The organism is Luteimonas sp. 9C, from assembly GCF_902506295.1.
Taxonomy (GTDB): Bacteria; Pseudomonadota; Gammaproteobacteria; order Xanthomonadales; family Xanthomonadaceae; genus Luteimonas.
The window spans coordinates 111919-227261 of sequence record NZ_LR733312.1 but is presented as its reverse complement, the minus strand read 5'-3'; the positions used below and the strand labels follow the sequence as shown (position 1 = coordinate 227261).

Genomic DNA, 115343 nt, shown 5'->3' with positions numbered 1-115343 from the left:
GGCGCAGGCGCCGGCTCGTTGGCGACGATGCGGCCGGCGAAGGCTTCGCCGCAGTGGCGCGCGATCGCAGCGAGGAATTCGTCGGCAGGCACGCGCTGGGTGGCGGCATCGACCGCTGCGGCCGCGGCGGCGGCGTCGGCAGTGGGGTTGGCCGCGGGCGGGCGCGCGGGTTCGGCGGGTGCACGCTCACCGCAGGCGGCGAGCGAAATCACGGTGGCAAGCAGGGCGAGTCGAAGCGGATTGGGGTTCATCGCATCACCCTAACCGGCACCTGCAGGAGCGGCAACCCGGGCGGACCCGGGGGTGCCGTCATGCGGCTTCGTAGAGCGCCAGCAGGTCGCCTTCGGCCTGCTCGAGTTCGGCGCGCAACGCGGCCTGCCGCTGGCCCAGCGTCGTCGCCTTCGCCGGGTCGGCATAGGTCGCGGGATCGGCGAGTGCGCCGTCGATGTCCGACAGCGCCTGCTCCAGCTCGGCGACGCGCCCTTCCGCCTTCTGCAGCTTGTGCGGATTGGCCTTGGGCTTCGCTGCTGCGGGTGCCGCGACGGCAGGTGCGGCCGCCGTGGTCGGCGGCGGCGTGCGCAGTTCGCCTGCATTGCCGCGCGCGCGCAACCACGCGGCGTATTCGTCGAGGTCGCCGTCGAACGGAATCACCACGCCATCGGAGACGCGCCAGAAGGTGTCGCTGACCAGACCGATGAGGTGGCGGTCATGCGAGACCAGCACGATCGCGCCGGCGAAATCGCTGAGCGCTTCGGCCAGCGCCTCGCGCATCTCGAGATCGAGATGGTTGGTCGGTTCGTCGAGTAGCAGCACGTTGGGCTGCAGCCAGGCGATCAGCGCCAGCGCCAGGCGCGCGCGCTCGCCGCCGGAGAAGCCGTCGATGCTTTCGAACGCGCGGTCGCCGGGGAAGCTCCACTTGCCGAGGAAATCGCGGAAGGACTGGATCGACGCGGTCGGCGAGATTTCGCGCAGGTGATCGATCGGCGAGGTGCCGGCGACCAGCGATTCCACCGTGTGCTGGGCGAAGTAGCCGATGCGCAGGTCGGGGTGCGCGTAGCGCTCGCCGGCCAGCAACTGCAGCTCGCCGACCAGCGTCTTGACCAGCGTCGACTTGCCGGCGCCGTTGGGGCCGAGCAGACCGATGCGGTCGCCGGCCTCGAGGCCGAAGCCGACGTTGTCGAGAATCACCACCTGCCCGTCCGCGGTCGGATAACCGCAGGTGCCGTGGTTGATCCGCAGCAGCGCGTGCGGCAGCTTCACCGGCGCCGGGAAATCGATCTGCACCTCGCGCTCGGCGCGCACCGCTTCGGTGTCGGCCATCTTGGCCAGGCGCTTGACCCTCGACTGCGCCTGCTTGGCCTTGGCGGCGCTGGCCTTGAAGCGGTCGATGAACTTCTGCAGATGCGCCTTCTCGGCCTGCGACTTTTCGTGGGTGATCTGCTGCAGGCGCAGCTGCTCGGAGCGCTGACGCTCGAACGCGGTGTAATCACCGGTATAGAGTTTGGCCTTGCCGCCGTGCAGATGCAGCGTGTGGGTGCAGACGTTGTCGAGGAACTCGCGGTCGTGCGAGATCAACAGCAGCGTGCCCGGATACTTCAACAGCCACTGTTCCAGCCACAGCACCGCGTCGAGATCGAGATGGTTGGTCGGCTCGTCGAGCAGCAGCATGTCGCTCGGCGTCATCAGCGCGCGGGCGAGATTCAGACGCACGCGCCAGCCGCCGGAGAACGTCGCAACGGCGCGCTGGTGGGTCTCGGCCGGGAAGCCCAGGCCGTGCAGCAGCTTGCCCGCCCGCGCGCCTGCGTCGTAGGCACCGACTTCGGCCATGCGCATGTGCACATCGGCGACGGCCTCCCAGTCCTCGGCCGCGAGGGCATCGGCCTCGGCCTTGAGCACGGCGGCCACGGCGGCATCGCCACCGAGCACGAAATCGATGGCCGCGTCCGGCAGCGAGGGCATTTCCTGGGCGATGCTGGCCAGACGCAGGCGGTTGGGCAGGTCGAGATCGCCCTTGTCAGCCTCGACCTCGCCGCGCACGGCTGCGAACAGGGAGGACTTTCCGGTGCCGTTGCGGCCGACCACGCCCACGCGCCAGCCGGCGTGCATGGTCAGGTCCATCTCGGACAGCAGCAGCCGTTCGCCACGCCGCAGGGCGAAATTCTTGAAAGAGATCATGCCGACGATTCTACCGGACGCCGCCTGTCGGGCGGCTTTCCGGGGAGTGCAGCGCGCGGTTTGCCAGAACGCGGAAGTGGCTCGGACGCGGCCGTTTCGATGCCGATGAAACCTTTGACCGGTTTGTTACGTGCGTGTTAAAGCCGAAGCGCAGTCGTTTCGCACGCATCGCTTTCCTACCCCCACAAGGACCGCCGCATGACCCGACACCCGCTGCATCTCGCCCTGCTCGCATCGCTGGCCGCAGGCCCCGCCCTCGCCCAGGACACACCCGCCGGGCAGAGCCCACGCACGCTCGACACGCTGATCGTCACCGGCACCCGCGTTTCCGACCGCACGGTGGCCGAATCGCAATCGCCGATCGACATCCTCACCCCCGAAACGCTGACCGCCACCGGCACGCCGGAACTGGCGACGGCACTGTCGCGCGCGTTGCCGTCGCTGAACTTCCCGCGGCCGGCGATCAACGACGGCACCGACGCCGTGCGCCCCGCGCAGATCCGCGGCCTGTCGCCGGACCACGTACTGGTGCTGGTCAACGGCAAGCGCTATCACTCCGGCGCGCTGGTCAACGTCAACGGCTCGCAGGGCCGCAGCTCGTCGCCGGTGGATCTCAACACCATTCCGATCTCGGCGATCGAACGCGTCGAGGTACTGCGAGACGGCGCGTCGGCGCAGTACGGCTCGGACGCGATTGCCGGCGTGATCAACATCGTGCTCAAGGGGCGCGCCGGCAGTGGCGGCGTGTCCGCGCGCTACGGCCAGTACAGCGCCGGCGACGGTGATCAGTACCAGGTGCTGGCGGATGCCGGCTTCGGCATCGGCACCGATGGCTTCGTGCACCTGTCCGCGCAGGGCGCCCACCAGGACCAGACCAACCGCGCGCGGCCGTTCATCGGCACGCCGACTGCGACATCCGCGCCGCCGGGCCAGGTGGTCCAGCGCCAGGGCGATCCCGAAGTCGACCACGGCTCGGTGACGTTCAATGCCGAGCTGCCGGTGACCGAATACCTGCAGTTCTACGGCACCGGCATCTATACCAGGCGCGATTCGCTCTCCAACGGCTTCTTCCGCCCGGCCGGCGATCCGCGCAACATCCCGTCGATCTATCCCGACGGCTTCCTCCCGCAGATCAACAACGTCACCACCGACCACCATTTCACTGCCGGCTTCAAGGCCGAGACCGCAGGCGGCACCGCGATCGACTTCAGCTATACCTACGGCGACAGCGAGATGACGTTCGACATCCTCAACACGCTCAACCGGAGCCTGGGGCCGACGTCGCCGACGCAGTTCTACGCGGGCGCGCTGGAAGTCCGCCAGCACGTGCTCAATCTCGATCTGAGCAAGCAGCTCGAATGGGGCCTCGACTATCCGGTGACCTGGTCCTACGGCGCCGAATGGCGCGGCGACGGTTTCATCCAGTCGCCGGGCGAACCGCTGTCGTATGCGAACGGCGGTGTCGTTGCCCCGGGCCAGACCACGCCGCTGCCGGGCGCGCAGGTGTTTTCCGGCTTCCGTCCCGGCGACGGCGGCGATTTCGACCGCAACGCGCTGTCGTTCTACACGGGGCTCGAAGCCGACCTCACCGACCGCCTGTCGCTGGGCGTGGCCGGGCGCTTCGAGGACTTCAGCGATTTCGGCGACACCAGCAACTTCAAGATCTCCGGCCGCTTCGAATTCACCGACGCCGTCGCCCTGCGCGCGACCGCCTCGACCGGCTTCCGCGCGCCGTCATTGCAGCAGCAGTATTTCCAGTCGACGGCGACGAACTTCATCGCCACCCCGCAGGGCACGCTGCCGTTCGACATCGTGACCTTCCGCGTGACCAATCCTGCGGCGATCGCGCTGGGCGCCGAACCGTTGCGCGCGGAGGAGTCGACCAACTACAGCCTGGGGCTGGTGCTGCAGCCGGTCGACAACCTCTACGTCACCGTCGACGCCTACCAGATCGAGGTCGAGGACCGCATCTCGCTGTCGGCCAACCTCACCTCGGCGCCGGTGCGCAACTACCTGCAGGCCAACGGCTTCGCGGGCGTCGGCGGCGGCCGCTACTTCACCAACGCCATCGACACCACGACCCGGGGCGTGGACCTGGTCGGCACCTACGGCTGGGCGCTGGACAACAGCCAGCTCGATCTGACGCTGGGCTACAACTACAACAAGACCACGATCGACCGGGTGGCCGAGAACCCGGCCACGCTGACCGCGATCGATCCGGCCGCGGTGCGCTTCGACCGGGTCGAACGCGGCCGTTTCGAGGTCGGCGCACCGCGCGACAAGGTGCTGGTCGGCGGCACCTGGACCGCCGGCGGCTTCGAGGCGACGGCCAACGCCACGCGCTACGGGGAATTCAGCGTGCTCGGCAGTACCGCCGCGCTCGACCAGACCTTCGACGCGGCCTGGACGCTGGATCTCGCGTTCTCCTACGCGCTCGACAAGTGGAAGTTCACCGTCGGCGGCGACAACGTGCTCAACGAATATCCGGACGAAGTGCTGTTCGCGAATTCCACCGGCGGCCAGTTGCCGTGGAGTGGCAGTTCGCCCTTCGGCTTCAACGGCGCCTTCGTCTACGCCAACGTCGCCTACCGCTGGTAGCGCGCAGCAGCCACGCGCGATGCCACGACGCCCCGGCCCTGCCGGGGCGTCTGCGTCTGGACCGATGCAACTGTTCCAATTAAAGAACGATTGGATCGCATTTTTATGATCATTGACGATTTCAGGACAACGCGCTCCAATTGCCTTTACGGATTTCCAACAAACAGGCCTCCCCCATGCCGCACCCCCACCGCTTGACGCTCGCCGTCGCCGCGGCGCTCGTCTTCCCGACCGCCGCCTTGGCCCAGCAGGCTCCCGCCGACGCGCAGGCCCGCACGTCCACGCTCGACACCCTCATCGTCACCGGCACCCGCGTCGCGGACCGCACCGTGGCCGAGTCGCAGTCGCCGATCGACATCATCACGTCCGAAGCGCTCACCGCCACCGGCACCACGGAGCTCGCCACGGCGCTCGCTCGCGCACTGCCGTCGCTCAACTTCCCGCGCCCGGCGCTGACCGACGGGACCTCCGCGATCCGCCCGGCGCAGCTGCGCGGCCTCGCCCCCGACCAGGTCCTGGTGCTGGTCAACGGCAAGCGCCGCCATACCTCGTCGCTGCTCAACCTCAACGGGACGATCGGCCGCGGCTCCGCGCCGGTCGACCTCAACACCATTCCCGTCTCGGCCATCGAGCGCGTCGAAGTGCTGCGCGATGGCGCATCGGCACAGTACGGTTCCGACGCGATCGCGGGCGTGGTCAACGTGGTCCTCAAGGGCGCGTCGGAAGGCGGCAGCCTGTCACTGAGCGCGGGCCAGTACGCGGCCGGCGACGGCAAGCAGACCCAGATCGCCGGCGACACCGGCCTCGCGTTCGGCGACCGCGGCTTTCTGCACCTGTCGGCGCAGCTCGGCCAGCAGGAAGAGACCAACCGCGCGCGTCCGTTCGCCGGCACACCGGGCGTCACCCAGCCGGCGCTCGGCCAGAAAGCCTTCGTGATCGGCGAGCCGGAAGTCGATTTCGGCGCGGTCGGTTTCAACACCGATTTCGCGCTCACCGACACCATCCGCGTCTACGGCTTCGGGACCGCGAGCAATCGCGACGTCACCTCGTTCGCCTTCTTCCGCGCGCCCAACAATCCGACGCAGAACATCCCCAGCCTCTACCCCGATGGCTTCCTGCCGGAAATCAACAACATCTCCAAGGACCGGTCGCTGGTCGCCGGTGTGAAGGGCTTCGCCGGCGAGTGGAACTGGGACCTGAGCTACAACTACGGCTACAACCACCTCGAGTTCTATACGCGCAACTCGCTCAACGCGAGCCTGGGCGCGACCTCGCCGACGTCGTTCTACGACGGTGCGCTCGAGACCACGCAGAACATCGTCAACCTCGACATCAGCCGTCCGCTGGAACTCGGCCTGGCGTATCCGGCGACGCTGTCGTTCGGCGTGGAAGCGCGCAACGAGAAGTGGAACCAGTCGCCGGGCGAATTCGGTTCCTATGCCAACGCCGGGCTCGGCGTGCCAGGCGCCGCTGGTGGGGCCCAGGGCTTCGGCGGCTTCGCACCCGAGGTCGCCGGGGCATTCGACCGCGACAGCCACGCCGTCTACGCCGGGCTGGAAGCCGACCTCACCGAGAAGCTCTCCGCCGGCGCTGCCGCGCGTTACGAGGACTACGACGATTTCGGCAGCCAGCTCTCGGGCAAGCTCTCGGCACGCTATGCGTTCACCGATACGGTCGCGCTGCGCGGCACGGTGTCGAGCGGCTTCCGTGCACCGTCGCTGGCGCAGCAGTATTTCCAGACCGTCAGCACGACCTTCCTGCCCGGCATCACCACGCCGTTCGAGATCCGCACGTTCCCGGCGAGCAGCCCGGTCGCGCAGGCCTTCGGCGCCGAGGCGCTGAAGCCCGAGGAATCGCTGTCCTACAGCCTCGGCCTGGTGCTCCAGCCGGTCGACGCTCTCTACGTCACCGTCGATGCGTACCAGATCGACGTCGACGACCGGATCGCGCTGTCGTCCAACCTCACCGGCGATGCGGTGCGTCGTCTGCTCGAATCGCAGGGCATCTTCGGCGTCACCGGTGGTCGCTACTTCACCAATGCGATCGACACGCGCACGCGCGGCATCGATGTCGTCGGCAGCTACCGCTGGGATCTCGCCGCGAGCAACGTGGACCTGACCGCCGGCTACAACCACACCAAGACCGAGATCACCCGCATTGCGGACAATCCCGCGGCACTGGGACAGAACGGATTGAACCTCGAGCGCATCGACCGCGCCGAGATCGGCCGCATCGAGGCCGGCTTCCCGCGCAACAAGCTGCTGCTCTCGGGCACCTGGCACATCGACGACTGGGCATTCGCCCTCGCGACCACGCGCTACGGCAGCGTGCGCACGACGCCCAACAACGCCGCGCTCGACCAGACCTACGGCGCGAAGTGGCTGCTCGACGTCTCGGCAACGTTCAAGCCGGGCGACAACTGGGCGCTGACGCTGGGCGCCGACAACGTGCTCGACGAATACCCGGACGAGAACAGCTTCGGCAACTCGACCAGTGGGCAGTTCCCCTACAGCAACCTCTCGCCGTTCGGTTTCGGCGGCGCATTCGCGTACGCGAAGGTCGCCTACACCTGGTGATCCCGGTCGCCTGAGCACACCTCGATGCCCCGGCCTGCCGGGGCATCGTCGTGTGGGGGTATCGGATTTCCGGAGCGCAACGCAGGGCGGCATCGACGTGTCCGTGGTCATGTCGACCGTTCGATGCAGGCGCGGATTGCTGCTTGCCCCTGTCGCGATGCGTCGGCCACACTGCAAGACCAGTTCCGGCGACATGCCCTCCGATGCCGCACAACACCGACCTGATCAACATCGTCGCCGTCGGCCTGGTGACGGCCTTCGTGTTCGGTGCGCTCGCCAACAAGTTGCGGCTCTCGCCGCTGGTGGGTTATCTCGTCGCCGGCATCATCGTCGGTCCGTTCACCCCCGGCTTCGTCGCCGACCAGGATCTGGCCAACCAGCTGGCGGAGATCGGCGTGATGCTGCTGATGTTCGGCGTCGGCCTGCATTTCTCGCTCAAGGACCTGATGGACGTGAAGTCCATCGCGATTCCCGGCGCGATCGCGCAGATCACCGTGGCGACCGTGCTCGGCTGGCTGCTCGCCTGGCTGATGGGCTGGCCGCTGGTCAGCGGCTTCGTCTTCGGCCTTGCCCTGTCGGTCGCCAGCACCGTGGTGCTGCTGCGCGCGATGGAGGAGCGGCGTCTGCTCGACACGCGACGCGGCAAGATCGCCGTGGGCTGGCTGATCGTCGAGGATCTGGTGATGGTGCTGGCGCTGGTGATGCTGCCGGTGCTGGCCCAGATCACGACCGACCGCGGCGGCGCCGCCGCGCCGGGGGTCGGGACCATCCTGCTGACGATCCTGTGGACGCTGTTGAAGGTCAGTGCGTTCGTCGCGGTGATGCTGCTCGTCGGCCGGCGGGTGATTCCATGGATGCTCGAACGCATCGCCGGCACCGGCCAGCGCGAACTGTTCACCCTGTCGGTGCTGGCGATCGCGCTCGGCGTGGCGTTCGGCGCCTCGACGCTGTTCGGCGTGTCGTTCGCGCTCGGCGCGTTCTTCGCCGGCATGGTGCTCAACGAGTCGGAGTTCAGCCACGAGGCCGCGAACGATTCACTCCCGCTGCGCGACGCGTTCGCGGTGCTGTTCTTCGTGTCGGTGGGCATGCTGTTCAACCCGACGATCCTGGTCGAGCATCCCTGGCAGGTGCTGGCGACGTTCCTGATCATCGTCGTCGGCAAGTCGATCGCCGCGTACTGGATCGTCCGGCTGTTCAAGCATCCGCGTTCGACCGCGCTGACGATCTCGACCAGCCTGGCGCAGATCGGCGAGTTCTCCTTCATCCTCGTCGGCCTCGGCGTGGCCCTGCAGCTGTTGCCCGAGACGGGGCGCGACCTCGTGCTGGCGGGCGCGCTGCTGTCGATCATCGTCAATCCCCTGTTGTTCGTCTGGCTCGACCGCTGGCAGGCGAAGCAGGAGCTGGCCGCGCGCGCGGCGTCCACCGCGGACGCGGCGCCGCTGCCACCCGAACACGTGGTGCCCGAGGACCTGCACGACCACGCGATCCTGGTCGGGTACGGCCGTGTCGGGCGCCAGCTGGCCGACCTGTTGCAGCAACGCGGCGTGCCGCTGGTGGTGGTCGAGGACGACAACGAGCTGGTGCGCCGCGGACGCGAACGCGGCTTCATCGTCGTGCGCGGGAATATCGCCTCCGAGCCGGTGATGCTGGACACCGCACCCGACCGGGCCGCCATCGCCATCTTCGCCATTCCGCAGGCACTGGAAGCCGGCGAGGCGATCGAGCGCATGAAGGCGGTGAATCCCGCGCTCACCGTGCTGGCACGCGCGCACAGCGACGGCGAGGTGCGGCATCTGCTCGAGCACGGCGCCGATGGCGCGGTGCTCGCCGAACGCGAGCTGGCGTATTCGCTGGCCGAGATGGTGATGTCCACGCCGCCCTTCCGCCCGGTGCGTCCCGGCTCCGTCCCCGTCGACACGATCAAGCCGGGCTGAGGATGCGCCTGGTCGTGCTCAGCGGCGCCGGCATCTCCGCCGAAAGCGGCATTCCCACCTTCCGCGATGCGCTGACCGGCCTGTGGGCACGCTTCGACGCCGAGCAGCTGGCGACCGAAGCCGCGTTCCACGACGATCCCGCGCTCGTCTGGGGCTGGTACCGCTGGCGTGCGGCGATGGTCGCCGCAGCGCAGCCCAGTGCCGCGCACCGCGATGTCGCGGCACTGTCCGACGACGGCCACGCGCTGACCGTGGTCACCCAGAACGTCGACGATCTGCACGCACGCGGCGGCGCACGCGAGGTGCTGCATCTGCACGGCCGTCTGCTGGCCTCGCGCTGCAGCGGCTGCGGCGCGCGCCTCACGCCCGATCCGATCCTCGCGCCGCCCTCGCCGCCCGAGGGCGGCAGGCGCGAGACACCGCCGGCATGCACGCGCTGCGGCGCCGCGTTCCGGCCCGACGTCGTGTGGTTCGGCGAATCCCTGCCGCCCGACGCCTGGCACGCCGCCGAACACGCCGTTGAAGCCTGCGATCTGCTGGTCGTCGTCGGCACATCGTCGCTGGTGTGGCCGGCCGCCGGCCTGCCCGAACGCGCATTGGGCAACGGCACGCCGGTGCTCGACATCAATCCGCAGGCGACGCCGCTGTCGGTGCGTGCCACCGCGCACTGGCCTTTGACTGCGACGGCCGGCATGGCGCAGCTGCGAACGCGTCTGCGGGAGACGCCCGACGACCCGCGGCGCGTGCTCGCGGGCTGAAGCGCGCCGCTCAGCAGCCCAGCGGCAGCAGAATGTCCGCGCGAAGATCGGCTTCGGCCACCCGCTCGGGATCATCGAGAAAGTGGTAGTGGATCGGCGCATCGCGCAGGCGTTCGCCGCTCGCAGGCCACCACTGCGCCAGCAGGCGATCGGTCATGTCCTCCAGTCCCGAATACGCGCCGACGTGGCGCACGCGCCCGTGGCGACCGCCGCCGATCGTCAACCTGCGCAGCGGTCGCGGCACCCTTGGCGGAACAGGCAGACGCACGGCGGCATCGAACTGCAATGCATGCGGCGGCAGGTCGCGGTGATCGCCCAGGGGCACGCCGATCAGCGCTTCGATGCCGTCCACCACGCCGGCCGATTCGGCCCAACCGAACAGGCGGCCGAACGCATCATCGAGATCGTCGAACGCGCCGCGCGCGCGCAGCGCCACGACCTCGAACGGTGCGATCTCGACGAGCTCGACGGTCAGCGGTTCGAGCGCCTGTGGTGAGGGCGGCTGCAGGCGATCCAGTAACGAGGTCGCCTGCGCCGCACTGCCGCGCAGCCCGGCGGGCGTGACGCCGAGCGTCTGCCGGAACGCGCGGGCCAGCGCCTGCGGACTGGCGTAACCGACCGCGAGCGCGACCCGCGTGACCGTCTCGCCGGCGGCCAGCAACTGCAGCGCGCGCGACAGGCGCAGCCGGGTCAGGGTGCGTCCGAGCGTTTCGCCGGTCGCCGCGCGCCAGACGCGATGGAAATGGAACGGCGACAGGCTGGCCCGGCGCGCGAGCGTCTCCAGCGGCGGCAGCGACGCGCCCTCGGCGACGATGTCCTGCAGATGCCCGGCGACGGCGGCGATGCGCGGTGCGAGACGGGTCCGGGTGTCGGCTTTCATGGCGGCACTCGCGATGGGCTTGCCGCGAGTATCCGGTTCCGACGGCCGGTGCGCGTGCCCGATCTTGCGCAGCGCAACCTCGGCGCAACGCTGGATCAGCGCAACACGGATTCCAGATACGGCTCCAGCGTCGGCCAGGCGAACGCGTGGCCGCGCTGCTGCAGGCGCGCGGGCAGCACGCACTGGCCGTCCACGAGCAGCGTCGCCATCTCGCCCAGGCCGAGCTCGAGCACCTTCGCCGGCACCGCCAGCAGTGCCGGTCGACGCAGAGCATCGGCCAGTGCGCGGGTGAACCGGGCGTTGGCGACGGGCTCGGGCGCGGTGAGATTGAACGCGCCGGTCGGCGCATCGGCCGCGCCGTCGAGATGCGCACGCAGCAGCGAGACCGCTGCATCGACCCAATCCTCGCGCGCGATCCAGCTCAGCACCTGGCGACCATCGCCGAGGCGCGCGCCGAGTCCCAGCTGGAACGGCAGCCGCAGGCGCTGCAGCATGCCGCCGGCCGGATGCAGCACGACGCCCGTCCGCAGCAGCACTACCGGCACGCGATCCTCCGCCACCCGGGCCGCGTCTTCCCAGTCGGCGCACAGCCGATGCTGGAACTCGTCATGCGGCGCGCTGGTTTCATCGAGGGGGGCTTCGCCCTGCACGCCGTACCAGCCGATCGCCGAACCGCTGAGCAGGACCTTGGGCGGCGTGTGCACCGAGCGGATCCAGTCGGTCAGCACACCGGTCGGAATCAGACGGCTGTCGCGCAGCGTCTGCTTGCGCGACGCGCTCCAGCGACTGTCGGCGATGCCGGCCCCGGCGAGATTGAAGACCGCATCGAAGCGGTCGTCGGCCCAGAGCGAGGCGTAGTCGCGGACATCGACACCTTCGGGCGAGGGCGTCGACGCGCGCCGCGACAACCAAGTGACGTGCGCGCCGTCGCGCTGGAGGCGGGCGGTCAGCGCGCTGCCGATGAAGCCGCTGCCGCCGGTGATCAGGATGCGCATGGGTGTGCCTCGGGCCGCGGATGAACGCCATCGTGGCAGTCGTCGCGTGAGCATGCGTCAACGCGCTTTTCGTCTCGTTACGCCGTCGTACCGCGACGCCGGCCACCGCACAGGCGGTAGACCGGCGCCACTGCGGCGGGTGTCAGCCCTGTTCGAACGCCAGCTGCCCACCAGCGGCATCCACCTTGATGGTGTCGCCACTGACGAATGCACCCGACAGGATGCGCTGCGCCAGCGGATTCTCCAGCTGCTGCTGGATCGCGCGCTTGAGCGGGCGCGCGCCGTAGACCGGGTCGAAACCGATATTGCCGAGCAGATCGAAGGCGGCGTCCGACAGCTCGATGCGCAGCCCGCGTTCGGCCAGACGCTTGTCCAGGCCGCGCAGCTGGATCTTCGCGATCTCTCGGATCTGCGCCTTCTGCAGCGGGTGAAACACGACGATGTCGTCGAGCCGATTGATGAACTCCGGGCGGAAATGCGCCTGCACGACGCCCATCACCGCCGCCTTCATCTGCGTATAGCCCTCGGCGCTGTCGGCGTCGGTGCCGCGCTCGCTCATGTCCTGGATCTGGTGCGAGCCGAGATTCGACGTCATCACGATGACGACGTTGCGGAAGTCGACGGTGCGGCCCTGCCCATCGGTCAGACGGCCGTCGTCGAGCACCTGCAGCAGGATGTTGAAGACGTCCGGATGCGCCTTCTCCACCTCGTCGAGCAGGATCACGCTGTAGGGCCGACGCCGCACGGCCTCGGTGAGATAGCCGCCTTCCTCGTAGCCGACGTAACCCGGGGGCGCGCCGATCAGGCGCGCGACCGAATGCTTCTCCATGAACTCGCTCATGTCGATGCGCACCATCGCGTCCTGGCTGTCGAACAGGAATTCGGCCAGCGCCTTGCACAGCTCGGTCTTGCCGACGCCGGTCGGGCCGAGAAACAGGAACGAGCCGGTCGGACGGTCGGGATCGCTGAGGCCCGCGCGCGAACGGCGCACCGAATCAGCCACGACCTTGATCGCCTCTTCCTGGCCGATCACGCGCGTGTGCAGCTGGGATTCCATCGCCAGCAGCTTTTCGCGTTCGCCCTCGAGCATCTTGCTGACCGGAATGCCGGTCCAGCGCGCGACCACCTGGGCGATCTCCTCGGCGGTGACCTTGTCCTGCAACAGGGTGAAACCCTGGGTTTCGGCCTCCTGCGCAGCCTGCAACTGCTTCTCGAGTTCCGGGATGCGCCCGTACTGGATCTCGCTCATGCGCGCGTAATCCTGGGTGCGCTGCGCGGATTCGAGATCGTGCTTGGCCGCCTCGATCTGCTCCTTGATCTTCGTCGCGCCCTGCACGCTGGCCTTCTCGGCCTTCCAGATTTCCTCCATGTCGTTGTAGGCGCGCTCGAGCGTGGCGATCTCGGCTTCGAGATCGGCCAGGCGCTGCTTCGACTCCGCGTCCTTCTCCTTCTTCAGCGCCTCGCGCTGGATCTTGAGCTGGATCAGCCGGCGCTCCTTGCGGTCGAGTTCCTCGGGCTTGGAGTCGATCTCCATGCGGATACGCGAGGCCGCCTCGTCCATCAGATCGATGGCCTTGTCCGGCAACTGGCGGTCGGCGATGTAGCGGTTCGACAGCGTGGCCGCGGCGACGATCGCCGGATCGGTGATCTCGACGCCGTGGTGCACCGCGTAGCGTTCCTTGAGGCCGCGCAGGATCGCGATCGTGTCCTCGACGCTCGGCTCGCCGACGAACACCTTCTGGAAGCGACGCTCCAGCGCGGCGTCCTTCTCGACGTACTTGCGGTACTCGTCGAGCGTGGTCGCGCCGATGCAGTGCAGCTCGCCGCGCGCGAGCGCAGGTTTCAGCATGTTGCCGGCGTCCATCGAGCCTTCGGCCTTGCCGGCGCCGACCATCGTGTGCAGTTCGTCGATGAAGAGGATGATCTGGCCTTCGTTTTTCGACAGATCGTTGAGCACGCCCTTGAGGCGCTCCTCGAATTCCCCGCGGTACTTCGCACCGGCGATCAGCGCGCCCATGTCGAGCGAGAGCACGCGCTTGCCGCGCAGGCCTTCGGGCACTTCGTTGTTGATGATGCGCTGGGCCAGGCCTTCGACGATCGCGGTCTTGCCCACGCCCGGCTCCCCGATCAGCACCGGATTGTTCTTGGTGCGCCGCTGCAGCACCTGGATCGTGCGGCGGATCTCCTCGTCGCGACCGACCACCGGATCGAGCTTGCCGCTCTCGGCGCGCGCGGTCAGGTCGATCGTGTACTTCTCCAGCGCCTGGCGCGCGTCCTCGGCGTTCTCGTCCTTGACGCTCTCGCCGCCGCGCACTTTCGTGATGGCGGCTTCGAGCCGCGCGGTGTCGGCGCCGGCGGCCTTGAGCGCCTTGCCGGCATCGCCGCTGTCGTCCAGCGCGGCCAGCACGAACAGTTCGGAGGCGATGAATGCATCCCCGCGCTGCTGGGCCACCTTGTCGGTGACGTTGAGCAGGCGCGAGAGATCATTGCCGACCGATAGCTGGCCGGCCTGTCCGGTGACCTTGGGCAGCCGGTCCATTGCCTCGGTCAGGCGCTCGCGCAGCACCGGCACGTTGACGCCGGCCTGTCCCAGCAGCGGCCGCGTGCCGCCGCCCTGCTGGTCGAGCAGCGCCAGCAGCAGATGCACCGGTTCGATGAAATTGTGGTCGCGGCCCACGGCCAGCGACTGCGCGTCGCTCAGCGCCTGCTGGAAACGCGAGGTGAGCTTGTCCATCCGCATCGGGAAATCCTCGGGAGATCGGGGCCGGCCGCGCCGGCAATATCCAACAGATGCGGTCGAAGCGGCGCGTTGCAAGCGGGTCGGGGCCGGCGCGGCGTCCGGGGCGCAACGGGATCCTGCTGCCGCCCTCACCCGCTGCTTGCGCAGGCGGTCCTACGGTGCCCCCTTCCTCTGTGTGGAGCGGCTCATGACCTACCAGCTCTATTACTGGACCGGCATCCAGGGCCGCGGCGAGTTCGTGCGCCTTGCACTCGAGGACGCCGGCGCCGATTACATCGACGTCGCCCGGGTGGCGGGCGACGACGCGATCCAGCCCTTCCTCGACGGCGAGCGTGACGGCGCCCGCCCGTTCGCCCCGCCGTTCCTCCAATCCCGCGATCTCGTCATCGCCCAGGTCGCGAACATCCTGCACGCCCTCGGCCCACGGCTCGGGCTGGTCCCCGAAGGTGAGGCCGCCCGCCTGCAGGCACTGCAACTGCAGCTCACCATCGCCGACCTCGTTACCGAGATCCACGACAGCCACCACCCGATCGCCAGCGCCGCCTACTACGAGGACCAGCAGGATGCGGCGAAGCGTCGCGCGCAGGACCTGCGTATGCAGCGGCTGCCGAAGTTCCTCGGCTATTTCGAGCAGATCGTCGTCCGTGGCGGCGGGCACGCGCTCGGCACGCATTCGTATGTCGACCTGTCGCTGTTCCAGGTCGTGCGCGGGCTCGATTACGCGTATCCGCAAGCGATGGCGGCGCTGTCCCCGAAGATCCCACAGCTGCGCAAGCTGGAAGCGCGGGTCGCGGCGCGGCCGAACATCGCCGCATACCTGGCATCGGAGCGCAGACTGGCGTTCAACACCAACGGCATCTTCCGGCATTACCCGGCGCTGGATGGAGGGATTGCGGCGCAGGATTGAGCGGTGGGCTCCGAAGCGCAGAGAGTGGAGCCCTCCACCGCCCGCGAGGGAGGGACGGGTGGGGCAAACGGGCAGACGCCTCGTCGTCGGTGCCCGCAGCCTCAGGTTCCGGCTTACAGAAACCGCGCGCGCATCTCGGCCGGCGGCACCATGCACGTCTCCCTGCGCCCGAACACGCGATAGCGGTTGCGCGCGAGCAGGCGATACGCGGGATCGCGCAGCGCGCGCGGCACGAGTCGCAGCAGCGCCGCCGCGCGCCAGTGCCTGCCGAGACGCCGCAGTACTTCGATCACGCCATCGCTGTCGTGCCAGGCCGCATCGCCATCGACCAGCAGGAACGACACCGGGTCGGCCGGATCGATGCCGTGTGCGAGCAGCAGGTCATGACCCACGCGGTCCTGCATCGCCGCGAACCGGAACCCGGCGCGGCGATCGTGGCGCAGCAAGAAGCGGACCCAGCCGCTGCACAGGGCGCAGACGCCGTCGAACACGACGATGGGACCGTCGTGCGATGCAGCGGATGACGCGGGCGGGCTGGCGGGATTCACATCGGTTTTCCGGAAGCGGCACCATCATGCTGCAATGCGCCAAACACCGGAAGCCACGCCCCCATCCCCCGCCACGGCTGTGTCCGCACTGTGTCCGCACTGCCGCCCCCGCCCGCGCTGCCGGGCCACGCCGCGCTGTTCCTAGATGTCGACGGCTGCCTGCTGCCGTTCGCGCCGCGTCCCGACGCCGTGTCGGTGCCCCCTGCACTGCTCGCGCGCCTGATCGTGCTGCAGCAGCAGCTGGGCGGCGCGCTGGCGCTGGTCAGCGGCCGCAACCTCGCCACGCTCGACCAGCTGTTCGCGCCGCAGGTCTTCGCCGCCGCCGGGCTGCATGGCGTGGAGCGTCGTCGCTCCGGCCACACCGGCGCCGCCGGCGATGTGCCGCCTGCACTGGCGCGCGCGCGCCAGGCGGCGATGGCGTTGATCGAATCGCACCCCGGTGCCCTGGTCGAGGACAAGGGCGCAGCGCTCGGTCTGCACTGGCGGATGGTCGCGCCCGCGCGCAAGGCCGACACCGAGCGCGCGCTGCAGGCATTCGCAGCCGACGCCCTCATCGACCTGCCCGGGTACCAGCTGCAGCCCGGCGACCACGTGATCGAACTGCGCCCGCGTCATGCCGACAAGGGCAGCGCGATCCTCGCGTTTCTCGACGAAGCGCCCTTCGCCGGCCGCGTGCCGGTGTTCGCCGGCGACGACTTGACCGACGAGCCCGGCTTCCGCGCCGTGAACGCCCAAGGCGGCATCAGCGTGCTGGTCGGCGATCGCGCCGGCAGCGCCGCCCGTTTCCGCCTGCCCGACCCTGCCGCGGTCCACGCCTGGCTCAGGGTCGCCACCGACGCACCGACTCCGGAGGTATCCCCATGACCCAACCGCTCGCCCCCAGCCTCGATCTCGGTCTCGTCGGCAACGGCAGTTTCGGCGCGCTGTTCGAACGCAACGCGCGGCTGGTGTGGTCCTGCCTGCCGGCGTTCGACGGCGATCCCGCGTTCTGCGCGCTGCTGTCGCCGAAGGACGGCCACGGCGACTGGTCGATCGAGCTCGATGATTTCGAACGCAGTGAGCAGAGCTATGTCGAGAACACCGCGATTCTGCGCACCGTGCTCTACGACCGTCACGGCGCGTCGCTGGAGATCACCGACTTCGCGCCGCGCTGGCGCCAGCACGACCGCTTCTACCGGCCGGTGATGCTGATGCGCCGTGTGCGCCTGCTCTCGGGCAGCCCGCGTATCCGCGTGCTGCTGCGTCCGCTGGCCGACTGGGGCGCACGCGTGCCCGACAGCACCTGGGGCAGCAACCACATCCGCTACGTGCTGCCCGGTTTCACGCTGCGCGCGACCACCGATCTGCCGATCCGCCTGCTACGCGACGGCCTGCCCTTCGTGCTCGATCGCGACCTGCACTTCCTGCTCGGCCCCGACGAAACCCTGACCCAGCCGCTGCCGGAGTTCGTGCGCGATGCGATCCACCGCACCACGAACTACTGGCGCGAATGGGTTCGTTACCTGTCGATTCCGCTCGACTTCCAGGAAGCGGTGATCCGCAGCGCGATCACGCTGAAGCTGTGCCAGTACGAGGACAGCGGCGGCATCATCGCGGCGATGACGACGTCGATCCCCGAAGCCGCCGACACCGAGCGCAACTGGGATTACCGCTACTGCTGGATGCGCGATTCGGCCTTCGTCGTGCGCGCGCTCAACCGTCTCGGCGCGACGCGCACGATGGAGGAATACATCCGCTACATCTTCAACCTGACCGTCAGTGACGATGGCGACATGCAGCCGCTGTACGGCATCGGCTTCGAGCACGAATTGACCGAGGAGACGATGCCGGCGCTGGACGGCTACCGCGGCATGGGGCCGGTGCGCCGCGGCAATCTCGCCTACGTGCAGCGTCAGCACGACACCTACGGCAGCGTGGTGCTCGCGTCTACGCAGCTGTTCTTCGATCGCCGTCTGGAACACCGCGGCGACGCGGCGACGTTCCGCAAGCTCGAGCCGCTGGGCGAACTCGCGTTCAAGCTCTTCGACCAGCCCGACGCGGGCCTGTGGGAATTCCGCGGCAAGGCGCATGTGCACACGTACTCCGCAGTGATGTGCTGGGCCGCCTGCGACCGACTGGCGCGGATCGCTGGGCAGCTCGGCCTCGACGACCGCATCGGCGTCTGGCGCGAACGCGCGGACGGCATGCGCGAGCGGATTCTCGGCGAAGCGTGGAATGCCGAGCTCGGCCACTTCGCCGATGCCTTCGGTGGCGACCGGCTCGATGCCTCGCTGCTGCTGCTCGCCGATCTCGGGTTCGTCACCCCGGAAGACCCGCGCTTCATCGGTACGGTCGAGGCGATCGGCCAGTCGCTGCGCCACGGCGACGGCCTGTTCCGCTACGTCACGCCCGATGACTTCGGCACGCCGGAAACCAGCTTCACGATCTGCACGTTCTGGTACATCGATGCGCTGGCGTCGATCGGCCGGACGCACGAGGCGCGGCAGCTGTTCGAGACGTTGCTGTCGCGCCGCAACCATCTCGGCCTGCTGTCGGAGGACCTGTCGTTCGAGACCGGCGAGGCCTGGGGCAACTTCCCGCAGACCTATTCGCATGTCGGCCTGATCATGGCGGCGATGCGCCTGTCGCGGTCCTGGCAGGACGCGGCATGAGCCGCCTGGTCGTCGTCTCCAACCGTGTCGCGCTGCCGGGCGCCAGCCAGAACGGCGGCCTCGCGACGGCGCTCGACGCGGCGCTGAAGGAGACCGGCGGCCTGTGGTTCGGCTGGAGCGGCAAGGTCGCGCGTGCGCATTCGGGCGAGCTGCACCACCAGCAGGCCGACGGCATCGAATACCTCACCGTCGATCTGTCGCGCGAGGATTACGAGGGGTATTACAACGGCTTCTCCAACCGCACGCTGTGGCCGCTGCTGCATTTCCGGCTGGATCTGGTCGATTACAACGCGCTGACCCAGGCCGCGTATCGCGGCGTCAACGCGCTGTTCGCCGAGAAGCTGTCGAAGGAGCTGCGCGACGACGACATCGTCTGGGTGCAGGACTATCACCTGTTCCCGCTCGCGCAGGAACTGCGCAAGCGCGGTGTCGGCGCGCGGATCGGCTTCTTCCTGCATGTGCCGTTTCCGTCGGCCGACATCGTCGCCGGCCTGCCGCATCACGAGAAGACCTTCGGCGCGCTGTCGTCCTACGACCTCGTCGGGTTCCAGACCGAGCGCGATCTCGAACGCTTCCAGGATTACATCCGCCTGTTCCGCGGCGGCCAGGTCGCCGCCCAGGGCGATCTGCGTGATCACGACGGCCGTCGCTTTTCGGCAGCCGCGTTCCCGATCGGCATCGATGCCGGCGTGATCGAATCCCTGGCCGAGACCGCGGCGCGCAGCGCGACGACCAAACGCATGCAGGCGAGCCTCAACGGCCGTGCGCTGGCGATCGGCGTCGACCGGCTGGATTACTCGAAAGGCCTGCCGGAGCGCTTCCGCGCGATCCAGCGCTTCTTCGAACGCCACACCGACCAGCGCGGCAAGCTGACCTATCTGCAGATCGCCCCGGTGTCGCGCGGCGGCGTCGCCAGCTACCGCACGCTGCGCCGCGAACTGGAGCAGTACGCCGGCCACATCAACGGCGCACATGCCGAGCCCGACTGGACGCCGGTGCGCTACGTCAATCGCACCTACCCGCATCCGGCGTTGACCGGCTTCTATCGCCTGTCGCGCATGGCGCTGGTCACGCCGCTGCGCGACGGCATGAACCTAGTCGCGAAGGAGTACGTCGCCGCGCAGGACGCCGAGGATCCCGGCGCGCTGGTGCTGTCGATCTTCGCCGGCGCCGCGCGTGAACTGGACGGCGCACTACTGGTGAATCCGTTCGACAGCGACGGCGTCGCCGATGCGATTGCAGCGGCAATGGCGATGCCGCTCGAGGCGCGCCGCGAGCGTTGGCAGTCGATGATCACGCGCATCCGCGAGTACGACATCCACGCGTGGCGGAAGGATTTCCTGTCGCGCCTGGCCGCGACGCGGAGCTGAGACTTGTTCTGAAGCCCTCCCCCGCCTGCGGGGGAGGGTTGGGTGGGGGCGAATCATCAAATCGCCTGGAAGACTGTTCTGCGCGAACAGCGGACTGGACAGTTCCATGCGCGAACGTATCGATCGCCCCCATCCCGACCTTCGACCCGTAAAGGGCCCAATGCCCCGCGAGCGGGGGAAGGCAAAAATCAAAGCTTCGCCGGCTGGATGATCTCCACCCAGTAGCCGTCCGGATCCTTGATGAAGGCGATCGACTTCATCGTGCCGTCGGTTAGGCGCTTCTGGAACGGCACGCCCAGGTCTTCGAAACGCGCACACGCGGCGCGGACATCCGGAACGCTGACGCAGATGTGGCCGAAGCCGCGCGGATCGCTGTTGCCGTCGTGGTAGACCGCGCCGTCCTGCGATTCGGTGCCGTGGTTATGGGTGAGTTCGAGCACGCCCGGCTGGCGTGCGAGCCATTCGCGGCGCGCGTCTTCCTCGTCGGGGATGCCGGCGGTGTCGTCGACCAGCGCGAGGAAGAACAGCGAGAACTTCGCCTGCTCGAAATCGGCCTTGCGCACCAGGGTGAAGCCGAGCACACGGGTGTAGAAATCGAGCGACGCCACCGGGTCCTTGATGCGCAGCATGGTGTGGTTGAACACGAAATCTCGGGTAGCGGCATCGCGCGCGGCGACGCCCGGCACATTGGCGAGATCGGCAAGGGTGTGTGCGGTCATGGCGCGAGCTCCTGTGAGGGGGCCGTCCATTATCGGCGAAGCCGCCGTTAGGCCGCGGTCACGCGGCGTCAGCGGGCGCCGTCAGCAGCCAGCCGTGGTAGCGCACTATCGGCCCGGCCAACGGCAGCGCGGCTTCGATCTCGAAGGCGTACCGTCCGTCGACTTCCCGTTCGTTGCAGCGGATGTCGCGGAACAGCGCGACGGGCAATGGCAGCACGCCGAGCAGCCGCGCCCCGGCGACGTTCCAGAAGATCGTGCCGTCCCAGGTGTGCAGCACGAACCGGAAATGCACCGGCCCGATGCGCTCGCGCAATTCGCCATTGCGATGCGACAGGCGCGAGCGCATGCGCGAGGCCTTCGGCGGGGTGCCGAACACGCGTGACCAGACCTCGCCCTTCGGGCCGCTGGCGAAATCGACCGTGATCGGCGCGCCGGTCATCGCCCTCGGCATGCCCGCCAGACGCCCGCACACGCGCGACAACAGCCCCGTGCCACGCACCACCGTCACCTCGCCGCTGTAGCGCGCCGTGCCATGCACGCCATGCAGCGCGCGCAAGGCATCGGGCAGACGGAAGAACGCGGCGCCGAGCAGAGTCTGGTAGAGGGTCGGCGTCATCGCGCGGCAGGTCGGATCCGGGCGGCGCAGGATAGCGCCTGCGCGCCCGGTTCGATCAGTCCGGCGTTGTCGGCGTCGGCTGGCGTTGCAGAGCCAGCAGGCCCACCAGGGCGGCGAACACCGCGTAGGCTACGGCGAAGTTGAACGCGATCGCCTGGCGCAGGCCCTCGAGCTGCCATGGCAGCACCAGCGCACCGGTCGGATCCACCGAGTGGATCACGCCGAACAGGGTGGCGACGGCCGCGGCCAGCAGGGTCGCGACCGCGATGCCGGGGCGCCGGTCGACCAGCGCGACCAGCGCGGTCGCCCACAGCATCGCGGTGATGATGAAGCCGTTGCCGAGCACGACGATCGTCGCCATCTCCGGTAGGCCGTGACCGGCATCGACCTGCGCATACAGCGCGGCCATGCGCTCGGGATCGATCCAGGCCGGATTGCCGAACTTGATGTTGAGCAGGTAGGCGATCGCCGGCAGGAAGGCCAACGACACCGCGATCGCGTGCTCGCGCTTCGTGCTGTGGAAGGCCTGCACGGTGATGTCGATGCCGACGAAGACGATGATCGGCGCGAGCACCGCGACCGGCAGCCACTGCACCAGGCCGGAGACGAGACCGAGCATGCCGCCGACGCCGATGAAGAGGCCCGTCAGCAGCGTATAGCCGGTGCGCGCGCCCATGTGCTTGTAGGCCGGCTGGCCGATGTAGGGCGTGGTCTGCGCGACACCGCCGCAGACGCCGGCGACTAGGGTCGACACCGCTTCGACCAGCAGCACGTCGCGCGTGCGGTAGTCGTCACCGGCGGCGCGCGCGCTTTCGCTGACGTTGATGCCGCCGACGACCATCAGCAGGCCGAACGGCAGCAGCAGCGACAGATAGGGCAGCGTCGCCGGCAGCCCGTCGACGAACCCGAGATTCGGCCACGGCAGCGCGGGCGCCGGCCAGCTGGCCTCCGGCAAGGCGAAGCCCGGCGACAGCCCGGCGAGCCCGAGGCCGTAGTACAGCGCGAGACCGACGAGCAGGGCGAACGGCACCCCGGGCAGGCGCAGCGGCACCGGACCGCGCCCGACCAGCACGTACAGCAGCAGGCCGAGCGTCGCGAAGCCGGCGACCGGCGAGCGCAGGGTTTCGATCAGCGGCAGGAAACCGAGCAGCATCAGCGCCGCGCCGCCGATCGAACCCAGCAGCGCCGCACGCGGCACCACGCGGGTGATCCAGTCGCCGGCGAAGGACAGCACGAGTTTCAGCGTGCCCATCACCACCAGCGAGGCCATGCCGAGCTGCCAGGTGGCGATGCCGGCGGCCTCCGCCTCCATGCCCTGCTGGCGGAATGCGACGAACGCCGGGCCCAGCACCAGCAGCGCCATGCCGATGCTGGTCGGTGCATCGAGGCCGAGCGGCATCGCGGTGACGTCGTCGCGCCCGGTGCGCTGCGCGAGGCGCCGCGCCATCCATGTGTACATCAGGTTTCCGACCAGCACGCCGAATGCGGTGCCGGGGAACATGCGCCCGAACACGATGTCGGCCGGCACCCCGAAGATCCCCACCAGCGCCGCGGCGATGAAGCCGAGGATCGAGAGGTTGTCGACGACGAGGCCGAAGAAACCGTTGATGTCGCCGGGGACGAACCAGCGGGGGCGATGCGTAGGGGTTGCGGCGGTGGACATCGGTTTCCCGGAGTTGGAAGAAATCTCTCTAACCCGTCATTCCGGCGGCTCTCAACAGCCGAATGGCTGGTCAAGCCGAAATCCATCTTGATCTTGCTTCAACGTTTCCTTCGCGGAACACCATGCAAAGGCGAAGATCAAATGGGTTCCAGCTTCCGCTGGAACGACGTGGACGAATTCGAATGCGAACGGACGCGCGATCGCGCGTCCTGACAAGCAACCGAGACCCACCACGGAACGCCATGACGGGTCGAGAAACAACCTCAGAACTTCGCCGTGAACTCCACACCCCAGGTCCGCGGTTCGTTGATGAAGCCTGTCAGGTTGTTGAAGTCGATACCGCCGACGATGCGCGTGCTGTCGGTGATGTTGCGGCCGAACACGGCGAGGTCGTAGTTGCCCTGGTTCCAGTTCGTGCCGACGCGCAGGCCGCCTTCCAGCGTCGAGCGGCCGCGGAATTCCGGCGATTCGTAGAGGAAGAAGTTGACCTGGCCGCGGTACGCCCAGTCGGTGTAGACGTAGAACTCGGCGTCGTCGCCGACCGGCTTTGCCCAGCGCGCGGTGAGGTTGTGGATCCACTTCGGCGCCTGCGGCAGCGGATTGCCGTCGACAAGGGCGAAGCCGTTGACGGTCGGATCGGTCACGGTGCAGCCGCCACCGCAGACCGCGACCGCGAGGTTCGGGTCGCGGATCTCGGTGTCGTTGTAGCTCGTGCCCCAGGTCACCAGCAGCGTGTCGGTCAACCACGCCTGCAGGTCGAGCTCGGCGCCCTGCCCGATCGACTTGTCGGCGTTGAGCAGGATCGCCTGGTTGGTCGCGCCGCCGACGGCGATCAGCTGCTGGCCGTCGACGTTGTAGCGGAACAGGTTGAAGCCGATGCGGCCGCGGCGGTCCCACAGGTCGGCCTTGATGCCGACTTCGTACGAGATCACTTCTTCCGAATCGGCGACCGAGATGCCGCCGAATGCGAGACGGCCCTGAATCGACGGTGCGCGGAAGCCCTTGGCGACACGGCCGTAGACGTTGACGTCGTCGTTGAGTTCGTAGACCGCACTCGCGTCCCAGCTGATGTCGTCGACATCGGTGGTCTCGAAGAACGGACCGCCGACCGGCGTGCCGAACGGCACCGCCTGCAGCACGCTGGCGCTGAAGTCCTTCTTGTCCTGCGTGTAGCGCAGGCCGCCGCGCAGCGTGAGCTTGTCGCTGACGTCGTATTCGCCGGACGCGAACAGCGCCCACGCGGTATTGCGCTGTTCCTGCACGGCGTGGCCGGTCTGCGGATTGCCGGGCGCGAGCGAGTCGTAGTTGAGGCTGTCGACGGTCAGCTCTTCGCGGAACCAGAATGCGCCGGCCTGCCAGTCGAAGGGACCGTCGAGATTCGACTCGATGCGCACTTCCTGGGTGATCTGCTTGTGTTCGGGAATGCCGTCGGCCGACTCCGCTGCGAACGGAATGAATCCCGGTCCGGAATCGGGCAGGAACGCGGCGCCGTAACCGCCGTCGATGTCGCCGCGGTTCAAGGATTCCAGCGTCTCGTAACCGGTGATCGCGTACAGGCTGTACTGACCGAAATCCCAGCGCAGGCGGGCGCTGCCGCCCCAGGTCTCCAGATCGGAGAAATTGACGCCGTCCAGCGACACGGTGTCGCGATCGAAGCCCGGCACGAAGCGGTTGCTGCCCGGCTCGACGAGATTCGCGCGGAACAGACGCGCGGTGCCGTTGAGATCGCGGCGATGCAGATTGAACAGGCCTTCGAAGCCGTCGCCCTCGTAGAGGAACTGCACGCGCGCGGCGGATTCGTCATAGCCCTCAAAACCGTCGTTGGGCGCTCCGGCGAGGGTGTTGCGCACCGAATCGTCGCGGCGCTGGTACAGCGCCGACACGCGCGCCGACCAGCGCTCAGTCAGCGCGCCGCCGACCGCGCCTTCGAAGTTCCACATGTTGTCGCTGCCGTAGGCCAGCTTGCCGTAGCCCTCGAAGTCCTGGCTCGGGCGCACCGAATCGAACTTCACCACGCCGGCCGGCGTGTTGCGGCCGAACAGCGTGCCCTGCGGGCCGCGCAGCACTTCGACGCCGGCGATGTCGAACACTGGGAACCCCTTCAGCAGCGGGTTTTCCAGCACAACGTCGTCATAGATCAGCGAAACGGGCTGCGAGGCATTGAGATCGAAGTCGGTATTGCCGAGACCGCGGATGTAGAAGCGCGGAAACGCGCGGCCGTAGCTCGATTCGATGTTGAGGCTGGGCACGCGGCCCGACAGGAACCGGATGTCGGTGCCGCCGCTGCCGAGCACGCCGAGCTTCTCGGCGTCGAGCGTGGTGATCGACACCGGCACGTCCTGGATGTTCTCCACCCGGCGCTGGGCGGTGACCTGCACCGCATCCAGCGTGGCGGGGCTGGCTGGCGTCGCCGCGTCCTGGGCGAACGCCCCTGCCGGCAGCGCGCAGGCGAGCGCGAAGGCAAGTCGGGCGGGGCGGAACGCAGTCGGGCGGGCGCGGCTGGACGACATCGGAGGAACCTCGGCGGGCGGAGTGGAACGCGGGATGGTCAGAATGAGACGTCGGCGTGCAGCTGCGAGCGCAGGACCGAGAGATGGCCGGTTTCCTGTTTCCAGGCGACGCGGACCGCTTCGATCGCGGCAGCCTGCGCCGGCGTATCGGGATGATGCACGACCAGCTCCTTGGAGCGCAGCCGCGACGGCGTCGTCGCACCTGGCGGCAACCATTGTCCATAGACGTCGAGCACGCTCAGACCGCCCGGAAAGCGCGGCGTGACCTCGCGGTCGAGGAAGTCGAGCCAGCGCTGCTCGGCCGCGGCGGCATCCTCGGGCGAGGCGTTCCACGGGCTGGTCGCGAAATACAGTTCAGTGCGCACCCAGCCCTTGCCGTCGGCCGGGCGGGCGTCATCCCCGTGATAGGCCGCGGTGGCGGACTGCGCGGATGGCGCCGCGCCGGCCGTCGGCGTCCCCGCGCACGCGGCGAGGCACAGCGCGGCCAGCGACGGCATCAGCACACGGACATCGAAGACACGAAGAGCCATGGGGACTTCCTGGAGAACGGCGGGCTGCCAATCGTAGGGAGCCGCGGGACCGGAAATTGTTGCGCTGCCGCAACACTGTATCGCTTTATCCGGATGGACGCATTGATTTCGTTCTGCGACTAATACGGGCCGGCCCCAGCGGCCGCGCGTCGCCGGCATCGGACTCCGCACGCACCTCCCCCCGGTTCCGCCGGCGGAGTCCGATGTCGGGTGACGCTTCTCCGCCCGCCCAGGAATCTCCATGCCGCAGTCCGTCCGCCGCGCGTCCGCGCCGCTCGCCGCCGCCATCGCCCTTGTCCTGGCCGCGCCCGCGTTCGCGCAGTCCCCACCCGACGACGGCGCGACCCGACTCGATGCGGTCATCGTCACCGGCACCCGCGCGACCGATCGCACGGTGCTCGAATCGACCTCGCCGATCGACGGGCTGGACGCGGACGACCTGCGCCGCGCCGGCGCGGTCAACGGTGAACTCGGCGCTGCGCTGCAGGCGCTGCTGCCTTCGTTCAACATCCCGCGCCAGTCGAACTCCGGCGGTGCCGACCACATCCGCGCCGCGCAGCTGCGCGGCCTCTCCCCGGACCAGGTGCTGGTGCTGATCAACGGCAAGCGCCGGCATGTCTCGTCGCTGGTGACCACGGGCTCGAAGACCGGACGCGGCACCACGCCGGTCGACTTCAATGCGATTCCGCTCAGCGCGATCCAGCGCATCGAAGTGCTGCGCGACGGCGCGGGGGCGCAGTACGGCGCCGATGCGGTGGCGGGCGTGATCAACATCATTCTCGACGACGGCGGCGATGGCGGCGCGATCGAGGCAAGCTACGGCGCGCACCACACGACGTTCGAGCCCACCGACCAGCGCATCACCGACGGCCAGAGTGCGTCGCTCGCGGCGAAGGTCGGCACCGCGCTCGGCGAGGACGGCTTCCTGCGCGTGGGCCTGGAATACAAGGCACTCTCGCCGACCAACCGCGCCGGCTTCGACCAGATTCCGCCGTGGGACCAGACGCCGCGCAATCTCGAACTGCAGGGCCAGCGCAACTACCAGGCCGGCAACGGCGCGGCCCGGGACATCAACGGCTGGCTCAATACCGAGATCGCGCTCGGTGACGCCGCGACGTTCTATGCGTTCGGCACCTACGCCCAACGCGACACCGAAGGCGCGAACTACTTCCGCTATCCCGATGGCGAAGCGAACTGGCCGGAGGTGTATCCGAACGGGTTCCGCCCGGTGTCGATCGGCGAGAACCTCGATGTCGCGGGCGTCGCCGGTGTGCGCACGCAGTGGGGCGACTGGGATATCGACGCGAGCCTCAACCACGGCCGCAACGCGTTCACCTATCGCCTGCGCGATTCGATCAATGCCTCGCTCGGCCCGTCCAGCCCGACGCGCTTCAAGACCGGCGACTACGCATTCGACCAGACACTGGCCAACGTCGACGTCAGCCGCCTGTTCGCGCAGGGCGACACCCTGCACACCTTCGCGACCGGCGTGGAGTTCCGCGTCGAGAATTACGAGACCGGCGCCGGCGATCCGGCGAGCTATGCGGCCGGTCCGTTCACCGATCGCCCGACGGGTTCGCAGGCCGGCGGCGGCCTGACCCCGCAGGACGAAGCCGACCTCGACCGCGATGTCGCCAGCGTCTACGCCAGCGTGTCGAGCAGCTTCGGCGAGAAGCTCAGCACGGATGCCGCCGTGCGCTACGAGCACTACAGCGACTTCGGCGGCGAAGTGACCGGCAAGCTCGCCGCGCGCTACGCATTCGTGCCCGCGTTCGCGCTGCGCGGCGCGCTGTCGAAGAATTTCCGTGCGCCGTCGCTCGGCCAGATCGGTTACGAATCCACCGGCACCGGCTACAACGCCGCCGGCCAGCTGATCCAGAGCCGCTTACTGTCGGTCAACAATCCGATCGCCCGCGCGCTCGGCGCGACCGACCTCACGCCCGAGCAGTCGATCAACGCCAGCCTAGGGTTCACCAGCCAGATCGGTGAGACCTTCGACTTTTCGCTGGACCTGTTCCAGATCGACATCGACGACCGCGTCGCGCTGTCGGAAGCGATCACCAGCGATGCGCTGACCGACTTCATCGACGCGCAGTTCCGCGTGCCGGGTGTGCAGAGCGTCAGCTTCTTCACCAACGCCGCCGACACGCGCACGCGCGGCGCCGAGGCCGTCGCCAACTGGCGCCATCCGCTGGCCGGCGGTTCGCTGCTGTTGACCGGCACCTGGAGCTACGCCGACACCGAGATCAAGCGCATCGTCGCGACACCGGCCGCGCTGTCGGCGGTGGTGCCGGACGCGGTGCTGTTCGGCGTCGAGGAAAGCAACACGCTGACCGACGCCGCCCCGAGCACGCGCTCGGCGTTCACCGGCAGCTGGGGGGACGACACCTGGAACCTGCTCGCCCGCGTGACCCGCCACGGCAGCACCAAGCGCGTCTTCAACTTCGGCGGCGGGTTCGAGCCCGAGCAGGTCTACGGTGCGAAGTGGCAGCTCGACGCGGAAGCCGAAGTGCGCCTCGGCGACACGTGGACGCTCGCCGTCGGCGGTCAGAACCTGACCGACGAATACGCGGATCTCTCGAACGAGGACATCTTCTACTTCGGCAACCTGCCCTACGACGTGCTGTCGGGCATCGGCAGCAGCGGCCGATACGTGTACACGCGCGTGCGATACGCCTTCTGATCCACGGTCTCCAGCCTTTGCAAGCGGCCCGCGTCCTGTGTTCTGGTACACGGACACGGGCACACGGCGGGGACGATGGGGCAGCTGACGACGGTCGATTTCTGGGTCATCGGAGCCTATTTCCTCCTCACCGCGATCATGGGATTCTCGGCCACGCGACGGCACGCGACCTCCGACGAACTGTTCCTGGCCGGGCGCTCGCTCGGCCCGATCGCGGTCGGCGTGTCGCTGTTCGCGTCCAACATCTCGTCCGACACCCTGATCGGCCTGCCGGGCGCCGCGTATGCCACCGGCATCTCGGCGGCGAACTACGAATGGATGGCCGGCCTGGTGCTGATCGTCGCCGCGATCTTCGTCATGCCGGTGCTGCTGCGGCTGCGCATCGCGACGATGCCCGAACTGATGGAGCGCCGTTTCGATCCGCGGATGCGCAAGTACCTGTCGGTGGTCACGCTGTTCCTGTCGCTGGTGCTCGATACCGCCGGCACGCTGTATGCCGGTGGGCTGGTGGTCACGACCTTCGTCCCCGATCTCGAACTGTGGGCGGTCTGCCTGGGCATCGCCCTGTTCACCGCGCTCTACACCGCCTGCGGCGGCCTGCGCGCGGCGGTCCACACCGATCTGCTGCAGGGCACCGTGCTGCTGGTCGGCGCGGCGGCGCTGAGCCTGATGGTGTTCGCGCAGTTCGACTACAGCTGGGCGAACGTGGTCGCGCGCGTCGATCCCGACAAGCTGTCGCTGATCCGTCCGCTCGACGATCCCGGCCTGCCGTGGCTGGGGCTGATCACCGGCGTGCCGATCGTCGGTTTCTACTACTGGACGATGAACCAGTACGTCGTCCAGCGCGTGCTCGCCGCGCGCAACATCGAGGCGGCCAGCCGCGGCGCGGTGATCGCGGCCTTCCTCAAGCTGCTGCCGATCTTCCTGATGACGATCCCCGGCGCGATGGCGACGGTGCTGCTGCCCGACCTCGAACGTCCCGACCAGGCGTTCCCCGCCATGGTCACCACGTTCGCACCGGTCGGCCTGGCCGGACTGATCATCGCAGGACTGGTCTCGGCGCTGATGTCGACGCTGTCATCGACCCTCAACGCATCGGCGACGCTGCTGACGCTCGACTTCGTGCAACCGTACCGCCCGCACTGGCGATCGTCGCAGCTGGCGTGGACCGGCCGCATCGCGACGCTGGTGATCGCGCTGCTGGCCGCGGCGTGGGCGCCGATGATCCAGCACTTCTCCGGCCTGTGGAGTTACCTGCAGCAGGTCTTCGCGTTCGTGGCCTCGCCGCTGGTGGCGACCTTCCTGATGGGACTGTGGGTCCCCCGGCTCGGCGCGTCCGCCGCCTTGCGCGGCCTGGCCTGCGGCCATGCCCTCAGCGCAGCGCTGTTCGTGGTCTACGAAACCGTGGGGCTCGGCATGCACTTCAGCATCATCGGCGGCGTGCTGTTCGCCGCCACCGCGGCCTTCACCGCGTTCTGGATGTGGCAGCTGCAGGGCCGCGACCGGACCGGCCGGGACGCGGGCGAGATCCTGTCCCTGGCACGCCCGGGGCTGGTCCATCTGCCGCGCGACGTGCGGGTCGGCATCGTGCTCGTCCTGGGACTGACGGCGGCCATCCTGGTCGTGCTGCGCTAAGGGGCGATCCACGCCAGCGTCGCGATGCGGCCGGTGCGCTGGTCGCGACGATGCGAGAAGAACGCTTCGGGCTCGGCGATCGTGTCGCGGTCGCCGCCGTGGATCGCATCGCCGCGGATGCCTGCCGCTTCGAGACGCCGACGCGCGAGCGCGTACAGATCGACGCGCCAGTGCCCCGCACGCGTCGCGACGAACGCGGCGTCCGCGCCCGGATCGCCGGCGACGAAGGCATCGCGCACCTCCGCGCCGATTTCGTACGATGCCGGCCCCGCCGCCGGGCCGAGCCAGACCCGCATCTGCGCGGGCGAGGTCCGCATCGCCGCGACCGTCGCTTCGAGCACGCCCGCGGCGAGGCCGCGCCAGCCCGCGTGGGCCGCGCCGATCTCGCTGCCGTCCTCGGCGGCGAACACCACCGGCAGGCAATCGGCGGTCAGGATCGCAAGCACGACGCCCGCGTCCGATGTCACCGACGCATCGGCCTCGACCAGCGCCTGCTGCGCAACGCCCGCCGGCGCGACGAAGCGTGCGACCGCGACGCCGTGCACCTGCTGCAGCCAGTGCGGGGGCGACGGCAGGCCGGCGATGTCGACCAGTGCCTCGCGATTGCGCGCCACCGCATCCGGTTCATCACCGGCGGCGCTGCGGTGGTTGCCGAGATTGAACCTGTCGAACGGGGCCTGCGACACGCCGGCGCCGTGGCGCAGCGTCGTCAGCGCGTGCACGCCGCGGGGCGCAGGCCAGGCGGCGTGCAGCAGCGCGCTCACCGGCGGCCCATTTCCGCGTGCTCGATCGCATCCGCGCGCAGCACCTTGAGCAGGGCCTGCATGTCGGCCGGCAGCGGCGCGGTGCAGCGCACGGCCTCACCGGTGACCGGATGCCTGAACTCCAGCGTTTCGGCATGCAGCGCCTGGCGGCGGAAACCGCGCAGCATGGCGATCATCTCGTCCGAGGCGCCCTTGGGCAGCTTCAGCGAACCGCCGTAGAGCGGGTCGCCGAGGATCGCGTGGCGCAGATGCGCCATGTGCACGCGGATCTGGTGCGTGCGGCCGGTCTCGAGCCGGCATTCGAGCGCGGTGTGGGCGCGGAAGCGTTCGCGCAGACGGTAATGCGTCACGGCCTCGCGGCCGTCCTCGCGCACGCCCATGCGCAGGCGGTCGCGCGGGTGGCGGTCGATCGGCGCATCCGCGGTGCCGCCCGACACCAGCGCGCCGACCACGACGGCCAGGTACTGGCGATGGACGTCGCGCGCCGACAGCTGTTCGACCAGCGCGTTGTGCGCCTCGAGCGTACGCGCGACCACCATGACGCCGGAGGTGTCCTTGTCCAGCCGGTGCACGATGCCGGCGCGCGGCAGGGTCGCCAGCGAGGCGTCGCGGAACAGCAGCGCATTGACCAGGGTGCCGTCGTGATTGCCGGCGCCGGGGTGGACGACCAGCCCGGCGGGCTTGTCGATCACGATCACCTGGTCGTCCTCGAACAGCACCGACAGCGGGATGTCCTGCGGCTCGGCCGTGGTCTGGGTGTCCAGGATCACGTTCAGGCTGACGGTCTCCCCGCCCACTACCGCATCGCGGGGGCGCGGGACAACGCCGTCGAGCAGCACCTCGCCGGACTTGATCCAGGTGGTCAGCTTGGACCGCGAGAACTGCGGGAAGAGCTCGGCGAGCACGGCGTCGAAACGGCGCCCTGCCGCCGCATCCGGCACGGTGGCAGTGCGCTGGTCGGAGAGGTCGCTGGGGTCTTGCTGCATCGGGACGGCTCGGGTTCAGGCGGGGAAAGCCGGGCGATCCACCCGGACTGTTATTATCCGCGGTTCGTGCCCATACGCCCAATTGACCCCATGACCCCACGCCTCGCCTCGCCGTTCCGCGCCCTGGCCCGCACTTCGGTGCTTCTGCTGCTGGTCGTCATGGTCGCCGCGGGCTGCTCCCGCGACACCAAGGACGACGAGAACGAAGGCGTGCCCGTCGCCGAGCTCTACCAGAAGGGCCACGATTCGATGCGCAAGGGCAACTGGAGCAACGGCGCCACGTCGTTCCGCCGCCTGGTCGCCCAGTATCCGTATGGCCCGTATACCGAGCAGGCGCTCGTCGAGACGGCCTATGCGAACTACAAGATGGGCAACAACGAGGAAGCGATCTCGGGCATCGACCGCTTCATCCGGACCTATCCCACGCACCGCAACATTCCCTACATGTACTACCTGCGCGGCCTGGTGAACTCCAACCGCGACACGGTGTTCCTGCAGCGCGTGTGGAGCCTGGACAGCAGCCGCCGCGATCTGGCCTCGCCCAACCAGGCGTACGCGGACTTCAACACCGTGGCCGACCGCTACCCCAACAGCCGCTACGCCGCCGACGCGCGCGCGCAGATGGCCACGCTGCGCAACACCTTCGCGCGCCACGAGATCGAAACCGGCCTGTACTACCTGCGCCGCGAGGCCTACGTGGCCGCCGCGCAGCGCGCGACCTACCTGCTGGAGACCTACCCGCAGAGCGAGTACCAGAACGACGCGGTCGCGCTGCTCGCCGCCAGCTACGCCAACCTCGGCAACGACACGCTGGCCGCCGACGCCCGTCGCGTGCTCGAGCAGAACGAGCCCGACCACCCGTCGCTGACCGGCAAGTGGCCGAACGAGCCGTGGAAGATCCGTCGCCTCAACCCGTTCGCCAGCGAGCGCACCGCGATCGACGTCGACCGCGACTGAGGTTGCTGGTTGATTGAAGAGACGCCGCCTTCGGGCGGCGTTTTGCTTTGTGGTGTCTGCGGGTCTTCGGCTTCTGCTTTGGCTTTTTGGCTTTCGCTCTGGCTCTGGCTCTGGCTCTGGCTCTGGCTCTGGCTTTCAGCTTTTGATTCGAATCGAGCCGTAGAGCGAGCCGAGCACCGGAGCCTGGCGTGGCCGAAGAGCAGCCCATGTCTGAGCGAAGCGAGTTTGGGCTGCGGAACCGTAAAGGTCCCAATGTGCCGCGTCAGGCGAGGAGCACAGGGCACCGATGCGGCTTCATCGCATCGGCTCGCGTCCGGCGAAGGGACCTTTTGGTTCCTTTTGGGTCCATCCAAAAGGGACTCGCACGCGCAGCGGGCGAAAGCCCTGTACTTGCTTGCGCTTCTTCGCTCGTCGCTTTGCGACTTTGATATTCATGCCGGAGATGAAGATCAACCGCACAAGCGAAGATCAAGTACAGGGCTTCCGCGCTGTCGCGCGGCTTACTTTTGTCTTGGCAAAAGTAAGCAAAACCGTCTTCGCCGGACGCGAGCCGCCGCGACACAGCCGCGGCGGTCCCCTGCGCTTCTCGGACGACGGGGCACATTGGGACCTTCACGGTTCCGCAGCCCAAGCTCGCTGCGCTCAGACACGGGCTGCTCTTCGACCCCGCCGCCCTGCGATGCTCGGCTCGCTCTACGGCTCGATTGAGATCAAGGGCAAGGCGAAAAGCTGAAGCAGGAGCAAGCGCGAAAGCCAAAGCCAAAGCCAACGCCAAAGACGAAGCCGAAGCCGGAGCCGGAGCCGGAGCCGGAGCCGGATCAAAGACATCGCAAACAGCCCGCGCGACGCAACCACGTGCGCCCAGCGGTACACGTGCGAAGAGAACGTCGAAGCAAAGCCGACTTCCGGCACCTATCCCCATCCGCGCCACACCGCCTAGACTTCCGGCATGCCGGATCTGATCGCACGCATCCTCTATCTGCTCGCCACGCTCGTCGGCGCACTGCCGGCGCCGGTGCTGCGTGGCATCGCCGGCGTGGCCGCCACGCTCGGGCGACTGACGGGCAGCCGCGAGAGCCGGGTCGCGCTGCGCAATCTCGAACTCGCCTATCCCGAGCGGACCGACGACGAACGCGCGGCGCTGCAACACGCGATCCTGCGCACCACCGCCTTGCAGACGCTGGAGACGCTGCGGCTGTGGACGCGGCCGCACGCGCGCAATCTGCGGATGCTGCGCGAGCAGCATGGCGTCGGCCTGTTCGATGCGGCGCTGGCCGACGGCCGCGGCCTGATCGTCTGCGCCCCGCACTACGGCAACTGGGAACTGCTCAACCAGTGGCTGGCCGCGCGCACGCCGCTCTCGATCCTCTACCGCGCGCCGGATTCGGCGGTCGGTGAAGCGTTCCTGCGCCGCGTGCGCGCCGGCGTCCCGGATCGCGTGCGCCAGGTGCGCGCCGAAGGCCCGGCCGTGCGCCAGCTGTGGAAGACGCTCAAGGACGGCGGCGTGGTCGGCATCCTGCCCGACCAGCAGCCCAAGGCCGGCGACGGCGAATTCGCGCCGTTTTTCGGCTTGCCCGCACTGACGATGACGCTCGCCTCGCGCCTGGCCGAGCGCACCGGCGCGACCGTGCTGTTCGCGTACTGCGAGCGCATCGGCGACGGGCCGGATTTCGCGCTGCGCATCGAGCCCGCGCATCCCGCGATTGCCGATGTCGATCTGGTCCGCGCGACCACCGCGCTCAACGCCGGCGTCGAACACATCGCGCGGCGCGATCCGGCGCAGTACCAGTGGACCTACAAACGCTACAAGGCCCGGCCATCCGGCTCGGGTGACGACAATCCCTATCTCGACCTCGAACGTCGACGATGAGCACGCGCCGATGACCGCCAGCGAAGACCACGCCGCCACACCGCCGCCGCTGCCCGTCGAGCCGGCGGAGGCAGCTCCGCAGGTCGAGACCGATGTCTGGCAGCCGCTGCCGCTGCGGGCACGCACGCTGGCGACGATCGCGACCCTGATCGGCACCCTGATTCCGCTGGCGATCGCGTTGGGCGTCGGCCTGATCGCCGCAAACCGCCAGCCGCTGTCGTTCGCGATCGCCGGCGCATTGCTGCTGGTGATTCCGGCCTGGACGGTGTGGATCGCGCGCCGGCGCTGGCTGCGCACGCGCTGGCGGCTCGACGACGACGGCTTCGGCGTGCGCCGCGGGCACCTGTGGCGCAGCGACACGCGCGTGCCCGGCAATCGCGTGCAGCACCTGGACGTGCGGCGCGGTCCGCTGGAACGTGCGTTCGGACTGGCGACGCTGATCGTGCACACCGCCGGCACCCGCAGCAGTGCGCTGTCGCTGTCGGGGCTCGACTTCGATGAGGCCGAGCGGCTGCGCGACACGCTGGCCGCGCGCGCCGCCCGCGACGACGACCATGACGACGCCTGAGCCGGCCGCGCCGCAGGCGCTGCTGCCCGAAGACCACGAGCGCCGCCTGCATCCGGGCTCGTGGCTGTTCGTGCTGCTGCAGAACCTGCGGCAGTTCATCGTGCCGCTGGCGGTGCTGCTGTTCGCCGGCGGTCGCCGCGACGACGGGTATCCCTGGTGGCTGCCGATGATCGGCGTCGGCGCACTGGTTGTCGTGTCGGTCTGGCAATACCTGACCTTCCGCTACCGCATCGACGACGACCGGCTGATCGTGCGCAGCGGTCTGCTCGAACGCAGCGTCCGGCAGATTCCCTATTCGCGCATCCACAACGTCGCCATCCACCAGACGTTGCTGCACCGCGTGATGGGCGTCGCCGAGGTGCGGCTCGAGTCGGCCGGCGGCACCAAACCCGAAGCGCAGATGCGTGTGCTGCGGATGCCCGAGGCACTGGCACTCGAACAGCTGATCCGCGATCGCGGCCGCAGCGACGCGGTCACTGCGACGCCCGATGGCACACCGGTCGCCGCGCCCGAGGGCGCCACGCTGCTGGCGTTGTCGACCTGGGAAGTGGTCAAGCTCGGCCTGATTTCCAACCGCGGCCTGATCGTCGTCGCCGGCGCGGCCGCGCTGTCGTTCCAGGTCATGCCCGAACGCGCGATGGGACGACTGCTGGTCGAGTACGGCCGCGAGGCCTTCGGCTACGCCAGCGGCTTCGCGACGACGTGGATGGCCAAGGGCCTGGTGCTGATGGGCGTGATCGCGACGGCACTGGTACTGATCCGCGCGTTCTCGGTGCTGCTGGCGCTGCTGCGCTACCACGGGTTCCGCCTGCAGCGGCAGGGTCGACGCCTGACCGTCGAGCGCGGCCTGCTGGGTCGCTCGCGCAGCAGCGTGCCGCGCCGGCGCATCCAGGCGTGGACACTGCAGGAAGGCGTGCTGCATCGGCTGTTCGCGCGTCGCACGCTGGAGATCGACACCGCCAGCGCGCGTACCGGCGACGGCCAGGGCAATGCGAATGCGCAACGCGGGCTCGATGCCCTGGCGCCCATCGCACCGCCGGACACCTGCGATGCGATCGTGCGCGACATCGCCCTGCTGCCGTCGTGGCCGCCGCAACACTGGCAGCCGCTGCATCCGCGCGCCTGGCAGCGCCTGATGCTCGGCGACCTGTTCGTGAGCGCCGGCCTGTGCGCGGCGCTGGCCTGGTTCTTCCAGTGGTGGGGCGCGCTGGGCCTGCTGTGGCTGCCGTGGTCGATGTTCGTCGCCCGCCGCCATGCCGCGCGCGCCGGTTACGCGGTCGACGATGCCCTGGTCGCGGTGCGCGAAGGCTGGTGGTCGCGCAGCTGGCGCTTCGCCGAACTCGGCAAGCTGCAGGCCGTCGAACTGCGCCAGTCGCCGCTGGATCGCCGCTTCGGCATGGCCTCGGTGTGGCTCGACACCGCCGGGGCCAATCCGCTGACGACTCCGCTGCGCCTGCGCTTCCTCGCGCTCGACGATGCCGAACGCATCCACGCCACGCTCGCCAGGGCGATCGCACGGCGGCCGCTGCGCTGGTGAAGGGCTCCGCCCGCTGTTTTTGACAATGAGATTCATTATCATATGAGGCCTCCCCGCCCCGGTTGCCTCCTCCATGCGTCTGCGTTGTATCCGTGTCCTGCCTGTCGCAGTGGCGCTGTGCCTGTCCCCGCTCGCCGCGTCCGCGCAGGACGCCCCGTCCAGCGCGCCGACCGAGCTCGACACCGTCCGCGTCCTCGGCCGCGCGCAGAGCCTCTATCGTCGCGACGACGCGGCGGTGGGCACGCGCACCGATACACCGCTGTCGCAGGTACCGCAGTCGATCCAGGTGCTGCCCCGTGAGTTGATCGACGATCAGGCCGCGACCGACGTCACCGATCTCTACCGCAGCATCAGCGGCATCAGCTTCTTCAGCTATGCCGGCGTGACCCTGCGCGGCTTCCGGCAGGAAAACGTGCTCTACGACGGGCTGCGCGGCGATCCCTACGCCGGTTTCTCGGTGCCGCAGCTGTTCAACATCGAACGCGTGGAAGTGCTCAAGGGACCGGCCGGTGCGCTCTACGGCGGCGGCGAGCCGGGCGGCGTCATCAATTACGTCACCCGCAAGCCGCAGGCGCAGGCGCGCCGCCGGATCGAACTGGCCGCCGGTAACGCCGACTATGCGTCGGGCTCCTTCGAAGCCACCGGCGCGCTCGCGCCCGGCGTCCGCTACCGGCTGGGCCTGCATGCCGACGGCGACGCGGGCGTGCGCTGGAATGCGGACAGCGAAAGCCGGATCGGCGACGCCTCGGTGGCCTTCGACCTCGGACAGACCGGCGAGCTGACGCTGCAACTCACCGACATCACCCAGAACCTGGGCGGCAACCGCCTGCGCGGTGTGCCGGTGAACGATGCCGGCACGTTCCTGACCGATCGGCGCTGGAACCACAACGAGGCCACCGACTTCCTCGACATGGACGCGCGCGTGGCACTGGCGCAGTACCGCGCCTCGCCATCGACGGACTGGGATGTCGACCTGTCGGCGCGCTGGTTCGAGAACCGCGAACACCAGATCTATCACGAGCCGATGGGCCTGATCGACCGGAATGGCGACGGCGTCGCCGAGTGGATGACCCGTCAGCTGCGCAACCAGATCCGCGGCAACGAAGGTCTGACGGTGGCAGGCAACGCGGTCTGGCGGTTCACGACCGGCGCCGTGGGACACAAGCTGCTGTTCGGTGCGGATGCCTACCGGCTGGACGCGGACTTCGCCGCGCAGACCGCGAACAGCGCCGACCTCGCCAGCGCGCCGGGGCCGGTGCCGGGCATCGACCTGTTCGCGCCGGCCTACGGCCGCAGCGGCTGGTTCGACTACGGCCTCGACCGGCTGCCGTGGCGGACGACGCGGACGCGCGGGATGCGGTATGGCGGCTACGTGCAGGACGAGATCACCCTGGGCCCGCGCTGGAACGTGCTCGCCGGCCTGCGGTGGGACGGCTTCGACGACGAGGACCGGATCAGTGGCCGGTCGGCAGACGGCCAGGACGTGAGCTGGCGTCTGGGCAGCACCTACGCACTGACGGACGCCGTCAACACCTACGCCAACGTCGCCAGCGGATTCCTGCCCCAGGCCACCGCGAACCAGGATCCCGCGGCCGGCGGGCCCTTCGACGCCGAGCGCAGCCGGCAATGGGAAGCCGGTCTGAAGACCGAACTGGCCGGCGGTCGCATGACGCTCGGCACGGCGCTGTACCGCATCGAACGCAGCAACATCGTGCAGACGACCGGCGCCGTGGTGGACGGCGTGAACCAGCTCGCGCCATTGGGCCTGGTGCGCAGCGAAGGGCTGGAGCTCGATCTGCTGGCCGACGTCAACGCGCACTGGGTGCTCAACCTCGCCTACGCCTGGAACGACGCCCGGGTAATCGACGCCGGCAGCACCGGCATCGTCAACGCGTCCGGCGACCGCTTCGCCAACGCACCGCGCAACAAGCTGGGCCTGTGGTCGCGCCACGACCTGCCGGCGCTGTCGTCGGCGCTGGGCTTCGGCCTGGACTACACCGGCGAACGCGTCAGTCTCGACGGCCAGCGGGTCAAGCCCTACACCGTGTTCGACGTGAGCTGGCAGACGCACTGGCGGTCGTGGAAATTCCAGGCCAACGTCAAGAACGTCTTCGACAGGGTCTACGCCGCCAGCGGCTTCATCGCCCGCAACGGGCATTTCCCCGGCGAGCCGCGACGTCTGTACCTGCAGGCCGCCTACACGTTCTGACCGGCGCACGTGAGCACCCCGACCCTCGCCCGGCCGCGCACGGTCACCGCACCCGCGACGGGCGGTGGCGGACGCCGCCTGTGGTTCGACCTGCACAGCTGGATCGGTCTGAAGCTGTCGCTCTTCATGACGTTCGTCTGCCTCACCGGCACGCTGGCAACGGTGTCGCAGGAGATCGACTGGCTGGTGTTTCCCGAAGCGCGGGTCGTGCCCGGCGCGCAGCACGCCAGCTGGGGCGACATGACGGCGGCGGTGCAGCGTGCGTATCCGGACTGGACGCTCGAATCGCTGTCCGCGCCGCATGCATCGCGCTTCGCCGCGCGCGCGGTGATGCGGCTGCCCGAGGGCGGGCGCCGCTTCGTCTGGGTCGACCCCTACAACGGCCGCGTCACCGGCGACACGACCTGGTTCAACGCGCAGCGGATCCTGCGCAACACGCACCGGCACCTGATGCTGCCGCTGAAGATCGGCGTGCCGCTGGTGTCGGCCCTGTCGCTGCCGCTGCTGCTGACGCTGGTCAGCAGCCTGTACATCTACAAGCGCTGGTGGCGCGGCTTCTTCAGTCGGCCGCGTGCCGACAGGCCGCGGCGGCTGTGGGGCGATGTGCATCGGCTGGCGGGTGTCTGGAGCCTGTGGTTCATCGCATTGATCGCGCTGACCGGCGGCTGGTACCTGGTCGAATCACTCGGCGGCGGCGCCGGTCCGGCCGCCGACATCGCACTGCCGACGCCTGCGGTCGTGACCGCACCCGCCGATGCGGCGGCGATCGACCAAGCGGTCGCGGATATCGCACAGCGGTGGCCACAGCTGCGGATCCGCGGCCTGCACGACGTGAGCGCGCGCAGTCTGCTGCTCGACGGACAGGCGCAGGCCTGGCTGGTGCGCGATCGCGCGAATGCGGTCGGCTACGACCTGCAGGCGCGTGGCGTGACGGGCCAGCGCGACGGCCGGGACATGGGCATCCACCAGCGCATCGCCGAGATGGCGGACCCGCTGCACTTCGGCACCTTCGGCGGCTGGCCGGTGCGCTGGCTGTGGTGCGTGGCGGGCGCGCTGCTCACCACGCTGTGCGCCACCGGCGTCCATCTCTACGGCCTGCGCGTCACCGATGCCCTGCGCTCGGCGGCGCGTCGCCGGGGCGGCGCGGACGCCCTCCCGGGCAACACCTGGCGGCAGGCGTGGACCGGCATGGCGCGCTGGCGCTGGATCTGGGTGCCGCTGCTGTGCGTCTGGGTCTGGCTGCTGCTGGCCGCGCTGCGCGCCGCCTAGCGCGCGCGCCGCGAACGCAGGTAATGCGACACCATGCCGACCCAGTGCTCGAGGCGCTTGGCCATCGGCATCGGGGCCTGGAACAGCAGCCAGCTGTAGGCGCGCAGCTCCCAGAACGTCGGCGCGGGCTTGGTGCGGAACTCGGCCTTGGCCATGCGCAGCCAGCGCGGCGTGATGCCGGCCTGCTGGCGGTAGAACTCGAGCATGCGCTCGCTGCCGACGACGTGGCGGTACACGCGCAACGGCGACGGCCCGAAGGCTTTGAGCGCATTGCTGCCGTGTTCGCGGTGACCGACCAGCGTGTCGGACAGGTAGACCTTGTGCGCGCCGAGAATGTCGGCGCCGTAGACGATGCAGTCGTCCGGGCGTGAGAGCCAGTCGGCGGCGCGCTCGGGCGGCAGGGTCAGCAGGCGCGCCATCAAGGGGCTGCGCAGGCTCACCGCCGAGGTCGCTGCGCCCTGGAAGCGGTGGTAGTAGGCGTTGAGCAGGATCGACAGGCCGAGGTCGCGGTCCGGGCCGGGCTTGAACATGGTCTCGTCAAGATCGCCGAACAACTGCATGTTGGTGTAGACGAAATCAACTTCTGGGCGCGCGGCGTAAACGTCGACGATGCGCTGCAGGTAATCGGGATTCCAGCGGTCGTCTGAATCGAGCAACGCGACGATGTCACCGCGCGCCCGGGTAAATCCGGTGATCCAGGCCTGCAGCTGGCCGCCGTTGGCCTGTTCGATCAGCGTGATCTTCGGATGGTCGCCGTAGTGCCGGCGCAGCAGCTCGGGCGAGCCGTCTCGCGAGCCGTCGTCGACGATGATGATTTCCAGCGCGTTTTCCGTCTGCGCGAGCACCGATTCGATCGCCTCGACGACGAACGCGGCGTAGTTGTAGCTCGAGACGAGCACGCTGACGGTGGGTCGGATGGAGACGGTCATGGACATCGCGGCGACGCCGCGCATGCGGCGCCGGCATCATACCAACGCGCCCCGCCGCGCCCGGACGCCGCCCGCGTGATCGGCGACAATCGCGGCATGTCCAGCCCCGTACCCGCCGCTGCGCCCCTGCCGATCTCCGGCGTCGTCATCACCAAGAACGAGGGCGACCGCATCGGCCGCTGCCTCGATTCGATGCGCGGCCTGTGCGCCGAGCTGATCGTCGTCGATTCCGGCTCGACCGACGACACCGTCGCGGTCGCCACCGCGCACGGCGCGCGCGTGGTGCACCAGGACTGGCTGGGCTACGCGGCGCAGAAGACCTTCGCCAATACGCTGGCCGTACACGACTGGCTGCTGCTGCTCGACGCCGACGAATGGCTGTCGCCGGGCACCGACGCGACGATCCGCACGCTGTTCGCGGACGGGCGTATCGAGACCGCCGATGCGTGGCTGCTGACCCGCCGCAACTGGTTCCTCGGCCATCGCCTGCGCGGCGGCGAGCCGATGGAGCGGCTGGTCCGCGCGGGCTGGCGTTACCTGCCCTCGCAGGTGCACGAACGCCCGGATCTCGAAGGCAAGACGGTCGCGAAGCTCGACGCCGACTTCGAGCACGACACCTCGCGCAGCCACGCCGAGCACGTCACCAAACTGTCGAAGTACGCCACGCTGTGGGCGCAGCAGCGGCGCGATGCGGGCAAGCGTGCCCACGCACTCGACGGCCCGCTGCACGCGGCCGCGTATCTGCTCAAGCAGTACCTGCTGCGCGGCGCCGTTCTCGACGGCGCGCCGGGCTGGCGTTTCCACAAGGCGCAGGCCGCCTATGTACTCGAGAAATACCGGCACCTGCGCGCGCTGTCCTGAGCGACCGGCCTGCACACTCCATTTTTTAGGAGCGCACACGTACCCCGCCCCTGGCTCGGTCTCAGGCCTTCGGGCCGTGCACCAGCCCGTACTCGGTCCACGTCAGCCGCCCGGCCTTCACCGCATCGCGGATCGCCTGGTTGGCCGCCTTCATTTCCGGCTTCACGTAACCGCGCGCGTGGTCGAGGTGGATGCACACCGCCGAGAACCGGATCTGCTTGCCGGTGACACCGGCATTCGCGAGCCGCTCGCCGAGCTCGAGGTCCTCGCCGCCGTAGGTCATGCGCTCGTCGAACCCGTTGACGCGCACGAGGTCCGCCTTCCAGCCCGAGGCGTTGTTGCCGGCCCAGCGCGGCGTCGTCGGCGTTGTCGCATTGAGCACGCGCTCGCGCCAGCCGGGGCGCGCCCAGAGCTTGAGCGAACGCTTCTTGCGCGGCAGGCCGTTGGCCTTGAGCCAGTCGAGATCGGTATGCAGGCCGCGCGCGATGACATCCCGGTCGATCTTCAGGCTCAGGTCCATCGGCAGCTTGCAGTAGCCGCCGCCGAGATACCGGCCCGGCTCGCGCAGGCGCAGATGCTGGCTGACGAAATCTGCGCGCGGCACGCAGTCGCCGTCGGAGACGATCAGATACTCGGCACGCGCGGCCTCGATGCCGCGGTTGAGGATCGTGCACTTCCGGAAGCCCGCGTCCTCGTGCCAGACATGCCGCAGCGGGAACGGCAGCGTCGGCGCCATGCGTTCGATCAGCGCGCCCACGGCCGGTCCCGATCCATCGTCGGTGACGATGACTTCGAAATCGCTGCGGTCCTGGTGCGCATACCCCCACAGACACCGCTGCAGCCAGTCGGCGTTGTTGTAGGCGCTGATGATCAGGCTGGCGGCGGGCGTCTGCATGCCGGGGATTCTAGCGAGCGCCGCGCGCTCAGCGCAGGCGCGTCAGCCGCGCGTAGAAGAAACCGTCCATGCCCGATTCGCCTGGCAGCCGCTGATGGCCGGCGCCGGTGTCGCGACCGAAGCGCTCGTCGAGCGGCGCGAGGCTGAAGTCCGCATGGCGCGCGAGGAAGGCGTCGACCTGGGCGGCGTTCTCGCGTCGCAGGATGGAACAGGTCGCGTAGAGCAGCGTGCCGCCCGGCGCGACGACCGCGGCCAGCGCATCGAGCAGCTGCGCCTGCAGATGAGCCAGCGCCTCGAGATCCCTGGGCTTGCGGTGCAGCAGTACGTCGGGCTGGCGGCGCACGATGCCGGTCGCCGAACACGGGGCGTCCAGCAGCACGGCATCGAACGGCGTGCCGTCCCACCAGCGCGCGACCTCGAGCGCATCGGCCGTGCGCACACGCGTCTGTGCGCCGAGGCCCAGTCGCTGGAAGGTCTGTTCGATCCGCGCGACGCGCGGCGCGGCGATGTCGATCGCCAGCAGCTGCAGTGCAGGATCGCGTTCGAGCAGATGCGCGCTCTTGCCGCCGGGCGCGGCGCAGGCATCGAGCACGCGCGCGCCGGCCGCCGGCCTCAGCGCATCGGCGACGCGCTGCGCGGCCCCATCCTGGATGGACACGTCGCCGTTGGCGAAGCCCGGCAAGGCATCGACCGGCACCGGCGTCGCGAGCCGCAACGCGTCGGACATTTCATCCGGCACGTCGGCCGGCAGGCCCGACTGCACCAGGCGCGTGTAGTAGGCATCGCGCGTGCCGCGACGCGTGTTGACGCGCAGCCACTGCGGCGCCGCGGCAGCGCTGGCGGTGAGGATCGCCTCGACGTCCTGCGGCCAGTCGGCGCGCACTTCGGCGAGCAGCCACGCCGGCCATGCGGCATCGGCGGCAGCGGCGGGCAGACCGTCCTTCTGCGCGCGTCGCAGCAGCGCATTGACCAGGTTGGCCTGATGCGCACGGCCCAGCAAGCGCGCGGCATCGACGGTGGCGTTGAGCGCGGCGTGCGCCGGCAGCCCCATCGGGTCGAGCTGGGCGAAGCCGGCGTAGAGCAGCGCGCGCAGCGGCGCATCGCGCGCGCCGGGCGGACGCGGCATCCAGCGCGACAGTGCCGCGGCATAGCGCCCCTGGTGGCGCACGGCCGCGAAGGCCATCGCTTCGACCAGCGCGCGGTCGCGCACGTCGTCGATGCCCGCGAGGGCCGTGGACAGTTCGGCCTTCAGCGAACGCCCGTGATGCAGCACCGCGTCGATGACGCGGGCCGCCGCCAGTCGCGCCTGCGCGCCGTTGTCCACGTCAGGCGCCCGCGCCGCGCAGGTCGCTGCGCGCGTTGAGGTAGTCGGCGACGTCGATCGCGCGGCCGCCGGCACGTTGCACGCGCTGCAGACGCAGCGCGCCTTCGCCGCAGGCGATCACGATGCCCGCGCGACCGGCGGCCAGCACGCTGCCCGGCGCCCGGCCGTGCACCAGCGGCGCGAGGCTCGCGCCATGGATGCGCAGGCGCTCGCCGGCGACATCCGCTTCCGCCACCGGCCAGGGAGTGAACGCACGCACGGTGTCGGCGAGTTCGCGCGCCGGGCGTGTCCAGTCCAGCCGCGCCTCGGCCTTGTCGAGCTTGTGCGCATAGGTGACGCCGACGTCGGGTTGGGCCGCCGGTCCGAGCTGCATGCCGGCGCGCAACAGGCCGAGGCCGTCGCCCAGAACCTGGGCGCCCAGCGCGGCAAGACGGTCGTGCAGGCTGCCACCGGTGTCGTCGGGCGTGATCGGGGTGGCCTGGCGCAGCAGCACCGGGCCGGTATCGAGCCCCTTCTCCATCTGCATCAGGCAGACGCCAGTCTCGGTGTCGCCGGCCTGGATGGCGCGCTGGATCGGCGCGGCACCACGCCAGCGCGGCAGCAGCGAGGCATGCACGTTCCAGCAGCCGTACTTCGGAATGTCCAGCACCGATTGCGGTAACAGCAGGCCGTAGGCGACGACGATCATCAGGTCCGGTTCGAGCGCACGCAGCGTGTCGAGCACCTCGGCGCCCTTCAGGCGTTCGGGCTGGTGGACGGTCAGCCCGCGCTCGAGCGCCATCTGCTTGACCGGCGAGGCGGTCAGCGCGCGGCCACGGCCGGCGGGGCGGTCGGGCTGGGTGTAGACGGCGACCACTTCATGGCGCGCATCGGCCGCGAGCAGCGAGGGCACGGCGAAATCCGGCGTACCGGCGAAGACGAGTTTCATAAGCGTGGTGTCCTGGAAGGCGTACTGCCTCGGCGTGACGCGGTGACGGCGCGCGCTGACGCGGCGCGCGCCGTCGGATCCATCGGCGCCGCGCGCGGCGATCGACTCAGCCGCGCTCGTCCTTGCGCAGCTTCTCGAGCTTCTTCAGCGCGCGGTCGCGCTTGAGCGGCGACAGGTAATCGATGAACAGCTTGCCGTCGAGATGGTCGATCTCGTGCAGCACGCAGGTCGCCAGCAGGCCGTCGACGCTGAGTTCGAACGGCTTGCCGTGACGATCGAGCGCGGTCACGGTGATCCCGTCGGCGCGGGTCACGTCGGCGAATATCCCCGGGATCGACAGGCAGCCTTCGGTGTGGACGCGCAGATCCGCCGAGCTGTCGCGGATTTCCGGATTCACGAACACCAGCGGCTGGTCGCGCCCTTCGGTCACGTCGATGACCATGAAGCGCTCGTGCGTGTCGATCTGCGTCGCAGCCAGGCCGATGCCGGGTGCTTCGTACATGGTCTGGAACATGTCGTCGAGCAGGCGCTGGAACGCCGGATCGGCGAACCGGTCGGCCGCGACCGGCTCGGCCAGTTTGCGCAGACGGGAGTGGGGGTATTCGAGGATCTCGAGCAGGGCCATGGGGTCGAAGAGCGAACGCGGTCACAGCCGCAGGGAGGACGCACGCATTGTAACGTGTCGCGCACTTGCGTCCGCGCGGACCTTTCAGGCTATATTGCGCCGCTGCAAGGGGAAAAATCCAAGGGGAGCAGGTAGATGGCCGGCACGCTTCAACGCCTTTCAAGGTCGTTCCGCACGGGCTGCGCCGTCGCGTTGCTGACTGTCACCACGTTCGCAGCTGCCCAGCAGATGCGCGGCGATCATCCAGAGACCTATGTCGTGGTCCGCGGCGACACCCTCTGGGGCATCGCCGGCCGGTTCCTCGACAAGCCGTGGCTGTGGCCGGAAATCTGGCAGGCCAATCCGCAGATCGCGAATCCGCATCTGATCTACCCGGGCGACGTGATCAGCCTGGCGTATCTCAACCGCGTGACGATGCGTCCGGGCCCGCGCCCGGTCGACGCCGCGCCGATCAACGCGATTCCGCTGTCGGACGTCGAGCCGTTCCTCAAGAACCGCCGCATCGTGTTCGACTTCGACACCCTGCCGCACGTGCTCGGTTACGAGGATGGCCGTCTGCGCGGCAGCGTCGACCGCAACATCTACGTCAAGGGTCTGGAGAACGCGCGACCGGGCGACCGTTACGCCGTACTGCGCGCCGCCACCGAGTTCTACGGGGCGCGGCGTTCGCGTGACCTCGACTTCCGCGGCGCCCGCATCCCGGGCGAAAGCAACCTGTGGGCACAGACCCAGCCCAGGTCGCGCCAGCAGGATGCCTTCCTCGGTTACGAGATGGTGCAGATGGGCGTGGGCACGGTGGTGCACGGTCCGACCGCGGAAAGCGACACCGCCGCGCTGGCCCTGGACAACGACGGCTACGAGGCCCGTGCCGGCGACCGCGTCGTACCGGTGAATCCGCAGCCCTACGACCTGCAGTTCTTCCCGCACCCGCCGTCGGCCGATGCGCTTTCGGCCGATGCCCGCGTGATCGGCGTCGCCGACATGCTGGTCACCGGCGGCCCGCGCGATGTCATCGCGATTTCGGCCGGCCACCAGAACGGCGTCGACAACGGCACCGTGTTCTCGGTCTGGCGCACCGGTTCGCACGTCGTCGACCGGGTGAACCATCCCAACACGTCGCGCATCACCGACTCGCCGAACGCGGGCACGCGTCGTGACCGTCTGCCCGACGAGTACGCCGCGCACGCGATGGTCTTCCTGACCTTCGACTTCGTCAGCTACGCGCTGGTGATGGAAGGCGAGAAGCCGGCCGGTGTCGGCTACACGCTCAAGCATCCCGACGCCGAACAGTAAGGGCCGGCCCGCGCTGCGGGCTTTCCCGACGGCATCAGACGACGGCACCTTCGGGTGCCGTTTTCATGTGCGGCCTACGCTGCCTGCATGGATGACGATGCCGATCTGCACGCGCTGCTGCGCCTGATCCACGCCGGCGGTGCCGCGGCCCCGCGCCGCCGCCTGCTCGACCATGCCGACGGCCCGGCCGCCGCGCTGGCAGGCGGCGCTCCGGCCTGGCGCGACGCCGGTCTCGACGCCGCGCAACGCGCGGCGCTGTCCGGGTCGGCCGCGGTCGTGGACGAGTGGCGGCGATGGCAGGCCGACGCGCCCACCCGCCATGTCATCGGCTGGCACGATCCCGACTATCCCCCACTGCTCAGGCGCATGCAGGCACCGCCCCTGGCGCTGTTCGTCGAGGGAGACCCCTGCCGCCTGTGGCGCGCCGGCGTGGCCGTGGTCGGCAGCCGCGCCCCGACGGCAGGCGGGCGCGACAACGCGGCGCTGTTCGCGCGCCGGTTCGTGCACGACGGCCTGTCCGTCGTCAGTGGTCTGGCGAGTGGCATCGACGCGGCCGCGCACACCGCGGCCCTCGATGCCGGTGGCGAGACCGTCGCCGTACTCGGCAGCGGCATCGATGTGCCCTACCCGCGCTCGAACCTGCGCCTGCACGCGCGCATCGTCGAGGCGGGCACCGTGGCCAGCGAGTATCCACCCGGCACGCCAGCACGGCGCGAGCAGTTTCCCAGCCGCAACCGCATCGTCGCCGGCCTCGCGCTCGGCACCCTCGTGGTCGAGGCCGCGCAGCGCTCGGGCGCGTTGATCACCGCGCGGCTGGCCGCGGACGCCGGCCGCGAGGTCTTCGCGATTCCCGGCTCGATCCACAACCCGATGGCCCGCGGCTGCCACCGCCTGCTGCGCGACGGCGCGACCCTGGTCGAGGCACCAGAAGAGGTGACCGGCGCCCTGTCGGCGATCGCCGGCGACCTGGCCGATGCCTTGCACGCGCGGCTCGGCGCCCCCATCCAGAGCGTCGAGACGATACTGAACACGGCTGACGGCGGTGCCGCACCCCGGTCCGACAGCGGCGACCCGGACTACAACCGGTTGTGGAAAGCCCTCGGGCATGACCCAACCGGTATGGATGAACTAGTCGCGCGCAGCGGATTGACGGTCGCCCGGGCCTCGGCCATGCTGCTGTCCATGGAGCTGGATGGACGTGTGGCCCTGCTGCACGGTCGGTATTCCCGAAAGTCCTGACACGACGCGCCCAAGGGCGCAGGCCGAGGGGAAATGAAAGAAAGCATCCTGGATGTGCTGCTGTACCTGTTCGAACACTATTTCACCGAGGATGCGGACCTCGTCCGTGATCGCGATTCCCTCCAGAGCGGCCTGCTCCAGGCCGGTTTCAGTCCCGCGGAAGTCAGCAAGGCCTTCGACTGGCTCGACGCCTTGGCCGACCAGCGTCCGGCCGTGCCGGCGGTGCGTGCCGACGGCCCGACCCGCGTGTTCTCCGGCCCGGAGCTCGACCGCCTGGACGTCGACTGCCGTGGCTTTCTGATGTTCCTGGAACAGCACGGCGTGCTCGATGCCGACCAGCGCGAGCTGGTGCTGGACCGGGCGATGGCGCTCGATCAGGACGAGCTGGATCTCGACGATCTGAAGTGGGTCGTGCTGATGGTGCTGTTCAACCAGCCCGGCAGCGAAGCGGCCTATGCCTGGATGGAAACCCAGATGTTCGCCGACGAGCCCGAGCCCGTGCACTGACGCACCGTCGCGTGCGAAGACGACACCGACAGGCGCCCACCCGGGCGCCTGTCGCGTTTGAGTGGCTTGGGCCGCCCGGCGCGCGGTTGTAGGATGAACACGGGGGAGTGGCCGACATCCGGCCCGGCAGGATCACCGATGGCGGACACCTGGTTCCATGCGACGCCCGACGGCGGGCGCACCGGCCCGATGCGGGCCGACGATCTGGTGCGCCTGTTGCAGGCGGGCCGCATCCACGCCGCGACGCCCGTCTGGCGCGACGGCATGGCCGACTGGGCGCCGCTGGCGTCGATGGCGTCCCAGCTCGGTCTTCCTCCGGTGCCGCCGCCCCTGCCTCGCGCCGCCATGCCGGCGCCGCCGCGCCGCGGTCTGCACTGGATCTGGATCGTCGCTCTCGTGCTCGCCGGCCTGGCCGTGCCGGTGCTGGGAATCCTCACGGCGATCGCGGTGCCGGCCTATGCCGACTATCGCGCGCGATCCGGCGTGCTCGAGGTGGCCGCCAACGCAACGCCGCTGCAGCTGACGGTGCAGGCCGCACGGCTCGAGGGTCGCCCCTGCCCGATCACCACGTCCAGCCGCGTGCCCGGCGCCGATCGCGCTGCGTTCTCCAGCGTCGAGGTCGATGCCGCGCGCGCCGGCCTGCTTGCCCACCCGCGCGTCGCCGATGTGCTGACGACGCAGGACACCCTGGACCCGGGTGCGCGTTCCGTCGCGGCCGGCGACCGCTGCGGGATCGTCATCCGGCTGCAGGGATTCGACCATGTCGCGATCGATGGCGAGACGCTGACCTGGTGGCTGGATCCCGCCGCCGGCCAGTGGACCTGCAGCGGCACCGTCGCGCGACGCTTTCTGCCGGCCACGTGCCGGACCTGACACCTGACGTGCCGGCGCCGCCGCACGCAGCTGGATGCAACGATCGAAAAGGACCCGTTTCCGATGACCGAGTGGTACTACGCCGACACCACCAACACCCGCCAGGGACCGATCACGACGCCCGCGCTCCTGCAGTTGCGCCAGCAGGGCACGCTGGGCGACGACACGCTGCTGTGGCGCGACGGACTGGAGGCCTGGACGCCGCTGCGCGCGCTGGCGCACGAACTGGGCGTCGCCGGTCCGGACGCACCGGACGCACCCGCGACCGTATCGGGAGATGCGGCTGGGGCACCGCCCGGCGCGTCATCGCACGCATCCGCGGCCCCGCTGGATGCCGTCGACGCCGCCTGGCGGACGGACGATGACGCCTCCGATGCCACATCGCCCTATACGCCGCCGGTCGCGCCCGTGGTGCGAGCGGCGACCGTCGTCCAGGGCGGCGAGGTGGTGGACGCCGGTTTCCTCAAGCGCGCCGCCGCTCTGCTGATCGACTCGCTGCTGCTCACCGCCGTCTACTACGCGATCATCCTCGTGGCGGTGCTGCTGTTCGGCCTGGGCGGCGCGCTCGGCCAGCTCGGCAGCGGCGCGCCGGATTTCGGTATCGGCACCGTCGTGCTGATGGTCGCGGTCTACCTGTCCTGGCCGCTGATCAGCGCGGTGTATTTCGTGACGATGGAATCGTCCGCGCGCCAGGCGACGCTGGGCAAGATGGCGGTGGGCATCAAGGTGGTCGACCTGGACGGCACCCGCATGACCCGCGCCCGCGCACTCGGGCGCTGGGCGTCGCATCTGCTCAACTATCTGACGCTCTACATCGGCTATCTGGTCACGCTGTTCACCCAGCGCAAGCAGGGTCTGCACGACATGGTGGCCAGCACCTACGTCGTCGACCAGTGGGCGTACACCGAGCATCCCGAATACCAGCAGCGCACACTCGGCACCGTGGCCACGGTGGTCCTCGTGATCTGGGGCGTTCTGATCCTGCTGGGCGTGGGCTTCGTCGTCCTCGCCGGCATTGCCGCGGCGTTCTGATCCAGCGCACGCCGCGCCAGGCGTGCCGCGCTTCCCAACCACCCAACACAGGGACGTTCCCCGATGCACGACTGGTACTACGCCGACGCACGCAACACCCGCCATGGCCCGGTGACCGGGGACGCGCTGCGCCAGCTCCGCGACGACGGCATCGTCGGCGACGACACCCTCGTCTGGCGCGACGGCATGGCCGACTGGCAGCCGTTCCGGACGCTGGCTCAGGCCTTCGGAATCGCGCGCGCCCCGGGGCTCGAGGCCTGGGCACTGGAACCGGTGGCGCCCGCCGTCGACGCGTCCGCGCCTGCGGATCCCGACGCCGGCTGGCGGCCGGTGACGGACATCACCGGCACCGGCACGGCGGGTTCGCCCTATGCACCGCCGACGGCCAACGTGGCCCGGGCGGACGCCGTGACCCGAGGCGGAGACGTGGTGCTGGCCGGCTTCCGCAAGCGTCTGGCGGCCTATGCCATCGATGCCCTGCTGCTGGGCATCGCCAGTGCGCTGGTCGGCGGGCTGATCTACGAACTGCTCGGCGTCGGGGGCTTCGGTCGGGGCATCTGGATGGAACAGATCGTCGTCAACACGGTGTCGCTGGTGCTCTCGACGCTGTATTTCGCCTGGTTCCACGCCGCCTACGCCATGGCGACGCCCGGCAAGATGGCCGTGGGCATCAAGGTGGTGCGTCTCGACGGCGCGCGGATCTCGTTCGGGCGCGGCGTCGGCCGCTACCTCGCGACCATCCTCAGCAGCCTGATCCTGATGATCGGCTTCCTGATGGCCGCGTTTACCCAGCGCAAGCAGGCGCTGCACGACATGGTCTGTGACACCCTGGTGGTCGATCGGTGGGCGTTCACCGACCAGCCGGACCGGCAGCGTCGCGATCTGGGGACGGTGACGGTGGTGGTCCTCGTGCTCCTCGGCATCCTGGTCGGCCTGGGCCTGCTGCTGTTCGCGCTGCTCGGAATCGCCGCCTTTTCCTGACCGGCAGCCACGGCGGCGCTTGACAGGCCACCCCGCCCGTGATTCCACTATAAAAGCAACCGACGCCCGGGGCCCGTCCCCGGGCGTCGTCATCTTCACCTTTTGTGTTGGGCCGCCCTCGGGCGTGCCCCGGACCCGCCGACATGGCCAAGCACCTCCTCATCGTCGAATCGCCCGCCAAGGCCAAGACGATCAACAAGTATCTCGGCAAGGATTTCCACGTCCTCGCCTCCTACGGTCATGTGCGCGACCTGATCCCGAAGGAAGGCGCGGTCGATCCCACGCAGAACTTCGCGATGCGCTACGACCTGATCGAGAAGAACGAGAAGCACGTCGAGGCGATCGCCAAGGCCGCCAAGGGCGCCGACGACATCTATCTGGCGACCGACCCGGACCGCGAGGGCGAAGCGATCAGCTGGCACATCGCGGAAATTCTGAAAGAGCGCGGCCTGCTCGAGAACAAGACCCTGCAGCGCGTGGTGTTCACCGAGATCACCCCGCGTGCGATCAAGGAAGCGATGCTCAAGCCGCGGTCGATCGCGGGCGATCTGGTCGATGCGCAGCAGGCGCGTCGCGCGCTCGACTACCTCGTCGGCTTCAACCTGTCGCCGGTGCTGTGGCGCAAGGTGCAGCGTGGCCTGTCGGCCGGCCGCGTGCAGTCGCCGGCGCTGCGCATGATCGTCGAGCGCGAGGAAGAGATCGAAGCCTTCATCGCGCGCGAGTACTGGTCGATCGACGCCGCGTGCGCGCACCAGGTGCAGCCGTTCACCGCGCGCCTGACCAAGCTCGACGGACAGAAGTTCGAACAGTTCACCGTCACCGACGGCGACACCGCCGAGGCCGCGCGCAGCCGCATCCAGGCCGCCGCGCAGGGTGCGCTGCACGTCACCGACGTCGGCGCCAAGGAGCGCAAGCGTCGCCCGGCCGCGCCGTTCACCACGTCCACGCTGCAGCAGGAAGGCGCGCGCAAGCTCGGCTTCACCACGCGCAAGACCATGCAGGTCGCGCAGAAGCTCTACGAGGGCATCTCGCTGGGCGACGAGGGCACGGTCGGCCTGATCACCTACATGCGTACCGACTCGGTCAGCCTGTCGCAGGATGCCATCAGCGAAATCCGCGACGTGATCGCGCGCGACTACGGCACCAGCTCGCTGCCCGACCAGCCGAACACCTACCAGACCAAATCCAAGAACGCGCAGGAAGCGCATGAGGCCGTGCGCCCGACGTCCGCGCTGCACACGCCGGCGCAGGTCGCGCGCTTCCTCACCGACGACGAGCGCCGCCTCTACGAGCTGATCTGGAAGCGCGCCGTGGCCTCGCAGATGATTCCAGCGACGCTCAATACCGTGTCGGTGGATCTCGCGGCCGGCAGCGAGCACAGCTTCCGCGCCAGCGGCACCACGGTCGTCGTGCCCGGCTTCCTCGCCGTCTACGAGGAAGGCAAGGACACCAAGGGCAAGGACGACGAGGACGAAGGCCGCAAGCTGCCGCAGATGAAGACGGGCGACCGCGTGCCGCTCGACCGCATCATCGCCGAACAGCACTTCACCCAGCCGCCGCCGCGCTTCACCGAAGCGGCGCTGGTCAAGGCGCTCGAAGAATACGGCATCGGCCGGCCGTCGACCTACGCCTCGATCATCCAGACGCTGCAGTTCCGCAAGTACGTCGAGATGGAAGGCCGCAGCTTCCGCCCGAGCGACGTGGGTCGCGCGGTGTCGAAGTTCCTGTCCAGCCACTTCACCCGGTACGTGGACTACGACTTCACCGCCAAGCTCGAGGACGATCTCGATGCGGTGAGCCGCGGCGAGGAGGACTGGATCCCGCTGATGGAGAAGTTCTGGGGTCCGTTCAAGGAACTCGTCGACGACAAGTCGGAATCGGTCGACCGCAACGAGGCGACGGGCGCGCGCGAGCTCGGCACCGATCCCAAGACCGGCAAGCCGGTCAGCGTGCGCCTGGGCCGTTTCGGGCCGTACGCCGCCATCGGCAGCACGGCCGAGGACGCCGAGGACAAGCCCAAGTTCGCGTCGCTGCGTCCGGGCCAGAGCATGCACACGATCTCGCTCGAGGACGCGCTGGAGCTGTTCCTGCTGCCGCGCATCCTCGGCCAGGACAAGGGCGATGACGTGAGCGTCGGCATCGGCCGCTTCGGCGCATTCGCCAAGCGCGGCAGCGTCTACGCGTCGCTGAAGAAGGAAGACGACCCGTACAAGGTCGACCTGGCGCGCGCGGTGTTCCTGATCGAAGAGAAGGAAGAAATCGCGCGCAACCGGATCATCAAGGAGTTCCCGGACAGCGACATCCAGGTGCTCAACGGCCGCTTCGGCCCCTACATCAGCGACGGCAAGCTCAACGGCAAGATCCCCAAGGATCGCGAGCCGGCGTCGCTGACCTTCGATGACGTGACGAAGCTGCTCGAGGAAACCGGCAAGCCGGTGCGCAAGGGCTTCGGCAAGAAGGCACCGGCGAAGAAGGTCGCGGCGAAGAAAGCACCGGCCGAGAAGAAGCCGGCTGCCAAGAAGGCCGCAACCAAGAAGGCACCTGCAAAGAAGGCCGCCAAGAAGACCGCGAAAAAGGCGACCAAGAAGACCGCCAAGTCGGCCGCGCCTGCGGTCGAACCGGCCAAGCCGCTGCTGACCGCATCCAAGGTCACGCCGGGCAAGAAGCGGGTGGTCAAGGCCGGCAGCGATACGCCGGTCACGGACGACGCGCCGTTCTGATCCGTCGCGCATGACCGCGCCCGTGCTCGACATCCCCGCCGCCGCCGCGCTGCTCGCGCGCGGCGGTGTGCTCGCCTATCCCACCGAAGGCGTGTGGGGCCTGGGCTGCGATCCTTTCGATCGCGATGCGGTCGAGCGCCTGCTCGACATCAAGCAGCGGCCGGTCGACAAGGGTGTGATCCTGATCGCCGGCGCATGTGCGCAGCTCGATGCGATCGTCGACTGGACGCGCCTCCCGGACGCCGCGCGCGACCGCGTGACCGGCAGCTGGCCGGGGCCCAATACCTGGGTGATGCCCGCGCGCGCGGATGTGCCCGGCTGGATCACCGGCGCCCATGCCAGCGTCGCGGTCCGCGTCAGCGCGCACGCCGATGTCGTGGCGCTGTGCGCGGCCTTCGGCGGCGCGCTGGTCTCCTCCAGCGCCAACCTCACCGGCGAACCCGCGGTCGCCGAACGCGACGCGCTCGACATTCGATTGCGCGCACGCGTCGACGGCATTCTCGACGGCAGGACCGGTGGCCGCACAGGGCCGTCGACCATCCGTGATGCACTGACCGGCGATCTCGTCCGGGCCTGACCTGCGGCCGCGTCGCGGCCGAAATGCCACCACGAGGCGCGTCCGCCGCATCGACGTCGTGCATGTGCGGGGCGCTGACTCCGCTGCACGTTCGCGCGTGCGCAGCGAGTGTCCTGCGGTTGCATCCGCAACTGAAATCACGGCGAAAACCGGGTTGTCGCACTGCACAAACTGTGCTCTAGTCGAGACCCGGTGTGGACGCGTTGTCGCGATGCAAGGACCTTGGCGCTCCGATCCCCGCGCCGGCCCTGCACCCCTCCACGGACTGCGATGACGACGATGCGGGAACTCCCGGATCGGGGTCTGTACGACCCCGCTGACGAACGCGACGCCTGCGGCTTCGGCCTGATTTCGACGATCGGCGGTGACGCCTCGCGCGGAATCGTCGATGGCGCGCTGCAGGCGCTGTCGCGCATGGCGCACCGTGGCGGCATCGCCCCGGACGGTCTTTCGGGCGACGGCTGCGGGGTGCTGCTCTACGCCGCCGATGCGTTCGTCGACACGCTCGCCGCCGAGGCCGGATTCGAATTCGCAGGCGCACGCCGGGCCGCCGGCATGGTGTTCCTGCCGCACGCGGCCGACGGCGCCGCGCACTGCCGCGAAACGCTCACCCGGCTGCTGGGCGACGTCGACGTGCGCGTCGCCGGCTGGCGCGAAGTGCCGCTCGACGATGCCGCGCTCGGCGCACTTGCGCGCAGTTCGATGCCGCGTATCGAACAGGTGTTCGTGACCGCCGATGGCGACGACGCACAGGCCTTCGAACGCGCGCTCTATCTCGCCCGTCGCCGCGCCGAACAGGCATTGCGCGAACACGAAGCGTTCTACGTCGTCGGCCTGACCCCCGGCCTGCTCGGTTACAAGGGCATGGTGTTGCCGAGCCACCTGACCCGGCTGTTTCCGGACCTCGGGCGCGAAGATCTCGCGGCCAAGACCGTCGTGTTCCATCAGCGCTTCTCGACCAATACGCTACCGCGCTGGCCGCTGGCGCATCCGTTCCGGCGCCTGGCGCACAACGGCGAGATCAACAGCATCGAGGGCAACCGGCGCTGGGCGCAGGCGCGTCGCGGCGTGTGGGCGTCGCCGCAGCTCGACATCGGCGAGTTCGACGAGACCGTGACCATGCACGGCTCCGATTCGCAGACGCTCGACAACATGCTCGAGTGGATGCTGCTCGGCGGCATGGACCTGCTGCAGGCGATGCGCATCCTGATGCCGCCGGCCACGCAGTCGCTGGAATACAAGGACGCCGATCTCGCCGCGTTCTACGAGTACTACGCGATCAACTCCGAGCCGTGGGACGGCCCGGCCGGCGTGGTGATGTGCGACGGCCGCCATGCCGCGTGCACACTCGACCGCAACGGTCTGCGCCCCGCGCGCTGGACACTGTCGCGCGACGGCATCTTCGTGATCGCCTCCGAGGCCGGCATCTGGGACGTTGCGCCCGAGCGCGTCCAGGCCAAGGGCAAGCTTGGCCCGGGCGAGATGATCGCGATCGACCTGACCACCGGCACGCTGCTCGACAACGATGCGATCGACGCGGTCAACCGCGCGCGCGCGCCATACAAGCAGTGGCTCAAGCGCGGCATGAGCTATCTGCACACCGAACTGATCGACCCGGCGCTCGCCGCCGAACCGTTCGCGCCCGACACCCTGCTCGCGTTCCAGAAGCTGTTCCAGCTCACGCGCGAGGAACAGGAGTCGGTGCTGCGGCCACTGGCCGAGACCGAGCAGGAAGGCATCGGCTCGATGGGCGACGACGTGCCGATGGCGGCGATCAGCCAGCGCGTGCGTCCGCTCTACGACTGTTTCCGCCAGGCGTTCGCCCAGGTCACCAATCCGCCGATCGATCCGCTGCGCGAAGGCGCGGTCATGACGCTGTCCACGCAGATCGGCCGCGAGGGCAACATCTTTCTCGACCGCGCCGAGAACGTGCACCACGTACTGCTGAACTCGCCGGTGCTCTCGCAGCGCAAGCTGCGCCAGCTGCTGGCACTGCCGCGCTTCGCCGAATCCAACCGGCTGCTGGACCTGTACTTCGACGCCGACACCGAAACGCTCGAAGGCGCGCTGCACCGCCTGTGCGCCGAGGCCGAAGCCGCGACCCGCGCGGGCGTCGAGATCCTGCTGCTCAGCGACCGGTACCCGAAGCGCGGCACCGTGCCCGTGCACGCGCTGCTGGCGACCGGCGCAATCCATCTGCATCTGGTGCGCACCGGACTGCGCTGCGACGTCAATCTGCTGATCGAAACCGGTACCGCGCGCGACCCGCACCATTTCGCCTGCCTGATCGGATTCGGCGCGACGGCCGTCTACCCCTATCTCGCGTTCCAGACGCTGCATGCGCTGGGCCGCCGCGGCGTGCTGGCGACCAAGGTCGGCAACGAACATCTGCAGCTCGGCCGCAGCTACCGCCGCGGCATCCGCAAGGGCCTGCTGAAGATCATGTCCAAGATGGGCATCGGCAGCATCGCCAGCTATCGCGGCGCGCAGCTGTTCGAGATCGTCGGCCTTGCGCCCGAAGTCGTCGACCTGTGCTTCGAAGCGACGCCGTCGCGCATCGGCGGCGCCGGCTTCGCGCGCCTCGAAGCCGACGCGCGCCATCTCGCCGAACAGGGCTGGGACGATGCCGCGCTGCCCGAGCCGGGCGGCCTGCTGCACTATGTGCACGGCGGCGAGTACCACCAGTTCAATCCGGACGTGGTGACCTCGCTGCAGCGTGCCGTGCTGACCGGGACGCGCGAGGACTGGAAGCGGTATTCGGATTTCGTCGACACACGGCCTGCGGCTGCGCTGCGCGATCTGCTGCGCCCGAAGGCCGCGACACCGATTTCGATCGACGAGGTGGAGCCGGTCGCGTCGATCGTGCGCCGCTTCGATTCGGCGGCGATGAGCCTCGGCGCGTTGTCGCCTGAAGCGCACGAAGCGCTGGCGATTGCGATGAACCGTCTGGGCGGGCGCAGCAATTCCGGCGAAGGGGGCGAGGATCCCGAGCGTTACGGGTCCGAGCGCCGCAGCAAGATCAAGCAGATCGCATCGGGCCGCTTCGGCGTCACGCCGGAATACCTGATCAATGCCGAAGTGCTGCAGATCAAGGTCGCGCAGGGCGCCAAGCCCGGCGAAGGCGGCCAGCTGCCCGGCAGCAAGGTCAATCCGCTGATCGCGCGCCTGCGTTACGCCAAGCCCGGCATCGGCCTGATTTCGCCGCCGCCGCATCACGACATCTATTCGATCGAGGACCTCGCGCAGCTGATCTTCGATCTGCGCCAGGTCAACCCCGACGCGCTGATCTCGGTCAAGCTGGTCAGTCACGCGGGCGTCGGCACGATCGCTGCCGGCGTGGTCAAGGCCGGCGCGGATCTGATCACGATTTCCGGCCATGACGGCGGCACCGGCGCCAGCCCGCTGGGTTCGATCCGCTACGCCGGCGCCCCCTGGGAACTGGGTCTTTCGGAAGCGCGCCAGGCGCTGCAGTTCAACGACATGCGCGGCCAGGTGCTGCTGCAGACCGACGGCGGCCTGAAGACCGGCCTCGACGTCATCAAGGCCGCGCTGCTCGGCGCCGACACGTTCGGCTTCGGCACCGCGCCGATGATCGCGCTGGGCTGCAAGTACCTGCGCATCTGCCACCTCAACAACTGCGCGACCGGCGTGGCCACGCAGGACGAGCGCCTGCGCGCGAACCACTACAAGGGTCTGCCCGAGCGCGTGGAGACGTTCTTCCGCAACGTCGCCGAGGACGTGCGCGAACATCTGGCCGCGCTCGGCGTGCGTTCGCTGGGCGAGATCACCGGCCGCACCGATCTGCTCGAACAGCACCTGCGCCACACTCGCGACGCGGTCGACATCGACCTGTCGATGCTGCTGCGCCGCGATCCGGACAAGCCGCTGTCCTACTGCGGCACGCCGGCGCTGCAGGCGCCGCCCGATGGCCTGGCCGCGGCGCTGGAGGCGCGCGTGTCGAAGGCGATCGAACGCGGCGAAGGCGGCACGTTCGACTTCGAGATCCGCAACACCGACCGCAGCATCGGCACGCGCCTGTCGGGCCTGATCGCACGCCACCACGGCAATACCGCGATGGGCGATCGCCCGGTCACGCTGCGTCTGCGCGGCACGGCCGGCCAGAGTCTCGGTGCGTTCAACGCCGGCGGCCTGCAGATCGATCTCGAAGGCGACGCCAACGACTACGTCGGCAAGGGCATGGCCGGCGGTCGCATCGTGCTGCGCCCGCCCGCGGGCAGCGTGTTCGAATCCCGCGATACGCCGATCCTCGGCAACACCTGTCTGTACGGCGCGACCGGCGGCGAAGTCTATGCCGCGGGCCGCGCGGGCGAACGCTTCGGCGTGCGCAACTCGGGCGCAGTCGCGGTCATCGAAGGCGCCGGCGATCACTGCTGCGAATACATGACCGGCGGCGCGGTCGCGGTGCTCGGCCGCATCGGCCTGAACTTCGGCGCCGGCTTCACCGGCGGCATCGCCTACGTGCTCGATCTCGATCGCGATTTCGTCGACCGCTACAACCACGAGCTGATCGACATCCTGCGCGTCACGCCCGAGGCCTTCGACAACTACCGCTCGCACCTGCGCGATCTGATCGAGACCCACGCACGCCTGACCGGCAGCGCATGGAGCGGTCGCATCCTCGACGAGTTCCGCGATTTCGTCGGCAAGTTCTGGCTGGTCAAGCCGAAGGCCGCGAGTCTCGAAGCACTCGCCGAAGATCTGAGGAGAGCTGCGTGATGAAGCGCGACGTGTTCCGGTTCTTGAACGAACCGCGCGAGATGCCCGACAAGGTGCCGCTCACCCTGCGCACCGATGGCGACTGGAACGAGCTCTACGGCAGCTTCGAGGCCCGCGAAGCCGCGCATCAGGCCGATCGATGTCTCGACTGCGGCAATCCGTACTGCGAAGCCAAGTGCCCGGTGCACAACTACATTCCGAACTGGCTCAAACTTGTGCAGGAAGGCCGCGTGCTCGAAGCCGCGGCACTGTGCCACGAGACCAATCCGCTACCCGAGATGTGCGGCCGCGTGTGCCCGCAGGACCGGTTGTGCGAAGGGGCGTGCACGCTCGACGACGGATTCGGTGCGGTGACCATCGGCGCGGTCGAGAAGTACATCGTCGACACCGCGTTCGCGCAGGGCTGGCGACCGGATCTGTCGAAGGTCGTGGCCACCGGCCAGCGTGTGGCGGTGATCGGCGCCGGGCCTGCGGGCCTGTCGTGCGCGGACCGGCTCGCGCGCGCCGGCATCCAGGCCGTCGTCTTCGATCGTTACGAGCAGATCGGCGGCCTGCTGCAGTTCGGCATCCCGAGTTTCAAGCTCGACAAGTCGGTGATTGCAACGCGCCGCACCGTGCTCGAAGGCATGGGCGTGGAATTCCGCCTCGGCGTCGAGATCGGGCGCGACGTGCAGATGGAGGCGCTGCTCGAGGAGTTCGACGCGGTGTTCGTCGGCACCGGCGCCTATCGCTACACCGATGGTGGCCTGCCCGGACAGGATCTGCCCGGCGTGCTGCCGGCACTGCCCTTCCTCGTGCACAACGGCCGCATCGTCACCGGCGGCGACACCTGGGGCCGTCCGGTCGCCGGCTGGGAAACCACGCTCACGTTGCCGAACCTCGAAGGCCAGCGCGTCGTCGTGCTCGGCGGCGGCGACACCGGCATGGACTGCGTGCGTTCGGCCGTGCGCCTCGGCGCGGCCAGCGTGACCTGCGCCTATCGCCGCGACGAGGCCAACATGCCCGGGTCGGCGCGCGAGGTCGGCAACGCACGCGAGGAAGGCGTGCGCTTCCTGTTCAACCGCCAGCCGCTGGGCGTGGACGCCAATGCGGCCGGCGATGTGGCTGGCGTACGCGTGGTCGAAACGGAGCTCGGCGAGCCCGACGCCAACGGCCGCCGCGCCGCGGTGCCGATCGACGGCACGGAATCGCTGCTCGACGCCGACGTGGTGATCATCGCGTTCGGCTTCTCGCCGGTGGTGCCGGAGTGGCTGACCACGCATGGCGTGGAGTCCAAAGGAAACGGTCGCATCGGCGTCGGCGGCGAACGTCGCCTGCCCTACCAGACCGCACACCCGAAACTGTTCGCCGGTGGCGATGCGGTGCGCGGCGCCGATCTCGTCGTCACCGCCGTGCAGGAAGGCCGCGACGCTGCAGCCAGCATCGCGCGCATGCTGCGCAAGGCCGCGCGACCGGCTGGCGCGGCGCTCGACGCCGCCTGACGCCTGCGCGCCGCTGGCCCTCAGGCCGGCGGCGGCGCCTTGCAGTGCCGATCGATGAAGGCCTGGTGCGGCGGCATCGCGTCCACGCAGGCCGACAGCGTGCGGCCGATGCTGTCCACGAAGCGGTGGATCTCCTCGTCGGGCACGTTGTCGACCAGCGGATGCCAGCCCTTCGGCACGATGCCCTGCCCGATCATGACCTGCACCCAGCTGATCTCGGCGAACATCTCGCTGGCGTTGCGGAAGAAGCGGCCGCTGTCGCGGAACAGGTCGATGACGCCCTGCAGCTCCGCAGGCACCTCCATCGTCCGGCACTGGCGCCAGAACGCCGTGTCGTCGCGACGCGTCGCCTTGTAGTGCAGCACGATGAAGTCGCGGATGCGGTCGAACTCGAACGCCAGCTGCGCGTTGTAGCGCTCGGCGAGCGCGGGATTGAAGCCCTCGCGCGGCAGCAGCTCGAGCAGCTTGGAGATGCCCGACTGGATCAGGTGGATGCTGGTCGATTCCAGCGGCTCGAGGAATCCGCTCGACAGCCCGATCGCGACGACGTTGCGGTGCCAGCTCTGTTTGCGGCGACCGGTGGTGAAGCGCAGCGGTCGCGGATCGCCGAGCGCTTCGCCTTCCAGATTCGCCAGCAGCGTGGCGGCCGCCTCGTCGTCGCTGACGTGCGCGCTCGAATACACGTAGCCGTTGCCGGTGCGGTGCTGCAGCGGAATGCGCCATTGCCAACCGGCGGCACGCGCGGTCGAGCGCGTGAACGGCGCGGGCGGCCCGACATTCGAGGTCGGCACGGCCAGCGCGCGGTCGCAGGGCAGCCAATGGGTGAAATCGTGGTAGCCGGTCTTGAGCGTCTGCTCGATCAGCAGGCCGCGGAAGCCGGAACAGTCGACGAACAGGTCGCCCGCCAGCACGGTGCCGTCCTGCAGCCGCACCGAGGTGACGAAGCCGCTTTCGGCATGCTGCGCCACGTGTTCGACCATGCCTTCGTGCCGGCGCACGCCGCGCTGTTCGGCATAGCCGCGCAGATACCGCGCATAGAGCCCGGCATCGAAGTGGTAGGCGTAGGCGATATTGCCCAGCGGGGATCCCGGAGGCACGTCCGTCGCCGAGACCATGAAGCGGCCGCGCTGCGCGGCCACGGTGTTGAGGGTGTAATCGCCGAGCGGACCGGCGCGGCCCTGGCTGCGCGCCTTGAGCCAGTACTGGTGGAACGGCAGCAGGCCGAGCGGATGCCCGATCTCGCTGCCGAAACCGTGGATGTAGCGCTCGCCGACGTCGAGCCAGTCGACGAATTCGATGCCCAGCTTGAAGCTGCCCTGCGTGCTGCGCACGAACTCGGCCTCGTCGATGCGCAGCAGCTGGTTGAACGCCTTGATGTGCGGCACGGTGGCCTCGCCGACGCCGACGGTGCCGATCCGCTCCGATTCGACCAGCGCGATGTCGTAGCCGGGGCCGAGCACGCGCGACAGCGCGGCCGCGGTCATCCAGCCAGCCGTGCCGCCGCCGACGATGACGATGCGTTGCAGACGATCCATCCCGCTCTCCTGTTGCGATGGCGTAGACCCACAGCACGACGGGACCCGCAGGTCCCGTCGTGGTCACGCGGACGCGCGGGTGCGCGTCAGAACTTCACACCGAGCTCGAGGCTCAGCGTACGCGGCACGTAGTACATGTTGCCGAACTCGTTGACCGTGATGTTGGGCGAGTAGTTGCCGCCGGCGCCCGCGCTGATCAGGTTGAACGACGAGAAGTTCTGGTAGTTGAACACGTTGAGCACGTTCAGGCGTGCGGTCAGCGCGGTGTCGCCCGGCAGTGCGAACTCCTTGGTCGCCTGCAGGTCGACGGTGCGGTAGCCCCAGATGTCGCCACCGACCAGGAACTTGCCCGTACCCGGCGGCTTGAACGCGATCGGCTGGCCGAACGAGCCATCGGCCGGACGCGCACCGTAGTCGCGCACGTCGTTGAGGTAGCGCGGCGTCTCGAGCACGATCTTCGCGCCGAACGTCAGGCCCCACGGACCGTCCACGGAACCCGCCATTACCAGGCGGTGTTCGGGCACGTCGTTGGCATTGATGAAGGGATAGCCTGCGATCGTCGGCTTGTCGAACGCGTACGCCTCGTCACGCGAGCGGTTGTGGATCGCGTCGGTCTTCGTGTACGCGAAGCTGACGCCCCAGCCCGAGTCCTTGGTGTACGGCTTTTCCGCCGACATCAGCAGCTGGTCGTTCTTGGTCTCGATGCCGTTGCTGCCGAGGATGGTGTTCGCGTAGCCCGGGACCGCTTCGCCCCACGGCGCGCTGCCGTCCTGGAAATAGCTGCCGTCGGGATAGCGGTTGATCAGCGTGAACACGAAACCGTCGTAGCTGTTGATGCGCTGGACGGTCACGTCGGTCAGCCAGTCGCCGACCTGGTTGGCCATGCCGAGGCTGAACTGGTCGCTGTAGGGCGTGCGCAGGTCGTTGTTGAGCATGAAGAGCTCGGCGCTGCCGGCGGTGCCGGGAATGGACCACAGCTGCTCGATGCCGGTGAGATAGCGCTCGTCCCAGGCGACGCACGGACGGCCTTCCTCGTTCGGACGGTAGCACTGCCCGGTGGCCGGATCCTGGAAGCGGACGTTGACCGGCGAGAGCGCGGCCTTGCTAACTTCCAGCGACAGCAGCTTGAACAGGTTGCGGTCGTAAGAGCGGCCGGCGCCGCCGTGGATCACGTGCTGTTCGTTGGCATCGAGATCCCAGGCGAAGCCGAAGCGCGGCGCCCAGCCGTCCTTGAAGTCGCTGCGGTTGTCACCGGTGCTGATGTAGTCACGCGCGTTGATGCCGCTGGCGAGCAGGCGATTGGCCCAGGGCTGGCCAGGGTTGTCTTCGTCCGGCGAATACAGCGCGTCGACGAAGGCCTGCGAGGTCACGAAGTCGGTGTAGGCCGGATTCTTCTCGTAGTCCCAGCGCACGCCCAGGTTGAAGATCAGGTGGTCGTTCACCTGCCAGTCGTCCTGGATGTAGAACCCGTACTGCTTCGAATCGGTCTCCACCGACGGACGCTGGCCGGGCACGTTGTAGGGCGAGAGGAAATCGACGTTGAACGGCGTCGGCTTGACGCCTGCCGTCGTGACTTCGTAACGGAACTGCGGATTGATCGCGCCGGCGTCCTGCGAGGCGAGCGTGATGTCCTTGTAGCTCACGCCCACCTTGAAGGTGTGCTCTCCCGCGAACTCGAAGCCCTGGAACGTCGTGTTGTTGATCAGCGACCAGCCGTCCTGCTCGCGACGGAACGCGTCGAAGCCACCGGCCGGACCGGTCTCGACCAGCGTGCGCTCGTTGGCGACGGTGCCGTTGGGATTGCGCTCGATGTAGGTGTAGATGATGCCGTTGCCCAGGCTCATCGGGAACGGGTTGGTCTGCGTGTCCTCGGTGCTGAGGATCAGCTCGTTGTTCCACGACGCGGCGCTGTGCTGCCAGCGCAGGTTGACGCGCTTGTCCTTGTTGATGACGTCGCGGCCGTGCTCGGCGGCGCGCTGGTCGCCGACCGAGTCCACCTGGACCTCGTCACGCACCTGCGCGCTGAGTTCGATCAGATCGTCGTCGGTCACGTTCCAGCTGATCTTGCCGAAGTACAGGTCCTCCTCGAACGGCGCACTGATCGGGCCAAAGCGCGCCTGGACGTCCGCCGGCAGATACTGCACGAACTGCGAGGCGTTGGAGTCCGGCACCACGCTGCGCGGGGTGATCAGGTCCTTCTTCTCGTAGACGGCGAAGAAGTGCATGCGGTCCTGGATGATCGGGCCGCCGAAGGCGACGCCCCATTCCTTGGTCTGCGAATCGACCTTGTCCTTGCCCGGTGCCTCTTCGTCGGGACGCTTCTCGCGCAGGCCCTCGTTGGTGAAGCGGTAGAACGCTTCGCCTTCGAATTCGTTGGTGCCCGACTTCGTCGCCGCGGTCACGGCGGCGCCGGTGACCTGGCCGTACTCGGCCTTGTAGTTCGAGGTGATGACCTTGTACTCGCCGATCGCCAGCTGCGAGAACGGGTTGCCGCGCGAATTGTTCTGGCCGGCGACACCGCCGCCTTCGACGTATCCCTTCTGGCCGACGCCGTCGATGTAGAGATTGCCCGACGAGCTGTTGGTCGCGCCGCTACGCAGCGAGGTGAAACCCTGCGCGTCGGTGGTGAACGCCATGCCCGGCACGGTGTCGGCGAACTCGAGGAAGTTGCGCGTCGCCTGCGGCAGCTGCTGGATCTGGCGCAGCGAGATCGTGTTGCCCACTTCGGACGTCTTGACGTCGCGCAGCAGCGGGGCGGTCACGGTGACGGCGCCGATGTCGGTCACATCGCCGGACGCGGTGCCGGTCTGGCTGGTGGTGCCCTGCAAGTTGAGAGTCGATGTCGAAGCCACCGACAGCGTCACCGTCTGCTGGTTACCGCCCGCGTCGACGCGGTAGGTACCCGGCGGCAGGCCGATCAGGGTGTAGCTGCCGTTCGCACCAGTCTGGGTGCGGCGCACCGCCCCGGTGGCGGTATTGGTGGCCGTCACCGTGGTGCCGGCTTCCGCGCCCGCCTGCGAGGACACCTGGCCGCGCAGCGTGGCGCCGGTGGACTGTGCGAACGCAGGTGTCGCGACGACGAGACAGCCCAGCAGCGCGCACGCGAGCAGGCTGGGTTTGGGGGCACGCGAAGTGCGGTTGGCTTTCATGGCATCCCCTCCGAGGGACTTCCGTTACGTGATTTCTGAGTTGTTGTTATGGGCTCGGGACAACGGCACAGCGGCACAGCGTTTGCGGCACGCCCACGCACGACCGCGCACCGGTCTGGGCCGGCACTTCGGAAGCGGGAATGGCCTGTAAGTCGACGGAACGGCGCGCGGATGTCGGGTGGCATCCGCTTCACTGGCCGGACCGGTCTCCACCGGTCGCGCCTCGACGCGCAACGTGCTGGAACACGTGGTCGCGACAGACGCCGGCGCCCGCATCACCTGTGCGGCCTCCGGCAGCAGGAGGGGGCGCAGTGGTGCGAGCCGGCGCGCATCGTAATCCTGCGTCGCCTCGCCGTCTATGCACACGACGACGGGCCCCGTGGCGCACGAAAACGCCACGCGGCCATCAGCCACACGCTCCCCGGATCCGACCGCCCCCGCGCTCATTCGAACGTCCGCCCTCGTCAGTGAGGCGGACGCTAGCACCGCTTGGAAACGTTTACATGCCGCATTGCAGCAGACACGCGTCACAGATCGACGCGCCTTGCGAACGCCGTCGGCTGAATCGCGGTGGACCCCGCGGCGGACGGTGCATGCGCGGGCCGCGCCGGCCGTTGCATGATGCGGACATGGAGACGCGACGGATCGCCCCTGCTGCCCGCCCTGCCTGCCGCATGCTCGCCATGCTGCTCGGCAGCGTCTGTGCGTTGTCCGCGGTGGCCGCTCCGCCACCGCCACCGCAGGTCACGGTGTACCGGTGCACGGACGCGAACGGCCGTGTCGCTCTGCGCGATTCACCGTGCGCGGACGACGCCACGCAGGAAGTGCGCAACATGCTGCGCCCCGTCGACGGCACGCCACCGCCTCCGCGTCCCACGGACCCCACGTCGACCGTTGTCGCTGCGCCGTCACCACAGGTGATCGTGTTGCGGCCACCGCAGCCGATGTACCGGTGCGTCCGTCCCGACGGCAGCAGCTACACCAGTGATTCGTCCGAGGGCAACCCACGGTGGGTACCGCTGTGGACGCTCGGCTACGGGCCCTCGCGTCGCGGGCCATCGACGCGTGTCGAAGCCGGCGGCGGACGCGGCAGCATCGAGGTGGATTCCGGGGTCGATACACGGCCGCGTGCACGCGGCGGCTATTACGGCGCGGGCACCTGGATCCGCGACGAATGCCGGCAACTGCCGCAGCGTGAGGTCTGCAGCCTGCTCGGCGATCGACGCGAAGAGATCCGTCGCCGCTTCTTCAATGCGCAGCCGACCGAACGCAGCCAGCTGACCAACGAAGAACAGACGATCAACGCGCGTCTGTCCCAGGACTGCGACCGGTGAAGCACAGCGTCGTGTTGTCCCTCGCGCTCCTGTGCGCGCTGGCGAGTGGCGGCCGTGCCGCAGTGACCACGGTGATCTACCGCTGCACCGACGCCACCGGCGCGGTGACGTTCCAGAACGGCACGGCCTGTCCCGCCGGACATACGCAGGAACGGCGCGTCGTGGAGATGGCGACGCCCTTGCCCGCATTCGTCGCGCCACCTGCGGCGCCGGTCACCCCGCCGCAGGTTCCGCTGATCTCGCGGCTGCCGGCTCCCGATCCGGTGACGCCGCGCGACGTTGCGGCCGCGCCGCAACCGCCGCCCGCGCTGTTCGCGTGTCGCGTGTTCGACAACAGCACCTACTGGCGCGAGGACGCCAACCCGCCGCCGCGTTGCCGCCCCATGCGCACCATCGGCATCGGTGGCCTGCCCGGCATGGAGGCGGGCCAGGCCTGCGAACAGGTGGCGGATGTCTGCGAAGCGGTGCCTGCCGATGCGCTGTGCAGCACCTGGGAAACGCGCGTGCGCGAGGCCGAATTCCGCTGGCGCTATGCGCAGGGGCGCGAGCAGCCCGCCCTGCGCGCGGAGTACGAGCAGCTCTTCTCGACCTGGCGTAACAGTACCTGTGGCCCGGGCGCCGGCATCGCGCCGGCCACCGACTAGAGCCAGCGCGGCACGGCGGCCCGATAGGCCGCGTAGTCGGATCCGAAGCACGCATGCAGACGTGCTTCCTCGAACGGAATGATCGCGCGTTGCAGCGCCAGCACCGGCAACGGCAGCAGGAGCAGCGCCCAGGGCAGATCCAGCATCAGCGCCAGACCGACGTACGCCAGTACCTGCGCCAGGTAGATCGGATTGCGCGTCCACCGGAACGGACCGCGCAGGATCAACTGCGCCGGCGTGTGCGCGGGGATGATCGTGGTCCGGCGCCGCACGAACAGCGCGAACGCCCACACCGCCAGCACCAGGCCGGCATCGGCCAGCACCGTGCCCGTCAGATGCAGTGCGCTGCGCATGCTCTCCGGTGCCAGCGGCAGACCGAGCGCATGCTGCAGTCCGGCGCCCGCGGCGAATGCCGCAATGCACTGGACCGGCGATGTGCTGCGCACCAGCCAGGGCGCGCGCGGGGCGACGTCCCGCGACTCAGAAACCATGGCGCAGGAATCCGCCGTCGACCGCGATGCATTCGCCGGTGATGTAGGCCGATGCCGGCAGGCACAGGAACGCGACTGCCGCAGCGACCTCTTCCGGTTCGCCGATGCGGCCCATCGGCGTGCGCAGCAGCACATCGTCGAGATAGTCGGGATCCGACAGTGGACCCGAAGTCCGCCGCGTGCGGATGTACCACGGCGCGACCGCATTGACACGGATGCCGTCCTCGGCCCACTCCACCGCGAGATTGCGGGTCATCTGGTGCAACGCCGCCTTGCTCATGCCGTAGGGCGCACCGCTGCGCACATGGGTGATGCCCGACACGCTGCCGACGTTGACGATCGCCGAACTGCCGCGGCTCGCGAGCAGCGGATGCGCATAGCGCGCAAGCTCGAACGCACTGAACACGTTGACCTCGAAGATCTCGCGCCACTCGTCTTCGGCGTAGTCGTTCGCTGCGCGACTGAGGTTGCCGCCGGCGTTGTTGACCAGGATGTCGAGCCCGTCGCCCTGGTCCTCGACCCAGTCGAGGATCTCGCGGCGCTGCTCTTCGTCGACGACGTCGGCGATCATCGCGCGCACGTCGGCCTGGGGAAATTCCTCGAGCAGTTCGTCGCGCGTCGATTCCAGTGCATCGCCGTTGCGGCCGACGATCAGCACGGTCGCGCCGAAGCCGGTCAGTTCGCGAGCGATCGCGCGGCCAATGCCGGCGCTGCCACCCGTCACGAGGGCCAGTTGTCCATCCAGGCGCCAGCGGTGCGGATCCATCGTCATTCCCTGATCTGTGTCGGCGTTAGGATAGCGCCGAGCCCGTCCGTCGGAGTGCCGCATGTCCAGTCAACGCATGGTTCCGCATCCCGCCATCGGCAATCACCGCACCCGCATCGGCGTCGCCGCGCTGCTGTTGCTCGGCTGCGCAGCCTGTACGCCGCCGACGGACAAGCCGACCGAACCGCAGGCCACGCATTTGCGCGACGCGATACAAAAGCCACTCGACGATGCGCGCGCGACGCAGGCGACCGTCGACGCCGATGCGCAGCGTCAACGCCAGGCGATCGAAGCCGCCGGCGGCTGAGCGGCCCCCGGCGCGTCGACGGCTCACCAGTCCGTCGGCTTGTAGTCCTTGAGGAACTGGCCCCAGACGTGGGTGCCGGTATTGATGCCGTCGATGATCGGATCGACGATGCGCGCCGCGCCGTCGACGATGTCGAGCGGCGGATGAAAGCGCTCCTCGACGATCTTGCGCTCGGCGATCTCCACCGGATCCTCGTCGGTCACCCAGCCGGTGTCGACGGCATTCATGTGGATGCCGTCGCCGTGGTAATCCGCGGCCGAGGTGCGCGTCATCATGTTGAGCGCGGCCTTGGCCATGTTGGTGTGCGGATGCTTGGTGGTCTTGAAGTTGCGATAGAACTGCCCCTCGACCGCGGACACGTTGACGATGTGCTTGTCGCGCTCCGGAGTCCGCGTCATCAGCGTCTTCAGGCGCGCATTGAGGATGAAAGGCGCGACCGCGTTGACCAGCTGCGTCTCCAGCAGTTCGACCGCCGGCACTTCGTCCATCTGCAGCCGCCATGAGTTGCGCCCGCGCAGATCGACCTGCTGCAGATCCTTGTCGACGCGACCTTCGGGGAACAGATGCGCCTGGCCGACCAGTTCGTCGGCGAGCAGCGGCACCTGCGACAGTTCCGCGGCGCGCGCGAGGCCGGCGCGGCCCGCGCTGCTCTCGACCAGCGACTGGCTGCCGCCCGGCAGCAGATCGGCCGCGCGCAGGCCTTCGTAACCGCCGACGAGCTTGCGCACGTGTTCGGGCAACTCGTGCAGCGCGGCGGTTTCGCCGGCCATCATGTGCGCGTAGAACGCCGGCGGACGACGTACGGTCTGGCAGGCGTTGTTGACGATGAAGTCGAGCCGGTCGCGCGTGGCGACGAGTTCGGCGCAGAACGCCTCGACGCTCGGGGTGTGGCGCAGATCGAGGCCGAACACTTCCAGCCGGTCGCCCCACTCGCCGAAGTCCGGCTCCTGCGCGTAACGCTGCGCCGAGTCGCGCGGGAAACGCGTGGTGACGATCAGCGAACAGCCCGCGCGCAGCAGTTTGAGACCGGCCTGGTAACCGATCTTGACCCGGCCACCGGTCAGCAGCGCGACACGCCCGGTGAGGTCGGCGGTCTCGGTGCGCTTGATGAAATTGAGCTCCGCGCAGGTCGGGCACAGCTGGTCGTAGAAGTGGTGGATCTGCGTATACTTCTGCTTGCAGACGTAGCAGTGCAGCAGTTCCGGCGACTCGGCATACGGCAACTCTTCCGGCGCGGCGTTGCGTGGATCGTGCTGGCCCGGTGGCTGCGGCGGAAAGTAGTTCGGCGTGGTGAACACCGGCTTGCGACGCAGCGTGCGGATACCGGTCTGGTCGAGCAGCGCCTCGGTGCGACGCACCTTCTCCCGATTGGCTTCGCGCAGCGCTTCCTTGGCCTGCTTGCGCCGCGCACGCGGCTCGGGATGGTGCACGAGCGCGACCGCCTGCAGCAGGCGGATGCGGGCCTCGTCCGGCAGACCGTCGAGCACGCTGCGGTCGTCGCGGATCGCCTCGAGCAGGTCGGCGGCGATGCGTGCGCGCTGCGGCAGGGAGTCGTCGGCGTCGGATGCCGGGAGCGGAGCGGAGGTCGAGTTCAAGAGCGTGTCCGTGGGCGTGCGCGACGTGTCGGACGCGGAGCGCCGGTGTCGAGCGGGAAAGCGTGCGTTGCATCGGCCGGTCGGCCGTCGCGGGCGTGGGGTGGTCGCGGTGACGCACGAAGCCTGCGACCGCACCGAAGACCACGAGGGTCCCCGGCGCGGCATTTTCGCCGATCGGGGGAGGCTGTGCCATCCGACGCCCAGGACGCCGTCCGGTCCGCGCCGGCCGCGAGACGAGGCGGCAGCCACTGCACCGCAAGGCGACGACGTTGCCTGCCGCGCTGGAAACCCGGGCGACGGCGTGCGCAGTGCGGTGGTGCGTGGCATCCACGGTGGAGACTGCGGCGGCACGCAACGCAACGCTGTTCGCGTGACGAAGTGATAGCGCGCGCGCGACGGATCGAACATCGCGTCGCGACGTAGCCTCGGAGCGCATGCGACACCCTCGCACCGCGCGCAAAGACCTTCGGTGATTGCGGTACGCTCCACCCTCGCCTGGCCGGACAGCGGACCGGGGTCCTGCAACGTCCGGGGGGACAGATGACAACCGACACCAGTGGTCTGCGCGCCGATCGGATGCCGAGCGGCGAGAACACACGACTAATCATCCTGATCAGCTGCGTCGCCACGATCGGCGGCTTCCTGTTCGGGTTCGACAGCGGCGTCATCAACGGCACGGTCGACGGCCTGCAACGCGCGTTCAATTCCGACTCGGTGGGTACCGGCTTCAATGTCGCCTCGATGCTGCTGGGCTGCGCGGTGGGTGCGTTCTTCGCCGGCCGGCTGGCCGATGTGTTCGGCCGTCGCACGCTGCTGATCGTGGCCGCAGTGCTTTTCCTGGTGTCGGCCTGGGGTTCGGGCATAGCGACCGGGTCGCTGGAGTTCGTGATCTACCGCATCGTCGGCGGCCTGGCCGTCGGCGCAGCGAGCGTGATGTCGCCCGCCTACATCGCCGAAGTGTCGTCGGCACGCTATCGCGGCCGGCTCGCGACGGTGCAGCAGATCGCGATCATCGGCGGCCTGTTCGCGGCGTTCCTCAGCAACTATCTGCTGGCGCGCATGGCCGGCGGTTCGACGGCGGAATTCTGGGGCGGCCATCAGGCTTGGCGCTGGATGTTCTGGATCGAAATGGCGCCGGCAGCGCTGTTCCTCGTGGCCCTGTTCGCGATTCCCGAAAGCCCGCGCTTTCTGGTCGCGCGCGGCCGGCTCGACCAGGCCGAACGCGTGCTGGTGCGCTTGTACGGCGATGTCGACGGCCGCCGCAAGCTCGGCGAAATCCGCGAGTCCTTGGCCGCCGATCTGCACCGCCCCAAGTTCTCGGACCTTGTGTCCAAGGTGACGGGGCGCGTGCGCCCGATCGTCTGGGTCGGCATCGGCCTGGCGGTGTTCCAGCAGCTGGTTGGCATCAACGTGGTGTTCTATTACGGCGCGGTGCTGTGGCAGGCGGTCGGTTTTTCGGAGAACGATGCGCTGCTGATTAATGTGCTGTCCGGCGCGCTGAGCATCGGCGCGTGCATCGTCTCGCTGCTGCTGGTGGACCGCATCGGGCGCAAACCGCTGCTGTGGATCGGCTCGGCCGGCATGGCGGTGACGCTGGCGGCGGTGACCGCGGCGTTCTGGACTGGCACGCTGGGCGACGACGGCCGCCTGCTGCTGTCGGATTCGATGGGCCTGCTCGCGCTGGTTGCCGCGAATCTCTACGTGATCTTCTTCAACGCCTCGTGGGGCCCGGTGATGTGGGTGATGCTCGGCGAGATGTTCCCCAACCAGATCCGCGGTTCGGGCCTGGCGGTCGCCGGCCTGTTCCAATGGGGCGCGAACTTCCTGATCACCTGGACCTTCCCGATGCTGCTCGCCGGCATCGGTCTGGCCGGTGCCTATGGCCTGTATGCGATCGCCGCCGCGCTGTCGGTGGTGTTCGTGCTGCGCTACGTCAACGAAACCCGCGGCCGAGAACTCGAGCAGATGGAAGGCTGATGCAACCAGGGCGTACCTGTGGGCCTGCGCCCGCAGGTGCGCAGCGTCGTCGCCCGTCTGCCGTCGGAGGCGCCGGCAACAGTGTCCGCGGCGCATTGGACCGCAAGGTTCGGACAGGCGCTTCGATGCGTGCGTCTCTGTGATCGCTCGGTCGCGATCGGACCCCGGCGCCAGCGCAGTACCTGCGACGGCGCGCCACGCCGGATGCCCCGCCCGTCACCGCTGCGCGCACCATGCACCAACGCAAACGGCCCGCCGATGGCGGGCCGTTCTCGTTTCGACGACTGCGCGAAATCAGAGCTCGCAGAAGCAGTACGCAACCGCCTTGACCGGGCGGCCCGGCTGCGGGGTGATCACGCTTTCGAGCAGCTGCAGGTCCTGCTCGGCACGCGGCACCGCGCGGGCCAGCAGGCCGCGTGCAATGTCGCTGTGGCCGACCAGTGCGCCGCCGAGACGGCCACTGACGAAGCCGGTGAGGAAGCGGCCGAACGGCGTCGCGGTCTTCTCGACGTAACGCGTGCGCCATTTGCCCTCTTCCAGTCCACCGAGCTCCGCGGCCTTGGCGATCGCCGTGCGCAGGCCGCCCAGCTCGTCGACGAGACCGCGATCGAGTGCCTGGGTGCCGCTCCACACGCGACCGCGGGCGACGGTGTCGATCTCTTCCGCACTGCGGCCACGCGCCTGCCCGACCTTGCCGATGAAATTGGCGTAGCCGCGATCGATGATCGACTGGATGGCCAGACCGGCCTCGGGCTGCAGTTCGCGGGTCAGATCGAATGCGCCGGCGAAGCGCGTCGTGCCGACGCCGTCGGTGCGCACGCCGATCTTCTCCAGCGTGCGCGGGAAGGTCGGGACCAGCGCGAAGATGCCGATCGAGCCGGTGATCGTCGACGCATCGGCGTAGATGCGATCGGCGTTCATGCTGATCCAGTAGCCGCCCGACGCGGCGACATCGCCCATCGACACCACCACCGGCTTGCCGGCGGCCTTGAGCGCATCGACCTCGCGGCGGATCTGCTCGGAGGCGAACACTTCGCCGCCACCGGAATCGACGCGCAGCACGACCGACTTCACGTGTTCGTCGTCGAGCGCCTCGCGCAGCAGGGCCGAGGTCGACTCGCCACCGATCGTGCCCGGCGGCTGCTCGCCACCGGTGATGCCACCTTCGGCGACGACCACGGCGACCTGGTCGCGTCGGTCCGCGGCCGAGCTGGCCGGCGTCACGTGCGCCAGGAAATCGCGCATCGACACCTGGCGGAAGCCGCCCTCGGCATCCTCGTCGGCCACGCCACGTTCGATCAGCAGGTCCTCGACTTCTCCACGCGTCTTCAGGCCGTCGACGAACTTCTGCGACAGCGCGTACCGGGCCAGATCGCCCTGCGCCGCGGCGATGCCCTGCGGCAGCGTGTCGACGCCGGCATTGAGCGCCTCGGGCGTGGTGCCGCGCACCTTGGCGATGTCGGCGATGTGCCGCTGCCAGATGTCGTTCATCCAGTACAGGTCGGCTTCCTTCGACTCCGGCGACGCACCGTCGAGGATGTAGGGCTCGGCCGCCGACTTGTACTCGCCCACCTTGAACAGGTGCACATCCACGCCGAGCTTGTCTTCCAGCGCTTCGCGGTAGTACTGGCGATAGCCGGCCAGGCCTTCGAGCATCATGCCGCCTTCGGGATCGAGGTAGACCTCGTCGGCCTGCGCGGCGAGCAGGTACTGCTGCTGGCCGAAATACTCGCCGAACGCGACGACCTGCTTGCCGGCCGCGCGCACCTCGGCAATCGCGTCGGCCACTTCGCGCATCGACGCGTAGCCGGAGAAGGTCATGCGATCGGTCCGCAGCAGCACACGCTCGATGCGCTCGTCGGTCTTCGCCGCTTCCAGCGCGCGCAGCACGTCGCGCAGTTGCACCTCACCGACGCCGCTGCCGCTGTTCTCGGCCAGCGCGCGCATGAAGGGATCGCTGCGGTACTGCTCCACCAGCGCGCCCTCGGGCGCGATGACCAGCGTGGTGCGCTCGAGCAGCGGCGCCTGGCGCGAGCTGCCGCCGACGATCGCGATCAGCACCAGCAGCGCGAACAGGAACAGCAGGCCGAAGAACAGGACATTGAGGATCAGGCGCCGGATGAAGTTCATCCCGTCCCAGATGCCGACAATGAAGCGCGTCAGCGGCGCGCGGGGCTGCACAGTACTCATGCGGAAAACGGCTCCATCAGAAAATTATCGGGTCGTGGCCGCCGGCAGCGGTGCGGCCTGGGTCCATCCCAGGAGGCAGCCTACCGGGCGCGGCAGGCCAATGCATGCGCCGGTCGTCACTGTGCCGTCGGAGATGCAGCGGGCGCCGGCACATGCCGGCTGCTGCGCAGGAACCGGGCGCCCAGCAGGACGGCGGCCACGGTCAGCCCGGCGATCAGGCCGATCCACATGCCCTTCGGTCCCCAGCCCAGTCCCAGACCGAGCGTCGCGCCCAGCGCCATGCCCACGCCCCAGTACGCCGCCGCGGCGAGGACCATCGGCACGCGCGTGTCCTTGAGCCCACGCAGCGCGCCGGCCGACAGCGCCTGGATGCCGTCGGGAAACTGGAACGCGGCGGCGTAGAGCAGCAGCGAGCCGGCGAGCGCGGCGACGGCGGCGTCTTCGGTGTAGATGCGCACGACGTGGTCGTGGCCCAGCAACAGCAGCACGCCCGAGACCGTCTGGGTGACCAGCACCAGCGTCAGACCTGCGAACCCCGCACGCCGCACCCCGGCGCTGCCGAGGCCGCGGCCGATCGCATTCCCCACGCGGACGGTGGTCGCCTCGGCCAGGCCGAACGGCACCATGAAGCAGAGCGCGGCGACGTTGATCGCGATCTGGTGCGCGGCCGCCTCGAGTTCGCCGAGCCGGCCGATCAGCAGCGCGGTCACCACGAACAGGCTGCCCTCCATCGTCACCGTCACGCCGATCGGCAAGCCGGTGCGCAGCAGCGCGGCGATCTCCGCCCGGCGCGGCGGGTCGAAGCGGGTGAACAGCTGGTAGCGCGCGAACCGCTTCGACAGCGCCAGGTACAGCGCGAAGGCGGCCGACTGGGTCCACATCATGATCGCCGAGGCGATGCCCAGGCCGCCGGCGCCGCCCTCGGGGAACGGGCCCCAGCCGAACGCGAGCGCATAGCCCATCGGCACCAGTACGACGAGTCCACCGAAGCCGAACACCATCGTCGGCAGTGTCCAGTGCAGGCCGTCGCTGAGATAGCGCATGCAGAAATACAGCGTCAGCGCCGGCACGCCCCAGCGGATGCCGTGCAGGAATGCGGTCGCGCCCGGCACGATGTCGGGCGCGATCCCGAACGGGCCCAGCCCGGCGGCCAGCAGCGTCAGCAGGCCGAACAGCGCCACGCCGAGCGCCGCCGCCAGCCACAGCGCCTGCCGGAACAGCGGGCCGACTTCGGCATGGCGGCCTTCGCCGTCGAGCTGCGACACCGACGGCGGCACCGCCATCAGCGTGCCCATCGGCACCATCAAGGGCAGCCAGAAGATCGCCGTCCCCACCGCGACCGCCGCCAGCGTGGCGGTGCCGTGGTGGCCGGCGATGACGGAATCGACGAAGCCGATCAGGCCGGTGGCGACGTGGCCGGCGACCAGCGGGGCCGCCAGAACGGCGGTGCGCCGCACTTCGTGACCGAAGGGCGGCGGCGTGATTGCGGAAGACATGGAGACGGCTCTGCGACTGCGGCCGCGCGGACGACGGATGCGTGCGCTGGCACCGGGGCGCGAAGGACGGGCATTCTAGCCCCACGCCGCGCAGGGGAGCGACACGCGCGTCGATCCAACCCCGTCTTCTTCCGTGTCCGCGGCCGCGCCGCCGCGGCCTTGCCAGGAATCCGTTCGCGCATGTCACACGCCGCCCTGCCGCCGCTGCCGTCCGAGGACGCGCATCCGTCCGCCTGCGAGAACTGCGGCACGCCGCTGCACGGCGACTTCTGCCATGCCTGCGGCCAGTCCACGCACAGCCCGGTCCGCCACGTCGCCCACGCGGTGGAGGAAGTGTTCGAGTCGTTCTGGCATCTCGACGGCCGGATCTTCCGCACGGTGCGCGATCTCTTCGTGCCCGGCCGCATCGCCAACCGCTACCTCGGCGGCCACCGCGTGCGCTACGTGGCACCGATGCGCCTGTTCGTGATCCTGACGCTGCTGACGTTCTTCATCGCGAAGTTCGTTGTCCAGGATGCGATGCAGGACCTCGATGCCGGCCAGATGGTCCGCACCGACGACGTCGCCACGGAGTTCTCGCAGGCGCAGACGGTGGACGACGTGCAGACGATGCGCAACGACGCGCTGGCCGGGATCGCCGAGACCCGGCGCACCCTGGGCGCCCTGCCCGGGGTGACGCCGCAGCTGGACATCGCCGCGGCGCAGGTGCGGGCACAGGCCGAGACGCGCATCGCGGAACTCGCGCCCGGCGGCGTCGCCCTGGATGCAACCACCCCTGATGCACCCGCCGCCGCGGAGTCGCCCGTCGGAACCGCCGATCCGGTTGCGCCGCCCGAGGCAGACAGCCCGTCGGCCGGTCCGCCGACCATCGGCGGTCCCGTCGGCGAACGCATCGAACGCAACATCACGCGCCTGCGCGACGATCCCCAGGCCTATGCCCGCGCGGTCCTCGGCGTGGCGCCGACCGCACTCTTCATCCTGGTGCCGCTGTTCGCGGTGCTGCTGAAGCTGCTTTACCTGTTCCAGCGCCGGCTCTATCTCGAACACGTCGTGGTCGGTCTCTACAGCCACGCGGCGCTGATGCTGGGTCTGCTGCTGCTGTTCTGCACCGCGCTGGTGACGCCGTGGCTGGCGGCGCACGCCGCGTGGGCGACCGGGGCCGTCGGCCTGCTGCAGTCGCTGCTGCTGTGGGCGATGCCGGTGTACCTGCTGCTGATGCAGAAGCGCGTCTACGGCCAGTCGTGGCCCTGGACCCTGGTCAAGTTCGCCGTCATCGGCGTGCTGTATTTCGCGCTGTTCCTCAGCGTCGCGATCCCGATGGCGGGCTACGCGCTGTACGCGCTCTAGCGGCGCGCCCGCAGCACGTCAGGGCGCGCCGGCCACCCGGGCGCGCAGCCACGCGTCACGCGCATCGGCCGGCACCGCCAGCCACTGCGCCCGCAGCGCGTCGCGTTCGTGGGGCGGCGTGCGCTGCGCGAGTGCGGCCAGATCGTCGCGCGCCTGTAGCGAGGTCGCACGCAACGCCAGCAGGGCCGGCGCGCGCTGCACTTCGGGCATCGCGGAAAACAGCGGATGCAGCCGCGGCCAGTCGGCCCCGAGCACCGGACCCAGCAGCCAGCCACGACGCAGGCCGAGATCGAGCTGCTCGAAGGCCAGGCGCAACGCGCGTTGCTCGGGTTCGGGCAGGGTTTCGAAATGCGCGGCGGCCTGTTGCAGCTCCATGCGCTCGGCGTGCGGCAACGCGTCGGCCGCCTGCCAGGCGATCCGCCGGCGCACGCGTTCGCTCGCCGGCAGGATCTGCCAGGCCGCGAGACGCGCCTGCAGGGCGTCGCGTTCGGCAGGCGTCATCTGCGCCAGGCGCGCGGCGCGGGCCTCGAGCCGGGTGCGCTCGGCGGCCGGCAGGGTGTCGGCCTGCAGCGCCGCCGGCAGCGCAGCCTGGGCGAGCGGCGCGACGAGCAGCAGCGCGACGCCGGCGCAGCGCCACATGCGCTCAGAGATCGGCATCGGTGGTCTCCATGCCGTCGGCGGTGTCGGGAACGGCGTCGAGATGGGCATCCCGGGTGTCGTCGACCGGCGCTTCGATCTGCGTGGACAACCACGCGTAGAACGCCGGGTCCTCGCGCCATGTGGCGGCGTCGGCCTCGGTCAACAGATCGAAATCGGGTGCGGTCAGCAGCGCGACCTCGGCGTCGTAGGTCGCCGCCGGCGCCTGCGCGTCGGGCAGCGCTTCGATCCGGATCGTCGTGTCGTCGTCGAGGCCGCCACCCGGCCAGGCGTCGCGCCAGGTCCAGGCCAGCGCGGCGAGCATCGCAAGCAGAACCAGCGCCTGCGCCGGCCACAGCCAGCGTGCCCGGGTCCGCGCCGCCGGCGCGGCGGCCTCCACCGGCGGCGGCGCGACGACCGCACGCTGCAGGGGAAACCGGCGCAGCGGCGGCACCTGGCCGCGCAGCGCCGCTTCGCGCAGGCCGGCCAGGCGCGCCAGCCGGTCGGGCGGCAGCGCGCGGATCGCCGCCTGGGCGGCCTCGGCGATGCGGCGCCAGGCCTCGGGGTCGGGACTGCCGTCCTCGCGATGCGGGAGTGCGCGCTGAAGACCCAGCCGGTACGTGGCCCGGGTCACGCCCAGCACCGCAGCCGCCTCGTGCTCCGGCAGCCCGGCCACCATCCGCAGCAGCACCGTGACCCTGGGACCGCCCGACAGGCCGGCCAGGGCGGGCAAGCCGTCGGCGTCGTCGGGCAGCACCGCCGGCGCGCGCAGCGCGGGCGCGGCCAGCAGCTGCGCCCAGAACCGGCGGGGCCAGTCGGGGAACGGCGTATTGGTCGCCAGCTGGCCGAAATCGGTCATCGCGGCGGCCAGCGCGGCATCCCCGGTTTCGATGTCGCCGCTCTGCCACTGCGCGAACGCGGCCGCTCGCCGCTCCACCCCGCGCAAGAACGCGGCAACGGCGGACGACATGGCGGGGGGCGCTGACTGGGAAGACGTGCTCATCGGGGCCGACGTTGGAGACCGCGCATCATAGCCACCCGACGCGATTGACCCACTCTTGACAGCCGGCGCCGGAAACGTTCCACAGGCCGGGAAGCGCGCAAGTGGTTGTTCACAGGGTTCACAACGCTGTCACCCAGCTGAAGATGACCGCCTGCACATGCTGCATGACAACAATGTTTCACGGCCAAGCCATTGATCTCGATAGGAATTTCCGATATGGCACTTTTTTGTCCAAGCACGCGTCTACCCCACTGAATACCGCTTAACGTCGCAATCCGGGGCGTGTATGCACAGGCTTATCCACAGAACATGTGGATAAGCGGCAATCCCTTTTCTTTCGGGCACTTGCAGCCACAACGTCCAAGTCAAGCGAGGTTCCGCGCGCAAATGATCGACGCATGCGGGCGACCCGATAGACTTTGCCGGTGACCGCTCCGATGCCCGCCGCCTCCGTCCTCCAGGTCGCCCTGCCGGTGCCGCTGCCACGGCTGTTCGACTACTGCGCGCCGGGCGGTGCGCCGGCCGGTCCAAACGACGTCGGTCGGCGGGTGCGGGTTCCGTTCGGCCCCCGCGAGCTGATCGGGGTCGTCGCCGCGGTCGGTCCGCCGGACGACCCCGCCCAGACCCTGCGTACCGCCCTCGAATGGCTGGACGGGACGCCCCTGCTGCATGGCGAACTCGCCGCGTCGCTGCGCTGGCTGGCCCGCTACACCCATGCCCCGCTGGGCGAAGTCCTGGCGACGGCCCTGCCCGCCGCCCTGCGCCGCGGCGACGCGCTGCCCGACACCCACGCCTGGGCCTGGCGCCTGACCGAGGCCGGCCACACCGCGCTGTCCGGTCTCAAGGCCGGCGGCCGCCCGCAACGCCTGGCGGCCCTGCTCGCAGCCACGCCGCGCGACGAGGACGCGCTGGATCTGGCGCTGGACGGCTGGCGCGCCGCCGCGCGCACGCTGGCAAGCCGCGGCCTGGTCGAACGCGTCGCGGTGCCGGCGTCGCAGCTGGCGCCGACGCCGCAGCCGGGCCCCGCGCTGCACGACGAACAGCAGCAGGCGGTCGATGCGGTCGCCGCGTGCACCGGTTTCGCCGCGATGCTGCTCGATGGGGTGACCGGCAGCGGCAAGACCGAGGTCTACCTGCAGGCGATCGCCGACTGTCTGGCGCGCGGGCGGCAGGCGCTGGTACTGGTGCCCGAGATCGGACTGACGCCGCAGACACTGGCGCGTTTCCGCGCGCGTCTGGGTGTGCCGGTCCACGCGCTGCATTCGGGCCTGGGGGACGGCGAGCGCGCGCGGGTCTGGGCGGCCGCGGCGCGCGGCGAAGCGCGTGTGGTGGTCGGCACGCGTTCGGCGGTGTTCGTGCCGCTGCCCGACGCCGGCCTCATCGTCGTCGACGAGGAACACGACGGCAGCTACAAGCAGCAGGACGGCATCCGTTACCATGCGCGCGATTTCGCGCTGGTGCGGGCCAAGGCGCTCGATGTGCCGGTGCTGCTGGGCAGCGCGACGCCGTCGCTGGAATCGCTGCAGAACGCCGTGTCCGGCCGCTACACCCATCTGCGCCTGACCCACCGCGCGGGCGCGGCAAAACCGCCGACGGTGCGCGTGCTCGACGTGCGCAAGCGCCCGCTCGAGGCCGGCCTGTCGCCGGAAATGCTGGCCGCGATGTCCGCCGCGCTCGCCGCCGGCGGCCAGGTGCTGGTGTTCAAGAACCGCCGCGGCTACGCGCCGGTGCTGCTGTGCCACGACTGTGGCTGGAGCGCGCACTGCCCGCGCTGCAGCACGCCCGACCGCCCGCATCCGATGACCGTGCACGCCGGCGGTCGGCGGCTGCAGTGTCATCACTGCGGGCATCGCGCGAGCGCGCCGCCGGCGTGTCCGGATTGCGCGAGTCTCGGCCTGCAGCCGCAGGGCGTGGGTACCGAACGCATCGAGGAACTGCTGGCCGCGCGCTTCGATGACGTGCCGGTGCTGCGGATCGATCGCGGCAGCACGCGCCGCCGCGATGCGCTCGAAGGGCTTCTGGGTGAACTCGGCAGCCAGCCCGGCATCCTGATCGGCACGCAGATGCTGGCCAAGGGCCACGACCTGCCGAATCTCACGCTGGTGTGCGTGGTCGGCATCGACGAGGGCCTGTTCTCGGCCGACTTCCGCGCCGGCGAGAAACTCGCGCAACTGCTGATCCAGGTCGCGGGGCGCGCCGGTCGCGCGGAGAAGCCCGGCACCGTACTGCTGCAGACCCATCATCCCGAGCATCCCTTGCTGCTGACGCTGATCCGTGGCGGCTACCACGCCTTCGCCGCCGACGAACTGCTGCAGCGCGAGGCGGCCGGCTTTCCGCCGTTCGCGCCGCTGGCCCTGATGCGCGCCGAATCGCAGCAGGCCGAACCGCCGATGGCCTTTCTGCAGGCCGCGCGCCGCGTACTCGCGCCGCATGCCGCGCGCGACGCCAGCGGCATGCCGACGCTGCTGCTCGATGGCCCGGTGGTCGCGCCGATGCCGCGCCGCGCAGGCGTGTATCGCGCGCAACTGCTGATCGCCACCGACCAGCGTCCGCGCCTGCACGCGATTCTCGATGCGGCGCTCCCGCTGATCCACGCCCTGCCCGAAGCGCGCCGCGCGCGCTGGTCGCTGGATGTGGACCCGGTCGATCTGTACTGAGCCGACCGGCGGCGCGGGTCAGTCCGGGCTGGCCGGTTTGCGACGTCCGCGCGTACGCGCAGCCTGTTTCGCAGGCGCTTGCTTCGGCGCCTCGCGGATCTCGACCGCCTGCCCGACGCGGCGCACTTCGAACAGCCCGGTCGCGTCGATCAGCGCACTGAGATTGCGGTAGCCGTAGTTGCGCGCATCGAACGAGCCCTGGTTGCGCACGTGGCTGCCGACTTCGCCCAGATGCGACCAGCCCGCATCGTCGGCGCCCGCGGAGACCGCATTGCGCAGCAGCTGCACCAGTTCGCGATCGGCCTGCAGTTCGCGTCCCGTCCGCGGCTTGGTCGTGCCGCCGCTGTCGGCGTCATCGGCCGCGCGCAGCTTCTCCAGGTACAGGAAGGTCGAACACGCCTTGACGAAGGGCGTCGGGGTTTTTTCCTGGCCGAAGCCGTAGACCGCATACCCGTCGTTGCGCAGGCGCATCACCAGCGGAGTGAAGTCGGCATCGCTGGAGACGATCGCGAAGCCGTCGAGATTGCGCGCGTACATCAGGTCCATCGCGTCGATGACCATCGCCATGTCGGACGCGTTCTTGCCGGTGCTGTAGGCGAACTGCTGGATCGGGCGGATCGCGTATTCGTGCAGCACCTTCTCCCAGCCCACGAGATGCTGGCTCTTCCAGTTGCCGTAGGCGCGGCGCACGTTGGCCACGCCGTGACGCGCGACCTCGGCCAGGATCACGTCGATCTTCGCCGCCGGCGCGTTGTCGGCGTCGATCAGCAGCGCGATGCGTTTCTCGTTGTCGATGCGGGTGTGCTCGCCCATGGCGGTTCTCCGGTCGGGGCGCGCGTACGCGCCGGATGCAGCGCGGCGGTGGACTTCAGTCCGCGCCGAACAGTTCGCGGGCCATGACGATCGCGTCCTCGCGGCCGTTGTGCGCCGGGTAGTAGCGCGGCCGCCGGCCGATCTCGTTGAAGCCTTCGTCGTGATACAGCGCGACCGCGGTCGGGTTCGAGGGTCGCACTTCGAGGAACACGCGCTGCGCGCCGTGCTGCCGGGACAGATCCACCAGCGCGCGGAACAGGCGACGTCCGAACCCGCGTCCCTGCAGTTCGGGATCGACGCAGACGTTGAGCACGTGCGCCTCGCCGGCCGCCACGCTCAGCACGCCGTAACCGGCCAGCCGGCGGTCGACATGCAGCACCCACGCCGGATACGCCGCGCGCAGGCAATCGTCGAAGATGCCGCGCGTCCACGGAAACGGATAGGCGCGCAGTTCGATCTCCATGACCGCATCGACATCGGTCGCGCGCATCGGCCGCAGCGCCCAGTCGCGCGCCTCCGCCGCGGTGTCGGCGGGCATCGACTGCGTTCCCGGCTCAGCCGCCATGGCGGCGCAACTGGCGCAGGCGTGGCCACAGCGCGCGCTTGGCCGCTGCCGAACGCAGATCGGTCAGCGCGCCGAGGCTGCGCACGAGCGCGCAGGCCCCGTCGGCATCGCGATGCAGGCCCGCGGCGCGCAGCAACGGGTCCACCAGCGGATCGTCCGGCAGCACCTGCCCGGGCATCTGCACGCGGTAGCGCGCGAGGCCCAGCGCATCGAGCGCCGTGATCTGCAGCGCGTCCCAGGTCACGAGGTGGCCTCCGCGCCTCCGCGGCGTCGCCACAGCCACAGCGTGGGACCCGACAATGCATAGAGCACCGCGGCGATCAGCAGGGTCTTCGGCGGATCCACCCACATCGCGATCAGCAGGCCGACCGCGACCACCAGCGCCACGAACGGCACGCGATCGGACTTCGGGCCGGTGCCGCTGCCCTTGAAGCTGGTGTAGCGGATCCGGCTGACCATCAGCAGGCCGCAGGTCACGGTCACGGCGAGCGCGACGTAGCGCAGCGCATCGCCGGTGAAATCGAGTTCGTGGCAGGTCCAGACGAAACTCGCCATCAGGCCGGCGGCCGCCGGGCTCGCCAGGCCGACGAAGTACCGCTTGTCGACCGTCGCGACCTGGCTGTTGAAACGCGCCAGACGCAGCGCCGCGCAGGCGGCGTAGAGAAACGCGCCGAGCCAGCCGATCTTGCCGAGCGTCGTGCCGTCGAGGCGCATCGCCATCAGCGACCAGTGGTACATCACCAGCGACGGCGCCAGTCCGAAGCTGATCAGGTCGGCCAGCGAGTCGTACTGCACGCCGAACTCGCTCTGGGTATTGGTCAGACGCGCGACACGGCCGTCGATGCCGTCGAGCACCGCGGCGACGAAGATCGCGATGCACGCGGCGCTGAAGCGGCCCTGCGACGCGGCGATGATCGCGAAGAACCCCGCGAACAAGCCGCCGGTCGTGAAGAGGTTCGGCAGCAGATAGATGCCGCGGCCGCGGCGCGGGGTCGGGTCGGGTTGGCTCATGCGGGCCAGTGTAGCGCCTGCTTCGGGCCGCCCGGCGACAGCGGTTGCGCCTGCGGCCGCGGAGTGCTGCAATCGCCGCCACATTCGAGCACCTGCCGGGGACCGCCATGCGCCGCACTTCCGTGACCGCCCTTGCATGGCTCATCGCCGGCGCCCTGCTCGCCGCCCTGCTCGCCGCCCCGCTCGCCGCCAGCGAGGTCTACAGCTGGAAGGACGCCCGCGGCGTCACCCACTATTCGCAGACGCCGCCGCCCGCGGGCACGCGGTTCGAAGTCCGCAACATGCAGGGCGCCAACACGTCGTCCACGCCGACCACCCCTGCGCCCGTCGCCCAACCCGCGGCTGCCGCCACCACCGCGGGCGCCGCCGGCGACGCCGGCCAGTGCGAACTCGCCCGTACCAACGTCGCCGCGCTCAAGGGCGACGGCGCGGTGCAGCAGCTCGGCGCCGACGGCAAGCCGCGCGAACTCGCCGGCGCCGAACGCGCCGACCAGCTCGCACTGTCGGAAGCCGCGGTGCGCGCCTACTGCCGCTGACACCCGGCCGGCGGGCCGGGACGCGCGGGGCGCGTGGCACACTATCGCCCCCCGTTCCCAGCCAGAAGCCGCCGATGCGCCTGTCGCAGTTCCATCTCCGCACCGAGAAAGAAACGCCCGCCGATGCCGAGGTCACCAGCCACAAGCTGATGCTCAAGGCCGGCATGCTGCGCAAGCTGGGCGCCGGTCTCTATACGTGGTCACCGCTGGGCCTGCGCGTGCTGCGCAAGGTCGAGGGCATCGTGCGCGAGGAAATGGACGCCGCCGGCGCGATCGAACTGCTGATGCCGGCCGTGCAGCCGCGCGAGCTGTGGGACGAAACCGGCCGCTGGGAGAAGTTCGGCGGCCAGCTGCTGAAGATGCAGGACCGCAAGGAGAGCTGGTACTGCTTCGGCCCGACGCACGAGGAAGTGATCACCGATTTCGCACGCAGCGAACTGGCGAGCTACAAGCAGCTGCCGGTGAATTTCTACCAGATCCAGACCAAGTTCCGCGACGAGATCCGCCCGCGTTTCGGCGTGATGCGCGCCCGCGAGTTCCTGATGAAGGACGCCTACTCGTTCGACATCGACGAGGCCGGCATGGCCGCCTCGTACCAGAAGATGCATGCCGCCTACACGCGCATCTTCACCCGCCTGGGTCTCGAGTTCCGCTCGGTCCAGGCCGACTCGGGCGCGATCGGCGGTGACGCCTCGCAGGAATTCCACGTGATCGCCGACTCGGGCGAGGATGCGCTGGTGTTCTCGACCGGCTCGGACTACGCGGCGAACGTCGAAGCCGCGCGCGCCGCCACGCCCGCGCCGCGTCCGGCGGCGTCGGAAGCCCTGCGCAAGGTGGACACGCCGACGCAAAAGACCTGCGAGGACGTCGCCGCCCTGCTCGACATCCCGCTCGCCCGCACCGCGAAGTCGATCGCGCTGATGACCGGCGAGACCTTCGTGCTCGCGCTGGTGCGCGGCGACCACGCGGTCAATGCGATCAAGCTCGCCAAGGTCGACGGCCTGGCCGATTACCGCATGGCGACCGAGGCGGAAATCGCCGCGTATCTCGGTGCCGCGCCTGGCTTCCTCGGACCGATCGGTGCGGCGAAGCCGATCCGCGTCGTCGCCGATCTGGAAGTCGCCGCATTGGCCGATTTCGTCGTCGGTGCCAACGAAACCGGCTTCCACATCGCCGGCGTCAACTGGGGACGCGACCTGCCCGAGGCCGACGTGGTCGCCGATATCCGCGACGTCGTCGCCGGCGATCGCGCCGAAGACGGCGGTGAACTGAAAGTCGCCCGCGGCATCGAGGTCGGCCACGTGTTCCAGCTCGGCCGCAAATATGCCGAGGCGATGAATTTCAAGGTGCTCGACGCCAACGGCAAGGCGAGCGTGCCGTTCATGGGCTGCTACGGCATCGGCGTGTCGCGCATCGTCGCCGCGGCGATCGAGCAGAACCACGACGCCAACGGCATCCTGTGGCCGCTCGCGATGGCACCGTGGCAGGTGGCGGTGTGTGTGATCAACCCGAAGCACGAGGCGCACGTGGCCGAGGCCGCGGACGCGCTGTACCGCGAACTCGCCGACGCCGGTTTCGAGACCGTGCTCGACGACCGTGGCCTGCGCCCGGGCATGATGTTCGGCGACATCGAGCTGATCGGCATCCCGCATCGCGTCGTGGTGTCGGCGCGCGGCCTGGAGTCGGGCGCGTTCGAATATCGCGCACGCGACGCCAGCGAATCCGAGAATCTCGATCGCGAGGCGCTGTTTTCGCGCCTGCGCGGCTGAGGATTTCCGAGGCGAAACCGGCGGCATTTACCGTCGGATAATCCCGGATGCACACGCCGGGGCGCACGGGGCTGCGCCCCGCGTTTGTCGGCGCCCGAGAAACCGGATTAAGATGCCGCCCATGCCAATGGACTGGTATTCCCAATAATCAGCCGGAGCCGACTCGAATGGCGTTTGATCTCAATGCATTTTCCCCCCAGCAGCTCGACGCGCTGATCACCCAGGCCAAGGAGCGCAAGACCACGCTCAAGAAGCGCAAGCCGCTGACCGCCGTGCGCAAGAAGCTGACCGACCTGGCCGCGGCCGAGGGTTACAGCATCGCCGAGCTGTTCGGTGGCGCTGCGCCGCGCGCGACATCGGCCGCAGCCCCGGCGGCGCGCAAGAGCGCGACCAAGGGTCGCAAGCTGGGCAAGGTGGCGCCGAAGTACCGCAACCCCGCGAACAAGAACGAAACCTGGACCGGTCGTGGCAAGCAGCCGCTGTGGCTGGCGGCGCACACCAAGAAGGGCCGCAAGCTGGAAGAGTTCCTGATCCAGAAGTAACGGCGGCTGCGCATATCGCGCAGCACCGGCGCCAGAACGCCCTCCGTATGGAGGGCGTTTCTGCATGCGGCGTCAGAGATTCTTGCGCGCCGGCAACACGACGTTGCCGAACAGCAGGCCGGCGATCAGCGCCAGCACGATGTTCATCACCACGAGCGCCGCTTCCTGGCCCGCGGCCATGTCCTGCTGCTGCACGAGATTCATCAGGCCGCGCAGGCTGTTGCTGCCCGGCACCAGCATGATCAGTCCCGGCACCCGGATCACCGCGCCCGGGCGGTTGGCCCAGCGTGCATAGCCGTTGCCGGCCGCGGTCGTCACCAGCGCGGCGACGAACAGACCGATGTTCGGCCCGAGCGCGGCACCGACCCAGCGCGAGATCAGATACCCCGATGCGGCCGCGCCCATCACCAGCAGCACGTCGCGACGCCCGGCGCGGAACAGGATCGCGAACGCACCGGCTGCGGTCGCCAGTGCCGCCCACTCGACCCAGTCGGGTTGCGGCCGCAGCGCGCGCACGTTCGGCGTGACGCCGAGCATCTTCATCAGCGTGAGCGCGATGATCGTGCCGATGGTGAGCTTGAGGACCGTCGTGAACGCCCCCGCGAAACGCGCGGTGCCCGACACCAGGTGCTGGCTGGTGAGCTCGTTGATGGCATTGGTCAGCGCCATGCCGGGCAGCATCACGATCAGCGACGCGATCACCACGGTATTGAGATTCAGCGGCGCGATGAACGCCGAGACGAGAATCGCGACCAGGCCCGCCAGCATGCCCGCCAGGGCCTCGTGTGCCTCCTTCAGCCGCGTGCCGTTGCGCGTGACCATGTCGAGCAGGCCGATCAGCAGGCCGATGGTGCCCGCCGTCGCGATGTCGGCCCAGGGCAGCCGCCACAATCCGGCCACGCCCATCGCCACCATCGCGAAACCCATGACCTGCAGCGCCTTGCCCCAGGCGCGCGGCTGGCGCGCGTCGAGCGCGCGCAAGGCCGCATAGCCTTCGGCCAGATCCATCTCGCCGGCCATGACCTGCTCGGCAATGCGGTCGGTCTCGCACAATTTGTAGAGATCGACGTCGCCCGGCGACATGCGAATGACGCGGGTGGTGTCGCTGTCGCCCGGCGGTCGCAGCGGATCGCTGAACGAGAGCACCATACCGGTCGGATTCACCCACGGCTCGCAGTCGATCCCCAGCCGCTGGGTCACCGCGATCACCGCGCCCTCGAGGCGCTGCGCGGTGGTGCCGTAGGCGTGCAGATTCTCCGCAAGTTCCACCACGAAGGCGATGCGCGTGGCGTAACTGGCGGTGGTGAGCGGCGTGGCACCTGACATCCGCACAGGATCGCACGGGCGCCCGGCACCCGGTAGGCCGGCCACCCGTGATGCGCGGCCTCACGCCCGATTTCGGTATGCTCACCGGCGTTTGCACCTCGACCGACCGATGCCTGCATGACCGTCCCTCGACACGCCACGCCCAGCGCCGATGCCGGTGACGGTGGGTCGCTGCGCCTGCACGGACACTGGACGCTCGCACACGCCGCAGACATCGAGCGGGTGCTGCGCGTACAGGACGCGCCGGCGGGCGTCGTGGATGCCAGCGGCGTCGACCGGCTCGACTCGGTCGGTGTGCTGCAGCTGCTGCGCTTCGCCGAAAAACGCGATCTCGATTTCTCGACGTTCCGGTTCCGCGACGACCACCACGCACTGGTCGAAGCCATCGAGGACGTGGCCGACGACCGCCCGAAGAAGAAGCGCGACTACGGGTTCCAGGCCGCGCTGGCGCGCCTCGGCGAGACCATGCACGACAACTGGCGCGAGATCGTCTCGCTGGTCAGCTTCCTGGGCGAAACCCTGGTCAAGCTCGGCCGCCTGCTGGTGGCGCCACGGCGCTTCCGCCTGACCTCGACCGTGCACCACATGGAGCAGGTCGGCCTGGACGCGGTGCCGCTGGTCGCGCTGCTGTCGTTCCTGGTCGGCGCGGTGATCGCTTTTCTCGGATCGACCGTCCTGTCGGAATTCGGCGCGACGATCTTCGTCGTCGAACTCGTGTCGATCGCGTTCCTGCGCGAGTTCGGCGTGCTGCTGACCGCGATCCTGCTCGCCGGCCGCACCGCCAGCGCGTTCACCGCGCAGATCGGCGCGATGGTGAGCCGCGAGGAAGTCGATGCGATCCGCACGCTCGGGCTCGACCCGGTGGATCTGCTGGTGATCCCGCGCGTCGTCGCACTGATGGTGATGCTGCCGCTGCTGACCTTCGTGGCGATGATCGCCGGCCTGGTCGGCGGCCTGTGCGTCGGTGCCTTCAGCCTCGACATTCCGCCGCAGGCTTATATGGCGCGCATGTACGAGACCATGAACGTCCGGCACTTCTTCGTCGGCATGTCCAAGGCGCCGATTTTCGCGATGGTGATCGGTCTGATCGGCTGTCTCGAAGGCCTGCAGGTCAAGGGCACGGCGCAGTCGGTCGGCGAGCGCACCACCTCGAGCGTGGTGCAGACGATTTCGCTGGTGATCGTGTTCGACGCGTTCGCCGCGATCTGGTTCATGCATGTGGGTTGGTGACAACGTGACGGGTGATTCGTGACCGGAGATTCGAAACAGCAGCCGCGCCCGGACGCGACCGGCGACCGGGCGCGCGACGCGCTGCCGGATGCCGGCGTGCCCGCGTCGAATCCCGATGCCGGCGCCGCCGACGTCGCGATCCGCGTGCGCGGCCTGGTCAACCAGTTCGGCAGCCAGACCGTGCACGACCAGCTCGATCTCGACGTGCGTCGCGGCGAGATCCTCGGCGTGGTCGGCGGTTCGGGCACCGGCAAGTCGGTCCTGATGCGCAGCATTCTCGGCCTGCGCCCGCCGCAGGCCGGCACCATCGAAGTGCTGGGCGCCGACGCACTGTCGCGCGATCTCGAGGAGCGCCGGCATATCGAGCGCAATACCGGCGTGCTGTTCCAGGATGGCGCGCTGTTCTCGTCGCTCACCGTGGGCGAGAACGTGCAGGTGCCGCTCAAGGAACACCACCCGGATCTGCGCGACTCGCTGCGCTACGAACTGGCGCTGCTGAAGGTCAAGCTTTCCGGCCTGCCGGCCAACGCACTCGACAAGCTGCCGGCCGAACTCTCCGGCGGCATGCGCAAGCGCGCGGGGCTGGCGCGCGCGCTGGCACTCGATCCGCCGCTGCTGTTCTTGGACGAACCCACCGCCGGCCTCGATCCGATCGGCGCGGCGGCGTTCGACCGTCTGATCCGCACGCTCCAGGAAGCGCTGGGACTGACGGTGTTTCTGATCACACACGACCTCGACACTCTGTACGCTATCTGTGACCGGATTGCGGTCCTGGCCGACAAACAGGTGATCGCGGTGGCGCCGGTGGCCGAGATCGAGCAGGTCGACCACCCCTGGATCCAGGATTATTTCCACGGCCCGCGCGGCCGTGCCGCACGCGATGCCAAGGCCCACGCCTCGGGAGCCCACTGATGGAAACCAGAGCCAACTACGTCCTCATCGGCGCGTTCACGCTCATCGCGTCGATCGCGCTGCTCGGCTTCGCGCTGTGGGCGGCGAAGTATTCGTCCGACCGCAGCTGGAACGAGTTCGACGTCGTCTTCCGTGAGCCGGTGACCGGCCTGAGCGAAGGCAGCAGCGTGCAATACAACGGCATCGCCGTCGGCACGGTCGACACCCTGCAGCTCGCGCCGCAGGACCCGCGCCAGGTGATCGCGCGCCTGCGCGTCCAGGCCAATGCGCCGGTCAAGACCGATACGCGCGCGCGCATGTCGATGACCAGCCTGACCGGTTCGCCGATCATCCAGCTCACCGGCGGCTCGCCCGAAGCGCCGTTGCTGGTGTCGGAAGACAACGACCGCGTACCGATCATCCAGACCGAAGCCTCGGCGCTGCAGAACATCTCCGACACGGCGAACCGCTTGGTCGAGCGTCTCGACCAGGTGCTCAGCGAGGAGAACGTCGCGCGCATCTCCAACACGCTGGAGAACATCGAAGGCATGACCGGTTCGGTCGCGGGTCAGCGCGAGGACCTCGCCGCGATCATCGTCAACGCGCGCACCGCCAGCGAGCAGCTCGAGCAGACGCTGACCACGACCAACCGGGCGATGACCAACTTCGACCGCGAGCTGGTGCAGAAGCTGCCGACCCTCGTGGCGAGCCTCGAGAGCACGCTGGCGCGCATGGATTCGGCCGCCGGGGGCGCGGACACCATCCTTAACGAGAACCGCGCGGCGATCAGCAGCTTTGCCAACGACGGACTGTCGCAGCTCGGGCCGACGCTCGGCGAACTGCGCTCGCTGGTCCGCGACCTGCGCCGCATCAGCGACCGTCTCGACGCCAATCCCGCACGCTACCTGCTCGGCCGCGACGCGCCTAAGGAATTCGAACCCGAATGATCACGCTCACGACTTCCGTACGGCGCGTCCTGCCCCGTCTCGCCATCGCACTCGCGTTCGGCACCCTGCTCGCCGGCTGCAGCTCGCTGCTCGGCGGCGGCGGTGGCGACCGTGAACGCTCGACGATCTACGCGCCCGATCCCCGCGTCGAAGCCGATCCGGGCTGGCAGCGCGCGGACTGGCAGCTGATGCTGAGCCCGCCCACGGCGGCGCGCATGATCGACAGCTTCCGCATCGCGGTGCGACCGACCCCGGCGGAGCTGCAGGTCTACCGGGGCGCCAGTTGGTCGAAGACGCCGACCGACATGCTGCAGGACACCGTGCTGCGCACGCTCGAGGACTCGGGGCACATCGCCGCCGTGGCGCGCCAGGGCGCCGGGATCACCGCCGATTACAAGCTGGTCATCGACCTGCGCCGGTTCGAAGCCGACTACAACGGCAACGTCCTGCCGGCGGCCACGATCGAGGCCAACGTCAAACTGATCCACAACATCGACCAGACCGTGGTCGGTTCCCGCACGTTCCTCGCAGCGCAGCCCGCATCCAGCACCGAAGTCGCGCAGGTCGTCGATGCTTTCTCGGTTGCACTCCAGAGCATCAGCGGCGAAATGGTCGGCTGGATCCTCGAATCCGGTAACGCACACGAGACGACGCACGATCGCCGGCCGGCGGCGTCGATGCCGGCGCCGTCGCGACGCTGAGAGTTCGGCCAGAATTTACCGCCGCGCACCAGACGTCGGCCGCTTCGCGGCCCGATAACGTCGCCCGATGCGCTGCGGTTGGCTCGCGGATGAGGCCGCCACGGCGCGCCTCAGTACAGAATCCGCCGGAACGTCAGATTGATCCGCGGCCCGACCGGCCGCGCGGTCCTCGGCAGCGCGTGCCGGAAGCGCGCCTGCGTCTCGCCGCGCATCACCAGCAGACTGCCGTGCGGCAGTTCGAGCACATGCCGCGCGAACCGGCCTTCGGCATCCGGCGTGCGCCCCTTCAGCACGAACCGCCGCGTCGCACCGAGACTCAATGACGCGATCACCGGGTCCGGCCCCAGTTCGCGCTCGTCATCGCTGTGCCAGCCCATCGCATCCTGTCCATCGCGATACAGATTGGCAAGCACGCTGTTGAAGGCGACGCCGGCCGCCTCGGACAACGCATCGCGCACCGGCACCAAGGCCGCAGGCCAGGGCTCAGGCACGAACCGCGTGCCCGAATATCGATACAGCGCACCCGGATCGCCGATCCAGCAACTGAGCCGCGGCGCCTCGACCTCGCGTCCGAAGATGCGCAGACGATGGCGGGTCCAGGGGATGCCGGCCATCAAAGCCGTCAACAAGGTGTCCGCCGCAGACGCGTCCATCCACCGATGGGAGAGCTGCACATCGGCCTCGGGCAGGGATGAGATGTCGAACATGGCCGGGCTTATCCCATGAGCACGCCGCAGGTGACGCTGAATCAGGGTGCCTGTGCGCAGCGGGCGCGAGACGGCTACGGGAATGTGCCCGGAGCCGACCTCAGCGACTGGTGTCAACCTCGGTTCGCGATTGCAAACGCAACGCCGGTCTTGGCACTCAACTCTTCCGTATCCACGCCATCTGCCGCTTCGATCAGCACCAGACCATCTGCGGTCACATCGAACACCGCGAGATCCGTGATGATCCGGTCGACCACACCGACGCCGGTCAGCGGCAACGTGCATTCGGGCAGGATCTTGTGGCTGCCGTCCTTCGCGACGTGCTCCATCAGCACCACGACGCGCTTCACGCCGGCGACGAGATCCATCGCGCCGCCCATGCCCTTGACCATCTTGCCGGGCACCATCCAGTTCGCGAGATCGCCGCGGCCGGTGACCTGCATCGCACCGAGGATCGCCAGGTCGATGTGCCCGCCGCGGATCATCGCGAACGAGTCGTGGCTGCCGAAGTAGCTCGCGCCCTTGCGCGCGGTGACGGTCTGCTTGCCGGCGTTGATGAGGTCGGCATCGACCTCATCCTCGGCCGGGAACGGGCCGATGCCGAGCAGGCCGTTCTCGCTCTGCAGCCAGACGTCCATGCCGTCCGGAATGTGGTTGGCCACCAGCGTCGGCAGGCCGATGCCGAGGTTCACGTAGGCGCCGTCGCTCAGTTCACGCGCCGCGCGCGCGGCCATTTCGTCACGGGTCCAGGCCATTACTTCACTCCTCGCACGGTGCGCTGTTCGATGCGCTTCTCGGGCGTCGCATTGACGACGATGCGGTCGACGTAGATACCCGGCAGATGCACCTGGTCGGGATCGATGTCGCCGATCTCCACCAGTTCCTCGATCTCGGCCACGCAGACCTTGCCGGCCATCGCGCAGGCGGGGTTGAAGTTGCGCGCGGTCTTGCGGAACACCAGGTTGCCGGCCGTGTCGGCCCTCCACGCCTTGACCAGCGCGACATCGGCGGTCAGCGCGGTTTCCAGCACGTAATGCTTGCCGTCGAACTCGCGCGTTTCCTTGCCTTCCGCCACGATCGTCCCAAAGCCGGTCGCGGTGAAGAACGCCGGAATCCCCGCGCCGCCAGCGCGCAGGCGCTCGGCCAGCGTGCCCTGCGGGTTGAATTCCAGCTCCAGCTCGCCGCCGAGGTACTGGCGTTCGAACTCCTTGTTCTCGCCCACATAGGACGAAATCATTTTGCGGATCTGCCGGGTCTCCAGCAGCTGCCCGAGGCCGAAGCCGTCGACGCCTGCATTGTTGGAGATCGCGGTGATGTCCTTGACACCCGAATCGCGCAGAGCGGCGATCAGGGCCTCGGGAATGCCGCACAGGCCGAAGCCGCCGACGGCGAAGGTCTGGCCGTCGGCCACGATGTCGGCCAATGCCGTCGCGGCATCGGGATACTGCTTGCCGCGTCGACCCGCGGCGGAACTCTGCTCGCTCATTGTGATCCTCATGGCGCAACGGCCTTCGATTCTACCGGCTGCGCGTGGTCGCGGCCTTGGACCTTGGTGCAGTGGCGCAAACGGTCCCCTCCACGCGAGCCGCTAGAATCGGACTTCCCGACCGATGGAGCGACCATGCCCCTGCCCGCCTTCAAGGCCTACGACCTCCGCGGCCGCGTGCCGGACGAACTCAATCCCGCCCTCGCCCGCGACATCGGCATCGCACTGGCCGGTCAGCTGCCGCCAGGCGCGATCGTGCTGGGCCGCGACGTGCGCCTGAGCAGTCCGGAACTGCAGGCGGCGTTGTCGGAAGGCCTGCGCAGCCAAGGGCGCGCGATCATCGACATCGGCGTCGGCGGCACGGAAGAAGTCTATTTCCAGGTCGATCACCTCGGCGCGGCCGGCGGCGTCATGGTGACCGCCAGCCACAACCCGATGGACTACAACGGCATGAAGCTGGTGCGCGAGCATGCGCGGCCGATCAGTTCGGATACGGGCCTGTTCGCGATCTCCGATGCGGTCGAGGCCGGCAATCTGCCTGGGCCGGTCGCCGCGCCCGGCTCCGAAACCGCCGCGCCCGACAAATCGGCCTATATCGAGCACCTGCTGGGCTACTTGGACGCCAAGGCGCTGCGTCCGCTCAAGCTCGTGGTCAATGCCGGCAACGGCGGCGCCGGCTCGATCGTCGATCTGCTCAGCCCCCATCTGCCGTTCGAGTTCGTGCGCGTGTTCCACGAGGCAGACGGCAATTTCCCCAACGGCATTCCGAACCCCCTTCTGCCCGAGAACCGTCAGGCGACAGCCGACGCGGTGCGCGAACACGGCGCGGATTTCGGCATCGCCTGGGACGGCGATTTCGACCGCTGCTTCTTCTTCGACGAGACCGGCGCCTTCATCGAAGGCTATTACCTCGTCGGCCTGCTGGCCGAGGCGATTCTCGCCAAGCAGCCCGGCGGCAAGGTCGTGCACGATCCGCGTCTGGTCTGGAACACGGTCGAGCAGGTCGAAGCCGCCGGCGGCATACCGGTGCTGTGCAAGAGCGGCCACGCATTCATCAAGGAAAAAATGCGCGCCGAAGACGCGGTCTACGGCGGCGAGATGAGCGCGCACCATTATTTCCGCGAGTTCGCGTATGCCGACTCCGGCATGATTCCGTGGCTGCTGATCGCCGAGCTCGTCTCCACCAGCGGTCGCTCGCTGGGCGATCTGGTGGCCGAGCGCGTCGCGAAGTTTCCGTGCAGTGGCGAGATCAACTTCCGTGTCGCGGATGCAAAGGTCGCGGTCGATCGCGTGATGGCGTATTACGCCGCGCAATCGCCGGCGATCGATCGCACCGACGGCATCAGCGCCGATTTCGGTGACTGGCGCTTCAACCTGCGCAGCTCCAATACCGAGCCGCTGCTGCGGCTCAACATCGAGACGCGCGCGGACCGCGCGTTGCTCGAAGCCCGCACGCGCGAGCTGTCCGCCCTGTTGTCCGCCTGAGGCCTGCCATGTCCACGATCGTCCCGGTCCTGCTCTCCGGCGGCTCAGGCACACGCCTGTGGCCGCTGTCGCGCGAGATGCATCCCAAGCAGTTCCTGCCCCTGGTCGGTACCGGCACGATGCTGCAGGCGACCTGGTTGCGCGCCGCGCCGCTGGCCGGCGGTGCGGGGCCGATCGTCGTCGCCAACGAGGCGCACCGCTTCGTCGTCGCCGAACAGTTGCAGCAGGTCGGCGCGACGCCGGCGGCGATCGTGCTCGAACCGGTCGGCCGCAACACGGCGCCGGCGATCGCCGCAGCCGCGCTGGAAGCGCTGCGCGACACGCCCGATGCCGTGCTGCTGGTATTGCCATCGGACCATGTCGTGCAGACCCCCGAGGCGTTCCACGCCGCGGTGCGCGCGGCCCTGCCTGCGGCCGAGGCCGGCAAGCTGGTGACGTTCGGTGTGGTCCCGCGCGGGCCGGAGACCGGCTATGGCTACATCAAGTCGGCGTCCGGCAGCGGCGACGTTCCTGCGCCGGTCGAAGCCTTCGTCGAGAAACCGGATCTGGCGCGCGCCCAGGCCTACGTCGCGTCCGGTGATCACTTCTGGAACAGCGGCATGTTCCTGTTCCGCGCCGATGTCTATCTCGCAGAACTGGAGCGTCATGCGCCCGCCATGCTGGCTGCGGTGCGCGCATCGTGGTCGGCCGCGCGCCAGGACGTGGATTTCACCCGTCTCGACGCCGACGCGTTCGCGGCGAGCCCGTCGGATTCGATCGACTACGCCGTCATGGAAAAGACCGAGGCGGCCGTTGTGATGCCTCTGGACGCCGGCTGGAGTGATGTCGGCTCGTGGGCCAGTCTGCGGGACGTCTCTCCGCAGGACGCCGACGGCAATGCCCACCATGGCGAGGTCGTGTCGATCGACTGCCGCAATACCTACGCCTACGGCGAACGCCTGATCGCGATGATCGGGCTGGAAGACATGATCGTCGTGGAAACGCCCGATGCGATCCTCGTCGGTCGCAGCGACCGCATCCAGCAGGTCAAGGACGTCGTGGCCGAACTCAAGTCACGGGAGCTGCCGCAGGCGGCCTGGCATCGCAAGGTCTACCGCCCGTGGGGCGCCTACGACTCGATCGACAACGGGCCGCGGCATCAGGTGAAGCGCATCACGGTCAAACCGGGCGGCGTGCTGAGCCTGCAGATGCACCATCACCGCGCCGAGCACTGGATCGTCGTCAGCGGCACCGCCGAGGTTACGCGTGGCGACGACGTGCTGCTGCTGGGCGAGAACCAGAGCACCTACATCCCGCTCGGTGTGACGCACCGGCTGCGCAACCCGGGCAAGGTCCCGCTGGAACTGATCGAAGTGCAGTCGGGCAGCTATCTGGGCGAGGACGACATCGTGCGTTTCGAGGATACGTACGGGCGCGCCTGATCGACGCGAATCGTTTCAACGCAGAACGGCGCCCGAGGGCGCCGCTCTGGTGTCCGCGACCCCGCAAGCTCAGCGCTGAGCGGCCGCCAGCGTATCGAGCACGCCGTCGAGTCCAGCCTGCCAGGTCGGCAGCGCGATCCCGAAGTCGTACTCCAGCGTCGTGATGTCCAGTCGCGAATATGCAGGACGCCTGGCCGGCGTCGGATAGTCGGCCGTGGCGATCGCTTCGACCGTCGGCGGGCGCGCAATCAGGCCACGCCTGAGGGCACCGTCGAAGATCGCCTGTGCGAAACCGTGCCAGCTGGTTTCGCCCGTTGCGGTGAGATGCCAGGTACCGGAGGCCGACGTGTCCTCAAGCAGAATCTGCGCAGTGACGTCGGCGATCAGCGTTGCCGGTGTCGGCGTGCCGATCTGGTCGGCGACGACACGCAGCACGTCGCGCTCTGCGCCGACGCGCAGCATCGTGCGGAGGAAATTCTGGCTGTGCGCCGCGTAGACCCACGCGGTGCGGAAGATCAGATGGCGGCCACCGGCAGCGCGGATCGCGTCCTCGCCGGCGAGCTTGCTCGCGCCGTAGACACCAAGCGGCGCCGTGGCGTCATCGGGACGATACGGACACGAGCCACTGCCGTCGAACACGTAGTCCGTGGAGTAATGCACCAACCGCACATCGTGCGCAGCGCACCATCGTGCGATCGCGCCCGGGGTCTCTGCGTTGGCGGCCTGCGCCGCCGCAGGCTCGCTCTCGGCCTTGTCGACCGCGGTGTAAGCGGCGGCGTTGATCACGCGCGTCGGCCGCGTCGTGTCGAGTAGCGCAACGACCGACTCCGGATCCGAAAAATCAGCGGTCAGGCACGTACTGCCGTCGGGCAGCGTGCCGGTCCGGGTCGTGCCGCGCACCTCGCCCAGCGGCGCGAGTGCACGCAGCAGCTCCTGCCCCACCTGTCCATTCGCGCCGAAGACCAGTGAGGTCATGCGGCGAACACCGGCAGTCGATCCTCGGCGATGTCGGCCAGCAAAGGCGCGTATGCGTCCTTGTCGGACAGCAATGGCGCGTCGATCTGCCAGTCGACACCGATCGCGGGATCGTTCCAGCGCACACCCGCGTCGGCTTCCTTCACGTAGACGTCGGTGCACAGGTAGCTGAAGACCGCGCTGTCGGACAGCACCGCGAATCCATGCGCAAATCCTTCCGGGATCCAGAACTGGCGCTTGTTCTCCTCGCTCAGGATCACGCCCTCCCACTGCCCGAAGGTCGGCGAGCCGCGGCGGATGTCGACCGCGACATCGAGCACCTCGCCGCGCAGCACGCTGACCAGCTTGCCCTGCGGCCGCGGCCACTGGAAATGCAGGCCGCGCAGCACGCCCTTCGACGAGGACGACACGTTGCTCTGCACGAAATTCGTCGGCAGGCCGTGCTGACCGAACCGCTCGGCGTTCCAGGTCTCGAAGAAGAAACCGCGCGCATCGCCGAACACCGCAGGCTCGATGATCGCGCAACCGGTGAGCCGGCTTTGGAGCACCCTCATCGCACGATGCCTCGCCGCAACAGACCCATCAGGTACTGTCCGTAGCTGTTCTTCGAGAGCGGTGCTGCCAGACGCTCCAACTGCGCTGCATCGATCCAGCCTGCGCCGTAAGCGATTTCCTCAGGACAGCAGACCTGCAAGCCTTGTCTTGCCTGGATTGTCTCGATGAAATTCGACGCCTCATGCAAGGACCGGTGCGTGCCGGTGTCGAGCCATGCGTAACCGCGTCCGAGTTGCTCGAGATAGAGCGTGCCGGCATCCAGATACCGACGGTTGAGATCGGTGACTTCCAGTTCGCCGCGTGGCGACGGCCTCAATTCGGCCGCATAGTCGCTTGCATGGCCGTCGTAGAAGTACAGCCCGGTCACGGCGTAGTTCGAACGCGGCTTTTCGGGTTTCTCGGCGATGTCGATGACCTTGCCCGCCGCATCGAACTCGGCCACGCCATAGCGCTCGGGGTCGTTGACCCAGTAGCCGAACACCGTCGCACCATCGCCCCGCGCATCGGCGCTCTTGAGCGTGTCGGTCAGGCCGTGGCCGTGGAAGATGTTGTCGCCCAGCACCAGGCAACTCGGCCTGCCGCCGACGAAATCGCGGCCGATCAGATAGGCCTGTGCCAGACCATCCGGACTCGGCTGCACGGCGTACTGGATGTCCATGCCCCATTGCGAACCATCGCCGAGCAGGGTCTGGAACAGCACCTGCTCGTGCGGGGTGTTGATGATCAGCACCTCGCGGATGCCGGCCAGCATCAGCACGCTGAGCGGGTAGTAGATCATCGGCTTGTCGTACACCGGCAACAGCTGCTTGCTGACGCCCTTGGTGATCGGATACAGCCGCGTTCCGGAGCCGCCGGCGAGGATGATGCCCTTGCGCGCGGTCATGCGTCGGCTCCCATGCGTTCCAGACGATAGCTGCCGTCGAGAATGCGCTGCACCCATGGCTGGTTGTCGAGATACCAGTCCACGGTCGCTTCGATGCCGCTCTCGAAGGTGTGCTCGGGCTTCCAGCCGAGTTCACCTTGCAGCTTCGATGCGTCGATCGCGTAGCGGCGGTCATGGCCCGGACGGTCGGTCACGTAGGTGATCTGCGTCGCGCGCGACTGGCCATCCTCGCGCGGACGGCGCGCGTCGAGCAGGCGGCAGATCTTCTCGACCACCTCGATATTCTGACGCTCTGAATCGCCACCCACGTTGTAGGTTTCGCCGACGCGGCCCTTCTCGAGCACGGTGCGGATTGCGGCGCAGTGATCGGTGACGAACAGCCAGTCGCGGACCTGCTTGCCGTCGCCATAGACCGGGAGCGGCTCGCCGGCCAGCGCCTTGGCGATCACCAGCGGGATGAGCTTCTCGGGGAAGTGATACGGCCCGTAGTTGTTCGAGCAGTTGGTGGTCAGCACCGGCAGCCCGTAGGTGTGGTGGAACGCGCGCACCAGATGGTCGGACGCGGCCTTCGAGGCCGAGTACGGCGAGTTCGGCGCGTAGGGCGTGGTCTCGGAGAACTTGCCGGTATCACCCAGCGTGCCGTAGACCTCGTCGGTCGACACATGCAGGAATCGGAATGCCTCGCGGCGTCCGTCCGGCAGCGCCTTCCAGTAGTCGCGCACCGACTCGAGCAGGCCTAACGTGCCGACGACATTGGTTTCGATGAACGCCGCCGGGCCGTCGATCGAACGGTCGACGTGGCTTTCCGCGGCGAAGTTCAGCACCGCATCGGGCTGGTGCTTCGTCAAGACGCGCGAAACAATCGCGCGGTCTCCTATGCTTCCCTGGACGAACACGTGTCGTGGATTGCCGGCCACGGTCGCCAACGTGTCCAGATTTCCGGCATATGTCAGCAGGTCAAGATTGACCACGTGCACGCCACGCCTGACCGCATCGAGAACAAAGTTGCCTCCAATGAAGCCTGCTCCGCCCGTCACGAGCCAAGTGAGCATCTCCGTCTCCTGAACTAAACCGCCGAAGTGCACAGCATAACTGTGGCCGTCCCAGAACCGAGTTTCAGAACGTTTTCAAGGCATCACCTACGTTCCCGGGACAGCTCGCCAACAATCCCAAACAATCGGTCTCCCAGAGTTTTCCACTCGAACTCTGGAAACAGGTCAAGACGCAGGTCGAAGTGCTCAGCCAGGCTTCCAGCAATTTTCATCTCAGCCAGCCGGCCCAGCACCTTCCTTACCGCATCAGGATGCTCTGGCGCCACTACGCCCCGTCGGCGCTCCTGGAGCAATTCGGCAATGCCTTCGCTGCTTCCGATGTGAAGAATCGGACGTGCCGCCCCCAAGTATTCGAAAACCTTCCCCGGCGTCTGCACTCGGTCATCGTTAGCGATGTTCACCAGCACATCGGACTTCTGCTGAAGCGCCAGAGACTCCGCATGCGGGAGAAAACCGGCTAAACGCACTTTCGCAGGATGCGCCTCTGCCACTTCCATCAGCCAGTGAGGCGGCGTACGGGTGGCGACGGTCAATCTGACGCCTGACGATGCGACCACAGCCTCTACCAGCGCCTGCGGGCGTCTGAAAGCGTAGAAGCTGCCCGTATAGACCAGTTCGAGAGTCTCAGGATCGACAGGCAGTGACTTATCAGGTGCATATGCCGGCCCGTCGCTTCGGTCATAGCCTTGCGGCAGTAGGCTAAAACGCTCGAAAGCCACGTCGTGGCGCGCGACGAGCAGATCCCTGGTCGCAGGTGTGGTGACAATGATCTGACTTGCGTTTCTGCAGGTCCACGCTTCCACTTGGTGAGCCCGTCTACGCCATCTATGCGGCGTATAACTCGTCAGGACCGGATCACCCAGATCGACCAGCCAGGCAAAGCCGCGCTCGCGCGCAACCCGGCCCAACTCGAGCGTCGTCGCAGGCTCATGAGAGCTGATCACTACGTCAGGTACGAACGCATCAAGAAGCTGCTTCAGGCGCAGCCGGGCGGCATGGGCCCACTGACCGAAATGATCCGGAAACGCAAGGACTCCCGACGCCCTATCAAACTGCCTCACCAGGCGCCCCTTCCAATTCAGCGACATCTCGTTGAAATCCGCTGAGGACGCAACCGCACTCTCATCGTTCGCACGCCCCGGCGCATAGGGCTGCCCCGTCTGCTCGACGACGTGGCGCGCGCGAACGTGTGCGATGAGACCCGACACGGCGCCAGGCGGTGTGCGGTCGATGACGAGTCCTGACGGTGCGGGCAAGCGAACACGCTCCGCATCCCGCTGCACAGTCAGCACGCGGAGTTCAACTCCATGCCCGACAAGCTCACGTGCAAACCGCGCCCAGCGAAGGGACTGCGGAGATGGTCCCGGGGGGAACTCGTAAGCGATCAACAAGACACGCAAAGGATGCTCCCTGAAAAACAAACGGTGACCGGCGGGCATTCTCTCGCATCTACCAAGTCTTCGACGCCGTGAGTGAATGCAATGGCCGCGGATTCGCATCACCCGCTTGGGGCCGCTAAACTTCGCAAGTTCGGCGACTCGCCGCCCTGCCCCCAAGGACTCCATGCCAATGAAGATCCTCGTCGCCTACAAGCGCGTGGTGGACTACAACGTCCGCATCCAGGTCAAGCCGGACGGGTCCGGCGTGGTCACCGATGGCGTCAAGCTGTCGGCCAATCCTTTCGATGAAATCGCGCTGGAAGAAGCCCTGCGGCTGCGCGACAAGGGCGTGGCGACCGAAGTAATCGTCGCGACGATCGCGCCCGCCGACGCCCAAGCGCATCTCCGCAACGGCCTGGCCATGGGCGCGAACCGCGCCATCCACGTGGTCTGCGACCAGGCGATTCAGCCGCTGACGGCCGCTCGCACCCTGCTCAAGCTCGTCGAGAAGGAGCAGCCGGATCTGGTGATTCTTGGCAAGCAGGCGATCGACGACGACGCCAACCAGACCGGCCAGATGCTGGCGACGCTCTGGAGCCGCCCACAGGCGACCTTCGCCTCGAAGGTCGAGATCGCCGACGGCAAGGCTACGGTGACGCGCGAAGTCGACGCCGGCCTGGAGACGCTGGAAGTCGACCTACCGGCCGTCGTCACGACCGACCTGCGCCTCAACGAGCCGCGCTTCATCAAGTTGCCCGACATCATGAAAGCGAAGTCGAAGCCGATGGAATCGATCCCGTTCGCCGAACTCGGCGTCGAATCGGTCGACACGCTCAAGACCACGCACTACGAGGCGCCGACCAAGCGCGGCAAGGGTGTCATGGTCAAGGACGCGGTCGAGCTGGTCGCCGCTCTCAAGGCCAAGGGCCTGCTCTGAATTCCGTTGCTCCCGCGCACGCGGGCGCCCAGTGACGTCCGGCCCGGGGCCGGATCGCAGGAGAACATGATGTCCAAAGTCCTTGTCATCGCCGAGCACCTCGACGGCACCCTGAATGCCAGCGCGACCGCCAAAACCGTCGCCGCGGCGCAGGCGCTGTCGCCCGAGTCCATCGACGTCGCGGTGTTCGCCGCCGATCCGGCCGGCGCCGCCGCCGAGGCCGCCACGATTGCCGGCGTATCCAAAGTGCTGGCTGTCGCCAATCCGGCAAACGCACAGGCGCTCGCGCAGGTCCTCGGCCCCCAGATCGCCAAGCTCGCTGCCGGATACAGCCACGTGTTTGCGCCATCGACCACGTTCGGCAAGGACCTGCTGCCGGTGGTTGCCGCACTGCTGGGCGTGAACCAGATCTCCGACCTGATGACCGTCGAGAGCAGCCACGTGTTCAAGCGCCCGATCTATGCCGGCAATGCGATCGTCACCGTCGAAGCCCCGGCCGACCAGCCGGTCGTCGCCACGGTACGCACCGCGTCCTGGCAGGAAGCTGCACGCGGCGGCAGCGCCGCGATCGAGTCCACCAGCGTCGACGCGGAACTGCCCACGCACACCCGCTTCATCGGCCTGGCCGCGGGCAGCACCGACCGCCCCGACCTGCAGAGCGCCAGGCGTGTCGTCTCCGGCGGCCGCGGTGTCGGCTCGGAAGAGAACTTCAAAATCGTCTTCGACTTCGCCGACAAGCTCGGCGCGGCTGTCGGCGCCTCGCGCGCTGCGGTCGACGCCGGTTATGTACCCAACGAACTACAGGTCGGCCAGACAGGCAAGATCATCGCACCGGAGCTGTATGTCGCCATCGGCATCAGCGGTGCGATCCAGCACCTGACCGGCATCAAGGACGCGGGCACGATCGTCGCCATCAACAAGGACGCCGACGCGCCGATCTTCGAAATCGCGGACATCGGCCTGGTGGGCGATCTGTTCAAGGTGCTGCCAGAGCTGGAGGCCGCGCTCTGAGCGCGCCCATTCCCCGCAGAAACCCGCGCCCTCCTCTGACAGCAGCGTGATGTCCAACGTCAAGAAGGTCATGTTCGTCTTCGGCACCCGCCCCGAAGCGATCAAGATGGCCCCTGTCATCAAGGCAGTTCGCCAGTCGGCGGGGCTCTCGGCGATCGTCGTGGTGTCTGCGCAGCACCGCGGGATGCTCGATCAGGTGCTGTCTTTCTTTTCGATCGATCCCGATATCGATCTCGACCTGATGCGTCCCGATCAGACGCTGCCCGACCTGTTCGGTCGCGCCCTCAATGGAATCCACCGGGCGATCGGGGAAGTCGGACCCGATCTGGTCCTGGTCCATGGTGACACCACGACCACACTTGCCGCCGCAATGGCGGCGTTCTACAGGCAGGTCCCGGTCGGGCATGTCGAGGCTGGTTTGCGCACCCACGACATGTCAGCACCCTTCCCCGAGGAGATGAACCGAAGGCTCACCTCACCCCTCGGCAGTCTGCACTTCGCACCGACTGATCTCTCGGCACGCAACCTTCTACAAGAGGGCATTCCAGCTGACCGAATCCACGTGACGGGCAATACCGCCGTGGATGCGATCCTGCAGGCGGCAGCAGGGATCGACGCAGACACCATGCTGCAGGCGCGGCTTGACGCTGCATTGCCCCCCAGCACCGGTCGGCGTGGACTCGTGCTCGTCACCAGTCACAGACGCGAGAATTTTGGTGAAGGGTTCGAACGGATCTGCCGTTCGCTGCAGGAGATCGCAGCGCTGGGTCTGGACGTCATATACCCGGTTCACCCCAATCCGAACATCCGTGGACCAGCGCAGCGCGCGCTGGGGCATATCCCCGGCATCTCGCTGATCGAGCCGCTTGAATACTTGCCCTTCGTGAGGCTGATGCAACGCGCAGACCTGATCCTGACCGACTCCGGAGGAATCCAGGAAGAAGCGCCGTCCCTGGGGACGCCAGTCCTGCTCATGAGGGAAGCAACGGAACGCCCCGAAGGCGTCGCATCAGGTGCAATCCGACTGGTCGGGACTGACCCCGCCCGCATCAGGAACGCAGTGGAACATCTGCTCGACGAGCGGGCGAGCCCGCCGGCCACGCCCGGAGCGAGAAATCCCTATGGCGATGGCAAGGCATCGGAACGGATTGCGACGATTATCACCGGACACCTCACCCCACCCGCCTGATGCCGAGCAATCCATCGGAACCGCGGTTCCGCGTCTGGCTGGCGGTCTCGCAGCCCGGCACCTGCTGAAACCAGACAGGCACCGGGATCGAATCACTCAGTTCGAAGCGACGACATCCTGCCAATAGAACGTCGCAAGGCCAGAGGCATCCGCCATCTGGAGCTCGACCTTGAGAGCGGGACCCTTCGGCACGAACACGACCCGGACCCGCTGCCCGGCGGCGGAACGGAAAATCCGGGTGGCGACGCCCTCGGCATCCTCGCTCGTACTGACCTGCTGGAAACCGGCCTCATCGAACGCTCTGCGCAGCACGTTCGCCGCTTGCGCGGTCGAACCCTCGAATTCGGCTCGCGCAACGTGGGAGATATCGGCGCCCTCGCCACTCGTCGACCTGGAGCGCATCGCGAAACCTCGGGGAAGGGCGAATCCATTCCCAATCGCCAAGCTGTCGCGGCCTGTCGTTGCGGCTGGCGCGGGCTGGGAAGCGGGGGCTGCTGGCGAATCGTCAGCGGTGCTTGTCGTGGGCGTATCGGACCGGTTGCAGCCCGACAGCGCAAAGGCCAGAGCCAATGGCGCTGCCAGCAGGAATTTCGATTTCATGGAGTCACTCCGGGGGTGTTCGGTGAGTAAAGGGTCTTCCGACCGGGCGCAAAGAATAATCGTAATGAAATCAAGCTCACATCATGGGCGCGTCGACGGTTCAGCGCGCGACGCCGAGATCAATTGCGCCTGCACCGTGGGCGACAGTGCCTGCATGAACGTCCGGGTCGGCTGGGTGCTGTCGCGATAGACCAGCACGCCATCGATAATCGGCTCGCATCTGGAACCGTCGCAGAACGCACTCGACAGATCGAGCTGCGATACCCCCGGCGTCTCCATGGCAACCACGTCCAACGGCCCTGTTCTCAGACTGCTCGCACGCTCGTCTCCGCAAGCAGACACATCCCCGCGCATCAAAAGACACTGCGGCACGCTCTTGGAAAGCAGTGGCAGCGATCGCAGTGCAACCACGTTGAGACCCGCTTCCTGCAGCTCCCGCACCAGGGAGGCGGACCCGGCTGCCAATCGCGGCGTCGCATACTCGATCGTGCGCGAGCGATCGTCGGTGTAGGTCGGCGACTGTGCGAGCAAGACAATATCCGGCCGGGACTGAATCACGGCCCGCGTTACGCGCTCGCTCCAGGCAGTGCACTCGGTGTAGGCCCGGCGCAGCTTCCTGTTCCAGACCGGTCTATCGGACCAGAAACAGCTTTCCTTGAGGTAGGTCTCGATACGCCAGCCGCGCTCGACTGCATTTTCCTTCAGCGCTGGCAGGATATTAGCGCCCGTCGCATCCCCTACCACTGCAACGCGCAGTCGTGATGACTCCAGCTTGGCCCCGTACCTGCATACTTTGAGAGTTGCATGCCTGAGCGGCTGCACACATCCATGGCCGAAGGCATCGTCTCGGTCCGCTGCTGCCAGTTCCGGCGATGGCGTCGACACCACGGCAGAACGCTCGGCCGTCGGGGCCCGTGGCCCGAGTCGAGGCGGCAACGTCACTCCCAGCCTTTGCGCCAGTGCCGGTGACAGCGTACGCATGTAGCTGGCCGTGACATGGTGGGAGTCGCGATACACGAACACGTTGCCGATCACGGGCGGGCAACGGCCATCACGACAGAACAGGTCGGTGAAATCCAGAAGCGGGAGACCGGACATACCCGCGAAGCTGGACAGCGCATTGTGGAACAGCACCTTGTCCTGCTCCCCCGCACAGACATCGTAAGGCGGTTCATTGCTCGCCACGCAGTCACGAACCAGCGTGGTCTGCCAGGGCGTCGGACGGATCACCGCAAGCTTCGTCTCCTTGCCGAGGCCGGACCAGACGGCGGCCATGCCACGTGCAATATCGTCCGCCTGGGACTGCGGGCTCCGCGCCTCCCGACCTGCAATGCGATGCCTCGGCGACTGGCTGACGACCACCAGATCAAATGCCTGCTGATTGAGATAATCGATGACATTGCGCGTCCAGGCGTTGCACTGCACGTAGGGCTTCGTCAGCTTCTGGTGATAAACAGGCAGCCCTGAGGTGATGCAGCTGGTCTTGGTCAGTCCTTCGATATAAACGTCATGATCTCGGGCCAACAGCTCGAAGGCAGGCAGCCAATGGACGGCATGCGAGTCACCGACGACGGCAATGCGAAGCCGGGCCCCCGGATCACCGTACCGACACGGCTTGACTTCGGTCCCGCCAATACTCTGGATGCAGTCCTGCTGATAGGCGTCGGCAACATCCTGCTCGACATGCGGCAGCCTCGGCAGGAACTCATCGGGTACTGGATCCTGCAGCGGCTCCTGGCGCAGCATCACCATCGCGCCCGGATAACGGGAATCTTCGATAGTCGCTGGCTGCCCGCTGTCACCGCCTACGGTGGATGCCACCCACAACGCTGCCAGTACGATCAGCAGGCTGGCCGCCAAGCCGGACGCAATCGTGCGCCAGTGGGCTGCGGAACCGGAGTTCCCACGGAAAGGATCTTCCACGTAACGCTTGGTCAACGCCGCGAGTCCCAGCGCAGCTGCGATCAAGGCGAGACCGTCCAGCAATCCCGGATCGGCGCCCGCCCATGCCTTGTAAAAGACGATCAGTGGCCAATGCCACAGATAGAGCGAATACGAGATATCGCCCACGAATCCAGCCGGCGTGGAAGCCAGCCAGCGCGTCGTGAAACTGCGCCCAAACGCGCTTCCGCCGTACAGGGCCAACGCCGCTCCCAGCGTGGGGCCCAAGGCCAGATATCCAGGATAAGGAAGCTCACCGGACAACAGCAGCGCGGAGAGGGCGATCGCGACCAGCCCCACCAGCAGGCAAGCAAACGCGCTTGCAGCGCGTGCCACAGGCAGGAAAACAAGCAGGCCGCCCGCAGCCAGCTGCCAGATCCGTGTCAGCGTCGAGAAATAGGCCGCAGAGTCCCCGGCCAGCCCGGACGAGACCGAATAGACAAGGGAGCCCGCCAACACCAGACCGAGCAGCCCAATGGTGGTGGACAACCCACCGCGCCGCCGACCCACGAACCAGGCGGACGCCAGCAGCACGGGCCAGAAGAAATAGAACTGCTCTTCGACCGAAAGCGACCAGAAGTGCTGGACAGGGGACGCTGCGCCGTCCAGCGCGAGGTAGTCGACCGCCTGATGCACCAGCCACCAATTTTCCACGTAGAGCGCGGCTGCGGCCACCTCATGGCTCGCCGAGCGCCAGTTGGTGACAGGCAGAAACAGCAGGGTACCTATGAGGATCGCCGCCAGCACCACGAGCGCCGCGGGCAGCAACCGCTTCACCCGCCTCGCATAGAAAGCAGCAAACCCGATACGACCGTGCAGTTCCAGTTCCCGCTTCAGTAGCGATGTGATCAGGAATCCGGAAATGACGAAAAACACGTCCACACCGATGAAGCCGCCCGGCAGCAGGTCGGGCCAGACGTGGTAGACCAGCACCAGCAGGACCGCGATCGCGCGCAGCCCCTGGATATCCGGCCTGAAATGATGCTTCGAGCCACCCGCCGTGCCGGCCGGCACGGCCGCCAGCCCGCTCAATGCACGCCCACGGTGGCACGCTTACGCATCAGCTCACCCAGCAGCTTGAGCGTAGTGCGGTCGAAGTGGCGTGGATCGGTCACGTCCCCCAGCGGCACGTCCACCCCCAGCTGGACTAGCTCCATATGCTCCTCTTGGCCTGCGAGCTCGCTCCAGATCGCGTTGAGCCGGGCGAAGCGCTCAGAGGTAATGCCGTCCACAGCCCGCTCCTGGCTGAACTCGGGTTTAGGCAGGATCACGATCAGCCGGCTCCCGGCTTCCCGTGTCGAGCCAATCAGCCGCTCCGCCGCGCTTCGATACACCGAATCGCTCGGCGGGGTCGACCAGTACCGCGTGTCGTAGTCGAAGAAGGCGCCGTAGATCAGCAGCGGATGTGGCGACTCGCCCAGGCCGGAGCCCAGCGCGTCCTCCAGCTTGAAAGTACGCGGCCAGTTGTCGAACTCGACGTCCTGTCCGCCCATATAGTGCGCAATGGCCCCGGACTGGCAGTTGGCCATCACCCGGATGGTCGGCGTAAAGGACTCAGCCTCTGCCACGACCCGCTGCGCGAACTCCTCCGAGTCCGCTTGCACCAGCCTGATCCAGTCCGGCTTGGTCGTATCGACCGGCGGCTTGATCGACTTGAACGTCTTCTTGAGCACCGAAGCCACTGCAGTCTCGACGCCCATGTTCATGGTCCTGCACGAGAACAGGAAATGACGCAGGACCGTCTTGTTCTCCACCGCGGCAAAACCCACCAGGCCGTAGTAGCCATACCGGTCCCAGACGAACACTGAATAGGTTTCGTTGTGGGCGACGTCGATGATGTATTCCGGCATCGAGCCGGGCGCGACGCGCGACTTGGTGAAGTTCAGCTGGTTCGTGCGGTTGATCAGCTCTTCGATGCGACCGGCGTAACGAAGATTGTCGGTCCTGCGCACCATGGCCACTGCGATGTCGCACGAACGCAGGAACTCCTCGTTAGATGACTGGTCCGCTTCACGATCGGCGCGCTTCTGCTCCAGAATCCGATATTCCGGAATGCGCGATTTGCTGATGCCTTTGGTCTTCTCCAGCAGGTCTGCAAGGAATACTTCGACGTCGCTGCCCCGCGCATCGATCGTGCGAATCCCGGGATTGACGAACTCGACTTCCCGCAAGTTCATCTCGTTATCGTCGATGAACACCACGTCGGGCGCCCGGAGCTGCATATCGCTAATGATGCGCTTGATGAGCTCTCCTTTAGGCTCGAAAGATATCTCTGGAAACACAAACTCATTCCAGAGGCCGAATCGCTCGAGCTCAAACCTAGCTGCCTGCAGATTGTTCTTGGAACAGATCGAGTTGACAACCCCAGCAACATTCAAGCGCTTGATAGCGTCGACCCGGCTGTCGAAAATGGCAGGGACATCGCCCTCGGCCAATGTCCCCTGCCACAAAGTGTCATCCAGATCCCATATCAACAATTTGGCCACTAAACCATTCCCAGGCAGGTATCAGGAGACAGGATCGTTGTCAGACAATTCTGCCAAAACACGCACATCGATCTCTCTAAGGGGAGCTCCGATGCAATCAAATACTCGAACCGCATCCAGTGCGAGATGAACCGTGCTTCCTTCCAGAGACGGGTCGAGAACCACTTCGCCAATGCTGTAGGTTCTGCATAGAAGTTGCATGAACCTCGCTGATTCGTCGTTGCTCTCCCTGCGGACCTCAACTCCGGCGCCTGGAATCATTCCCACGGCGTCTTTGACGACGCTCCTACGTAGACCCCCATCGTTCACTTGGTCAACGAAATACCGAAGCAGTACCAAGTCATGGTCCGGCAGGTGCCTGGTGAGCTGATCGACACCAGCGCTCAACGGGCCGACATTCCGATACGGCATCGCGTACTGCGCCCCATGCGCACGACACGCTTTCGACAGCTCTTCGACATCCACATGCTTCGTGCCATCGAACAAATAGAGCGTCTCAGTGCAAAGAGCTTTCCCAGTGAGAAGTGCTCTCCACTTCTCGACCAACCTAGCTACCGAGAAGTTCTCAATTACGACCTGCCGGGATCGCGCTGACTCAACCATCATTGCGTCCGGGTCCAACGCCAGGCGCTCCATCATCGCGAGGAGCTGCTCATCATTCTTGAACTTGATGCCCGACCAAGGATAACTTTCCACCGCGTAACCGTTACCGACAGCCGAGTAATACATATGCTCGGGATAAAATGAAATCACACCGAGGGCCTTGGCATCATTTAAGCAGTAGCTAAATGTCTCGCCGTTAGAAGTGAACACAAAAAATGCGCTATTCGACATTACATCCCAGTACTCAACAGTCGAGTACGGGGGCGCCATCTCGACGATCTCATACGACTTAAGAGCATCGGACGCCTGCACGAGCGCGCGGATCCTATCGATTGCGTCGTTGTTCTTGGTGACACGCCCATCCGGAGCACGCACAAAGGTGATGTATTTTCGCTCCGTCGCGGGTGTCTCACATTTCACAACCTCCGTATCGATCCCGAGCTCGAATTCTTGCAAACGCGCACGATGACCCGCATCGTCGGCATACAACTCACGGTCAGTTCTCGCTGTATGCCTCAAGAGCACGTTCTCGAAGTAGGCAAAGTCCAGCGTCTCGCGATCGATGGCCTCGACTTTGAGCTCTTTAAACCACGTCAACTCCGTTCCGAAAATAACCTTTGCCAGTAACTCATTCTCACGAGCCCAACGAGCGAACTCGTTCAAAAAGGCAATGCTGGATTTACGTGGGACCTGGTTGATTACGACGAGGTCCGCCCACCTGAGCTTCTCCTCAAGTTCCGTCGAGAAGGACTCCGCCCAGATGAACTCGATATCAAACGCCTTCTTCAGATGAAGAAACGCCAGATAATTTGCGAGATTCAACCTACTGGTGGAGTTAGGCCCCCGCACCCATAGATCCGACGCAAAGAAGTCCCGATCAAAGCGAGCATTCAGACGCAGGATTTTCCGCATCATAACTTCGTGGAAAACAACAAGCACCTTAATCTTCACTGCGACCTCTCATTAATTTTTTATACGAAATCACTAAGCAGATCGCTTGACAAAGGCCTAGTCTGCGCTTGGTCCTGCGTGACGAGCCGCATACCTCATGCGTCGAAATGCCTGATGTCCCTTGGCCCGCAGCAATCAATTGCGGAAAATTCGGAGCGCATGCAACGACTTAATCTCTTGCCGCGAGGCCAACCGCTACCCTCGCGAACCAGCGGCTTAAGATTTAGTCCTAGCCTGCGAGCTCTTGGACGCGCGAAGCAAACTTCAGCTATACACCCGTTCATTGGATGATGCCCAGCGAGAATAAGAAGGATCAGATGTCGCGGACATAGACTGAGAACCGCTCTTTGCGTCGCCAGGTCAACCCGGCCCCGATACATTTGGCCGGCGCCTCCGCCCGCCACGGATAACGCGCGCCACTAGCGGCAATTACGCTCTTTATATTCTAACGATGCCACTCCAAGTAGCAGATTACGATCCCGCAAGTTGTGCACTTGCGGCGCCAGCTGCATCGTTAGGATTGAGGAATTTTGAAGACAATAACGCTTTCTGGTTTTTTGCTATCTGGGCGGACTGCCACCTTAGCTTGGCCCGCACCGCTGGAAACAGTGATCCAGACCCACTCGTCCTTACTTTCGTTCGTACGCGTTTCGAAGCCTGCCAGTTTGAGAGCGCTCTCAAGCTCTGCGGCGAGCGCTTTATGGTCGGTGCTCGCCGAGGCAAGCCCAATCTGCCGTTCGGGCACATCGTTCGGCCCCGGCCGGACGCGATCGTAGACCTGCCGGTGCTCGAACGGGATATCGACCACCGCGCCCAGCAACGCGACCTGTCGACCGGGGATGGCCTGCGCCTCTTCCACGACAGCGGGCGGAGTGGCGGCTTGCGGTGCCGCAGCGGCCTCGGCGGCAGGTGCTGCAGCGCTCTCCTCGACGTCACTCCGATCCGGGGCGCAAGCTGCGGCGGCGAGCGCGGCAACTACGATAAAAGCTTTCGACGCAAAACTGGACATGTCCTTTCCTTGAATGGTCGGTGGTTACAGCCTGAAGACGTTCTCAGAACGAGGCAGCACGCCCTTGACGTCGAAGATGATTCCGCCGGGCTTGAGGAACGATTCAACCGTGCCGCTAGAACCATCAGGAACGAATTCCTTGTGCCCGACCGCCAGCACGACGGCGTCGTACTGACCTGCTCCGGGATGGCGCAGCAGCCCAATCCCGTATTCATGCATTGCCTCGGCAGCGTCCACCCATGGGTCATGGATGTCCACGGTCGCATTGGTGGTCCGCAGTTCTTCGATCACGTCCACGACCTTGGTATTGCGAACGTCCGGACAGTTCTCCTTGAATGCGAGCCCCAGCACCAGAATCCGCGAATCCACAATGTTGATGCGGGATTGCGCCATCAGCTTCATGACTTGGCTCGCCACGTATGGGCCCATTTCGTCATTGATTCGACGTGCAGCAAGAATCAGTTCTGGGTTGTAGCCGAGCATTGCCGCCTTGTGGGCGAGGTAATAAGGATCCACCCCGATGCAATGGCCTCCAACCAGTCCCGGCGAGAACGGCATGAAATTCCACTTCGTGCCGGCCGCCGCCAGCACTTCGTGCGTGTCGATGCCGATGCGATTGAAGATGCGTGCGAGCTCGTTCATCAGCGCGATGTTGACGTCGCGCTGGGTGTTCTCGATGACCTTCGCTGCCTCGGCAACACGAATCGAACTGGCCTTGTGCGTACCAGCTTCGATGATCGAGGCGTACAGCTCGTCGACATAATCCGCGATCTCGGGCGTGGAACCCGCCGTTACCTTGGTGATCTTGGTGACAGTGCGCTCCTTGTCGCCCGGATTGATCCGCTCCGGGCTATACCCGCAATAGAAGTCCTCGTTGAACTTGAGGCCCGATACCTCCTCCAGCACCGGCACGCACACCTCTTCGGTCACGCCCGGGTAGACCGTGGACTCGTAGATCACGATGTCGCCGCGCTTGAGGATCGAACCGATCGCCGCGCTGGACTTCAACAGCGGATCGAAATCGGGACGGCGCGCCGTATCGATGGGCGTCGGCACCGTAATGATGAAGACGCTGCAGTCGCGGATCTTGTCGAGGTGGCAGGTGAAGGTGAGCCTGGATGCGGCTGCCAGTTCATCGGCATCGACTTCGAGGGTGCGATCGTGCCCCTTACCCAACTCTTCGACGCGATCGCCACTGATGTCGTAGCCGACTACGTCCCGCTTGCGCCCGAATGCCACCGCAAGCGGCAAGCCCACGTAGCCGAGCCCGACGATGGCCAGGCGCTTCTCGGCGCTGGAATTTACGATCATGTGGTCAAGTTCCTGTCATGTTGTTAACGCGCGCACCCTGCTGCCGAACGCAGCAGGACCTGCGGTGCGGTCGACGAATGCGGGCCCCTGCTCCAGCGCACTGCGGCGAAGCTGCGGACTGGAGCCGAGCGTCTGGACGACGCAGGCCAGGGCGGAAGGGGCCGCGTACACCGCGGCATCGCCGTATTGTACCTGCCAGCCTAGCTCCAGCACGGGAATGCAACCGGCCATGAGCGCCTGCAGGACAGCGAGTG

Annotated in this window: 93 protein-coding genes (2 of these 93 only partly in view); 46 read left to right on the top strand and 47 right to left on the bottom strand. The window is 68.1% G+C overall.

Annotated elements, in window-relative coordinates; translation table 11 throughout:
* Both CURTO8I2_RS01010 and CURTO8I2_RS01005 read right to left on the bottom strand, forming a co-directional pair.
* Nucleotides 1-251 carry the beginning of a hypothetical protein gene (locus tag CURTO8I2_RS01010; RefSeq protein WP_201295452.1) on the bottom strand. Its footprint begins 445 nt before the window's first position, so 251 of the gene's 696 nt are visible here — the first part of the coding sequence; its start codon is at nucleotides 249-251; its stop codon lies beyond the left edge, outside the window.
* Nucleotides 252-309: 58 nt separating this feature from the next.
* Nucleotides 310-2175: an ABC-F family ATP-binding cassette domain-containing protein gene (locus CURTO8I2_RS01005; RefSeq protein ID WP_159677928.1), complete on the bottom strand. Its 1866-nt coding sequence runs from the start codon at nucleotides 2173-2175 to the stop codon at nucleotides 310-312.
* A 198-nt stretch (nucleotides 2176-2373) separates the two neighbouring features.
* Here CURTO8I2_RS01005 and CURTO8I2_RS01000 point away from each other — a divergent pair, with 198 nt between their 5' ends.
* From CURTO8I2_RS01000 to CURTO8I2_RS00985, 4 genes are all read left to right on the top strand, one after another.
* On the top strand, nucleotides 2374-4773 hold the full coding sequence (locus tag CURTO8I2_RS01000; protein ID WP_159677926.1) for a TonB-dependent receptor: 2400 nt from the start codon (nucleotides 2374-2376) through the stop codon (nucleotides 4771-4773).
* Nucleotides 4774-4949: 176 nt separating this feature from the next.
* On the top strand, nucleotides 4950-7349 hold the full coding sequence (locus CURTO8I2_RS00995) for a TonB-dependent receptor (RefSeq protein WP_159677924.1): 2400 nt from the start codon (nucleotides 4950-4952) through the stop codon (nucleotides 7347-7349).
* 203 nt (nucleotides 7350-7552) lie between these two features.
* Nucleotides 7553-9283, top strand: coding sequence for a YbaL family putative K(+) efflux transporter (gene ybaL / locus CURTO8I2_RS00990; protein WP_159677922.1), 1731 nt, complete (start codon nucleotides 7553-7555; stop codon nucleotides 9281-9283).
* A gap of 2 nt (nucleotides 9284-9285) precedes the next feature.
* Nucleotides 9286-10041 carry an NAD-dependent deacylase gene (locus CURTO8I2_RS00985; protein WP_159677920.1) on the top strand — a complete coding sequence of 252 codons (756 nt, stop codon included), beginning with the start codon at nucleotides 9286-9288 and terminating at the stop codon, nucleotides 10039-10041.
* Nucleotides 10042-10051: 10 nt separating this feature from the next.
* Here the strand turns inward: CURTO8I2_RS00985 and CURTO8I2_RS00980 are convergent, their stop codons facing one another.
* From CURTO8I2_RS00980 to clpB, 3 genes are all read right to left on the bottom strand, one after another.
* Complete coding sequence (locus CURTO8I2_RS00980) at nucleotides 10052-10921, bottom strand: GyrI-like domain-containing protein (RefSeq protein WP_159677918.1); 870 nt, start codon at nucleotides 10919-10921, stop codon at nucleotides 10052-10054.
* A 95-nt stretch (nucleotides 10922-11016) separates the two neighbouring features.
* Nucleotides 11017-11916, bottom strand: a complete 900-nt coding sequence (locus CURTO8I2_RS00975; protein ID WP_159677916.1) for a TIGR01777 family oxidoreductase — start codon at nucleotides 11914-11916, stop codon at nucleotides 11017-11019.
* Between the two features lie 142 nt (nucleotides 11917-12058).
* Nucleotides 12059-14656, bottom strand: a complete 2598-nt coding sequence (gene clpB / locus CURTO8I2_RS00970) for an ATP-dependent chaperone ClpB (RefSeq protein ID WP_159677914.1) — start codon at nucleotides 14654-14656, stop codon at nucleotides 12059-12061.
* Between the two features lie 187 nt (nucleotides 14657-14843).
* Here clpB and CURTO8I2_RS00965 point away from each other — a divergent pair, with 187 nt between their 5' ends.
* Nucleotides 14844-15563, top strand: coding sequence for a glutathione S-transferase (locus CURTO8I2_RS00965; protein ID WP_159681488.1), 720 nt, complete (start codon nucleotides 14844-14846; stop codon nucleotides 15561-15563).
* A gap of 113 nt (nucleotides 15564-15676) precedes the next feature.
* Here CURTO8I2_RS00965 and CURTO8I2_RS00960 read toward each other — a convergent pair whose 3' ends face one another.
* Nucleotides 15677-16111, bottom strand: coding sequence for a thiol-disulfide oxidoreductase DCC family protein (locus CURTO8I2_RS00960; RefSeq protein ID WP_159677912.1), 435 nt, complete (start codon nucleotides 16109-16111; stop codon nucleotides 15677-15679).
* Between the two features lie 90 nt (nucleotides 16112-16201).
* Between CURTO8I2_RS00960 and otsB the strand changes: the two genes are divergently transcribed.
* Genes otsB through CURTO8I2_RS00945 form a run of 3 tightly spaced genes read left to right on the top strand, consistent with a single transcriptional unit; the run spans nucleotide 16202 to nucleotide 20132 of the window.
* Nucleotides 16202-16975, top strand: a complete 774-nt coding sequence (otsB, locus tag CURTO8I2_RS00955) for a trehalose-phosphatase (protein ID WP_236550961.1) — start codon at nucleotides 16202-16204, stop codon at nucleotides 16973-16975.
* Entirely contained in the window at nucleotides 16972-18762 is a 1791-nt protein-coding gene (locus CURTO8I2_RS00950) for a glycoside hydrolase family 15 protein (protein WP_159677910.1), read from the top strand. The genes otsB and CURTO8I2_RS00950 overlap by 4 nt, the downstream gene beginning before the upstream one ends.
* Nucleotides 18759-20132 (top strand): trehalose-6-phosphate synthase, encoded by a 1374-nt coding sequence (locus CURTO8I2_RS00945; RefSeq protein ID WP_159677908.1) that lies wholly within the window; start codon nucleotides 18759-18761, stop codon nucleotides 20130-20132. Before CURTO8I2_RS00950 ends, CURTO8I2_RS00945 begins: the two co-directional genes overlap by 4 nt.
* Before the next feature lie 188 nt (nucleotides 20133-20320).
* On the opposite strand, the gene gloA is transcribed toward CURTO8I2_RS00945, so the two are convergent.
* The 5 genes from gloA to CURTO8I2_RS00920 all read right to left on the bottom strand — a co-directional run bounded on the left by gloA (nucleotide 20321) and on the right by CURTO8I2_RS00920 (nucleotide 26170).
* Nucleotides 20321-20851, bottom strand: a complete 531-nt coding sequence (gene gloA / locus CURTO8I2_RS00940) for a lactoylglutathione lyase (protein ID WP_159677907.1) — start codon at nucleotides 20849-20851, stop codon at nucleotides 20321-20323.
* A gap of 58 nt (nucleotides 20852-20909) precedes the next feature.
* Nucleotides 20910-21467: a DUF4166 domain-containing protein gene (locus CURTO8I2_RS00935; protein WP_159677905.1), complete on the bottom strand. Its 558-nt coding sequence runs from the start codon at nucleotides 21465-21467 to the stop codon at nucleotides 20910-20912.
* A 55-nt stretch (nucleotides 21468-21522) separates the two neighbouring features.
* Nucleotides 21523-23130 (bottom strand): hypothetical protein, encoded by a 1608-nt coding sequence (locus CURTO8I2_RS00930; protein WP_159677903.1) that lies wholly within the window; start codon nucleotides 23128-23130, stop codon nucleotides 21523-21525.
* 263 nt (nucleotides 23131-23393) lie between these two features.
* Nucleotides 23394-25640 (bottom strand): TonB-dependent receptor, encoded by a 2247-nt coding sequence (locus tag CURTO8I2_RS00925; protein WP_159677901.1) that lies wholly within the window; start codon nucleotides 25638-25640, stop codon nucleotides 23394-23396.
* 38 nt (nucleotides 25641-25678) lie between these two features.
* Nucleotides 25679-26170: a DUF3574 domain-containing protein gene (locus CURTO8I2_RS00920; protein ID WP_159677899.1), complete on the bottom strand. Its 492-nt coding sequence runs from the start codon at nucleotides 26168-26170 to the stop codon at nucleotides 25679-25681.
* A 241-nt stretch (nucleotides 26171-26411) separates the two neighbouring features.
* Between CURTO8I2_RS00920 and CURTO8I2_RS00915 the strand changes: the two genes are divergently transcribed.
* On the top strand, nucleotides 26412-28853 hold the full coding sequence (locus tag CURTO8I2_RS00915) for a TonB-dependent receptor (RefSeq protein WP_159677897.1): 2442 nt from the start codon (nucleotides 26412-26414) through the stop codon (nucleotides 28851-28853).
* Between the two features lie 75 nt (nucleotides 28854-28928).
* Nucleotides 28929-30488 (top strand): sodium/solute symporter, encoded by a 1560-nt coding sequence (locus CURTO8I2_RS00910; RefSeq protein ID WP_159677895.1) that lies wholly within the window; start codon nucleotides 28929-28931, stop codon nucleotides 30486-30488.
* On the opposite strand, the gene pgeF is transcribed toward CURTO8I2_RS00910, so the two are convergent.
* Entirely contained in the window at nucleotides 30485-31252 is a 768-nt protein-coding gene (gene pgeF, locus CURTO8I2_RS00905; RefSeq protein WP_159677893.1) for a peptidoglycan editing factor PgeF, read from the bottom strand. The genes CURTO8I2_RS00910 and pgeF overlap by 4 nt on opposite strands.
* Nucleotides 31249-32238: a 23S rRNA pseudouridine(1911/1915/1917) synthase RluD gene (gene rluD / locus CURTO8I2_RS00900; protein WP_159677891.1), complete on the bottom strand. Its 990-nt coding sequence runs from the start codon at nucleotides 32236-32238 to the stop codon at nucleotides 31249-31251. Before rluD ends, pgeF begins: the two co-directional genes overlap by 4 nt.
* Nucleotides 32239-32328: 90 nt before the next feature.
* On the opposite strand from rluD, the gene CURTO8I2_RS00895 reads away from it, so the two are divergent.
* From CURTO8I2_RS00895 to CURTO8I2_RS00865, 7 genes are all read left to right on the top strand, one after another.
* Nucleotides 32329-33195, top strand: coding sequence for an outer membrane protein assembly factor BamD (locus CURTO8I2_RS00895; protein ID WP_159677889.1), 867 nt, complete (start codon nucleotides 32329-32331; stop codon nucleotides 33193-33195).
* A 442-nt stretch (nucleotides 33196-33637) separates the two neighbouring features.
* Entirely contained in the window at nucleotides 33638-33928 is a 291-nt protein-coding gene (locus CURTO8I2_RS00890) for a hypothetical protein (RefSeq protein WP_159677887.1), read from the top strand.
* Nucleotides 33929-34144: 216 nt separating this feature from the next.
* Nucleotides 34145-35065, top strand: coding sequence for a lauroyl acyltransferase (locus CURTO8I2_RS00885; protein ID WP_159677885.1), 921 nt, complete (start codon nucleotides 34145-34147; stop codon nucleotides 35063-35065).
* 10 nt (nucleotides 35066-35075) lie between these two features.
* The gene (locus CURTO8I2_RS00880) at nucleotides 35076-35633 is read left to right on the top strand and encodes a PH domain-containing protein (RefSeq protein WP_159677883.1); all 558 of its coding nucleotides are present in this window, start codon (nucleotides 35076-35078) and stop codon (nucleotides 35631-35633) included.
* Nucleotides 35620-37170, top strand: a complete 1551-nt coding sequence (locus tag CURTO8I2_RS00875) for a PH domain-containing protein (protein ID WP_159677881.1) — start codon at nucleotides 35620-35622, stop codon at nucleotides 37168-37170. Before CURTO8I2_RS00880 ends, CURTO8I2_RS00875 begins: the two co-directional genes overlap by 14 nt.
* Nucleotides 37171-37243: 73 nt before the next feature.
* The gene (locus CURTO8I2_RS00870) at nucleotides 37244-39379 is read left to right on the top strand and encodes a TonB-dependent receptor (RefSeq protein WP_159677879.1); all 2136 of its coding nucleotides are present in this window, start codon (nucleotides 37244-37246) and stop codon (nucleotides 39377-39379) included.
* 9 nt (nucleotides 39380-39388) lie between these two features.
* Entirely contained in the window at nucleotides 39389-40648 is a 1260-nt protein-coding gene (locus CURTO8I2_RS00865; protein WP_236550960.1) for a PepSY-associated TM helix domain-containing protein, read from the top strand.
* On the opposite strand, the gene CURTO8I2_RS00860 is transcribed toward CURTO8I2_RS00865, so the two are convergent.
* A complete protein-coding gene (locus CURTO8I2_RS00860; RefSeq protein ID WP_159677877.1) occupies nucleotides 40645-41577 on the bottom strand; it encodes a glycosyltransferase family 2 protein in 933 nt (310 codons plus the stop codon). The genes CURTO8I2_RS00865 and CURTO8I2_RS00860 overlap by 4 nt on opposite strands.
* Before the next feature lie 96 nt (nucleotides 41578-41673).
* On the opposite strand from CURTO8I2_RS00860, the gene CURTO8I2_RS00855 reads away from it, so the two are divergent.
* Entirely contained in the window at nucleotides 41674-42438 is a 765-nt protein-coding gene (locus CURTO8I2_RS00855) for a glycosyltransferase family 2 protein (protein ID WP_159677875.1), read from the top strand.
* A gap of 61 nt (nucleotides 42439-42499) precedes the next feature.
* Here CURTO8I2_RS00855 and CURTO8I2_RS00850 read toward each other — a convergent pair whose 3' ends face one another.
* From CURTO8I2_RS00850 to def, 4 genes are all read right to left on the bottom strand, one after another.
* Nucleotides 42500-43333, bottom strand: coding sequence for a glycosyltransferase family 2 protein (locus CURTO8I2_RS00850; RefSeq protein ID WP_159677873.1), 834 nt, complete (start codon nucleotides 43331-43333; stop codon nucleotides 42500-42502).
* 28 nt (nucleotides 43334-43361) lie between these two features.
* Nucleotides 43362-44657, bottom strand: coding sequence for a 16S rRNA (cytosine(967)-C(5))-methyltransferase RsmB (gene rsmB / locus CURTO8I2_RS00845; RefSeq protein ID WP_159677871.1), 1296 nt, complete (start codon nucleotides 44655-44657; stop codon nucleotides 43362-43364).
* 1 nt (nucleotide 44658) lies between these two features.
* A complete protein-coding gene (gene fmt / locus CURTO8I2_RS00840; RefSeq protein WP_159677869.1) occupies nucleotides 44659-45585 on the bottom strand; it encodes a methionyl-tRNA formyltransferase in 927 nt (308 codons plus the stop codon).
* Between the two features lie 106 nt (nucleotides 45586-45691).
* Nucleotides 45692-46210: a peptide deformylase gene (def, locus tag CURTO8I2_RS00835; protein ID WP_159677867.1), complete on the bottom strand. Its 519-nt coding sequence runs from the start codon at nucleotides 46208-46210 to the stop codon at nucleotides 45692-45694.
* Nucleotides 46211-46345: 135 nt separating this feature from the next.
* On the opposite strand from def, the gene CURTO8I2_RS00830 reads away from it, so the two are divergent.
* The 10 genes from CURTO8I2_RS00830 (at nucleotide 46346) to CURTO8I2_RS00785 (ending at nucleotide 61650) form a co-directional block, all read left to right on the top strand.
* Entirely contained in the window at nucleotides 46346-47503 is a 1158-nt protein-coding gene (locus CURTO8I2_RS00830; protein ID WP_159677866.1) for a LysM peptidoglycan-binding domain-containing protein, read from the top strand.
* Nucleotides 47504-47590: 87 nt separating this feature from the next.
* The gene (gene dprA / locus CURTO8I2_RS00825) at nucleotides 47591-48742 is read left to right on the top strand and encodes a DNA-processing protein DprA (RefSeq protein WP_159677864.1); all 1152 of its coding nucleotides are present in this window, start codon (nucleotides 47591-47593) and stop codon (nucleotides 48740-48742) included.
* Between the two features lie 33 nt (nucleotides 48743-48775).
* A complete protein-coding gene (locus tag CURTO8I2_RS00820) occupies nucleotides 48776-49249 on the top strand; it encodes a DUF494 family protein (protein WP_159677862.1) in 474 nt (157 codons plus the stop codon).
* 138 nt (nucleotides 49250-49387) lie between these two features.
* A complete protein-coding gene (locus CURTO8I2_RS00815) occupies nucleotides 49388-50122 on the top strand; it encodes a pilin (RefSeq protein ID WP_159677861.1) in 735 nt (244 codons plus the stop codon).
* 63 nt (nucleotides 50123-50185) lie between these two features.
* Nucleotides 50186-51154, top strand: coding sequence for an RDD family protein (locus tag CURTO8I2_RS00810; RefSeq protein WP_159677859.1), 969 nt, complete (start codon nucleotides 50186-50188; stop codon nucleotides 51152-51154).
* 63 nt (nucleotides 51155-51217) lie between these two features.
* Nucleotides 51218-52135: an RDD family protein gene (locus tag CURTO8I2_RS00805; protein WP_159677857.1), complete on the top strand. Its 918-nt coding sequence runs from the start codon at nucleotides 51218-51220 to the stop codon at nucleotides 52133-52135.
* A 143-nt stretch (nucleotides 52136-52278) separates the two neighbouring features.
* A complete protein-coding gene (locus CURTO8I2_RS00800) occupies nucleotides 52279-54855 on the top strand; it encodes a DNA topoisomerase I (RefSeq protein ID WP_159677856.1) in 2577 nt (858 codons plus the stop codon).
* A gap of 10 nt (nucleotides 54856-54865) precedes the next feature.
* Nucleotides 54866-55432: a Sua5/YciO/YrdC/YwlC family protein gene (locus CURTO8I2_RS00795; protein ID WP_159677854.1), complete on the top strand. Its 567-nt coding sequence runs from the start codon at nucleotides 54866-54868 to the stop codon at nucleotides 55430-55432.
* 270 nt (nucleotides 55433-55702) lie between these two features.
* Nucleotides 55703-60169, top strand: coding sequence for a glutamate synthase large subunit (gene gltB / locus CURTO8I2_RS00790; RefSeq protein ID WP_236550959.1), 4467 nt, complete (start codon nucleotides 55703-55705; stop codon nucleotides 60167-60169).
* Nucleotides 60166-61650, top strand: coding sequence for an FAD-dependent oxidoreductase (locus CURTO8I2_RS00785; RefSeq protein ID WP_159677853.1), 1485 nt, complete (start codon nucleotides 60166-60168; stop codon nucleotides 61648-61650). Before gltB ends, CURTO8I2_RS00785 begins: the two co-directional genes overlap by 4 nt.
* 20 nt (nucleotides 61651-61670) lie before the next feature.
* Here the strand turns inward: CURTO8I2_RS00785 and CURTO8I2_RS00780 are convergent, their stop codons facing one another.
* Together CURTO8I2_RS00780 and CURTO8I2_RS00775 are read right to left on the bottom strand one after the other, a co-directional pair.
* A complete protein-coding gene (locus tag CURTO8I2_RS00780) occupies nucleotides 61671-63185 on the bottom strand; it encodes a tryptophan halogenase family protein (RefSeq protein WP_159677851.1) in 1515 nt (504 codons plus the stop codon).
* Nucleotides 63186-63271: 86 nt separating this feature from the next.
* On the bottom strand, nucleotides 63272-66334 hold the full coding sequence (locus CURTO8I2_RS00775) for a TonB-dependent receptor (protein ID WP_159677850.1): 3063 nt from the start codon (nucleotides 66332-66334) through the stop codon (nucleotides 63272-63274).
* A 674-nt stretch (nucleotides 66335-67008) separates the two neighbouring features.
* Between CURTO8I2_RS00775 and CURTO8I2_RS00770 the strand changes: the two genes are divergently transcribed.
* Nucleotides 67009-67668 carry a DUF4124 domain-containing protein gene (locus CURTO8I2_RS00770; RefSeq protein WP_159677848.1) on the top strand — a complete coding sequence of 220 codons (660 nt, stop codon included), beginning with the start codon at nucleotides 67009-67011 and terminating at the stop codon, nucleotides 67666-67668.
* Complete coding sequence (locus tag CURTO8I2_RS00765; RefSeq protein WP_159677847.1) at nucleotides 67665-68312, top strand: DUF4124 domain-containing protein; 648 nt, start codon at nucleotides 67665-67667, stop codon at nucleotides 68310-68312. The genes CURTO8I2_RS00770 and CURTO8I2_RS00765 overlap by 4 nt, the downstream gene beginning before the upstream one ends.
* On the opposite strand, the gene CURTO8I2_RS00760 is transcribed toward CURTO8I2_RS00765, so the two are convergent.
* Entirely contained in the window at nucleotides 68309-68803 is a 495-nt protein-coding gene (locus CURTO8I2_RS00760) for an isoprenylcysteine carboxylmethyltransferase family protein (RefSeq protein WP_159677845.1), read from the bottom strand. The two genes, CURTO8I2_RS00765 and CURTO8I2_RS00760, sit on opposite strands and share 4 nt — an antisense overlap.
* A complete protein-coding gene (locus tag CURTO8I2_RS00755; protein WP_159677844.1) occupies nucleotides 68793-69569 on the bottom strand; it encodes an SDR family oxidoreductase in 777 nt (258 codons plus the stop codon). Before CURTO8I2_RS00755 ends, CURTO8I2_RS00760 begins: the two co-directional genes overlap by 11 nt.
* A 61-nt stretch (nucleotides 69570-69630) precedes the next feature.
* Here CURTO8I2_RS00755 and CURTO8I2_RS00750 point away from each other — a divergent pair, with 61 nt between their 5' ends.
* Nucleotides 69631-69876 carry a hypothetical protein gene (locus CURTO8I2_RS00750; RefSeq protein WP_236550958.1) on the top strand — a complete coding sequence of 82 codons (246 nt, stop codon included), beginning with the start codon at nucleotides 69631-69633 and terminating at the stop codon, nucleotides 69874-69876.
* Nucleotides 69877-69899: 23 nt separating this feature from the next.
* On the opposite strand, the gene CURTO8I2_RS00745 is transcribed toward CURTO8I2_RS00750, so the two are convergent.
* Nucleotides 69900-71471: an SDR family oxidoreductase gene (locus CURTO8I2_RS00745; RefSeq protein WP_159677842.1), complete on the bottom strand. Its 1572-nt coding sequence runs from the start codon at nucleotides 71469-71471 to the stop codon at nucleotides 69900-69902.
* A 540-nt stretch (nucleotides 71472-72011) separates the two neighbouring features.
* Between CURTO8I2_RS00745 and CURTO8I2_RS00740 the strand changes: the two genes are divergently transcribed.
* Nucleotides 72012-73448: a sugar porter family MFS transporter gene (locus tag CURTO8I2_RS00740; protein WP_159677841.1), complete on the top strand. Its 1437-nt coding sequence runs from the start codon at nucleotides 72012-72014 to the stop codon at nucleotides 73446-73448.
* Nucleotides 73449-73742: 294 nt separating this feature from the next.
* Here the strand turns inward: CURTO8I2_RS00740 and sppA are convergent, their stop codons facing one another.
* Nucleotides 73743-75638, bottom strand: coding sequence for a signal peptide peptidase SppA (gene sppA, locus CURTO8I2_RS00735; protein ID WP_159677839.1), 1896 nt, complete (start codon nucleotides 75636-75638; stop codon nucleotides 73743-73745).
* Nucleotides 75639-75754: 116 nt separating this feature from the next.
* The gene (locus CURTO8I2_RS00730; RefSeq protein WP_159677838.1) at nucleotides 75755-77134 is read right to left on the bottom strand and encodes an MATE family efflux transporter; all 1380 of its coding nucleotides are present in this window, start codon (nucleotides 77132-77134) and stop codon (nucleotides 75755-75757) included.
* A gap of 180 nt (nucleotides 77135-77314) precedes the next feature.
* Here CURTO8I2_RS00730 and CURTO8I2_RS00725 point away from each other — a divergent pair, with 180 nt between their 5' ends.
* Nucleotides 77315-78481: a DUF3667 domain-containing protein gene (locus CURTO8I2_RS00725; RefSeq protein WP_159677836.1), complete on the top strand. Its 1167-nt coding sequence runs from the start codon at nucleotides 77315-77317 to the stop codon at nucleotides 78479-78481.
* A gap of 18 nt (nucleotides 78482-78499) precedes the next feature.
* On the opposite strand, the gene CURTO8I2_RS00720 is transcribed toward CURTO8I2_RS00725, so the two are convergent.
* Both CURTO8I2_RS00720 and CURTO8I2_RS00715 read right to left on the bottom strand, forming a co-directional pair.
* Entirely contained in the window at nucleotides 78500-79138 is a 639-nt protein-coding gene (locus CURTO8I2_RS00720) for a DUF3106 domain-containing protein (RefSeq protein ID WP_159677835.1), read from the bottom strand.
* The gene (locus tag CURTO8I2_RS00715; protein ID WP_159677833.1) at nucleotides 79125-80087 is read right to left on the bottom strand and encodes a hypothetical protein; all 963 of its coding nucleotides are present in this window, start codon (nucleotides 80085-80087) and stop codon (nucleotides 79125-79127) included. Before CURTO8I2_RS00715 ends, CURTO8I2_RS00720 begins: the two co-directional genes overlap by 14 nt.
* A gap of 470 nt (nucleotides 80088-80557) precedes the next feature.
* Between CURTO8I2_RS00715 and CURTO8I2_RS00710 the strand changes: the two genes are divergently transcribed.
* On the top strand, nucleotides 80558-82777 hold the full coding sequence (locus CURTO8I2_RS00710; protein ID WP_159677832.1) for a primosomal protein N': 2220 nt from the start codon (nucleotides 80558-80560) through the stop codon (nucleotides 82775-82777).
* Nucleotides 82778-82795: 18 nt separating this feature from the next.
* On the opposite strand, the gene CURTO8I2_RS00705 is transcribed toward CURTO8I2_RS00710, so the two are convergent.
* The 4 genes from CURTO8I2_RS00705 to pssA are packed head-to-tail and all read right to left on the bottom strand — an operon-like array spanning nucleotide 82796 to nucleotide 85166.
* Complete coding sequence (locus CURTO8I2_RS00705) at nucleotides 82796-83590, bottom strand: NYN domain-containing protein (protein ID WP_159677830.1); 795 nt, start codon at nucleotides 83588-83590, stop codon at nucleotides 82796-82798.
* A 55-nt stretch (nucleotides 83591-83645) separates the two neighbouring features.
* Nucleotides 83646-84128 (bottom strand): ribosomal protein S18-alanine N-acetyltransferase, encoded by a 483-nt coding sequence (gene rimI / locus CURTO8I2_RS00700; RefSeq protein WP_159677828.1) that lies wholly within the window; start codon nucleotides 84126-84128, stop codon nucleotides 83646-83648.
* A gap of 16 nt (nucleotides 84129-84144) precedes the next feature.
* Entirely contained in the window at nucleotides 84145-84399 is a 255-nt protein-coding gene (locus CURTO8I2_RS00695; RefSeq protein ID WP_159677826.1) for a hypothetical protein, read from the bottom strand.
* Nucleotides 84396-85166, bottom strand: a complete 771-nt coding sequence (gene pssA / locus CURTO8I2_RS00690) for a CDP-diacylglycerol--serine O-phosphatidyltransferase (RefSeq protein WP_159677824.1) — start codon at nucleotides 85164-85166, stop codon at nucleotides 84396-84398. Before pssA ends, CURTO8I2_RS00695 begins: the two co-directional genes overlap by 4 nt.
* A 107-nt stretch (nucleotides 85167-85273) precedes the next feature.
* On the opposite strand from pssA, the gene CURTO8I2_RS00685 reads away from it, so the two are divergent.
* The 3 genes from CURTO8I2_RS00685 to CURTO8I2_RS00675 all read left to right on the top strand — a co-directional run bounded on the left by CURTO8I2_RS00685 (nucleotide 85274) and on the right by CURTO8I2_RS00675 (nucleotide 88013).
* Complete coding sequence (locus CURTO8I2_RS00685; RefSeq protein ID WP_159677822.1) at nucleotides 85274-85702, top strand: DUF4124 domain-containing protein; 429 nt, start codon at nucleotides 85274-85276, stop codon at nucleotides 85700-85702.
* Nucleotides 85703-85776: 74 nt separating this feature from the next.
* Nucleotides 85777-87471, top strand: a complete 1695-nt coding sequence (locus CURTO8I2_RS00680; RefSeq protein ID WP_159677820.1) for a proline--tRNA ligase — start codon at nucleotides 85777-85779, stop codon at nucleotides 87469-87471.
* A gap of 167 nt (nucleotides 87472-87638) precedes the next feature.
* Nucleotides 87639-88013: an H-NS histone family protein gene (locus CURTO8I2_RS00675; RefSeq protein WP_159677818.1), complete on the top strand. Its 375-nt coding sequence runs from the start codon at nucleotides 87639-87641 to the stop codon at nucleotides 88011-88013.
* Between the two features lie 72 nt (nucleotides 88014-88085).
* On the opposite strand, the gene CURTO8I2_RS00670 is transcribed toward CURTO8I2_RS00675, so the two are convergent.
* Complete coding sequence (locus CURTO8I2_RS00670) at nucleotides 88086-89339, bottom strand: threonine/serine exporter family protein (protein ID WP_159677816.1); 1254 nt, start codon at nucleotides 89337-89339, stop codon at nucleotides 88086-88088.
* A 117-nt stretch (nucleotides 89340-89456) separates the two neighbouring features.
* Here CURTO8I2_RS00670 and CURTO8I2_RS00665 point away from each other — a divergent pair, with 117 nt between their 5' ends.
* The 4 genes from CURTO8I2_RS00665 (at nucleotide 89457) to CURTO8I2_RS00650 (ending at nucleotide 93108) form a co-directional block, all read left to right on the top strand.
* Entirely contained in the window at nucleotides 89457-90569 is a 1113-nt protein-coding gene (locus tag CURTO8I2_RS00665; RefSeq protein WP_159677814.1) for an ABC transporter permease, read from the top strand.
* Nucleotides 90570-90650: 81 nt separating this feature from the next.
* Entirely contained in the window at nucleotides 90651-91481 is an 831-nt protein-coding gene (locus CURTO8I2_RS00660) for an ABC transporter ATP-binding protein (RefSeq protein WP_159681483.1), read from the top strand.
* A complete protein-coding gene (locus tag CURTO8I2_RS00655; protein WP_159677812.1) occupies nucleotides 91481-92407 on the top strand; it encodes an MlaD family protein in 927 nt (308 codons plus the stop codon). Before CURTO8I2_RS00660 ends, CURTO8I2_RS00655 begins: the two co-directional genes overlap by 1 nt.
* The gene (locus CURTO8I2_RS00650) at nucleotides 92404-93108 is read left to right on the top strand and encodes an ABC-type transport auxiliary lipoprotein family protein (RefSeq protein WP_159677810.1); all 705 of its coding nucleotides are present in this window, start codon (nucleotides 92404-92406) and stop codon (nucleotides 93106-93108) included. The genes CURTO8I2_RS00655 and CURTO8I2_RS00650 overlap by 4 nt, the downstream gene beginning before the upstream one ends.
* Before the next feature lie 110 nt (nucleotides 93109-93218).
* Here CURTO8I2_RS00650 and CURTO8I2_RS00645 read toward each other — a convergent pair whose 3' ends face one another.
* The 3 genes from CURTO8I2_RS00645 to CURTO8I2_RS00635 all read right to left on the bottom strand — a co-directional run bounded on the left by CURTO8I2_RS00645 (nucleotide 93219) and on the right by CURTO8I2_RS00635 (nucleotide 95301).
* Entirely contained in the window at nucleotides 93219-93815 is a 597-nt protein-coding gene (locus CURTO8I2_RS00645; RefSeq protein WP_159677808.1) for an alpha-ketoglutarate-dependent dioxygenase AlkB, read from the bottom strand.
* Nucleotides 93816-93928: 113 nt separating this feature from the next.
* Nucleotides 93929-94570 (bottom strand): CoA transferase subunit B, encoded by a 642-nt coding sequence (locus tag CURTO8I2_RS00640; RefSeq protein ID WP_159677806.1) that lies wholly within the window; start codon nucleotides 94568-94570, stop codon nucleotides 93929-93931.
* On the bottom strand, nucleotides 94570-95301 hold the full coding sequence (locus CURTO8I2_RS00635; RefSeq protein ID WP_159677804.1) for a CoA transferase subunit A: 732 nt from the start codon (nucleotides 95299-95301) through the stop codon (nucleotides 94570-94572). Before CURTO8I2_RS00635 ends, CURTO8I2_RS00640 begins: the two co-directional genes overlap by 1 nt.
* A gap of 135 nt (nucleotides 95302-95436) precedes the next feature.
* Here CURTO8I2_RS00635 and CURTO8I2_RS00630 point away from each other — a divergent pair, with 135 nt between their 5' ends.
* A complete protein-coding gene (locus tag CURTO8I2_RS00630; RefSeq protein WP_159677802.1) occupies nucleotides 95437-96786 on the top strand; it encodes a phosphomannomutase in 1350 nt (449 codons plus the stop codon).
* A gap of 8 nt (nucleotides 96787-96794) precedes the next feature.
* Nucleotides 96795-98207 carry a mannose-1-phosphate guanylyltransferase/mannose-6-phosphate isomerase gene (locus tag CURTO8I2_RS00625; protein WP_159677800.1) on the top strand — a complete coding sequence of 471 codons (1413 nt, stop codon included), beginning with the start codon at nucleotides 96795-96797 and terminating at the stop codon, nucleotides 98205-98207.
* A 69-nt stretch (nucleotides 98208-98276) separates the two neighbouring features.
* Here the strand turns inward: CURTO8I2_RS00625 and rfbD are convergent, their stop codons facing one another.
* The 5 genes from rfbD to CURTO8I2_RS00600 form a co-directional block, all read right to left on the bottom strand.
* Nucleotides 98277-99182 carry a dTDP-4-dehydrorhamnose reductase gene (gene rfbD, locus CURTO8I2_RS00620; protein ID WP_159677798.1) on the bottom strand — a complete coding sequence of 302 codons (906 nt, stop codon included), beginning with the start codon at nucleotides 99180-99182 and terminating at the stop codon, nucleotides 98277-98279.
* The gene (gene rfbC, locus CURTO8I2_RS00615; protein WP_159677796.1) at nucleotides 99179-99736 is read right to left on the bottom strand and encodes a dTDP-4-dehydrorhamnose 3,5-epimerase; all 558 of its coding nucleotides are present in this window, start codon (nucleotides 99734-99736) and stop codon (nucleotides 99179-99181) included. The genes rfbD and rfbC overlap by 4 nt, the downstream gene beginning before the upstream one ends.
* Complete coding sequence (gene rfbA / locus CURTO8I2_RS00610; RefSeq protein WP_159677794.1) at nucleotides 99733-100620, bottom strand: glucose-1-phosphate thymidylyltransferase RfbA; 888 nt, start codon at nucleotides 100618-100620, stop codon at nucleotides 99733-99735. The genes rfbC and rfbA overlap by 4 nt, the downstream gene beginning before the upstream one ends.
* Complete coding sequence (rfbB, locus tag CURTO8I2_RS00605) at nucleotides 100617-101672, bottom strand: dTDP-glucose 4,6-dehydratase (RefSeq protein WP_159681482.1); 1056 nt, start codon at nucleotides 101670-101672, stop codon at nucleotides 100617-100619. The genes rfbA and rfbB overlap by 4 nt, the downstream gene beginning before the upstream one ends.
* 83 nt (nucleotides 101673-101755) lie before the next feature.
* Nucleotides 101756-102964 carry a glycosyltransferase gene (locus CURTO8I2_RS00600; RefSeq protein ID WP_236550957.1) on the bottom strand — a complete coding sequence of 403 codons (1209 nt, stop codon included), beginning with the start codon at nucleotides 102962-102964 and terminating at the stop codon, nucleotides 101756-101758.
* Between the two features lie 277 nt (nucleotides 102965-103241).
* Here CURTO8I2_RS00600 and CURTO8I2_RS00595 point away from each other — a divergent pair, with 277 nt between their 5' ends.
* The 3 genes from CURTO8I2_RS00595 (at nucleotide 103242) to wecB (ending at nucleotide 106188) form a co-directional block, all read left to right on the top strand.
* The gene (locus CURTO8I2_RS00595; protein ID WP_159677790.1) at nucleotides 103242-103988 is read left to right on the top strand and encodes an electron transfer flavoprotein subunit beta/FixA family protein; all 747 of its coding nucleotides are present in this window, start codon (nucleotides 103242-103244) and stop codon (nucleotides 103986-103988) included.
* 69 nt (nucleotides 103989-104057) lie between these two features.
* Nucleotides 104058-104999, top strand: a complete 942-nt coding sequence (locus CURTO8I2_RS00590; protein ID WP_159681481.1) for an electron transfer flavoprotein subunit alpha/FixB family protein — start codon at nucleotides 104058-104060, stop codon at nucleotides 104997-104999.
* A gap of 49 nt (nucleotides 105000-105048) precedes the next feature.
* Entirely contained in the window at nucleotides 105049-106188 is a 1140-nt protein-coding gene (wecB, locus tag CURTO8I2_RS00585) for a UDP-N-acetylglucosamine 2-epimerase (non-hydrolyzing) (RefSeq protein WP_236550956.1), read from the top strand.
* A gap of 96 nt (nucleotides 106189-106284) precedes the next feature.
* Here the strand turns inward: wecB and CURTO8I2_RS00580 are convergent, their stop codons facing one another.
* The 7 genes from CURTO8I2_RS00580 to CURTO8I2_RS00550 form a co-directional block, all read right to left on the bottom strand.
* A complete protein-coding gene (locus tag CURTO8I2_RS00580; RefSeq protein WP_159677789.1) occupies nucleotides 106285-106788 on the bottom strand; it encodes a hypothetical protein in 504 nt (167 codons plus the stop codon).
* Nucleotides 106789-106869: 81 nt separating this feature from the next.
* Nucleotides 106870-109743 carry an acyltransferase family protein gene (locus tag CURTO8I2_RS00575; RefSeq protein WP_159677787.1) on the bottom strand — a complete coding sequence of 958 codons (2874 nt, stop codon included), beginning with the start codon at nucleotides 109741-109743 and terminating at the stop codon, nucleotides 106870-106872.
* 14 nt (nucleotides 109744-109757) lie between these two features.
* On the bottom strand, nucleotides 109758-111215 hold the full coding sequence (locus CURTO8I2_RS00570) for a hypothetical protein (protein ID WP_159677785.1): 1458 nt from the start codon (nucleotides 111213-111215) through the stop codon (nucleotides 109758-109760).
* A 21-nt stretch (nucleotides 111216-111236) separates the two neighbouring features.
* On the bottom strand, nucleotides 111237-112769 hold the full coding sequence (locus CURTO8I2_RS00565) for a hypothetical protein (RefSeq protein WP_159677783.1): 1533 nt from the start codon (nucleotides 112767-112769) through the stop codon (nucleotides 111237-111239).
* A 514-nt stretch (nucleotides 112770-113283) separates the two neighbouring features.
* On the bottom strand, nucleotides 113284-113778 hold the full coding sequence (locus tag CURTO8I2_RS00560; RefSeq protein ID WP_159677781.1) for a hypothetical protein: 495 nt from the start codon (nucleotides 113776-113778) through the stop codon (nucleotides 113284-113286).
* 24 nt (nucleotides 113779-113802) lie between these two features.
* On the bottom strand, nucleotides 113803-115089 hold the full coding sequence (locus CURTO8I2_RS00555) for a nucleotide sugar dehydrogenase (RefSeq protein ID WP_159677779.1): 1287 nt from the start codon (nucleotides 115087-115089) through the stop codon (nucleotides 113803-113805).
* A 15-nt stretch (nucleotides 115090-115104) separates the two neighbouring features.
* Nucleotides 115105-115343: the end of a glycosyltransferase family A protein gene (locus CURTO8I2_RS00550; protein ID WP_159677777.1), read on the bottom strand. It continues 2137 nt past the right edge of the window; 239 of the gene's 2376 nt are visible here — the last part of the coding sequence; its start codon lies beyond the right edge, outside the window; its stop codon occupies nucleotides 115105-115107.

What these genes read in the sequence shown, in the direction of transcription:
- CURTO8I2_RS01005 (WP_159677928.1), bottom strand. Translation starts at nt 2,175, where the DNA reads ATGATCTCTTTCAAGAATTTCGCCCTGCGGCGTGGCGAACGGCTGCTG.
- CURTO8I2_RS01000 (WP_159677926.1), top strand. Translation starts at nt 2,374, where the DNA reads ATGACCCGACACCCGCTGCATCTCGCCCTGCTCGCATCGCTGGCCGCA.
- CURTO8I2_RS00995 (WP_159677924.1), top strand. Translation starts at nt 4,950, where the DNA reads ATGCCGCACCCCCACCGCTTGACGCTCGCCGTCGCCGCGGCGCTCGTC.
- ybaL (WP_159677922.1), top strand. Translation starts at nt 7,553, where the DNA reads ATGCCGCACAACACCGACCTGATCAACATCGTCGCCGTCGGCCTGGTG.
- CURTO8I2_RS00985 (WP_159677920.1), top strand. Translation starts at nt 9,286, where the DNA reads ATGCGCCTGGTCGTGCTCAGCGGCGCCGGCATCTCCGCCGAAAGCGGC.
- CURTO8I2_RS00980 (WP_159677918.1), bottom strand. Translation starts at nt 10,921, where the DNA reads ATGAAAGCCGACACCCGGACCCGTCTCGCACCGCGCATCGCCGCCGTC.
- CURTO8I2_RS00975 (WP_159677916.1), bottom strand. Translation starts at nt 11,916, where the DNA reads ATGCGCATCCTGATCACCGGCGGCAGCGGCTTCATCGGCAGCGCGCTG.
- clpB (WP_159677914.1), bottom strand. Translation starts at nt 14,656, where the DNA reads ATGCGGATGGACAAGCTCACCTCGCGTTTCCAGCAGGCGCTGAGCGAC.
- CURTO8I2_RS00965 (WP_159681488.1), top strand. Translation starts at nt 14,844, where the DNA reads ATGACCTACCAGCTCTATTACTGGACCGGCATCCAGGGCCGCGGCGAG.
- CURTO8I2_RS00950 (WP_159677910.1), top strand. Translation starts at nt 16,972, where the DNA reads ATGACCCAACCGCTCGCCCCCAGCCTCGATCTCGGTCTCGTCGGCAAC.
- CURTO8I2_RS00945 (WP_159677908.1), top strand. Translation starts at nt 18,759, where the DNA reads ATGAGCCGCCTGGTCGTCGTCTCCAACCGTGTCGCGCTGCCGGGCGCC.
- gloA (WP_159677907.1), bottom strand. Translation starts at nt 20,851, where the DNA reads ATGACCGCACACACCCTTGCCGATCTCGCCAATGTGCCGGGCGTCGCC.
- CURTO8I2_RS00935 (WP_159677905.1), bottom strand. Translation starts at nt 21,467, where the DNA reads ATGACGCCGACCCTCTACCAGACTCTGCTCGGCGCCGCGTTCTTCCGT.
- CURTO8I2_RS00930 (WP_159677903.1), bottom strand. Translation starts at nt 23,130, where the DNA reads ATGTCCACCGCCGCAACCCCTACGCATCGCCCCCGCTGGTTCGTCCCC.
- CURTO8I2_RS00925 (WP_159677901.1), bottom strand. Translation starts at nt 25,640, where the DNA reads ATGTCGTCCAGCCGCGCCCGCCCGACTGCGTTCCGCCCCGCCCGACTT.
- CURTO8I2_RS00920 (WP_159677899.1), bottom strand. Translation starts at nt 26,170, where the DNA reads ATGGCTCTTCGTGTCTTCGATGTCCGTGTGCTGATGCCGTCGCTGGCC.
- CURTO8I2_RS00915 (WP_159677897.1), top strand. Translation starts at nt 26,412, where the DNA reads ATGCCGCAGTCCGTCCGCCGCGCGTCCGCGCCGCTCGCCGCCGCCATC.
- CURTO8I2_RS00910 (WP_159677895.1), top strand. Translation starts at nt 28,929, where the DNA reads ATGGGGCAGCTGACGACGGTCGATTTCTGGGTCATCGGAGCCTATTTC.
- rluD (WP_159677891.1), bottom strand. Translation starts at nt 32,238, where the DNA reads ATGCAGCAAGACCCCAGCGACCTCTCCGACCAGCGCACTGCCACCGTG.
- CURTO8I2_RS00895 (WP_159677889.1), top strand. Translation starts at nt 32,329, where the DNA reads ATGACCCCACGCCTCGCCTCGCCGTTCCGCGCCCTGGCCCGCACTTCG.
- CURTO8I2_RS00890 (WP_159677887.1), top strand. Translation starts at nt 33,638, where the DNA reads ATGAAGATCAACCGCACAAGCGAAGATCAAGTACAGGGCTTCCGCGCT.
- CURTO8I2_RS00885 (WP_159677885.1), top strand. Translation starts at nt 34,145, where the DNA reads ATGCCGGATCTGATCGCACGCATCCTCTATCTGCTCGCCACGCTCGTC.
- CURTO8I2_RS00880 (WP_159677883.1), top strand. Translation starts at nt 35,076, where the DNA reads ATGACCGCCAGCGAAGACCACGCCGCCACACCGCCGCCGCTGCCCGTC.
- CURTO8I2_RS00875 (WP_159677881.1), top strand. Translation starts at nt 35,620, where the DNA reads ATGACGACGCCTGAGCCGGCCGCGCCGCAGGCGCTGCTGCCCGAAGAC.
- CURTO8I2_RS00870 (WP_159677879.1), top strand. Translation starts at nt 37,244, where the DNA reads ATGCGTCTGCGTTGTATCCGTGTCCTGCCTGTCGCAGTGGCGCTGTGC.
- CURTO8I2_RS00860 (WP_159677877.1), bottom strand. Translation starts at nt 41,577, where the DNA reads ATGACCGTCTCCATCCGACCCACCGTCAGCGTGCTCGTCTCGAGCTAC.
- CURTO8I2_RS00855 (WP_159677875.1), top strand. Translation starts at nt 41,674, where the DNA reads ATGTCCAGCCCCGTACCCGCCGCTGCGCCCCTGCCGATCTCCGGCGTC.
- CURTO8I2_RS00850 (WP_159677873.1), bottom strand. Translation starts at nt 43,333, where the DNA reads ATGCAGACGCCCGCCGCCAGCCTGATCATCAGCGCCTACAACAACGCC.
- fmt (WP_159677869.1), bottom strand. Translation starts at nt 45,585, where the DNA reads ATGAAACTCGTCTTCGCCGGTACGCCGGATTTCGCCGTGCCCTCGCTG.
- def (WP_159677867.1), bottom strand. Translation starts at nt 46,210, where the DNA reads ATGGCCCTGCTCGAGATCCTCGAATACCCCCACTCCCGTCTGCGCAAA.
- CURTO8I2_RS00830 (WP_159677866.1), top strand. Translation starts at nt 46,346, where the DNA reads ATGGCCGGCACGCTTCAACGCCTTTCAAGGTCGTTCCGCACGGGCTGC.
- dprA (WP_159677864.1), top strand. Translation starts at nt 47,591, where the DNA reads ATGGATGACGATGCCGATCTGCACGCGCTGCTGCGCCTGATCCACGCC.
- CURTO8I2_RS00820 (WP_159677862.1), top strand. Translation starts at nt 48,776, where the DNA reads ATGAAAGAAAGCATCCTGGATGTGCTGCTGTACCTGTTCGAACACTAT.
- CURTO8I2_RS00815 (WP_159677861.1), top strand. Translation starts at nt 49,388, where the DNA reads ATGGCGGACACCTGGTTCCATGCGACGCCCGACGGCGGGCGCACCGGC.
- CURTO8I2_RS00810 (WP_159677859.1), top strand. Translation starts at nt 50,186, where the DNA reads ATGACCGAGTGGTACTACGCCGACACCACCAACACCCGCCAGGGACCG.
- CURTO8I2_RS00805 (WP_159677857.1), top strand. Translation starts at nt 51,218, where the DNA reads ATGCACGACTGGTACTACGCCGACGCACGCAACACCCGCCATGGCCCG.
- CURTO8I2_RS00800 (WP_159677856.1), top strand. Translation starts at nt 52,279, where the DNA reads ATGGCCAAGCACCTCCTCATCGTCGAATCGCCCGCCAAGGCCAAGACG.
- CURTO8I2_RS00795 (WP_159677854.1), top strand. Translation starts at nt 54,866, where the DNA reads ATGACCGCGCCCGTGCTCGACATCCCCGCCGCCGCCGCGCTGCTCGCG.
- gltB (WP_236550959.1), top strand. Translation starts at nt 55,703, where the DNA reads ATGACGACGATGCGGGAACTCCCGGATCGGGGTCTGTACGACCCCGCT.
- CURTO8I2_RS00780 (WP_159677851.1), bottom strand. Translation starts at nt 63,185, where the DNA reads ATGGATCGTCTGCAACGCATCGTCATCGTCGGCGGCGGCACGGCTGGC.
- CURTO8I2_RS00775 (WP_159677850.1), bottom strand. Translation starts at nt 66,334, where the DNA reads ATGAAAGCCAACCGCACTTCGCGTGCCCCCAAACCCAGCCTGCTCGCG.
- CURTO8I2_RS00770 (WP_159677848.1), top strand. Translation starts at nt 67,009, where the DNA reads ATGCTCGCCATGCTGCTCGGCAGCGTCTGTGCGTTGTCCGCGGTGGCC.
- CURTO8I2_RS00760 (WP_159677845.1), bottom strand. Translation starts at nt 68,803, where the DNA reads ATGGTTTCTGAGTCGCGGGACGTCGCCCCGCGCGCGCCCTGGCTGGTG.
- CURTO8I2_RS00755 (WP_159677844.1), bottom strand. Translation starts at nt 69,569, where the DNA reads ATGGATCCGCACCGCTGGCGCCTGGATGGACAACTGGCCCTCGTGACG.
- CURTO8I2_RS00750 (WP_236550958.1), top strand. Translation starts at nt 69,631, where the DNA reads ATGTCCAGTCAACGCATGGTTCCGCATCCCGCCATCGGCAATCACCGC.
- CURTO8I2_RS00740 (WP_159677841.1), top strand. Translation starts at nt 72,012, where the DNA reads ATGACAACCGACACCAGTGGTCTGCGCGCCGATCGGATGCCGAGCGGC.
- sppA (WP_159677839.1), bottom strand. Translation starts at nt 75,638, where the DNA reads ATGAGTACTGTGCAGCCCCGCGCGCCGCTGACGCGCTTCATTGTCGGC.
- CURTO8I2_RS00730 (WP_159677838.1), bottom strand. Translation starts at nt 77,134, where the DNA reads ATGTCTTCCGCAATCACGCCGCCGCCCTTCGGTCACGAAGTGCGGCGC.
- CURTO8I2_RS00725 (WP_159677836.1), top strand. Translation starts at nt 77,315, where the DNA reads ATGTCACACGCCGCCCTGCCGCCGCTGCCGTCCGAGGACGCGCATCCG.
- CURTO8I2_RS00720 (WP_159677835.1), bottom strand. Translation starts at nt 79,138, where the DNA reads ATGCCGATCTCTGAGCGCATGTGGCGCTGCGCCGGCGTCGCGCTGCTG.
- CURTO8I2_RS00715 (WP_159677833.1), bottom strand. Translation starts at nt 80,087, where the DNA reads ATGTCGTCCGCCGTTGCCGCGTTCTTGCGCGGGGTGGAGCGGCGAGCG.
- CURTO8I2_RS00710 (WP_159677832.1), top strand. Translation starts at nt 80,558, where the DNA reads ATGCCCGCCGCCTCCGTCCTCCAGGTCGCCCTGCCGGTGCCGCTGCCA.
- CURTO8I2_RS00705 (WP_159677830.1), bottom strand. Translation starts at nt 83,590, where the DNA reads ATGGGCGAGCACACCCGCATCGACAACGAGAAACGCATCGCGCTGCTG.
- rimI (WP_159677828.1), bottom strand. Translation starts at nt 84,128, where the DNA reads ATGCCCGCCGACACCGCGGCGGAGGCGCGCGACTGGGCGCTGCGGCCG.
- pssA (WP_159677824.1), bottom strand. Translation starts at nt 85,166, where the DNA reads ATGAGCCAACCCGACCCGACCCCGCGCCGCGGCCGCGGCATCTATCTG.
- CURTO8I2_RS00685 (WP_159677822.1), top strand. Translation starts at nt 85,274, where the DNA reads ATGCGCCGCACTTCCGTGACCGCCCTTGCATGGCTCATCGCCGGCGCC.
- CURTO8I2_RS00680 (WP_159677820.1), top strand. Translation starts at nt 85,777, where the DNA reads ATGCGCCTGTCGCAGTTCCATCTCCGCACCGAGAAAGAAACGCCCGCC.
- CURTO8I2_RS00675 (WP_159677818.1), top strand. Translation starts at nt 87,639, where the DNA reads ATGGCGTTTGATCTCAATGCATTTTCCCCCCAGCAGCTCGACGCGCTG.
- CURTO8I2_RS00670 (WP_159677816.1), bottom strand. Translation starts at nt 89,339, where the DNA reads ATGTCAGGTGCCACGCCGCTCACCACCGCCAGTTACGCCACGCGCATC.
- CURTO8I2_RS00665 (WP_159677814.1), top strand. Translation starts at nt 89,457, where the DNA reads ATGACCGTCCCTCGACACGCCACGCCCAGCGCCGATGCCGGTGACGGT.
- CURTO8I2_RS00655 (WP_159677812.1), top strand. Translation starts at nt 91,481, where the DNA reads ATGGAAACCAGAGCCAACTACGTCCTCATCGGCGCGTTCACGCTCATC.
- CURTO8I2_RS00650 (WP_159677810.1), top strand. Translation starts at nt 92,404, where the DNA reads ATGATCACGCTCACGACTTCCGTACGGCGCGTCCTGCCCCGTCTCGCC.
- CURTO8I2_RS00645 (WP_159677808.1), bottom strand. Translation starts at nt 93,815, where the DNA reads ATGTTCGACATCTCATCCCTGCCCGAGGCCGATGTGCAGCTCTCCCAT.
- CURTO8I2_RS00640 (WP_159677806.1), bottom strand. Translation starts at nt 94,570, where the DNA reads ATGGCCTGGACCCGTGACGAAATGGCCGCGCGCGCGGCGCGTGAACTG.
- CURTO8I2_RS00635 (WP_159677804.1), bottom strand. Translation starts at nt 95,301, where the DNA reads ATGAGCGAGCAGAGTTCCGCCGCGGGTCGACGCGGCAAGCAGTATCCC.
- CURTO8I2_RS00630 (WP_159677802.1), top strand. Translation starts at nt 95,437, where the DNA reads ATGCCCCTGCCCGCCTTCAAGGCCTACGACCTCCGCGGCCGCGTGCCG.
- CURTO8I2_RS00625 (WP_159677800.1), top strand. Translation starts at nt 96,795, where the DNA reads ATGTCCACGATCGTCCCGGTCCTGCTCTCCGGCGGCTCAGGCACACGC.
- rfbD (WP_159677798.1), bottom strand. Translation starts at nt 99,182, where the DNA reads ATGACCTCACTGGTCTTCGGCGCGAATGGACAGGTGGGGCAGGAGCTG.
- rfbC (WP_159677796.1), bottom strand. Translation starts at nt 99,736, where the DNA reads ATGAGGGTGCTCCAAAGCCGGCTCACCGGTTGCGCGATCATCGAGCCT.
- rfbA (WP_159677794.1), bottom strand. Translation starts at nt 100,620, where the DNA reads ATGACCGCGCGCAAGGGCATCATCCTCGCCGGCGGCTCCGGAACGCGG.
- rfbB (WP_159681482.1), bottom strand. Translation starts at nt 101,672, where the DNA reads ATGCTCACTTGGCTCGTGACGGGCGGAGCAGGCTTCATTGGAGGCAAC.
- CURTO8I2_RS00595 (WP_159677790.1), top strand. Translation starts at nt 103,242, where the DNA reads ATGAAGATCCTCGTCGCCTACAAGCGCGTGGTGGACTACAACGTCCGC.
- CURTO8I2_RS00590 (WP_159681481.1), top strand. Translation starts at nt 104,058, where the DNA reads ATGTCCAAAGTCCTTGTCATCGCCGAGCACCTCGACGGCACCCTGAAT.
- wecB (WP_236550956.1), top strand. Translation starts at nt 105,049, where the DNA reads ATGTCCAACGTCAAGAAGGTCATGTTCGTCTTCGGCACCCGCCCCGAA.
- CURTO8I2_RS00580 (WP_159677789.1), bottom strand. Translation starts at nt 106,788, where the DNA reads ATGAAATCGAAATTCCTGCTGGCAGCGCCATTGGCTCTGGCCTTTGCG.
- CURTO8I2_RS00560 (WP_159677781.1), bottom strand. Translation starts at nt 113,778, where the DNA reads ATGTCCAGTTTTGCGTCGAAAGCTTTTATCGTAGTTGCCGCGCTCGCC.
- CURTO8I2_RS00555 (WP_159677779.1), bottom strand. Translation starts at nt 115,089, where the DNA reads ATGATCGTAAATTCCAGCGCCGAGAAGCGCCTGGCCATCGTCGGGCTC.